Genomic DNA, 113,680 nt, shown 5'->3' on the forward strand with positions numbered 1-113,680 from the left:
CTGCCTTCGTCTTCGGTGATCTGGATGGTCTTGACGATTTCACCAGTCTCTTTCGAGATAACCTGAACAGACTGCTGAATCTCTGGCTCTGGGTGTTTGGTTTGATCCGCCCAGATGTAGTCAGAGTTCGGGTGAGTCCGAACAAACAGGCCTGCGCCGTCTGTTTCGGTTTCGTAGCAGACTTTCCATGCGTTGTCTGGGTGGCCAGCTGGGTCATTGCCCCAAACGGTCACAGTCCCAACGCCCAAATGTGTGGTGCCAGCAACGGGGCCACAGTTCGGGTCAACCCAGTTCGCGCCAGGACCGGGGTGCGGCAGAGCAGCAACGTCGATCATCGCTTCGAGCTTGTGGGTTTCAGTGTCGACAACAACCATTTTGTTCGACGCGTTCGCGGCGATCTGGAAGTAGCGGCCTGTTGGGTCAAAGAACCCATCGTGCAGGAACTTGGCGCTATCAATTTTGTCGATGCTCAGGTTGTCGAGGTCGGAGTAATCGACCTGCCACAGCTGACCAAGTTCTTTCACGGCAACGATCCATGTCGGTTCGTTCGGAGTGGTGTAGATCGCCGCAACACGGGCTTCTTCGACGTACTCACCGTCAACGTTCACGCCCCGTGTGGACACAACTTTGACCGGCTCCATGGTCACCGCGTCAACGATCGCGAAATGCGGCGGCCAGTAGCCACCACCGATGACGTATTTGCCATCGCCGGATACGGCAACATCACGGGCGTCATAGGCGATTTTAACCTCGGAAACCAACATCTTGTCAGGAGTCTGCCAAAGGTCGATTTTGGTCATTTTGCCGTCGCGGCCCATTGTATACCAGAAGCGACCGGGATTTTCGGGCTCTTCGATTTTATGGTGCTCAGACGCTTTGAGAACGTGTACCGCATACCCGGTTGGGATGTGGACCAGAACTTCTTTGGTGTCGCCGTCGACAACAGCAACTTTACCGGCATCCCGTTCGATGACGACAAAGAAGTTTTCCCAGTTGCGGCCGTGGAGCGGCTCGGTTGGATAGTCAGCTTCTTCGACGTAAACCTTGCGGGTTTCCAACATTTGCGCCAGCGACATTTCTGGTGGTTTGGGTGCATCCATTTGGATGTACGTCGCCATGTCCTTGATCTCCTGCTCGGTCATAATGTCCGAGAAATTGTTCATGCCACCTTCGGTTCCCCAGGCGATAATCTTTTCAAGACGCTCCTGGCCGAGTTTCAGCGTACCACCGATGATTTCGGTGCCGTCTGCGGCTTTTTTCTTGGTAACAGGCTCGAGGCTCTTGCCTGTCGCGCCTTTACGCAGAACGCCGTGGCAGCCCGCGCATTGTTCGAAATAAAGTTGTTTCGAAGCCTCAAAGGCTTCTTCGCTTAGGGTCGGACCTTCGGCGAATGCGGGCATAGCAACGCTGCCGAGGATCATGGCAAAACCTGCCCCTAGCGCGCCGCGTACTTTCTTTTGGGTGATTCCAAGTGACATAATCACTCTCCGTTTGCTTGGTGAGGCAAGCGGAAGATGCGCCCATGGGGTGAGTCTCGTCTTGACAATTGTCAATGGCAGTCACGAAAAACCGCGCCGCCCTGCTATTCACCCTTCGCGCGCGGGGCCTTATTTATATGGGTATTTTCGAAGCACCTTTAGGATTGGGACAGCAACCAACGTCGCATCGTTTCAACAACTTTGGGGCGACGCGGCTGGCGCGGTGCCACAATGTGAAACCCATCTTCCATCAAGAGTTCCTGAGGAAAGGGTTGGCTTAGCCTGTTCTGTTGCAGATCGGTTTCAACAAAATCGCGATAGGTCAACGCAACCCCCTGCCCGGCAATGGCGGCATCAATCGCCAGTGCGGTCTGACTAAAGTTCATCACCTTCATGCCCGGCAGACGAACGGCTGGGAAAAAGGTTTGAAGAAAGACCGGCCAAAGCCCGTGCGCATCTTGCAGCAAAACAAATCTCTCCAGGTCCTGAGCGCTCTCTAGCGGGGCATCCCCGGTCAAAAATCTTGGATGACAAACCGCGATCAGATTAGAGGAAAACAACAAGCTTGAATCTAATCCGGGAAAGGGGCTCGCGCCCTGTCGGATTGCAATATCGACGCCATCGGTTTGAAAATTTGCGCGCTGACTTGAGGCATCAATGTGCACGCGCAAATCTGGATGCGCCCCAGCCAACGCCCCCAATCGCGGCACTAACCAACGGGTGGCAAAAGATGGCGTTGTGCTTATGGTCACCACTTCTTCTTGAGGTCTCAAATCCTTGGTTGCCTCAGACATCATATCAAATGCGCGCTGTATCGACGGCAGATATCGGCGGCCTTCCTCGGTCAAATAAAGCCCGCGCGCATGTCTGTCGAACAGCTTGGTCTGCAAACGCTCCTCCAATGCGCGCACATGCTGCGCCACCGCACCGTGGGTCACACCAAGCTCTTCTGCGGCATGGCCAAAGGTAAGGTGGCGACCGGCTGCTTCAAACGCTTTAAGCGCATTCAAGGGAGGAAGGTCGCGCATATTTGCCGCTTTAGCCTATAGTTTTTCTGCGATCTTAAAGCAGAAGAACTGATTGGTCAAATCCGCGCCCAGAGTCCAGTCTAATCGCGACGCGACTAAGAAAGAGACCATCATGTCAGAGAGAAGAGTTGCCATCGTCACCGCAGGTGGCAGCGGCATGGGTGCCGATTCCGCCAGACGATTGGCCAAGGACGGGTTCAATGTGGCGATCCTGTCTTCCTCGGGCAAAGGGCAGACACTCGCCGAGCAATTGGGCGGCATTGGGGTGACCGGATCCAACCAATCCAATGAAGATTTGCAGAAACTGACCGACGCCGTCATGGAAAAATGGGGCCGCATCGACGTGTTGGTGAATTCCGCAGGGCATGGCCCCCGCGCGCCAATTCTTGAGATCACGGACGAGCAATGGCACATCGGAATGGACGTCTATTTCCTAAATGCGGTCCGCGCCACACGCATCATAGCGCCCCAAATGATCGCCCAGAAATCCGGGGCGATCATCAACATCTCAACCTTTGCGGCCTTTGAACCGAGCCCCGTTTTCCCAACTTCTGCGGTGATGCGCGCCGGGCTCGCGTCTTATACGAAGCTGTTTGCCGATGAATACGCGGCGGATAATGTTCGAATGAACAACGTTCTGCCGGGATTTATCGACAGCCTGCCAGAGAATGAAACGTTCCGCGCCCAGATTCCAATGGGCCGCTATGGACGCTCTTATGGTGAGATCGCAGCAACAGTGGCATTTCTGGCGTCAAAGGGCGGGGCCTATATCACCGGGCAAAACATCCGCGTCGATGGCGGAATAACCCGCTCAGTTTAAACCCGATCTTTGACCAAATGCGTTAAGGTTGCGCCGGTTTCATAATAGGCTTGGCGCAATCCAACATGGGCAATGTGGTGATGACGCGTCGGCGCACGCGGCAGTTGCGACATGTCTCCTGACATCAATGCGTCGGCCATCGCCTTGCCAAACACGCTACCCGGCCCAATGCCACGCCCAGAATAGCCAAAACTGATGAGCGCAGTGTCATCAAGTTGCAGGATTTTGGGTAGATATTCCTCGGTCATGGCGATGCGGCCAAACCAGGTATGGCCAAAGTCCGTACCGGCCAAGGCGGGAAACATCTTGGCCAATTTGCGTTTGAGCCAGCCCAAATGCGCCCCCTGCCCCAAATGCCCCAGCTGTCCCATACCGCCAATAATCAACCGCCCGGCGCCATCCAAACGCCAAGACGACATAACCATTGCGGTATCCCAGCACCCTTCCTTGTTGTCCAAAATCGAGGCTTGCTGTTTGGGTGTCAGAGGTTCGGTCGCAGCCTGAAAGTAGTGGACAGGGATGACTTTGGGATCGGGTAAACCCCTGACAGGGATGGCATAACCATTCGTCGCGACGATCAACTGTTTTGCGCTGATCCGTCCCTTCTTGGTCTGAACCCGCCAGGCATCACCCACCTTCTCGATGTCGAGAGCTGAGGTCTGCTCATGCACAATCGCGCCAGCCTGTTGAGCCGCACGCGCCAGGCCAATAGCATAGGCAAGCGGTTGAATCGTGCCGGCCCGCGGATCGAACAGAGCTCCGTGTACATGTTTCGATCCGACCCGGCTTATGACCTCATCACGATTTAACAACGTCACCGGGGCACCGCGCGCAGAGAGTTGCGAAAATCGGTTTTCCAGATCGCGCAAACCTGAGGGCGCGTGGGCACAATGCAAGGTGCCATTTCGAACCGGTTCGCACGAGATATCGTGGCGACGGATTGTATCGAACACCAGATTTGGCGCGGCCCCGAGAATACGTGTCAAACGTTCGCCCGCATCGGTGCCCAGCGTGGCATTGATATCCTTGGGAGGTAGCCACAGCCCTGCGTTTACCAAGCCAACATTGCGGCCCGAGCCACCATGCCCGATGGTAAAGGCCTCAATAACCCGCACAGAAACCCCGGATTCAGCAGCCCGCAACGCTGCAGATAGGCCCGTGTAACCGCCACCGATGATCAGCAAGTCGGTCGTCACTTCTGAGTTGAGCGCGGGGGCTACGATGTGTTCGGCACAGGTTTCGTGCCAAAGACTATCCGTGATTTTGTTTGTGCTGCGCGACGTCAAGAAGCCCCTCCCTAGGCTCAGAATGTTCAGGCGCGATTTTTGCCCAAACCTCGCTCAATTTCCTATTGAAACCGCTTCACTTTAGTATGAGCATTCCTTCTATGATTACACAGCGCAGGTTTCTCCCCTCTATTTCTTCGCTCCTGGCGCTTGAGGCTGTCTCGCGTCTTGGGAGCGCCTCGGCGGCGGCCAAAGATTTATCGCTGACCCAAAGCGCGGTCAGTCATCAGCTCAAACAACTTGAGGCGCAAATGGGTGTCGATCTGATTGCCCGCGATCAGTTGAAACTGTCGCTAACACCAGCCGGTTTGGAATTTGTCAAAGAGGCTCGATTTTTGTTGGAACGCCTGTCGCAGGCCTCCATCAAACTGCGTGCAAACCCATCGGGGGGTAGCCTAAACCTATCAATTCTTCCGGCATTTGGGTTAAACTGGCTGGCACCGCGGCTCAAGGATTTCGCACGTTTGAACCCCGAGGTAACTGTTAATCTTCAAACTCATAGCCTTCCTTTCGGCTTTGAAGACAACCCCGCGCAGGCGGCTATTCACTATGGCAAAAAGGATTGGCCAGATGTAAATTATATGCCGTTGTTTCCCAAGCAAGTTTTACCGGTTTGTGCGCCGAGTGTGTTGGAACATTCCGTCAAGGATGCGCGGCAATTGTTAACCCTTCCGCTGCTGCATCTTGAAACCCACCCCGATTCCTGGGAGCGTTGGTTTCATCATCTGGGTCACAGTGTTTCGGGCCTTGAAGGGATGTTGTTTGATCAATCATCCACCATGACACAGGCGGCCGTTCATGGATTGGGGGTTGCTCTGGTTCCCGATTTTTTGGCCGAAGACGAGATAGAACGCGGGCGGTTGGTTTTGGCGTTTGACGGACCTTTGGTGTCTCTGGGCGGGTATTTTTTAGTCTGGCCCACATCGCAAGACCGACATGTGCCCCTGATCCGGTTTCGGAATTGGTTGAACACACAAACCCCTGAGCATTCCTCATGATGGAACGCGTTCCGAGCCTGACCCAACTGCGCTGCTTTGATGCCGCTGCCCGACACCAAAGTTTTACGGCCTGCGCCCAAGAGCTTGGGATGACGCAAAGTGCGGTTAGCAAAAAGATCAAAGAGTTGGAGACCGATCTTGGTTTTGACCTGTTTCAACGGGTGGGACGTGGTGTTGTCTTGACCACAGCAGGGCGAAACTTGTCCGAAAAATTGGGCCAGGATTTGGCGCGATTGCAGGACACTCTGCGACAAGCCACATCAGCCGGGGCTGGCAAGGATCACGTCTCGATTGCGATCCTCCCGACCTTTGCCAATCTTTGGTTGATCCCAAAACTACCTGATTTTATGCGCAAACATCCCAATACTGAAATCAGCCTTGCGACCCAGTTGGACCCGTTTGAATTCAACCGGGCCAGTTTTGATCTGGCCATTCATTATGGAAGCGACAATTGGCCTGGCACCAAAATGACCTATCTGTTCGAGGATAAGATGGTGCCGGTTTGCGCGCCAAGTTTTAGGGATGCCTATGATTTGCAGGGGCCTGAAAATCTCACTCGGGTTCCGCTATTGCACCTGAGCAGCCGCTCTGACGCTTGGGCCGATTGGGCGGAGAAATCTGGCTTGGATATTCCGGCGCGCCGGAATGGGGCCTATTTTGATCAACATTCTATGGTTATTGCCGGCGCGAAGGCCGGTTTGGGGGCCGCAATTGTCCCTAAGGACATCGTTGCGTCTGAGCTGGCATCCGGTGATTTGGTTCGCATTCTTGGCCCGGAATTGCAGACCGGAAAGGGCTATTATCTCGTCCGACCGGCAGGTCAGGCCCGGCAAGAAGTGTTAAACTTTGAGGGATGGGTCCTGTCGCAGGTGCCCATTTAGGTATTCCATCTAGGAATGATTTTAGTCTGGTATCAGTACTAAACCCGCAGGATATAACTGGATAGAGTGCCGGGTGTGGTTCCGCTAATAAAGGGCTTCGGGTATGGACCGTGCAGACATTGTTGATAAGGCGTTTCGGGATCGGATCGCTACAGGGGATTTTCCAACGGGACATCCCGCAGGCGGGCCATTAGGTGATGCGGATGCCATCGACATTTTTCGCGCCCAATGCCTAAGCCGGAATCTCGACCGTCGGTCGCGCAAAATGCAAGCGGACGGGCAAGGCTATTACACCATTGGTTCGTCCGGGCACGAGGGAATGGCGGCCGTGGCCGCCGCGCTGCGCGTGACGGATATGGCGTTTTTGCACTATCGCGACGGGGCGTTTCAAACCATGCGGTCGACGCAAGTGCCCGGCGTGGATCCGACCCGTGATATGCTGCTGAGTTTTGCAGCATCATCCGAAGACCCGATAAGTGGCGGCCGACACAAGGTTCTTGGCTCCAAGGCGCTGGCAATTCCACCGCAGACCTCAACGATTGCCAGCCATCTGCCCAAAGCGGTGGGCGCGGCCTATTCCATCGGGCTTGCACAGCGTCATCCGCCTGAACTGCAAAACCTGGCCAAAGATGGCATTGTGATGTGCTCCTTTGGCGATGCGTCTTCAAACCATTCAACGGCGCAAGGCGCGATCAATTCGGCCTGCTGGACGTCTTATCAATCTGCGCCTTTGCCGCTGCTTTTTGTGTGTGAAGACAATGGGATCGGGATTTCGACCCGGACGCCGCGCGGTTGGGTAGCCGCCAACTATAGTGCCAAGCCGGGTCTGAAGTACTTTTGTGCCGATGGGCTTGATCTCTACGACACCTACCGGGTTGCAAAAGAGGCCGCCGATTATGTGCGGCGACACCGCAAACCCGCGTTTTTGCACATAACGTTGGTTCGCCTTTATGGCCATGCAGGATCGGACCTCCAGCAAACCTATCTCAAGAAAGACGTTTTCGAAGGGTGGGAGGCGGATGATCCGTTGCTGCATTCGGTGCGGCTTTTGGCGGACAAAGGGGCTTTAAACCCGTCCCACGCCCTAGAGATTTATCAAAAGAGCGAAGATGATTGCGCCCGCGTTGCAGCCGAGGTTATCAAACGTCCGCGCTTGAAAACCGCCAGTGATGTGATGGCGTCGATTGTGCCGCCAAGCCGGGTGTGCACCCAAACAAACGGGCCGTCACAAGAGGCGCGGCAAGCGGCCTTTGGCCCTGATTTCAGACAGTTAGACACACCGCAATCTATGTCGCGCCTGCTGAACTGGGCGCTGACCGATCTGATGCTTGAGCATAACGAGATCGTCATGATGGGCGAAGATATTGGCCGCAAAGGCGGTGTTTATGGCGTCACCCAAAAGCTTGTTGATCGGTTTGGTGCTGATCGAATGATCGACACATTGCTGGATGAACAAAGCATTTTGGGATTGGCAATTGGCATGGCCCATAACGGGTTTGTCCCGATGCCGGAAATTCAATTCTTGGCCTATCTGCACAATGCCGAAGACCAATTGCGCGGTGAAGCTGCGACGCTCCCCTTCTTTTCCAACGGTCAGTTTAGCAATCCTATGGTGGTGCGCGTTGCTGGCCTTGGCTACCAAAAGGGCTTTGGTGGGCATTTCCATAACGATAATTCGCTGGCGGTTTTGCGCGACATTCCCGGCGTGATTATTGCCTGCCCATCGCGTGGGGACGATGCCGCGAAAATGATGCGCGAATGCGTACGGTTGGCGCGTGAAGAGAACCGCGTTGTGGTGATGATTGAGCCTATTGCGCTGTATCCCATGCGCGATCTTGCGACGGACAAAGATTCGGGCTGGCTGTGCCATTATCCGAGCCCGGATCAGCGCATTTCGCTGGGTGACGTTGGTGTTGAAGGTGACGGGCCATTGGCCATCCTGACCTATGGCAATGGACGTTACCTCAGTACGCAAGCGTCGATTGATCTACATACTAAGGGTATCGAAACGCGGGTTATTGATATGCGATGGCTCGCCCCTTTGCCGATCGAGGGGATACTCGCCTCGTTGGAAGGGGCGGAAAAGGTGTTGATTGTCGACGAATGTCGCCGCACCGGAAGCCAATCCGAAGCTTTGATGGCCTTGCTGCACGAACAATCGGATCTGCCACATATGCGCATCGCCGCCGAAGACAGTTTTATCGCCACAGGGCCAGCCTACGCCGCGACCATGCCGTCACGTGCGAGCATTGCACAGGTCGCGGAACGGTTTTGGAAAGAGTCTTAACGGACAAGCAAGTTGACACTGCTTTGGCAATTGCCCATACCAACTTTCAAATTGCGGGCCCTTAGCTCAGCTGGATTAGAGCAGGGAACTTCTAATTCTCAGGTCGGGGGTTCGAGTCCTCCAGGGCTCGCCACTTTTCCAAATCATCTCATGAATGATCCGCTAAGCCCGTTGGCAGCTTTGGAGTGGCAGCTTTGGAGTCGGATGTTGGGCAACCGCGCGCTTAACAATGGGATGTTTTGATGGTCGGTGACCAAATTCAAAACACGCCGCCCCCTCGTCTCAGCGGTCGGAGGGGTCGCGCGGCTACGCAACCCCTTGAACTGTATCAGAAGTCTAGATTTTCGACGCTCAGAGCGTTTTGCTGAATGAAATCACGGCGCGGTTCAACGATATCACCCATCAACTTGGTGAACAGATCATCCGCTTCGGCCATATCATCAACCGTGACCTGCAACAAAGTGCGGGCATCTGGGTCAAGCGTGGTTTCCCACAGCTGATCCGGGTTCATTTCGCCCAAACCTTTGTAGCGCTGTAGCGACAGACCCTTTTCACCCTCTTCCAGAACCGCCTTGAGCAGCTCAATCGGACCATTGATGACCTGAAGACGATCTTTGCGTTCAAGCGTTGCTGACGTGCCATAAATGGACTGAAGGCTTTCGGTGAAGCTACCAGTTTTACGCGCTTCACCGGACCGCAACATCGGGCCGTCCATGGTGCGAACTTCTTCAACGCCGCGCAGAATTCGGGCCAATCGGATGCCTTTATCCTGCGTAATACGGCCATTCCAACCGCGCTCATATTCAAGCGCAACCATGTCCAAACGCTTCGCAACTTTGTCCGCAACGCCTTGCAAATCGCTATCGACAGCCCCCGGAACAAAGGCACCGGCAACGGCGGCCTGTTCAAGGATGTGGCGCGGGTAATGGGTTGGGAAAGCTTCAATCACACGGCGCAACTGACGTGCTTCTTCGACCACTCGGATCAAATCCTGGCCGACAATAACTTCGCCTGTACCAAGTTTTAATTGAGCGCCCTCAATGCCTTGGTGGATCAGGTGATCATCCAAAGCTGACTGATCCTTGAGGTAAACTTCTGACTTACCGCGCGCCACTTTGAACAATGGCGGTTGGGCAATATAGAGGTATCCACCCTCAATCAGTTCCGGCATTTGACGATAAAAGAACGTTAACAACAGCGTTCGAATATGCGCGCCGTCAACGTCCGCATCGGTCATGATGACAATCTTATGGTAGCGTAATTTTTCGATGTTGAACTCATCACGGCCAATACCCGTGCCCAGCGCCATCACCAGGTTGCCGATCTCTTGGCTGCCAAGCATTCGGTCAAAACGGGCGCGCTCAACGTTCAAAATCTTACCACGCAACGGCAAAATCGCCTGATTTTTCCGGTCACGCCCGGTTTGCGCAGAACCACCGGCGGAGTCCCCCTCCACCAGAAAGAGTTCGGTCAGGGACGGATCTTTTTCAGAACAATCCTTGAGCTTGGCGGCGTTAAAGCTCACATCCATTGCGGTTTTACGACGGGTCAATTCACGGGCTTTGCGCGCCGCTTCACGCGCAAAGGCCGCTTCGATGATTTTCCCAACGATTTGCTTGGCTTGGGCTGGATTTTCTTCGAACCATTCCGCCAACTTTTCGCCCATCATGCTCTCAACCGCCGGGCGGACTTCTGATGAAACCAGCTTGTCTTTGGTCTGCGAGCTGAATTTGGGATCAGGGACTTTGACCGACAAAACCGCCGTAAGCCCCTCGCGCGCGTCATCGCCGGTAAAGGAGATTTTCTCCTTCTTAGCGATCCCACTTTCCTGCGCATATTTCTGAATTTGACGGGTCAGGGCACCGCGGAACCCCGCAAGGTGCGTACCACCATCCCGCTGAGGGATGTTGTTTGTAAATGGTAGAACATTTTCATGGTAACTGTCGTTCCACCACATGGCGATTTCCACGCCGATGTCGTCTTTTTCACCGTTGATATAGATCGGATCAGGCATCACCGCCTGCTTTGAACGGTCCAGATATTTGACGAACTCGTTTACGCCGCCCTCAAAATACAGCTCGGTTTTCAGAGGTTCAGCCGGGCGTTCATCTTCCAGAATGATGCGCACACCCGAGTTCAAAAACGCCAGTTCACGCAGACGTTTTTCCAGCGTTTCAAACGAAAACTCTAAATTTGAGAATGTCCCGTCTGGTGTGTTGTCTTTGGTGGATGCCAAAAACCGGACCTCAGTCCCACTTTCGCCGTCGGCATCCCCCACGACGACCAAATGCTCGGTGCAATCGCCATGTTCAAACTTGGCGTAATGCTCTTTCCCGTTGCGCCAAATGCGCAGTTCGAGCCAGACAGACAGAGCATTTACAACGGAAACGCCCACACCGTGCAGACCGCCGGACACCTTGTAGGAATTGCTGTCAAACTTACCGCCGGCGTGAAGCTGGGTCATGATGACCTCGGCCGCTGAAACGCCTTCTTCGGGGTGGATATCAACGGGGATACCACGGCCATTGTCCCGAACGGAAACACTGGAATCCGCGTGGATTTTGACATTTACATAATCGGCATGTTTGGCCAAAGCTTCGTCGATACCATTGTCGACGACCTCATAGACCATGTGATGCAAGCCAGAGCCGTCATCCGTGTCGCCAATATACATCCCGGGGCGTTTGCGAACCGCCTCCAAGCCTTTGAGAACCTTAATGGAATCCGCGCCATATTCTTCAGGCTTGCCTGCGGTGTCGGACATGTCCGTTTCCTTTGTTATTTGAAGGCAATTTATAGCGGGATCATGTGGGTTTGTCACGCAGATGACACAAGATTTGGTGTTTCTATTTCCCGCATTTGGCAACCCTTTCGGCTTAGGGTCTGGTCCTAGTGATTGTTCAGCCTCAGTGGCGTGGAATTTGTGACTCACTGGGAATGTCGCGCCAAGAATAGCGGTTCTTTTTCAAGGTGATATGACACAGAGATGCGCAACGTCCTCGGCACCCAACGAGCAGAGGGACCCGCCCGTGCTCAGCAGCGCGCGGCTCTCGCTATGACAGAAATCGTGACGTCGCAAAGCAAGCGACTTTTCCCGCATAGTTTCCCTTGCTGATGCCCAAGAAATAGCGGGTCTAGCCCCTAGAAGAGAGGGCCGAGAAAATCAACTTTGGAACCGTCCGGCCATTGTCGGTCTTTCAAGGCTCGAACCATCAAAAAATTGGCATCTCTGGATGCAATTTCCGAGGTTTTTGCGCCCACCATATCGACGCAGACATAGCTGTTTTTCTTTGATTGAAAACCCGCTCGATCATAAAGCCCCCGTGCACCAAACAGGAGGAGGAAATCGGCTTGGCTCGCCTCTGCTTGCGCAATCACATGGGTAAAGAGCCGAGTTGCTATGCCTTGGTGCCGATAGTCAGGCAAACAAGCCACGTCGCCAATCCCTGCGACCGTCACCAAGTCATGATCGAGACGAATATCACGGAAAAACAGTGCGACATGGGCAACAATGGCCCCAGATCGCCAAATCACTCGCATGTGCGGCCGCTGTTGGTAGTAGCTGCGGTTGTCGAAGTCGGTGGGAAAGCTCGCCCTCAGAAGATCCGAAATCTGCGCCTCGTCCGAACTGGTCAGCTGGGTTTCATGTAGGACTTCAATCACGCAAAAAGACCTCTGAGGCTCCCGATGTGTCGCCAACTTCCAGGTATTGAGCTCGGCTTCCCAGGCCCGAAAACAACTCCGCATCAGTTCCTGTCATCCAGGCTTGCGCCCCCAATGCGCAAATTTCATGATAAAGTGCTTCGCGGCGGCCCGCATCCAAATGCGCTGCCACCTCGTCAAGCAAGAGGAGCGGAGGAGCGCCAATTTCGGCGGACAGCGCCCGCGCATTGGCAAGGATCAGCGATATCAGCAACGCTTTTTGCTCCCCCGTTGAACAATCCGAGGCCGGAACGGATTTGGCGGCATAAACGCCATATAAATCGGTCCTGTGAGGGCCAACCAGCGTGCGCCCGGCGGCCATATCGCGAAACCTGCTCTCTTGAAGCGCCTCAAGCAAATCCGCTTCGGTTCCAGGCATGGTCCCTTCACTTTGGGTAAGTTCAAGTTCCGCAGTTGGGAAATGCGTCTGGGAGCTGCTTTGAGCAGCATGCAGACGCGACAAGGCCGCGACGCGGTTTGCGTGAATTACGGCCCCGGTTTTGGCCATTTGCGTTTCAAGAACCGCATACCAATGGGCGTCACGCACCTGCTCCTTGAGCAGCTTGTTACGCTCGCGCATTGTCTTTTCGTAGGTCAGGGATGCCTCCGCGTGGCCCGGAAAAAAGCTCAGAACCATCCGGTCGAGAAACCGCCTCCGCCCCTCGGCACCTTCGATCCACAAGCGATCCATCGCAGGGATCAGCCACAAGACCCGTGTCAAACTGGCCAGGGCGGTTTGTGGGGTGGATTTATTGTCGATTTGAACCTGCCGTGACGCCCCGGCTTCCGATGTGACGGAAATCTCATGTAGGCCGCTCGGCGCGTTCAGAATGCCACTTAACTTCCATCCAAGTGACTCGGGCCTGCGCGCCATGTCTTGCGCCGACGCGCGCCGCAAACCGCGGCCTGGCGAAAACAAGGAAACCGCTTCGATCAGATTGGTTTTTCCAGCGCCGTTATTGCCGAAAATGGCCACAGGCCGAGCGTCCAAATCGAGCCGCACCAAATGATGCGACCTGAAGTGCGACAAGGTCAGGTGCGACAGAAACATTTTCCCCATCACGCAACCTTTCTTATGTGATCAAAAGGTCGTGCGGCAGGCGATTTTTCGGCGAAAAATCGATCCGCGTCACACACGCATTGGCATAACAACATAGACCGCGCTGGTGTCGTTGCCTTCGCGCATCAATGCCGGATCACCCGACGAGTTGAACAAGAAAACCGCATTTTCCCGATCAACCTGGCTGGCAATTTCAAGCAGATACTTGGCGTTAAATCCAATTTCCAACCGCTCATCACCATAGGCAACCGCAAGTTCTTCTTCAGCGGCACCGCTATCAGGCGCGTTCACCGACAAAATCAAGCGATCTTCGTCCAGTTGAAGCTTCACAGCACGTGAGCGTTCAGAAGACACTGTCGCAACCCGATCAACCGCTTTGGCAAAATCACTGGCATCGACTTCGAGCTTGCGCGTGTTGCCCTGCGGGATCACCCGTGTGTAATCTGGGAAGGTTCCGTCGATCACTTTGGACGTCAGCGTGATATCCGGCGTCGCGAACCTCACCTTGGTTTCCGACACTGACACAGCGATGTCCATATCGTCTTCGTCGAGCAATTTGCGGAGCTCACCCACGGTCTTACGCGGCACAATCACGCCAGCCATATCAGCTGCGCTCTCTGGCAAATCGGCATCAATGCGGGCCAAACGGTGGCCGTCGGTCGCGACACAGCGCAACACCTGTCCACCATCGCTATCGGCAATATGCATATAGACGCCGTTCAGGTAATATCTTGTCTCTTCAGTGGAAATCGCGAATTTCGACTTGTCGAACAACCGACGCAGCACATCGGCTTTGGCCGTGAAGTTGCAGCTATACTCGGACGAGGCCATAATCGGGAAATCTTCACGAGGCAGCGTCGCCAAAGAGAAATTCGACCGTCCTGCCGACACCGTCAATCGGCCCGCAGCACTGTCTTCTTCCAATTCGACCAATGCGCCGTCCGGTAACTTTCGCACAATTTCGTGCAAAGTCACGGCCGACACCGTTGTCCCGCCTGCCCGGCTGACTTTGGCTGGCGCTTTGTCGAGCACCTCAATGTCCAAATCCGTCGCCCGGAATGTTGCATCGTCGCCTTCGGCATCGATCAACACGTTGGCCAATATCGGAATCGTGTTGCGCCGTTCCACAACTGATTGTGCCTGTGCCACTGCGCGCAACAGCGTGGCGCGTTCAATGCTGATCTTCATCGCCCATCTCTCCGCATAGCCGGATGCGCACGTTACCCCGATGGGTCCGGCGCTCCAAGCCCGTTTTTACGATTTGTCCGATTGTTTTACAGGAGCGTCAAGTGCATCTGGCCGCCCGAGGGCGGCCATGTTGCAACTGTTGTGATAGAGACCCAACCAAATGGCGTTAGGCTTCCAATGCGCGGCGCAACAATTCGACATCTTCGTCGATCTGCCCATCTTGCAGGCGCAGTTCCTCGATCCGGCGCACACCGTGCATGACGGTGGTGTGGTCGCGCCCACCAAAACGACGTCCGATTTCAGGCAATGACCGCGATGTCAGCTGTTTGCACAGATACATCGCCACCTGACGTGGCCGGGCAAATGTCCGCACCCGCTTTGGTCCGATCATGTCGCTGAGGCGAATGTTGTAATGCTCGGCGACCTTGCGCTGGATTTCATCGATTGAAATCTTGCGCTCAGACGCACGAAGCACATCTGACAGGCTGTCTTGGACCAAATCCATATTGATAGGCTTGCCAACGAGCGAGGCAAAAGCGAACAAACGGGTCAACGCCCCTTCAAGGACACGGACATTGGTGCTGATCCGATGGGCGAGGAACTCCAGAACACCCTCGTCGATCGACAGGCTTGGGTACATCGCCCGATATGTTTCAACCTTGGTTTGTAAAATTCCGAGACGTAGCTCGTAATCTGTGGGGTGCAAATCCACCACCAAACCCGATTGCAGGCGACTGCGAATGCGATTTTCGAGGTCTTTGATCTCATCCGGGGCGCGGTCAGCAGAAATGATGATCTGCTTATTCTGATCCACCAAGGCGTTGAACGTATGAAAGAATTCCTCTTGCGTGGAATCTTTGCCAGCGATGAATTGCACATCATCAACCATTAGCACGTCAACGGAGCGGAACATCTCCTTGAAATCCATCATCTTGCGCTCACGCAAGGCCTGAACAAAGCGGTACATGAACTGCTCTGCAGAGAGGTACAACACCGTCAGATGAGGATTGCGGGCGCTCAGCTCATGCGCAATCGCGTGCATCAAGTGGGTTTTACCAAGACCAACGCCACCGTATAAAAACAGTGGGTTAAAGGTCACCGGGCCACCCTCAGCCACACGTTTGGCCGCGGCATGCGCCAATTCGTTCGGCTTACCGACAACAAAGGTGTCAAAGGTAAAGCGGTTGTCCAAAGGTGCGCCTGGAAGATCCTTGGGCGCAGCGGCAACGGCAGGCTCAACTGGCTTTGCCGGCTCTTTAGATTGATTGGCCGCCTCAACAGATTGCCCAACATCATATGAGATACGACGCACGGTTGGTGCGACGGTTGATAGCTGCGCGAGCAGCATATCGCCAAAATTTTGCGAAACATAGGAGCCGAAAAAGCTTGTCGGCGCCTGAAGGGTAACCACACCCTTGTCACTCATACCTGCAAAAGAAAGTGGCTGGATCCAGGTTTTGTAGTTGTTTTCCCCAATCGTATTGCAGATCTGCTCTTGCAACGCGCCCCATTGCTCTTTTGTCATTTGTCCCCGTTTCCTTCCTGACTTGTCTTCACCGGTCGTGACTCCGGCGGCGCGTCACAAATCAGAGGGCACACGACAACATCCCCATACCTTACAGTATGAGCTGCGAGGGAAATCCTCGAAGTCAATGTTCAGCCCCCGTATCCCCACGAAGGCCGAGCCAGAAAGGCCCGTTTACTGCATTGGACATGGCCAGAAGCAATCTTCTGAAGCTCAGCAAAACCTAATTTGGTTTCGGCCTGAGTGACCCGGCTCCACGCAACGATCGCGGATATGGGTCGGCAGCCTGTCCCCCCTGCGAAGTGACTCGCAGGGGGAAATTACCAACCTATGAGGACTTCGAGCAACCGATCTTACGCCTTGACTCAGGGATTCCTGAAAAAGAATCTCTACACGTTAAAGATGTTGGCATTCCAACGAAAAAAGGCACCACATATAGTGGTGCCTCCAAATTAATCACACAAAATGCGTGATATTTTTATCCCAGCGCTTTTACACGCGCAGCGAGACGAGACATCTTACGAGACGCGGTATTCTTGTGGAAAACACCCTTGGTAACGCCGCGCATGAGCTCAGGTTGAGCAGCCTGCAGAGCAGCCGCCGCAACGGCTTTGTCGCCGGATGCGATTGCTTCTTCAACTTTGCGCAGCGAGGTGCGGATGCGCGAACGACGGGCTTTGTTAACAGCCAAACGAGATTCGTTCTGACGGGCGCGTTTTTTTGCTTGGGGCGAATTTGCCATGATGATCGGTCCTAGTTCTTTGTATCTGTTTACAGCGTGAGCAGCACAAAGCCGAATTATCCCAAAGGATTTCCAACGGTCCGATTCTTGCCTTAGCGGGCATCACGCGCATGTATCGGGTGCATATAGCCAAACCAGCATGGTTTGGAAAGCCCCATATTGTCGCTATTCAATCATAGCAATATGACCGAAACGCGGGTTGTTTCGGTCATATTGGTCTTGGTTATCTGTCGCGGAATTGCGGTGTGCGCTTTTCCATAAAGGCAGCCATGCCTTCTTTTTGGTCTTCGGTGGCAAACAATGCGTGGAACAAGCGGCGTTCATACAAAAGCCCCTCGGACAATGTTGTCTCATATGACCGGTTCACAGCCTCTTTGACGGCCATCGCGGAAATCATCGACTTTTCAGCGATTTTTTCCGCCGCGCTGCGCGCCTCTTCCATCAGTGTTTTCACCGGAACAATACGGCTCACCAAGCCAGACCGCTCAGCCTCTTCGGCATCCATAAAGCGACCGGTCAAGTTCATGTCCATCGCTTTGGATTTGCCGATAAAGCGTGTCAGACGCTGCGAACCACCAATACCGGCAATCACGCCTAGGTTGATTTCTGGCTGTCCAAACTTGGCATTGTCAGCTGCGATAATGAAGTCGCACATCATGGCAAGCTCACAGCCGCCGCCCAGCGCGTATCCGGCAACCGCCGCGATCACTGGTTTACGGGTGCTGATAACAGCGTTGCCTTCTTTGCCGAAGAAGTCCGACATAAACATGTCGACAAAACTCTTGTCGGACATCTCTTTGATATCAGCACCTGCAGCAAAGGCCTTGGCCGAGCCGGTGATGATGATGCAGCGCACTTTGTCATTGCGGTCAGCATCCGCCAAGGCATCGGTCAACTCACCCAACAGCTGGGTGTTGAGCGCGTTCAATGCGTCTGGGCGATTCAATTTGATGGTAGCGACGTGGTCTTCTACTTCGACGATGATCGTCTCATAGGCCATGGGGTGCGGGCTCCGTCCGTTTCCTCAGGCCGACAGGCTTATCATTGTCTGCCCCCGTTTCAAGCTATCTTTGACAAATTGGACAAAAGAAAGAAGAACGCCCCGACTGTACGATTCGTTCGATTTGGGCTGAACATCCAGAGGTGTGACAGGGCTCACCTTCTCGACCATAGACATCAAAGCTATGCTGAAAATATCCAAGTTCTCCATCGGCTTGTCGGAAATCTTTGAGCGAAGATCCACCCGCATCAATAGCGTCCGACAGCACCTTGCGGATGATGGGAACCAGCGACCTAACCCGTTTTTCCGTCACGTCACCGGCCGGTTTTGTTGGGTGAATTCTGCCACGGTAAAGCGTTTCGCAAACATAAATATTGCCAAGTCCGGAAACAATCTTTTGATCCAGCAACGCCGACTTCATCGGGAGTTTGCGATTTTTCAGCACCCCAATCAGATGAGATTCGTTGAAATCGTTTCCAAGTGGTTCCGGGCCAAGGCCAGAAAGTAATTTGTGCTGATCCGCTGTTGCGGTTTCCAGCAGGTCCATTGCTCCAAAACGGCGTGGGTCATTAAAAGTGACGCGCGCGCCATTTTCGAAATCGAGAACAACATGATCATGTTTTTGGGTCGCCGGGTGCTCATGCACAAAATTGCCCAGCGGATCGCCCGAAACCAGCATGCGCCCAGACATGCCCAGATGGATCAAGAGCGTCTCGCCACTGGACAGGTCTGCCAGAATACACTTAGAACGCCGCCGCAAACGCTCAACCCGAACACCCGTTAAACGCTGCGCCATATTCTCAGGGAAAGGCCACCGCAAATCAGGCCTGTTCACCTGCGCACGTGTCACAATCATGCCCTCCATCGACGGGGCAAGCCCGCGACGCACGGTTTCAACTTCTGGCAGTTCGGGCATAACCGCGTATCCATCTCGTTTGAGGTTGTTGGTAACAGATACGCGCTCAAGCCTAGCCGTGCAATCTAGCGCCGTAGCCCCGAAACGCCTGCTTGCCTTTGGCAACGTGTTTCATAACCTTTTGTCCTTGGGAGAATTGCGAGTTGGGCTTGTGACCCGCTCAAAGCCCGGCCCATTCTGGGATCATCAATGCAAAGTCATCGCTCAAGGTCAGAAAATCGCCTTAGGCCCTTCGCCTTTGCGCTAATTTGACTGTTTGTTCTTTGGCCCCCATCTCTGTACGAGGGTTACGAAAAGCATTAAGGCCAAACCGGACCAGCATGATGACCGAGAATTCTGACAACACCACGCATTTTGGGTTTACCGATGTACCGGAAAGCGAAAAAGCCGGGCGTGTTCAAGGCGTATTCACGTCGGTTGCTTCCAAATACGACGTTATGAATGACGCCATGTCTTTTGGCATACACCGGATTTGGAAAGACGCCATGATGGATTGGCTGGCACCACGGCCCGGTCAAAAACTATTGGATGTCGCCGGCGGAACGGGAGATATCTCTTTCAAGTTCCTAAAACGGGCCGGGCACGGACATTCCACCGTCTTGGATATCACGGAATCCATGTTGGTTGAGGGGCGTCAACGCGCCGAAGCTGGGGCAATGGGCGATAGCCTTGATTGGGTCGTCGGCGACGCGATGGCGCTGCCTTTCGCCGACAACACCTTTGATGTTTACACCATTTCGTTTGGCATTCGAAATGTCGTTCGTCCGCAAGATGCCTTGAACGAAGCTTACCGGGTTCTCAAACCTGGCGGGCGGTTGATGGTGTTGGAATTCTCGCAAATTCCCAACGAAATGATGCAAAAGATGTATGATCTTTACTCATTCAACATCATTCCAAAAATGGGTCAGGCGATTGCAAACGACAGCGCTAGCTATCAGTACCTAGTTGAATCTATAAGAAAATTTCCAGACCAGGAAACGTTTCTGAGTATGGTGCGCGCTGCCGGTTTTGAAAACGCAAAATACCGTAATCTGACGATGGGTGTCGCCTGTCTTCACTCTGGTTGGAAGATCTGACATGCGCGGACCGCACAATATTTGGCGCTTGATCCGCACTGGCGCGACTTTCGAACGAACCGGTGCGATGGGCGTGGTTTTGGACGCGTTTGAAACCCCGGCCCCCTTGCGAGTCGCCGCAAGGGTGTTGGCTTGGCCCTTCAAATGGTTGGGCGAAAAAGGCGACCCCTCCATGCCCCCGGCTGTGCGTGCGCTCTCAGCGTTGGGCCCCGCCTACATCAAATTTGGTCAAATTTTGTCAACGCGCCCCGATGTGGTTGGTGATGAAATGGCGCAAGAACTGCGGGTCCTTCAGGACAAGTTGCCTGCGTTTTCGGTCGAAGAAGCCAAGGAGCAAGTAGAACAAGAGCTGGGCTTGCCGATTGATGAGATTTTCTCAACGTTTTCGGAACCGGTTGCGGCGGCCTCCATCGCTCAGGTTCACAAGGCGAACCTGTTGGAAACGGGCGAAACCGTCGCCGTCAAAATCCTACGTCCTGGAATTGAGCGCGCTTTTCGAAAAGACATTGACGCGTTCTACTTTGCCGCCGGATTTATCGAGTTCTTCTCCCCCGCATCGCGCCGCTTGCGACCAACGGATGTCATTAAACATTTCGAAGGCGTTGTGAACGGTGAACTTGATCTGCGCCTCGAAGCTTCCGCGGCAAGTGAATTTGCCGCGAACACCGCTGAGGATGAAGGATTCCAACTTCCGGACATAAAATGGGGCTATTCCGGCCGACGCGTGATGACAATGAGCTGGGCTGAAGGTCTTCCGTTGGGCGACAATGATGCGCTGGACAATGCCGGTCATGATCGCGTCGTCTTGTCCGAACGTGTGTTGCAGCTCTTTTTAAATCACGCACTTCGCGACGGTTTTTTTCATGCTGACATGCATCAAGGAAACCTAAAAGTCGCAGCCAACGGCAATATTATCGCCTATGATTTTGGCATCATGGGCCACATAGATGAGTACACACGCCGTGTTTACGCTGAGATTCTATTTGGCTTCATTCGTCGCGATTACGCCCGTGTCGCTCAGGTCCATTTTGAAGCAGGGTACGTTCCTGCGCATCAGGATGTTGACGAGTTTGCCCGAGCGCTGCGAGCTGTTGGTGAACCCATTTTTGGAATGGATGCGACGCGGATTTCGATGGGCAAGCTATTGTCCTACCTGTTCGAAGTGACGGAACGATTTGGGATGGAAACCCGCACGGAATTAATTCTTCTGCAAAGAACTATGGTCGTTGTTGAAGGTGTTGCACGATCTCTCGATCCGCGCATGAATATTTGGACAGTCGCTCAGCCGGTGGTCGAGGACTACATAAAAGGGTCAATCGGCCCGAAGGCCATCCTCCACGATTTTGCCCAAACAGCGCGCGTTTTGGCGAGATTTGGGCCGCGTTTGCCAGGTTTGGTGGAAGACGCCTTAATACGCCAAACTCAGGACATCGTTGAACGCAAGGACCGACCCTGGCTTGGTCGGCTAGGGTGGACAACGCTCGGAGCAGCAGCCGCGAGCGGAGTCATTTGGCTCGCGCTACTGGTCAATTAACTCAGAGCGAAGACCGCAACCCGTCAACTTGAGTGGTTTCAATTGCGGTTCCCCCCGCAAGAATCAAAGCGACCGAAGCCCCATTATTGCGAACTTCTTCCACCTGATTATAGACTGAAGAAAGCTTGGTTTCTATCAGCTCATCATCTTTGTAACTATCTATTTCGAAACTATAAATTCCGTTAGGGAAAGGTGCCAAGTTGTCGTCATAGCCAGCCCAGAGAACTTCCTTCTGACCAACTGGTACTGGTAGGCTTTGAACAATGTCGCCTTCTGAATTCCGTACCTGAAGAACCGCATTATCAGCATCCTCCGCGTAATCCGGACGGATCGCAACTGGATCGCCACTGAAATAACTCGGAGTCTTTGCTAGGGCCTCCATCCCAACCCAACTTCCATATTTCTGCAAATCATTGCCGCCCAACATGGCTCCCATTTCTTTCAGCAAATCATTGGTTAAAACTTGCTGTTCAACGGAAGAGAAGGTTGCCAGCTGGGACGCATATTCAGTCGAATCCATTGGATTAAGCGGATCTTGGTTTTGTACCTGAGCGGTCATCATTTTCAGAAAAGTTTCGAAATCTGAGCTAAGCGTCGCGGCCGCATCTGATGCACTTTTTTTGGTCGCGGCTGGACTGCTGGCAAGCGAAGGCTGTATCGCGCTGGTTTCTGTCATTTTGTATCCTTACACTCTAATATCCAGCCCGTCGTACACGACGGAAACCGGTTGTTCTTTCAGGGGTTGTTCATCGGACGGTCCGTCTTTGCGGCTTGAATTCGACGATTTTTGCTCATGTTGGCCCCCGTCATCACCAAAGGTGAACCCCGTCGCATCGAAACCGCTGTCCGCCAAGTCCTTCGCAAGTTGGTCGATATGGCGACGGATCAGATCAAGTGTTTCCGAGCGGTCGGCAACGATATGCACGTTTAACCCTTGTTCTGTCTGAACAAATTGCATGCGAACCGATCCAAGCTCTTCGGGACTTAGACGTAGCTCAATGCCGCCTTCAGACATTTTCTGAATGCCATCACTGATCTGACGAGCGATCAGATTTGGATCGGGACGCGTGATATTCTGCGGGTGCAAACCGGGCGAAGACCCGACTGCCTGTCGCGCCTCACCTACGCTGGACGTCAGGCCCAAATCCAACCCTTCGGAGTCCTCATCAAGGCCAACCAAGAAGGGATAGGTCACGCTGGACAACACGGGCGATCCGGCATGGGAAACGTCCATTTGCGGCAGAATTTGTGCTGTTTGGGTGGGCGCTTTGATGATGTCGACCTGCCGCTTGGGTTCGACACCGGCTTCGGGCGGCAAAGGTCTCATTTTTTTATCTTCGTTCGGAAGTTCAGTTTCCTGAAGTTCGACAACCCGGGGCTCTCCCAAAGGCTTATTTTGTGCCCCTTCCAATGAGATCGATTTTGGAACACCGTCAGAGCTGAGCCTAGGTTCCACAGAAATCTTGGGGTCGGGACGCTCTTCGACAACAGTCGCTCCGAAAACAGTTTGCTGGCCCGTCGCGTTTTGCGCAGGTTCTACCTTACGTACTGACAAATTCAAATCATCCGAAACGATTGCTCCCTGAGACATTCTAGGTACGTCACGATTTTGAGGTTCAATCCTGACCGATTCGACCATTCGTTTCATCTCAGCCGGCATCGAAACTGCAGGAGCAGCCGCCAAAGTGGTCGCTGAAGGATCGCGACTTTGGATCGGAACATCGTTAAGCGGCGGAAAATGCGTTTGTACTCTTTCCGTCGTCTCGTCGCTCATTGGGGTAGCCATTTGGAGCTGGGCACTCTGCTCCACACCGCCGGTAAAGGTCTGGTTTAATCTGTCAGACGGTAGGGTCAGCCGAACCTTTTCCAGTATCTTGGTCGCAGAGTCACTCGTAGTTGGCGTCTCATTAATGATTTCACGAGGGGCCGCGACATCAGTGGAAATGACACGAGCTGTTTCTGCCTGAGGCCTTGGGAACGCGCCGGACATCTGAGGAGGCAATTGATTTGCAGCCGGTTTCGACTTTCCAACTTCTTCACGTTCTGCAGTAAAGACCTCATTCCGGTCCAGGCGCGGCGGAACGCGATTTCCTATTTCACTTTGCTCTGAAACCTGCTGTTCAGCGCCTTCGTGCTTGGGTAAGACCATTTGACTCTGAGAATCAACACGGGCGCGGCTTGCGGGTCGAAGCTGAGATTCTTCAGGGTAATACTTCGGTATTTGACTGACTTCAGCCTTGGGAATATCTGCCTTGAGGACCACGCCATCGCTCTCAAATTCAGGACGCGAAGACTGTGAAAGAGCCGGTTTATTGGGATTTAGCCGGTCTATCGAGGGAACTTCCTGAGCAACAACAGGCCCAGATGTCGCACGCACACGCGCCTCATTTAGCGGACGCTCAATTTGAATGAGCGCACTTTGACCATCTGGTTCTCTCAGTGCAGTCATGGAAACTGCGGAGGCGGGCTCAAGTAAACTTGCGACCTTCGTAAGGGGCTCGTTCCCTTCTGCGACCAATAGGGTTTCGGTGCCGGTCAACTCATTTTGCTTCGAACTTTGGGCCGAATTCAGTACGGGAAGATCTTGGTCGGCTCTCTCCGCAGACCGGAAAACATGGCCTGCTACACTTTTGATCGCCGGATTGGAATACGACGTTTCAAGTCGTACTTTTTCAGAACCAACTGTCCGATCGGCGGAAAGCATGGTTTGGCCGGTCGAAGCATTCCCTGTTAGTCGTTGTAAATCAGGACTGGAGATGGGTACATCGGGGCGGGCTCTGGAGTCGATAACTGTCCTGGAGTCTATAACTTTCGCGGCCAGAACATCATTCTCATCCTTTGCAAAAGCAGTTTCTATTTCAAGCGAATCGTCGAACACGTCCGGCGCAAGCTTATCTTCAAGCTCACGAATACCCCATTCCGGTTCCGACTCTTGGATGGCTTCAAACTCTTGGATGGTTTCAAAGGCCTGGATTGTGTCTAAATCCCGGGGCTCGTGACGCACTCCGTCAACCTGCGGGTCGAGATCCGTACCCCCCTCGTCAAGCTCTATCCCATTTTCTGCTTGTTCTTCTTTATCTACAGGAACATCTGTCTCCTCCAACACCGGAAGTTCCGGTTCTGAGTTCTCAGGGTCATGTTCCAGATTTGCAAAGATTTGGCCGAAATCGATTTCAGGTTCGGAATCGCCTTTGCGGGTCAGCAGATCAGCATTTTGTGTAAGCCCAAGAAGGCTAGTCAATTGTGTAAGCATGTGAGCTCCGGGAATTCTTCCTTGCCCAACATTTAATCAAACTTCCTTACCGCTTCTTTACCGCGTTCTGATCAAAATCAACGAAGTGAGTCGAATTGGAGAAAATTGTAATGGAAATACAAACCTTCACCCCGGGTGCGCCCAGCACTCAAGATCAGGCCCTTCAAAAGGCGGCCCAAGAACTTGAGGCAAATTTTCTCGCTGAAATGTTGAAATCCGCCGGAATCGGAAAAACACCAGAAGCCTTTGGCGGTGGCGCTGGAGAAGATCAATTCGCGTCTTTCATGCGAATGGAACAGGCCCGCCAAATGGCTGCCAACGGTGGAATTGGTTTGGCCGAATCCATTTTTGACGCACTAAAGGATAGAATAAATGACTGATGTTTCGCTCGCCGACCAACTCGATTTATTGCTTCAAGCCGAACGAGAGGCGTTGCTTGCAGGGGACTTCGTACAAATTGCAGAACTTCTGGAAGTGAAAGAGGCCTTGGCAGGCAAACTAAATGATCAGGAGATTTCTTCAGAAGAGCTCGCGCCTCTTCAAGATGGAATGCGACGTAATCAGGAGCTCTTTGATCAAGCATTGGCAGGCATTCGTAATGTCGCTGCTCGCCTAGGCGATCTCCAGCGCATTCGCCGTTCGATGGATACATATGACGCATACGGTCGCCGGATGACAATTGACGCCCCCCAGGAAAAAAAGCTCGAGCGCAGAGCTTGAAGATTTACGTCAAATGCTTCCGATCTTTGGGGGCCGTCTTAGGCCTCCGTTAGTAATCCCCGGTCAAATTGGCACTGCACCGATAATAGGTGGCGCAGACGGGAAGGCCCGAGCTGCAACCGTCAGAAAGACGTCAGAGATGCCGTTCGCGGCACGTGCAACCGGCGCAAAAGCGCCTTTGATATCAAGGGACTATTTTATATGTCTAGCATCCTGACGAACAATGGCGCGATGGTCGCGCTGCAGACTCTTAAATCAATCAACTCGAACATGGCAGACACCCAGTCGAAGATCTCGACCGGTAAAGCCGTTGCAAATGCCAAGGATAACTCTGCGGTTTGGGCTATTTCCAAAGTTATGGAAGCAGATGTCAAAGGCTTTAAAGGAATTTCCGACAGCCTGAACTTGGGTCAATCAACCGTTGCTGTTGCCCGTCAAGCATCAGAAACAGTCACGGACCTTCTTACTGACATCAAAGGCAAGATCGTTGCGGCCCAAGAAGAGAACGTTGACCGCGACAAAATCCAAACAGACATCGATGCACTACGTGATCAAATCGGTGCTGTTGTCGGGGCCGCACAGTTCAATGGCCTCAACCTGCTTGCCAATACCGACACAACCGCTGGCTCCGGTTCGATCAATGTTCTAGCCTCTCTGGACCGGTCTTCTACAGGTGTTTCGGCATCTGACATCAACGTCGGAAAACAGGATCTTGGTTCGACAGCACAAACGGCAGGGACCAGAACAACAAACACTGGTGGCTCTAACAGCGCGATCGCCGATGGCGCAACCGCTCTTGCAGTAACCTTTACAGGCACTCCTGAAGCCGGGATGTCCTATGAAGTTGTCGCAGGTGGTTTGACGTTCTCGGACCCTGTTCAATATGTTGCCAGAGATGGTGACACACTCGGCGACGTCACCAACAAAATGGTTGATGCATTAAACGAGCAAGCGGCAATCGATGAAATTGATGTTTCATTTGCCACTAATGCGACCACTGGCCAAATTGAAATGACCAACAACACTGGAGCCTCGATCACTGTTGCGACCGCCGATGTTTTTCAATCGGCTGCAACTGGTGAAAGTGACGGTACCGTTGGGGGTGGCTTGGCCAATCTTGCCGACATCGATGTAACCACACAGGCCGGTGTTGATGAAGCTTTGATCCGCGTAGAAGGTTTGATCCAGACATCCGTGGACGCGGCTGCAAACTTTGGTTCGGTGCAAGGTCGTATTGAAACCCAGTCTGACTTCATCTCTGGTCTCTCAGATGCATTGAAGTCCGGCATTGGCTCTATGGTAGACGCGGATATGGAAGAAACGTCCGCCCGCCTACAAGCTCTGCAGGTTCAGCAGCAGCTGGGTGTTCAAGCATTGTCCATTGCAAACCAAGCGCCACAGCAACTTCTGTCGCTCTTCCGCTAAGGCAAATTGGTTGGGGGGGAGCTAATCCTGCGTCCCCCCAACTGAAAACTCTCTTGCACCTGAAAATGGTGGCGCAGTCCGACTTCTAACGGATCTGCAACCGTCAGAAAGACGTTGAAAATGCCCTACTGGGCAAACGCAACAGGCGCAAAAGCGCTGCCAAAACCAAGGACGAAACATATGTCTAGTATCCTGACCAATAATGGCGCAATGGTCGCGCTTCAAACTCTCAAGTCCATCAATTCAAATATGGCCGAAACACAGTCGAAAATTTCGACTGGTAAGTCCGTCGCCAATGCAAAAGACAACTCCGCCGTTTGGGCAATTTCCAAGGTAATGGAAGCAGATGTCAAAGGCTTTAAAGGTATTTCGGACAGTCTGAACCTAGGCCAGTCTACTGTGGCTGTTGCCCGGCAAGCATCTGAAACAGTCACAGACCTGTTGACAGATATTAAGGGCAAAATTGTTGCCGCTCAGGAAGAAAACGTCGACCGAGACAAAATTCAAACTGACATTGCCGCGTTGCGAGATCAGATTGGTGCCGTGGTTGGTGCCGCGCAGTTTAACGGTTTAAACCTACTGTCCAACACAGAAACGACCGCCGGATCGGACACGATCAACGTGTTGGCGTCTCTGGATCGCTCGTCAACTGGTGTTGCAGCATCAGACATTAGCGTCAGCAAGCAAGATCTTGGAACGACAGCGGCGACTATCACAGGTGCCGCACAGGCGACTGGCGGAACCCAGATGTCGGGCACTACAGCGGGTGCAACCGATGCACTCACTGGTGCAGGAACCGCCGACACGACGGATTTCACCATCGTGACAGCTGAAGTCGCAGCTGGTGTTGGGTATTCGATTTCGCTTTCTGCGGGTGCTGGTGACTTCTCCTCTGCCAATACATCTAGTGCAACGGGGCGTCCTTCCGAAATCATGTACGTTGCTCGAGAAGGTGATACCGCACAAGACGTGTTCGATAATCTGAACGACTCTTTAATGACGCATTTAGCAGGTGAAGGGCTTGATTCAGATGACATGTCGATGGCCTTCAATGCGACAACCGGCGCCGTTACGGTGACTGGTTCCACAACGGTCGGCAATGACATAACTGTCCGGGCCGATACGTACGCGACAACCGGAACCGACATCGGTGGCGGTCTAGGGGAAATTGCAAATATTGATGTAACGACCCAAGAAGGTGTCGATTCTGCTTTGACAGCAATCGAAGGGTTTATTCAGACATCTGTTGATGCGGCTGCTAACTTTGGCTCTGTTCAGGGACGCATTGAGACCCAGTCTGATTTCATCTCCGGTCTGTCCGATGCCCTAAAATCGGGAATTGGCTCCATGGTCGACGCCGACATGGAAGAAACATCCGCTCGATTGCAGGCGCTACAGGTTCAACAGCAGTTGGGCGTTCAAGCGCTTTCAATTGCGAACCAAGCACCTCAACAGCTGCTGTCGCTCTTCCGTTAATTCGGAATTTGGGAAGGCTGGCCAAAACCGGCCTTCCCATCATTTATCATGATCATTCAAACCAGAAGGTTCTGAAGTGAACACCCAGTCTTTAGCCCTCCGTGGCTACTCCCAAAATGCCCGAACGACACAAACCCCTCGTGGCACCGAATACGAATTGATTGCGAAAGTTACGCACCGTATCAAATCATCCGCAGAGGCCGGGCCTAGGTCATACCCCAAGTTGGTCGAGGCACTTTCGGATAATCAGCGTCTGTGGACGACCTTGGCCGTCGACGTGGCCGACAAAGATAATGCCTTGCCGCAGGACTTGCGTGCGCAAATCTTTTATCTTGCAGAATTTGTACAACAACACACCGGAAAGGTTCTGGCCCGCAAAGGTAGACTCGCACCACTTCTGGAAATAAATGCTGCCATCCTTCGGGGGCTTGGCGGCCGGAGGACAAAGCAATGAGTGGATTAGTTCTGAAATTAGGGCCTCGCGAACGAGTGCTTATTAACGGTGCCGTAATCGAAAATGGAGACCGGCGCAGTCGCATGTCGATCGTGACCCCCAACGCAAATGTCCTACGGCTTCGTGATGCAATACATCCCGACGAGGCTAAAACACCTGTTCGCCGCCTGTGCTACACTGCACAGTTGATTTTGACAGGCGACACTGATGCAACGCACGCTCGGCAACAGTTGTTGCCCCGAATTGAAGAATTGAGTCATATTCTGATCGATTCAGACAGCCGACGCTTGTTGACGCAAGCGACAGAAGCGCTTTTGGGCGACCAGTTTTATCAATGTCTGAAAGCTTTGCGCGCACTCATCCCACGAGAAGATCGGCTTTTGGCTGCGAGTAAGCAATGAGTTTTCAACCAGTTATAGTCGGAAGTGGCCTGGTTGGCTGGCAGTTCCTGAAAACGACTCAGGCAACTCAAAAAGAGGTGTTCAACAGCGGGGCGCAGTTGTCCCGCGACACAGAGTATTTCGAAGCAAATATCGCCAAAATTACTTCAGCGGAAGAGCTCGTTTCTGATCGCAGATTATTGCGTGTTGCGTTAGGTGCGTTTGGGCTTCAGGATGATATTAATAACAAGTTTTTTATAAAGAAAATCCTTGAGGAAGGCATATCAGAGCCGACCTCTTTGGCCAATCGGATGGCGGACGAGCGTTACAAGTCGCTGACCAAGGCGTTTGCGTTTGATTCTCCCTTGGGCTCGAGAACATCACTGAGCAAATTCTCCGGAGAAATTCTGACCAAGTTCAAGGCGCAAGAGTTTGAAATTGCAGTAGGAAACCAAGACGAGTCTCTGCGCCTTTCAATGAATTTCGAACGAAATTTACCTGATATCGCCAGTTCCGATGGATCGGATGACACCAAATGGTTCCGCATAATGGGTACGACTCCTCTTAGAACAGTTTTTGAAACCGCACTGGGGCTCCCGAGCAGTTTCGCGCAGTTGGACTTGGATAAACAACTCGAAACGCTGCGAGAAAAATCTCAATCACGTTTCGGTGTCGGTGAAATTGATGAGTTAGCAGAACCTGAAGTTATGAACAAAATTGTCCAAACTTACTTACTGCAGAGTCAAATAAAAAGCTTTTCGGCATCATCTTCTAATCAAGTCGCCGTAACGCTTCTACAACAAATCCCTCGAACCTCACTCTTGGGATAAAATAATACCTGCTGAAGCTTTTAGGATAGGGGTGACAGCCCCTATCGCTTTTGAATTGCCACCCGGTTCGCTTTTTGCGGAACAGGTGCAGCATTAGCTCGGCGCAATATCAACTGCAGCTTCTGAAACGCCGCCTGTGGGCTATTTGGAGAGGCTTCGGCCAAAAAATTATCCAGATCGGGCCAAGCGCGGATAGCTTGATCAAGTATTGGGTCTTCACCGTCACGATATAGGCCAGCGCGAATCATTGTTTCGGAGCGAGCATAGGCACCCATAAGTTGGCGAACCTGTTGTATTATTGCATTTTCCTGTTGATTCGCGGCTTCTGGAAGGCTTCTGGAAACAGATTTGAGTAAATCAATGGCGGGAAATCGCCCTCGCTCCGCTATTTGCCGGTCCATAACGACGTGACCATCCAATACGCCGCGCAAAATATCGGCAACAGGCTCATCCATATCTGATCCCGCGACGAGTACACTAAACACTGCTGTAATATCACCGGCGTCACCCACTCCTGGCCCTGCTCGTTCTGCCAATCGCATAATTTGGTGCGCTACTGAAGGCGGGTGCCCCCTTAGTGCCGGGAGTTCACCCGAGGCTATAGCGACCTCACGATGCGCTTCAGCAAATCTGGTGATGGAATCTGCGAGATAAAGAACGTGTGCCCCCTGGTCTCGAAAATGCTCCGCAATCGTCATCGCTGCCAACGGACAACGTCGCCGCTCCAATGGTGATCGGTCAGAAGTTGCCGCCACAACGACACTTCGTGCCATCCCCTCTGGTCCCAAAACATTGCTAACAAAATCAAGGACTTCACGCCCGCGCTCACCTACCAAGGCTAGCACAACAATATCTGCTTGAACCCCCTGAGCCAGCTGCGCGAGCAATCTTGATTTGCCAACCCCTGACCCGGCAAACAGGCCGATACGCTGACCTTTGACAATCGGTAAAAGAGTATCAAAAATCGACAAACCAGTGGACAGGCGATCACCCAATTGACGCCGCGCTGCCGCTGGCGGTGGACTGGCCCGAAATGGCCTTCGACGCGGGCCGGGCCCCAAGGGAGCACCATCCAAAGGCCGACCATACGCATCAATAACACGACCGATCCAACTATCGCACGGAGCCAATGTCGGAGGACCCAAAACAGCAACCCGGTCTCCTTTCGAAACACCGTCCGCAGCTTCATCTGGCAGCATGGCAACCAAATCATCGCGAATACGGAGGACTTCTCCACCCAGTTCACCATTCGGCTGAATTAACCTGAGACGATCCCCGATACAGGCATCCTCAGCCAACCCTCGAACCCAAATGGATGTTCCATCCACAGCTTGTACGCGACCAACGGCCTTGACCGGTTGCATCTGCGAAATTCTGGCCTTGAGGCCTGCGATGTCTTCTTCCATCGGTCGCTCCGTTCATTTGTATGCAAACTGTTTCTAAAGGAATCAGGGTTAAGCCTTAGTTGAAGCAAATCGAGGGAGAAGCCCCGATGTTCCAAAACTTGGACATCTTTAGAACTGCAATGGCTATGGCCAGGCATGCTGGAAACCAGCAAGCTTTGAGTTCACAGAATATCGCAAATGCCGATACCCCCGGGTATCGAGCACGCGAAATGCCGAAATTTCAGGATACATTGCGCGATTCGATGATCGGTCAAAGGGCAACCCGCTCTTCCCACTTACATGGGAATTCGGATTGGGGTGTCGAAGGATCCATCAATGACATCGCATTGGATCCGAATGGCAACACGGTTTCTCTCGAAGAAGAAATGGTCAAAGCCGTGGATGCCAAACGCCATCATGACAAAGCAATGGCGATTTATCGAAGCAACCTATCTGTGTTGCGTTCCAGCCTCGGCAAGTAAATAGGGAGCAAATTATGAGTGCATTTTCAGACGCATTGTCAGTCACCTCCAGTGGCCTACGCGCCCAAGCGACCCGCCTACGCGTCGTTTCAGAAAACATCGCCAACGCTGATACCCCAGGGTATCGACGCAAAACGATTCCGTTTGAAATTGAAAAGGCCGGCAACACTCTTTCCAAAGTTGAGGCCGGAGCGGTCAACCTAGACCGATCCGAGTTGACTAAAATTCACGATCCATCGCACCCATTGGCTGACGCTACGGGACATTACGATGGGTCGAATGTTGATTTGATCATCGAAATTGCCGACGCCCGAGAGGCGCAGCGCAGCTACGAAGCAAATCTAAAAATGTTCGACCAAACGCGCCAAATGTCCACAAGCTTGATGGATCTCTTGCGTCGCTAAATTTCAATAAATAGGAGGCCAGAATGGACGTCCGATCACTTTTTGCTGCTCAAAAATATGCAGCATCCATGCCCGCAATGGAGCCAAAACCGGAAGAAACGGTACAGGCCGAGGCACAGTTTTCAAAATTTGCTGATGAATTTGCCGGGACACTACGTCAGGCGGAAACAGCAGCGCAGAGTACCATGGTCGGCGATGCTGATCCGCACGCTCTGGTAGAAGCCTTGGCGCAATCCGAGCTGGCAGTCGAAACCGTTGTGGCCGTACGCAACAAGGTTGTCGAAGCATACCAAGAAATTCTGCGTATGCCGGTCTAAAGTCATGCTTACGGAAGCCGTTTTCTTTGACACCTTACGCCAGGGTCTCTGGGTGGCCACAATCACATCTGTGCCGATCTTGTCCGCAGCTTTGATTGCCGGTGTTGGTGTCGGCTTGTTTCAGGCTTTGACCTCGATTCAAGAAATGACTCTGACTTTTGTGCCAAAACTGCTGGCCATCGTCGCGGTGTTTTGGATCTCAATGAGCTTTATGACCCGCACTCTGGTGGATTTTTTTCAAAACCAGATCATCCCAATCATAACCGGAGGCTAAAATGGAAACTGCCGGCTATACTACACTCTCCCGCCAAACCGGGTTGATGCGCGAAATGCAGGTGATCGCTAACAATATCGCCAACGCAAACACCACGGGATTCCGCCAAGAAGGCGTCATTTTTTCCGAATTTGTTTCGGACGGCGATGGCGTTTCCGGCGTTGCGATGGCCGCAGCGCGTGTGCGCAACACATCCTATGTCCAAGGGACTTTGGAACAGACCGGCGGGACTTTTGACATGGCTATCGAAGGAGATGGGTTCTTTTTGATCCAATCTCCAAATGGCGAAAGACTAACACGTGCCGGCGCGTTTTCGCCCAGCGCAGAAGGCACTTTGGTCACCTCGGACGGCTATCCGGTTTTGGATGCGGGCGGCACACCAATTTTTGTTCCGCCTCAGTCGGATGATTTGGCGATCGGCAGCGACGGAACAATCAGCAGCGCTGGCCGCCCAATAGGTCAAATCGGTGTCGTCCGACCCTTGGATGAAACGCAGATGGTCCGAGAGGGCGGAGTAATGTTCCGTTCAGAAAGTGGTTTCGAACCCTTGGAAAACCCACGCGTCGTGCATGGATTTGTGGAGGCATCCAATGTCGATCCAATTTTGCAGGTCGCACGTATGGTCGAAGTGCAACGAGCTTATGAGCTCGGTCAGAGCTTTATGGAACGAGAAGATGAGCGCGTCAGAACCGCTCTCAAAGCATTCATCAAATAGGAGCCAATAATGCGAGCGTTGAATATTGCAGCGACGGGCATGAGTGCCCAACAAATGCGGGTTGAGGTTATTTCTAACAACCTCGCCAATATGAGCACCACAGGTTACAACCCGCGCCGGGCGGAGTTTGCGGATTTACACTATCAACAAATGGCGAGGGCCGGCACTGTCAACGCGTCTGATGGAACGGTTTTACCAACTGGCATTCAGCTTGGCCTTGGCGTTCGTCCCGCAGCCGTATCAGTCCAGTTATCCCAAGGCTCTTTGTCGGCCACGGGCGGTGATCTGGATGTCGCGATTGAAGGTGCAGGTTATCTAGAGCTCACCCTCCCCTCCGGTCAAACCGCCTACACACGAGACGGCGGGCTTAAACGGACCGGTGAAGGACTCATCGTGACGTCTGATGGCTTTGCAGTGTCGCCAGAGATTGTCATTCCGTCTGACGCCTTGAGCATCTCTATTAACGCTGAAGGCGAAGTTTTTGCCTATTTTGCAGAAGCGACGGAGGCCCAACTCTTGGGTCAATTCACAATGTCTGGATTTACGAATCCCAAGGGCCTTGAGGCAATTGGATCGAATATGTTCACAGAAACAGAAGCTTCTGGACCAGCCATTCAAACCACTCCTGGGCAAGACGGGCTTGGCACTCTGCGTCAGGGCTATTTGGAAGATAGTTCCGTTGACGCAGTGCGCGAAATCACCGACCTGATCGAAGCCCAGCGTGGTTACGAATTGAATTCAAAGGTTATTTCTGCGGCGGACCAAATGCTTAGCGCGACAAGCCAGGTGCGCTAATGAAACTCCTGCTCGCCTTTTTGCCTCTCTTGGCAACTCAGGTTGCAGCCGACACAATCGTCGCCACTCGATCGATCCGGCCGCAACAATTGATCACCGCCGAAGACGTAAGATCAGACCCTTCGGATGTCGAAGGAGCTTATACTTTTTTAGGCGAGGTAATCGGAAACGAGGCCCGTGTCGCTATCTATCCAGGCAGAGCTGTCATGTTCGGCCAAGTCGGTCGCCCGGCCTTGGTCGAACGAAATCAAATGGTTGAACTGATTTTTTCCCGTGGAGGGTTGCGTATCGCAGCCGAAGGCCGCGCGTTGGCGCGTGGCGGCTCTGGAGAGCGCATTCGCGTAATGAATACCGATTCCCGAACTGTTCTTTTCGGTACTATCACTGAAAACGGAACAGTTCTGGTTTCCAACTGAGGACAAAACTTTGAGAATACTAAGCTTTCTCGCCCTATCACTCCTTGTAGCCGCATGTGGACGTGTTGATCATATTGGTAAACCTCCGGATTTTACCCCCCCAGCACAAAGCGCTGAAAGGGTTGCCATGATAGCGTCGGGCGTGCCCGATGCAGCGCCGCTTGGACGAAAATCCGAAGCAGCTTCCTTGTGGAGCGGAGGACAAACGTCATTGTTGGGAGATCGCCGCGCAATAAAACGCGGAGACATTATGACAGTCGTCATCGAAATTGACGAAAGCGCAGAGATTTCGAATGAGTCTGATAGGTCGAGATCGGGTTCTGAAAGTCTCGAGATACCACAACTATTTGGCATTCCACAGCGCATTAACCAAGGTATCACCGACGGAGCAAGTCTAGACAATGCCGTTGACTTGGGCAGCACTAGCAAATCCGCGGGCAGTGGCTCGGTCAAACGCAGTGAAACGTTGACGTTGAGGATTGCCGCAACTGTCACTGACGTTCTACCCAATGGGATTTTGGCGATCGAAGGTGTTCAGGAAGTGCGCGTCAACTTTGAAATGCGCGAGCTGTTGGTGTCTGGTTATGTCCGACCGGAAGATATCTCTCGTCAAAATGAAATTACTTACGACAAGATCGCCTCAGCCCGGATTTCCTACGGTGGGCGCGGTCAAATCAGTGACATGCAACAGCCTCGTATAGGCCAGCAGATTCTTGATGTCGTGCTACCATTTTAGGGGGAACCTATGCGAAAGCTTCTACCAATAATTCTAGCCTTGATCGGCACTGGTGCCGGTGTTGCAGCTGGAATATTTTTGATGCCGGCCAAAGAAGACAATCATGCAGCCGTCGATTGCGTTGTGCCATCCGAGGAGGTGATGCACGCTAGTCCAGAACCCGAACCGGATGGACCTGCAGTCGGTAGGGAATATGTTAAGCTAAACAACCAGTTCGTAATACCAGTGGTTGGCCCAGACAGGGTTGATGCCCTCGTTGTTGCCTCGTTGAGTGTAGAAGTGGTTTCGGGGACAACTGAAGTTGTCTATGCCAGAGAGCCAAAACTTCGAGATGTGTTTTTGCAAGTTCTCTTTGATCACGCAAATATCGGGGGATTCGAAGGCACGTTTACCAAGGGGGACAGAATGGAAATTCTAAGAGCCGCTCTGTTGGAAGCCGCAAAACCTGTTCTTGGTAGCGATGTCAGCGATGTTCTGATCACTGAAATCGCACGCCAGGACGCCTAGCCGGGTGAACAATCGCCCATCCAGGTCGACTTTTCAAAGTTGAAAGTCAGCGCATGATTGACCATTGGCTCATACCTGCGATGGCGTCCGGTTTGGATGGGCAGACGGTCTGAAGTTTTTCCCGCCCAACTTTCGAGGGGAATACCTGTTCAGCAAGTTATCAGGAATGGCACTTCGAAGGTGTGTGATCGCCATCTAAAATGTATCTGTCACCCAAGGAATTGGATACCCATTCCAGCGCAGCTTTAATCAAACGACGTCTGGTCAGCTCAGTCGCCGCAATCTGACGTACAGTAACCAGACACGACGGGCTTGGTTAGGGCGGTCGCTCGTTTTCGGTAAGAACCCTCGAGTGTAAGGGCATATTTACCATTTATGCTCCTACAAGTCCCAAGCATGGGTAAGGGCCACTGCAATCCACGTGTGCCAATAGACCCCAACAAAACCCTTCAGATGCCGCCCTTTTTTCGCCCTGGAAAGCTCCGTATCACCCGGATGACCACACAAATGAAAGCTCAGCTCGAATGCATTTCGCAGAGGGCACTTCAACCCTCTTTGAACTGGGCGCTTCGGCCTTTACGAATCGACATCTCTCAATAATTTCAACGCATGTTAAGCATTGTAACTCGACCCGCGCGCATCAATCTTCCGGGTGTCTGAGTGTCCCGAGCTCATCAAGTTGATCAGCGTAACGCTGTAACGTCTTGTATTTTCGCTTTGCTTTTTCTTCCTGCACCAAGGACTGCGTCGCTTCTGCACGCGAAAACGCGATCCTCGCTCTTGCCAAGCTTTCCCCTTCATATGCACGAGCCATTGCCGCATCCCGCAACAAGTCTGCTCGCCGCCGCATTAGCCAACTTTGCCAAAGCGTGTCAGCACCGACCGCCCTTCGGGCCAACAATCCATCATCATCATTTTGAGCTTCAGACCGCAAAGTATCGATCTGTTCAATTTCACTCGCAATCCTCTGACTTTCTGCCAAATTTTGCCGGTGTTTTTCCAAGGCTTGTTCCTTCAGCGAAACAGTAACTTGTTCCAAATCATCTAAATCACTCCTCATGACCAACCTTTCTTGCGAGCTTTTGCGCGCATATCTTGTGCAAACCGAATTGCCGCGGCAACAGGTTGATAATGTTCAGCGGAAATTTCGTGACCAATTTCGGTGGTCGCGAACAGAGCTCTTGCTGTTGGCGGATCGGAATGAATTGGAACTCCGGCGTCGGCAGCCACTTCACGAATCCGTAGAGCGACTTCATCCACTCCCTTAGCGACACATTCGGGCGCGGATCCCGGAGTCCTACTCCACTTCAATGCAACGGCATAATGAGTTGGATTCACGATAACCACGTCAGCATCAGGTACTGCGCCCATCATTTGATTTAAAGCCAACTCTTGGGCTCTGGCCCGACGATGTTGTTTAAGATATGGATCACCTTCCGCCTCTTTCATCTCATCCTTAAGTTCTTTGAAGGACATCCGGTTCTTTCGCATATGTTCCGTGCGTTGCCAAAATGCGTCTAACCCACCGATGACCATTGCTATGAGAACAACGATAAACAAGAACCTAGTTACCAAAGATAGGATCATCAAAAAAACTTCGGCAGGTGTTGTTCGAACCGTTCCGATAATCGTATCCAGTTGGTTGCGAATAAATAGCGCCAGAAGAATCGAATAGATCGAAAGCTTAACAAAGCTTTTAAAAAATTCAAAAAGCCCCCGTCTCCCATATTTGTTTTTTGCGTTTTCAATTGGGGACAGGCGCGACGCTTTTGGCTTCAGTTTTTCTCCGGCGAAAACAAATCCCCTGGTCGCAAAGAGCGTTAACAATACAAAAGCTGTCGGTGCAAGTAGCAGAGGAAATGCGTGACCCAAACCCGTCGATAGAACCTGAGCAGAGATGGGTTTGGCATTTCCACCAAAAAACAACTGGATCATTCGATCATGTTGCTCCAGAAAAGGAAGTAGCAAGTTCGCAAAGTTTTTTAAACTATACCCACCTACCGACACCGCACCCGCCAACAAACCCAAATAGGCCATTGCGGTTAAAAGGTCCGTCGCCCTCGGAATTTCACCCTTTTTTCGCGCTTCGTCCAGTTTCCGTTGGGATGGTTCGTGACTTTTTTCGCCGCTATCGTCTTGCTCTGACATTCTATCTACCTAAAGGGTGTTGCCAAAAAACCGTCTAAGGCTTGAAGCCAAACGGTTAACATCAACGGAGCAGACACAAGTAAAAAAGCAATTGCGCCGAAAGTGATCACTGGAGCACCTACAAATGCGACCATCAATTGTGGCATGGCCTTGTTAATAACTCCCAACGTAAGATTGTAGAGAACTGACAGGACGACAAACGGCGCTGCAAGGGTAAAGGCCAGCGCAAAGCATTTGGCAATTCTTGCGCTACCCGCTTCCGCAACATCGGCCGGATTTGGGAACGCTAAGGCAGGAAGAATCTCATATGACAGTATTAAAAATGCGGCAGCCTTGACATGAAACCCTGTGACCATCAGCAAAGCCAAAGCAGCCAAAGCAAGTATATTGCCGACGGCTGGTAACGGGTCGAGTCCGGACTGCCCCAACAATTGGGATAGGGACGTTGATTGGGCAGCGATTGCCCCAGCGGTTTGAATGGCAAGCATAAATGTCCGTAGAATCATGCCCAAAAATAAGCCGGATAGAGTTTCCGTCGCCAAGGCCCGAAAAAACACTCGCAAACTTGGCTCCGGTACCACAAAAGTTGACGTAACCACTGGCGTCAGTGCAACGGTCAAGAGCAGCGCAACAACCAACCGAATTCTCGTTGAGATCATCTGTTCACCCAGTGCCGGCATGACAGATACCGCAGCCGCGACCCGTAGAAAGACAATTAGCGAGACCCAGCCAGTGAGCGAAACCTGTTCAACCAAAGGCAACAGACCGTTCACGCCGCCACCACTCCGACCAAGGTGGGATTGGCCTCCACACCTATTTCTTCAAAAGACATTACCGGGTTTGTGATTCCCTTAGCGGCCATTACCGTACGCAAAAACCGTCTTCGCCGCGCAGATGTAACAACCGCAGGCATCATACCTCGGCTCCCTGCCTCTCCGATCTGGTTGGCAAGACCATTGGTAAGCGCTTCAAAACGATCGGGTGGTAGGGCAACATCCAACGCACCCTGGCCGCCATCGATCTGGTAGGTCATGAAGGTTTCTTCCCACTCAGGCGCAAGTTGAATCAAGGGAATGGTGCCGTCTTCCCGGCGCATTCCTGCGACCAACTGAAACCCGATCCTCTGCCGAACATGTTCACAAATCAACTCTGGTCTGGTTTGCTGACCGCGCATTTCTGAAATAGCTTCCAAAATTAGCGGCAAGTTTCGGATGGATACTTGCTCATCTAGTAATAACCTTAATACTTGATGGAGCGTGTCAGTTTGAACCTTCTCGGGAATGAGCTCATCAATCAGTTTTTGGTTGGCTTCTGCACGAACTGGATTCGTCAGATTTACCATTTCGTCCAGCAACCTACGCAACGCTTTTAGGGTTAAAAGCCGCCCAAAATTACGGCGGATAACCTCAAGCAAATGAGTTGCCAACACTTCGGCTGGAGAAACAATTGTTACGCCTGTAATCGCCGCGCGTTCTTGATCTTCCGGCCGAATCCAGCGTGCCGGAGCGCCGTAAACAGGTTCGGTAACATCTTCTCCGCTCGGAAGGGCATTGTCCTCTTCGGGAACCAAAGCCAGAACCAGATCTGAACTCAACACTCCCTTTGCCATCTCAACCCCATGTATACGAATAACATAGGTTCCGGTCGGAAGTGCCGATGCATCTGTTAGTCGGATTTCGGGTAATATTAGCCCAAAGTTTGAAGCGATGTGGTTCCGCATGTTCGCAATACGCACATCCAAACCGGTACCAGGGTCCAATGCCATGTTTACCAAATCAGGAGCAAATTCGACGTGAATATCATCCAAATCCAGAACATCGCCCATGGGACGCACAGCCGGCTCTATTGGCGCGTCAACTTGATCCTCCGACTCGTTTTCTTGAGGTTTATTTTTACTTAACCACCAAGCCGAGGCACCCAAAAGACCTGCACCCGCTATAAACGGAATAAAGGGCAGGCCAGGAACCAATGCGAATAGAGCCATTAGAACCGCAACGGTCGATAAAGCGGCTGGATGTCGTCCAAGTTGTCCAACAACCGCAACATCTGCGGCGACATTTGAACCGCCTCTCGCGAGCAACAAACCAGCGGCTATCGAAATAATAACTGCGGGAATTTGGGACACCAAACCGTCGCCCACGGTCAGAATAGCGTATGTTTCCATAGCGCTAGACAAAGGCATTCCATGCACGACCACACCCATAATCATGCCCATAACCAAGTTTAGAGCCGTGATTAGGAGTCCAGCAACAGCGTCCCCCTTGACAAACTTTGATGCACCGTCGAGCGAACCAAAGAACGTTGTTTCTTGCTGTTCTGTTTCCCGTCTGAGTTTTGCTTCAGCGTGGTCAATGGCACCCGCAGACATATCTGCGTCGATAGCCAATTGCTTCCCTGGCATCGCATCTAGAGCAAATCTAGCGGAAACTTCCGCCATTCTAGCAGAACCCTTGGTAATAACTGCGAAATTTACAATCATCAAAACCCCGAAAACTACGAGGCCTAAGAATACGCTACCGCCCATAACAAAGCTGGCAAAACCCTGTATCACTTCGCCTGCCGCATGAGTTCCAGTATGCCCTTGACCGATGATAAGCTTAGTCGAACTTACGTTAAGTGACAGTCGAAGCATCAAAGACGTCAAAAGGATGGTTGGAAAGGCAGAAAAATCCAATGGACGTTCAATAAACAACGTTACTGTAAATATTAAAATTGCTAGTCCAAACGATGCTGCTAATCCAACGTCCAATACCCATGATGGTACCGGCAAAATCATCATGACAATAACGGCCATAAGAGCCAGCGACATGAGGATAGTAGGATTGAACAAAGACGAGGCTCTACTTCCCATTGTAGACCTCCTGATGTCCAGTACTTATCCCGATGAAAAATTTCACTGAGCCGGTAAGGCTTTTTTCGAAGAAAGTAATTCTCAATAGAGGATACTTGTATCGCCGACACTTCGACTTCATAGTGTTAACTCCCGATTCTCAGCTTCACTAAACTTGACGGAAGTACGTTTATTTTTAGTAAGTTTTTCCTAGTTAACCGATGCGAGCTCTGTTGCGTCAAGCATGTTCAATATGGTCGCTCGAACATCAGAGCTCTGAGCTTGCAGTCTTTCTATTTCTTCAAGATCAATGTCATCGAAGCTTGGTGTAACCCGTTCTTGCGAGAGAAACTGTGCCGCCGACGAAAGAGGATCATCTTTCTGTTCCGAAACACGCCCCCAGTTTCCAGACAACCATGCCTGAGTTAGACCGCTCGTTTCTTCTCCTAGTTCGTCATATATTGCACGCGCGTATTCGTGATCTCCCATTTTGCTTCTAGCCAAAGCTCGTAACAACGCTACATTTTCCCCCTTCAATCCAATCAGAAGAATTTCAGCTTCCTCTGGCCTAGAGAGGCTGATAAGAGCTTTGGCCTTGGCAACTTGGATTTCACGAAACAGTTCCGGGTCTTGGATTTCTTCCAGTGTAGTTAGAGACGCGTCGGGTAGGCCCATTTTTAGCACACGCTCCGCCGCAAGAAGTAGCGTTGAACTTCGTAGTTTCTCTTGCATTTTGGGAACTTCGTAGAAAAAATATTTCAAGAATGGTAAATCTTCTGAATTTTGAAAAATTGCTTCAAATGTGTCATTCGTTGAATCAATCAAAAGCTCCTCTGATATCCCGTCAACACTGTTTAAAACACTTAAGGCATCATCAAACTCGTTATTTAGCACCAAAGAGCGCAAATGTGCCTGCCACAATTCTGGGCCACTATCCGAATTTCGCAGTTCTGTTGAATAGGCGCCCGACAATTCTACGATTCTCTCAGGAACACGCTCCCCGCTTTCGCGAGCTAGTTCCACCTTCGCCGCAATTGCCGATGCTGTCTCCGGACCATCAGAAATACTCAATTGAGACAACGCTGCATTCGCTTGTTCTTGGTTTCCCTCTAGGAGATCTAGCTGTGCCTTGCCCAACAGTATGCTTTCAGTCTCGTGACCAGTTGAGCGTTCTAACCGACGTAATAATGATTTTGCCACCCCAGTAAACCCGGAGTTCGTGAGTTTCTGTGCTAATAGAGGCCCCACATGCAACTTTAGGTGTTTTGGTAAAATCTCAAATGCTTGAAGAAGAAATGAATCATTTATCACCGAACTGGGCAAAAGGTTTTGCCCGTCCAAAACGGCCCACATGACCGAATAGCTCTCGCAATTGAGTTGTGATGCAAAATATTGAGATGGATCACTTTCGCCATCTATCAAATAACTCAATGCCAGTAAAGCCGGGTCAAGGTTGCCCCCTTCAGTGATCAGTACTGACCTCGCCTCAGCCCCGAAACCAAAAAATAGCAAGCTTTGAACGTAGCTGATAAGAGCATTTTTGTTTATTCGATCAAACTCACCAAACATTGCCCCGCGCCTTGTTGCTAGTAGTAAGCTGATCTCAGACTGATCCTCGCCCCACTTTGATAAATCAACCGTGTGGCTTTGCGTGCATTGGCGACCTCCAATTGATACCCTGCCTTTTTCTGAGAAATCTCTTTCAACTTCATCGTCAAGCCTAATAGTTCCTACAGTATTCTGAGCGTCGATATCATTTAGATCAAATTCAGCCCTTCTTGTCGGGCGTCCGAGCGATTGCGATGGATCAAGCAGTCCTTGTGTTGCGGCACTAGCGACATCAACAAAAACTTGACCTCTAACCTGTGCAGATACTTCTGCCGAACGTGCCTCTTCGTTTACGGCTGGGAAACCTTCCAGTTGCTCCGAAAACACCGGGAGGTTTAACGTCGATAAGGAGGTATCTCTTTTCAATGGCCCAATACGAGCGCCATCCCCGAGCCAAAGTTTTGACAAATCTGTTTGCGGCTGCGCAGCGGTATCTTTTGCACTTACGTTGGAATTAACCACGTTGTTCTTAATGTCGATGACCAACATACTATTGCGCAATAAAAACCCACTTGCAAAACAATCGCAGGCGAGGTGAATATCTATACTGGATGAATTTTCTAAGGGCACCATCCCTAGAACTCTGTCCTTATTGATTTTGTCGAAGACCAGACTTGTATTGTATCCAGATATGGATCTATCCAATGTCAATCGAACAAAATTCGTTTCTGTGTTTGGAGCTAACGTCCAGGTGGTTTCCGCAGGCACATCAAAGACAAGACGTGTAAAATCGCCGTGCTCTCCACTCCTTACCGCAATAATTTGCGCGCTGGCACTTTGAAAGGCTAGAGTTAAAAGAAGTGTCAGTAAAAGCCGCATTAAGCCGCCTCCTGCTTAACTGACTTCAATGCTTCTTCGAGATCTTCAAAGCTTGGTCGGTAGTGCGATGGAGTGTTTTGCCTACCGACCTCAATGCAAATGTTTGTTGCGTGGTTGTGCAGGTTTGCAACTAATACTTCGCGAATCAAATGATAGAAATGCAAATCATCATCCACAACCGCTTTGACTTTGGAAGCGAATGGCGCGACCAAGCCATACGCTAGGAAAACACCCAGGAAGGTCCCAACCAACGCGCCGCCAATCATCTTTCCGAGCACTTCAGGTGGCTGGTCAATGGAAGCCATTGTTTTGATGACACCTAAAACCGCAGCAACAATTCCCAATGCGGGAAGCGCATCAGCCATTGACTGCAACGCGTGACTTGAGTGCTGCGCGTGGGCGGCCATTCCGTCAAGCCTTTTATCAAGAACCTCTTCGACCTGATGGGGATCATCATAGTTCATAGACACCGATCGCATAGTATCGCAAATCAGCTCCAAAGCGTGTTTGTCGGCCAATATTTTGGGATACTTCTCAAATATATTGGATTCACTCGGAGTTTCGATGTGCTCTTCAATCGCGACCGGGTTTTGGCGTGCCAAGCGAATTAATTCAAAGAGCAGACACAATAGGTCCCGGTAATCTTCGTTTTTCCACTTGGCGCCCTTAAAAACCTTCGAAATGTCCTTGAGAGAGTGTTTTACAGTTGCGCCATCGTTACTGATCATGAAGGCACCAGCTGCGGCTCCTCCAATCATCATCATTTCGAATGGCAACGCTTTTATGATGATTCCAAGTTTACCACCGGCGGCTACGTAACCGCCAAAAACCATTGCGAAAATCACGACAATTCCGATGATTCCCAGCATGACAGATCTCCCCAAAACACGTTGAACTTAAACTTGACAGGCGACGGTTAAGAAAACCTCTGCACAAGTCCGGGTTTTGATTACATTACGACAAAATCGGCGTGCAGCGCGCCAGCGGCTTTGATGCTCTTTAGGATGTCAATCATATCTCGAGGGCTGACACCTAGGGCGTTCAAACCGGCAATCACCTCAGAAAGCGAGGTACCTTCGGGAACAACTGCTAACCCAATCCCTGGCTCTTCCTCAATCGCCGCACCCGTACGTGGGACAACAACCGTTTCGCCTTCACTGAACGGATTGGGTTGAATTGCCAGCGGCGCTTCTTCAATCCGCAAGGTTAGGTTCCCTTGGGAAACTGCAACACTTGAGATTCTGACGTCAGACCCCATCACTATAGTCCCAGATCTCTGGTCCACGACGACACGGGCTTTTCGTTGTGGTTCGACGGTTAGATTTTCGATCGCAACAACGGCCCGCGCAGGCGATCTGGCCCCAGTTTTCTCAAGATTTACCGTGATGGTTCCAGCGTCGTTCATTGTTGCAGCCCGACGTCCAATGCGGCGGTTGATGGCATCTTCGATCCTCGCTGCTGTCGTGAAATCCGGTTCTCTCAGAGCAAGTCTGAGAGACGATAATTGTGAAAAATCGAACTCGATTTCACGCTCCACACGAGCACCGGATGGAATAACGCCAGCTGTTGGCACGCCTTGCACAACCTTCGCAGCGTCACCTTCTGCCTCAACTCCTCCGGCAATAACTGTACCCTGCGCAACCGCGTAGATCTGGCCGTCAGCTGCATTGAGCGGCGTCATAATAAGAGTTCCACCCAGCAAGCTTTTTGCATCGCCAATAGCGGAGACTGTGACATCGATTTGTCCCCCTGAACGTGCAAAGGCAGGCAGGCGGGCAGTGACAATCACAGCAGCAACGTTACGTGGGCGAAATTGTTCGCCTGTCACATTGACCCCAAGTCGCTCTAGAATATTGGACAATATTTCTTCGGTGAACGGAGAATTTCTCAGCCCGTCACCGGTACCGTTTAACCCCACGACAAGACCATATCCGACCAAATCATTTGATCTTACGCCATCGAACTCAACAAGGTCTTTGATACGAACCGATTGCGCATTTGCAGAGCCGACAAAACTAAATGCCATCAAGAGTGCTAACATTAATCGTTTCATTATAGATAATCCGCCAATGACAAACGTTGAGATCTTGCAGTAATCGCATAGAGGCTTTCGAGTTGCCCTCGTATGTTTTCGTACCGCGCGGCGGATTCATATGAATCCGCTCCGACCAGATCGAGACGTGCAAGGCTCGCAGATGCGGTTTCCGCCGAATTTCTGGTTTTGGTTTCCTCAATCCGACCTTCCAAGGCACCCAATCCAGCACGCAGTTCGACTATAGATTGTTGTGCGGCCAACAAGTCACGACCAGATTTCGCCAAAAGTTCAACCTTGACCTCTGTGTCCAAACCAAGTGTCGTATCTGATGCCAAGGCCGCCATGGCTAGCGGTTTGAGAAGTTCCCTAAAAACCGGATCGGTCGCGCGGATATCAACGTTCGCAGTATCAGTTTCACTCAATTGAAAGGGCGCAATCCCATTATTGGATCCTTCGTAGGTCGTTGTTTCATAACTACCGCCTGCGCCAAAAAAGATATCCAATTGCGCTTCGATCCCCGCAAGGGTTGTTTGTCCGGCAAGAGCAACTTGCAAATCCGCAATCATATCTTCGCTACTCGCAACCGCAGGCCTATCAGTGGCGGTCCCACCAAACAGCGTTCGGCCGGCAACAGATCGGTTTAAGCCGTTCATAATTTGGTCCAACGCGTTCGACGCATCATCAGACATTGTCTGAAGTAATGGATCGGTCGGCGTCAAATCTGCGGCGATTAATGTCTGCGACAACGTCTGGCTTCGTGTTTGCATTTCGTCCAAACTGGTCTGCATTGTACTGGTAATATAGGTCGCTTCGGTAGTGTTGACCCTGTACGCATTGAGTTTCGAAAGTGTACGATCAATTTCTTGCAAACTGGACAGATCGCCATTCAAGTGTTTGGCTGAATCCTTAACAAAGCCAGTCGACACTTCGACCGCCAATTTGTCCATTTCTTCCCGCAGACGCACTTGATTGGTTCTTAAGACCAGTGATCGTGCCATATCCCCTACAGATTGCATGTTTATCCTCCTCAGATGGACATCAAACGTTCCATCAAGTCGTCAACGACAGACATGACTTTTGCGTTTGCGGAATATTGTTGTTCGATTTGCATGAGTCGTTGCAGCTCTTGATCTGTGTCGACCCCCTTTGACAGCTCTAGTTCGCTCAACGCGGTGTTCTGTGACATCAGAAAGCTTTGTTCATTTTCTGCCCGAACCCGGGTACCAGCGATGTTCGATGAAAACTCCGAAATGTGGTTTACAAAACTTCGCGAAACTGAAGGAAGCGATGAAGAGCTAGGGATCGTTGAGGCTGTAAGTGCCGCAGTTATGTCTTGTAAAAGACGACCCTCACCAACTTCACCTTGTGTTGCGGCTCCAAGCCCGTCACGCAATCGCCATACAGATCCTGAACCCGGCGCAACGAGCGAATTGAGCTGAATTCGCCCTGCCAACCCTTCTTCATTCAACGGGTCAAATGCGGCCCCACTGTCTGTGAAAAGCCCTGGATCTGTCGCACCAAGAGTCGTATCTGGGCCCGCGGGGCCAAGCCGTTCAATCAGGTCACGAGAAATCGCGTCAAGTGACGCTTGGCTTTCAACGGCGACATCGTCACGAATGGCAAACTGTGCGGCCAAACTTCCGCCCGCGAACATGCCGTTCGCAGTTGAATTCACGGCTAAACCATTGACTGTCAGGCCATTTAGATCACCCGCTGACAACGACATGCTTGCGCCAATCGCATTTACCGGCTCAAATCCGATTTCTTGCGGCGAACCATCAAGCAGCGTCGCTCCGCTGGTTGTAAAAACAGCGATGTCACCAAGTTCGCGTTCGACCACTCGCAAGGGAACAATTTCGGATATGCTGTCGAGAACCCTTGCACGTTCATCAAGCAGGGTCGCGGAATCGGAACCGGTTGAGTTGGCTTTGATTATGTTTTCGTTCAAGTCGTCCAAACGAGTCATTGCTTCGTTCAAAGACTGAACTTGATGAGAAATTGCGGTATCCGCCGCTTGCCTTGATTGTTGAATTTCATATGAAAGGTCATTCAAGCTTTGCGTGAGCGAAGTCGCCGCCGTTGCGACATTTTCCAAACGCTGTGTTGAGGCAGGATTGGTGGCCGCAGAAATAAGCGCGTTTTCAAAAGCTGTTACGCGTTCAACCAGTGCACCAGGTGTTCCTGTTTCGCCCACCAAGCTCTCAAGGCGTTTTGAATGCGCATACATACCGTTTGAATTCGCAAGTTGCGCATCCGAAACCCTTCGATCGGCGACCAGAACCGGATCGGAATGTCGAATAACTCCAGAGATGCGCACACCCCCGGTCGTTCCAACCGCGCCGGGCGTTAGGGCCAACTCTCGTCGGCCATAACTCTCGGTTGTCGCATTGGAAATATTGGTGGAAACCATTGAGGCCGCCCGGGCATTGGCTTGTAGCCCGCTGAACGCATTATATAGAGCACCCGTAAGAGACATGTAACGACCTCCTTCAAAGGTCTAACGGTGAACCGTTAGCGTTTGATGTTTGTGGTTTCTTGCAGCATTTCATCGACTGTCTGGATGACCTTCGCGTTCGACGAGTATGCACGTTGAGTTTGAATCATTGCCGTGAGTTCGTTGGCAACATCGGTGGCACTTTCTTCACGTGCGAAGGGCACAACATCACCGACAGGCCCATCCCCTGCGTCCCACAGGAAGAAGTTGCCACTATCCGGCGATGCCATATAGATTTGTTTGTCCATTGCGATCATTCCATTCGGATTTGGAACATCGACCAAAGGCACTTGGTAAATCGTTCGCGAAATACCCGTGTCAAAGAAGGCGTGAACAAAGCCGTTTTCGTCCACTTCAACAGTGGTCATTTTACCAACCGGGGAACCGTCCTTGGAGATGTTAAGGGGTTGGAATTTCTCGCCAACTTGCGTTAGACCCGCGCTGCTTCCTGGCTCACCGATATTGATCTCCATTGGGCCGCCGTTGACGTTGACAATCAGAGCACCGGTTAAAGGATCATATGCCCCACCAGAGGTTGTCGCGACGGACAAAATCGAGCCGCCGCTGGTGGATGTATCGTCAAATGTGACGACATACTCGCCAATTGGGTTACTTGCCGCATCCGTCGCAGAGTCGTTGATAACGATTGTCCATTCGTTAGACGACCCGGTTGCCGGAATTGTCGGCGTGTAGGTAATTGTCAGGTTTTCAGGGCGACCAAGGTTGTCAAAATACTCAACAGATTGGTCAATTGGGTCACCGCTGGCTGTCGAATCTGTTTGTGTCGCCGCTAGGTTGACGCCCAAAGTAATCTGAGTTGTCGGCTCACTGGTGAACTGGTTCAAATTGATTTGGATTGGCTCCAGACTGCTAGACGAATCCCGTGGGAAGGTCGGCATTGTTCCATCTGCATTGGCTGGCCAGCCCAATAGCATCAAACCCGATTCAGTCTTCAGATAGCCATTTGAGTCAACACGAAACGACCCGGTGGTTGTCAAAAACATCTGAGGATTTTCGGAACCCGCCTTTACTTCGGTCGCTTCTGCAACTGGAAGGAAGCCGTTCCCTCGCACCGCGAGGTCGGTCGGGTTGGTGGTGCCAACAAGGGCACCGCCTTGATCAACCAGCCGTTGGGTGGTTGTACGCACACCGCCCGCAGTATAGCCACCGCCGCTGTTGGACATGACCATGGAAGAAAAGTCAGTTTCGACCCGTTTGTATCCGCTGGTCGATGAATTCGCGATATTATCTGAAATCGTGCCTAACCGTGTTGCGTTGGCCGCCAGGCCCGCCACACCTGCATTAAGCGATGAGGAAATCGTCATGGAAACGCCTTTCTGCTGTCTCGTCTTTTACTCGAGACAACAGATAAGGCGCTGAGCTTAACGCAGAGCTAACAGCTAAAATCCAATCAAAACTCAATTCACTTTTGATGAGAGCTTGTCATTCTCTCAGGAACACAATTTCGATCCGATTGTTGCGAATATCCATACGGTTAGAGCGAATTGGCTCCTTGTCTGCGTAGGACGTAACCCTGCGCACCCGCTCTGATTCCAACCCAGAAGAAATCACTTGCTCCCTGAACATTGCTGCCCGTTGCGCCGACACATCCCAAGCAGGGTTTTCAGCGATTACAATAGGATAGGCCGATGTATGCGCTTCAACCGCGATGGGATTCGTCACCATGTATGACGCTTCGACAATGATCCGGGACAAGTCTTTTAGAAGTGCCGTCGGCTTCGAATCCCCCTCAAAGAGACGGGCATTTTCCGTTTCAAACAGTTCAATCACCAAGCCTTCATCGGTCACACGCGTAACGATGTGTTCCAATAATTCGTCAGCAACCATGCTTTCGCCGCTGCGACCCATCAACATATCTTCGACCACCTCAAAGGATTCGTCCTCGGCGGCCTTGTCGGCATCTTCTCCCGATGTCGAGCTAGCTTTGTCTGATGCATCGGCTTGCGGTTTCAGGCTGGTCGAGCCCGTTCCCATCCGAGGCAACGTGTTTTCCGCAAAGACGGAGTTTCCGCCTAGCGCTCCAGATCCGCCACCCGAAACACGGGCCATCGCAATGGTCGGACTAAAGTAATCCGCGATACCTTTGCGTTGTTTCTCAGTTGTTGCATTCAACAGCCACATCAACATAAAGAAAGCCATCATAGCTGTCACAAAGTCAGCATATGCCACTTTCCAGGCACCGCCATGATGCCCGTCGCCAGCGACGACTTTCTTACGTTTGATGATGACTGGACGCACATTGCTGTCGCCACTCATCTCACCACCTTTTCTCTCACCGAGGGAAGGTGTAACCTGTAAGGGTTTACCAGCGGCTTAATGTTTCAAAATGTTCCGTTAAAACGCCGTGCTGTATTTCACACAGGCAAGGACGTTGCATCTATGCACAATAGACAGATTCGTTTAATACTTTTAGCAAATGCATCGAATAACAAGAATTTGGAGAGGAACAGGTATGCCGGTTTTTCGGTCTAAGCGCGCAAAATTCTGCGTCTTTGTTTCCTCGTGTGCGGTTCTGGTCGCTGCACCGACCCTGGCTAACGAGCCACGCAACGGACCGACATACAACGTATATGGCTCGCCCGGCTTGGTCGATATGCCAACCGCAGACACCTTTCAGGACGGGAATCTCGCGGCCACTTTTGGCGTTTTGGGTAAAACCAGCAGAACCACAGTCGGTTTTCAACTGACCCCTCGCATCTCTGCAAGCTTCCGCTACTCGGCGTTGGGCGAAGCAACAGACGGCTGGAACGGGACCTATTTTGACCGAAGCTTTGACGTGCGTTTCTTGCTTCTAACGGAAACGGATAAGCGCCCTGCGCTAAGCTTGGGCTTTCAAGACGTGATGGGCACCGGCCTCTACAGCGGCGAATATTTGGTTGCGACCAAATCGCTTGCCCCAGGTTTGAAAGTAACGGGCGGCATCGGCTGGGGCCGCTTTGGGAGCTATAACGCCTTTGCATCCTCTGGAACGCGGTCGGAAACTGTTTTGGGGCAAGGTGGCATCCCAACTTATGATCGCTGGTTCCGAGGCGATGTCGCGGCGTTTGGCGGCATTTCTTACGCGCCAAATGACCGCTGGAACTTCAAACTAGAATATTCGTCAGACAACTACGATTACGAACAAGACGCAGGCCAGTTTGAAAAAACCAGCCCGTACAATTTTGGGGTTGATTACCGTTTTCGCAATGGCAACCAGCTCTCTTTGTACCACGCCTATGGAACACAAATTGGTGGTCAGTTGACCCTTGCTGTAAATCCAAAAACTCAAGGGATTCCTGGCGGGCTTGAAACCGCTGGCTTGCCGATCAAGCCACGAAGCCCGCAAGACATCAGGGATTTGGGATGGGCGTCAGACTCAGGCAGAGTGTCAAGCGCAGAGACATCCTTGGTGCGTTTGGCTGCGAAAGAAGGGCTTGTCATTGAAGGCGTAAAGCTTGACGCCAACAGGGCAACCATTCGGTTGTCTAACCCGCGATTTGGGGCACCCTCGCAAGCGATTGGCCGCCTCGCCAGAACAATGTCGCGCACGCTGCCTGCCTCCATTGAGGAATTTGTTGTCGTACCAGTTGTTGCTGGCATCCCAATGTCTGCCGTCGTCATGCGTCGGTCTGATTTGGAGCGGTTGGAACATGAATCCGCAGCCGCGATGCTGGCGGAAACCAGCATTGTTGACGGCTACAAGCTTGCCCCCGACGCCAACCCCGGCATTTACCCGAGGTTTAACTGGGCAATCACACCTTATGTCGACATGTCGGTATTCGATCCAGACGAACCGGTTCGTTTGGATGCTGGTATTCGCGCCAAGGCGGACTACGAAATTCGACCAAATATGGTTCTGTCAGGCTCGATTACCAAGAAGTTCTTGGGAAATCTGGACGACGATCCGCGTCAGGATGAATCCAAACTACCCCGCGTGAGAACGGACAACGCCCTGTATTCGGCCCAAGGTGATCCTGCGATTGAATATTTGCAGTTGGCAATGTTTGGCAGGCCCGCCAAAGATTTCTACTCACGTGTCTCAATCGGTTACCTAGAGCGTATGTATGGCGGTGTTTCTGCGGAACTGTTGTGGAAACCAGTCAATAGCCGTTTGGCTTTGGGGGCAGAGATCAACTACATCCAACGTCGCGACTATGATCAGCTCCTTGGGTTCCAGGATATGACAACGGTGGATCCCGTCTCAGGCAACGAATATGAAATTCCGCACCTGAATGGTCATGTCTCAGCTTATTATGACTTCGGAAATGGCTTCCATGGTCAGTTAGATGTTGGCCGCTATCTCGCCGGCGACTATGGCGGCACCGTGACTGTCGACCGTGAGTTTGCAAACGGTTGGAAAGTTGGTGCCTATGCGACGTTCACAGATGTCACCTCAGACGAATTTGGGGAAGGTTCCTTTGACAAGGGCTTGCGGTTCTTTATCCCACTTGCACCGTTCATCGGGCAGCCGTCACGCAAAGTGAATCCAACTGTTATTCAGTCGTTGTCTCGTGATGGTGGCGCTCGTTTGAAAGTGCGGGATCGTCTCTATGAAAATGTCCGCGAATACCATGAACCCGTTGTCGCGGATTCATGGGGAAGGTTCTGGAGATAACCCATGCTCAAGCATATGAAACTCACACTGGCCTTCGCGGCAGCACTTGGATTGGTCGCCTGTAGCAGTACCGGTGAAAACAAAAATCCACTTCTATCCATCAAAGCGTTGCCAGCCATGCTGTCCAACAAACGGCCCGCGCCCCCGGTGGTCACAGCAGAACAGATCACCAGCGTTTTGGCCGCTACAGACAGGCCAAATTCAATTTTCGTAATTGAAAACACGGCTGCGCAGCTGATTTTGGTCGAACTGCAAAGAAACGGCCCGTATCAGACTTACGGCTCATCAGCGCGCCAAGCAATTGTGTTGCGCAACGGCAAAATCGTCTCAACACGAGGATTTGGCGGAGATCTGATGTCGTCTGACGAAGGTGGTTTGTTGTCTTTGGTCCGGTCAAGATCGGTGGGGACAACAAGCTATACGTTGCGCCACCTGACGTCTGACAACCAAACCACCGTTTCGACATTCACCTGCAAACTGGACGCTGGGCAAACCTTGCCTGTTGTTTCAGGTGAGGTGAATAGAAAAGGCCGTGTTATGACCGCGACCTGTAAAGATGCAAACAGGTCCTTTACGAATACCTATGTGGTCGACGGCGGCGGCAACATCATCAGCGGCCGCCAATGGCTTGGTGACGTTTTGGGCTATTTCAACGTTCAACCCTTGCGCATCTAAGCTAGTGCAAGGAAATCTTGCGTAGTACCGTCGCTGTCATCAGCTTGATATCATAGCATAAATTGCGATTTTTCGCATAAATCAGATCGATCTGAGCTTTACGCGGAACGCACCTACGGCAGTAGGTGTCTTCTGTTTCGTCGGATGTTTGACAAGCCAAAAGCAGGGTTTCTTCTGTTTTGTGATAGGCCAAGGTTGCCAACCCGGTTACGCCGGGGCGCGACTCCAGCACTTTGGCATACAGGTCTGGGTATAATTCAACATAGCGACGCAAGGGCGGCCTTGGGCCAACAAAGCTGATATCGCCCTTCAAGATGTTCCAAAGCTGGGGAAGTTCGTCCAAGCGGTACTTTCGTAAAAAGGCCCCTGTTTTGGTAATGCGCCGCGCCTTGTCACCGCCAGATACACCGCTGTCTTTTGCATCCGGCTGCATTGTGCGGAACTTCCACAGGTAAAAAGGTTCGTCCTGTGTTTTCATCCGTTCCGAGACATAGAAAACCGGCCCGCCATCGCGCAACAAAATCAAAATTGCCACTGCGATAATTACCGGGGCCAGCGGGATCAAAAACAGCAAAACGAAAAAGATATCTGCTATGCGCTTGCTTGCCGTCATGGCCAAACCCCACCTTGCCGCGCGCAGGAAATCAAGTGTTCCGGCTCAGCCGCCTTTGCCCCCAGATCAATCAGATTTTGCAGCCTAGATGTCTCAAGCATAACCGAGGCAATGGCGCTCGGAGGAGCCGGTTTCCAGCTGACATCACACCCAGCCGCCTTTGCCAAATCCTCCATAGGAGTCGTTCTTGGCGCTGCTATGTTGATAATCCCGCAAATGTCCGGCGCATTTGCCAAGGTTTCAATCACCTTTGCCAAATCCAAGGATCCGATATAGCTCCTACGGGGGCCTTGCCCGTCTTCAAAACGGTCCAATGTCACCGAACCCTTAGGTTTCATGTTGTTGAAAAGCCCATCGGCCCCGGCGACATTCGTCAGGCGCAGGATGACCGATGATAAATTGCTGTCGTTCTGTTCATGCCAGCGCGCAATCGTCTGTTCCATCGCCAGCTTTGCCTGTCCATAGGGGCTCGGAGGACGCCCGGTGCTGGTTTCTAGCAATGGCTCCGAAGACGGTTGATAGACAGCAGAGCTGGAACAATGCAGAACCCGGCGTGCGCCCAGCGCCTGGGCCAGGTCCAAGGCCTTAACAGCAAGATTAGAATTGTCCGAAAAATCCCGGTCAGATCCCGGTGTGACACCCCAAAGGGCGACAATTGTATCAGCTTTGGGAAGGGCCTGAATGGGCAGGTCAGGTTGCCAGATATATCCATCGCTCGGTGCCGGTGCGTGTCTAGAAACGTAAGAAAAATCAATGCCTTTGGCCGGATACTCCCGCCAGACCGAGGTCAACATACGGCCAAGTTTGCCGTTTGCCCCCAGAACTAGTACTTGTCGCTTTTGCGGTTCTGGCGCCACGGTTCGTCCTCATTCCGCTTCCCAATGATCAACGTTCTGTCTATCAACTACTTAAGCGGCTACAAAGCTTTAAAGTAGCCAGCCAAAGGCTAGGGAGGCGTATAGTGCATTCATCTTTAAAACTGATTGCAGTCTTGGTTTCTGTTTTGTTGCTGTCTGCTTGCAGCCTTCCTCGGGGAGCCGCAGTTCAATCTGAGATCCTTGACGAAAAAGCCAGCGAAAACCCCACGTTTCAGGTCGTCGACGTCACGCGTGCCAACATTCCTGGCATTTTGACTTGGCCAAAATCTGGGTGGCATGGTCACTACCATTGGCCAAATACCTCAAGCGGCAGCCAATCTTCTATCATTCGCACCGGCGATCGGCTGAACGTGCGCGTTTGGGACAGTCAGGACAACTCTCTCATCACCAACCCGGGTGAGCGATTTACAGAAATCAAAGGTGTTGAGGTCGACGCCAACGGTTCGATTTTCCTGCCTTACGTGAACAAGGTCGGCGTGCGCGGTCTCACCTCCGCAGGTGCCAGGTCTAAAATCCAACAGCGTCTGGAACCCATTGTCCCATCTGCTCAGGTTCAGGTCAGTCTGCAACAGGGGCGTGATCACTCCATTGATGTGGTCGGTGGGGTCACTAAACCGGGCAGCTACCCGATGCCATCACGGAACTACAAAGTTTTGAACGTTTTGGCCGACGCAGGTGGCATTCCGTCAGAGCTTCGTAATCCCCGTGTCCGCTTGCTTCGCGGGTCGCAAACCTATGAAATATCTTCGGATCTCTTGTTTGAAGATGGGTCCAAAAACGCGCTTTTACAGCCGCGTGATACATTGATTGTCGAAGAAGATGACAAAAGCTTCATCGCGTTCGGCGCTTCTGGAAAAGAAGACCTCATTTACTTCCCCAAGGACGATCTGACAACGCTAGAAGCCGTATCTCTGATGGGTGGCCTGCGTGATGCACGCGCCGACCCCCAAGGTGTCTTGGTCCTGCGCGAATACGACTCCGACGCCATCAGTAGCTCTCATCCCGGACCTGATCTTCAGCAGGTCGTGTTTACCTTCAACCTGACAACAGCCGACGGATTGTTTGCAGCACGGAAATTCCCGATCAATCCAAACGACACTGTTTTGGTCACCGAGTCCCCCGTCGTAAAACTTCGTACCGTGCTTGATCTGTTTGGCGCGGTGGTTGGTGTCTCATCTCAGACGGCAAACCTCGCTAATTAGATACTGAAGACGATCCAATAGATAAAAGGGTGCGCTCCGATATGAAGCGCACCCTTTTTTGATTTCGAAGTCCAGAAATTCGTTACTCGGAAGCAGCTTCTTCTGCAGCGGGTGCAGGTGCAACCGACGCCAAGAACGCATATACGTCCTCGCCACCTTTTTTCAGGCGGAATGTCATTTTGGATTTCGCCTTGTCGTTCTCAAGATGAGCGCGCAGGAATTTCTTGGGGTCGGTGACATAAGCGACAAAGCTTTCTTCATCCCAAACCAAACCGGCCTCGCCCGCTGTCACGAGGTCGCTGCCGTATTTAAATCCCTCAACGCTGGCAGCCGCGCGGCCAACAACGCCAAAGAGGTTCGGGCCAGTTTTGCCACCTTTCACCACGTTATTGCCATCTGCATCCTGAATGGTGTGGCAAGATTTGCACTTTTTAAAGAGCTTTTCACCAGCAGCTGCATCACCGCTTGGCGCATGCGAGTCAGCAAAAGCTCCGGTAGCGATAGTTGCGACGGCCAGAGCCGATGCGATCGTCATTTTCATGTTGGGTCTCCATCATAATCGCGCAGTCCTGCGCGGAACCTAGCAAACCGCTGGGGGTTGCAACAATAGCGCGAAGGTCCAAATACCTGCGACCTTCCGCGCATAGACGGCAACGTCACATACGTTCTGGCCCTTGACCCGGGGAATTTTGCCAGCCAATTAGCCAAAATGGCGAACTTGCAAGATTCCGACTTAGAAACACTGATTCCCGCTTGGGTCGACGGGGTGCTGACCCCTTATGGGAAATTGGCCGCGCATCAAAAGGGTCTCAGACACAAGGCTGTCTCGGTTTTTGTGATGTCGGGCACACAAACAGTGATCCAACAACGGGCTCTGGGCAAGTATCACACCCCCGGTTTGTGGGCGAACACCTGTTGTACCCACCCCCATTGGAACGAGCCGGCACTTGATTGCGCCAACCGCCGTTTGGAGCAAGAGCTTGGTATTTCGGGCGTGACTCCGGTTCATCGCGATCAAATAGAATACCGCGCCGATGTGGGTGCCGGCCTTATCGAACACGAGTTGGTTGATATTTACACTGCCGAGGCTGATCTGACGCTTGCCATCACACCAAACCCGGATGAAGTGATGAATTTTGAATGGGTTGAACTCGATGACCTTCGTGAACGTGTGCAAAAACGCCCTGAGATGTTTACCCCTTGGCTGAAAATCTATCTGTCTGAGCATTCAGACCGGATTTTCACCGCATCCGCTTGAGATAAACATAGTAGGCCCCTGCCCCGCCATGGCGTTGATGCGCTTCGGCGACCTGCAAGATGGCCTGTGACACCGGCGCCATTTTCATCCACTGGGGCACTTGCGATTTCAAAACACCACGTCGCCTCGGCATGGGGTCATACGGGTCTTCGCGGCTGCCTTTGCCGGTGATAACCAGGACCAGCCTGAGCCCACGCGCCTGCGACGTAAGTAGGAAGCGGATCAGCTCAGGATGAGCTTGGTCAATGGTCATTCCATGAAGATCAATCCGCGCCTCGGGCACCAATTTACCACGCTTCATCCGGGTAAACGCCTTGCTGTCCATTTGCACAGGATCAGCCTTTAACCGTTGCGATGTTGTTTTCGGGAACACATGCGTTTCGGTCTGGCGAACCGCCTTGTCACCAAGCGCGAAGGGCGACAGCGGTGCCTTGGGCTTGGGTTGCGGTCGTGCAAGCTTTTTGGGTAACTCCGGTTCGATCGGTTTGGGGCGATTGTGAAGTGGGTCTGCGCTCGTCGCCACTTGCTGCCATAATTCGAGTTCGTCCGGGCGCAGGCGCCGTTTTGTCATTGAACCGCTTCCGGTAGCAATGCATAGGCGCGCTGTATGGGCATCAACACAACCAAACGACCAGGGTCTTTGATCCGCCCAGCGATTTGCCCGGCTTCGTCCCCTGTCCCTATAAAGATGTCCGCGCGCTGCGCACCCTTGATGGCAGAACCGGTATCCTGAGCAATCATCAAACGGTTCATCGGATTCCGACCGCCTTTTTCGATCCACACCGGGGCACCCAAAGGGGTGTAAGCCGGATCAACCGCAATGGAACGCATCGTGGTGATCGATCGATTCATTGCGCCAAGAGGCCCCTTATCAGCCGGAACTTCGCTCACCTCACGAAAGAAGACGTAAGACCGATTGTGAAACAGAAGCTCCTGACCCTCAGCCGGGTTACGACGCACCCAATTCTTGATCACCTGCGCCGAGACCTGATGCGCGGAATAGATTCCGCGACGCACTAGCTCTTGGCCGATTGAGCGATAGGAATGGCCGTTAAACCCACCGTAACCCACGCGAATAAAGCTACCATCCGGATATTTTACCCGCCCAGACCCCTGAACTTGCAGGAAAAACAGCTCAACTGAATCGTCGACCCAGGTGATTTCCAAGCCGCGGTTATCCATCACACCGGACGTCAGAATATCGCGCCGAGTCAACCAAGGTCGCTGCTTTTGTGCCTCGGGTGGCATTTTATAGATCGGGTAACGAAACCTCTCAGTCCGATACGGCGCGCCGTCTAGCTCAGGTTCAAAATACCCTGTGAACAACCCGTCGGTTTCGTTGGTGATCAAAACCGGCCGAAAGAACAGTTCGAAAAACTGACGTGCATCACCAGCTTCGGCCGCAACATTGCACAGCGCCGACCAATCGGGATCATTCAGGTCACGGCACGTATTACGAAAGACGTTTAGGGCGGCGGAATGGTCATCCTCCGCCCAGCCGTTCAGGTCTTCAAACCCCAGAATCGCATAAGACGTCTCGGTGTCAGCATCAGATGGATGTGTCATGGCCAAAACCGCCGCGCAAACCGCAAAGAATAGCTGCTTCATTCGTCCGTGGCGACAAGCACCCAATTCGGGTCAGAGCTACCCATGTTATGCGAATAGGTCCAAACGTCCTTTTGCTTTTTCACCGCAGTCGCAGATCCTTCAAGCACTTGACCGTCAGCATCTTTAACAACCGATGTCAGATCGCCGACATAGCGAACGGTCACCTCCGCGATTTTTGTCGCCTCATCGAACGTCGCATCCGAGATCGAGATTTCGCGAACACCGATAAACTCAGCCTCAATGGTCAGACCTTGTTCTTTGCGGCTTGCGACAACTTCAGCGAATGTTTCATAGACGTCATCCGCCAGGAATGGCTTCAAGTCTTCGACTTCGCCGCGCTCAAACCCCATCAGGATCATCTCATAGGCACCGCGCCCGCCGGACAAAAAGTCCGAAACAGAAAAAGACGGGTCAACGCGTTTCATCGCGGCCAGTGCCTTGGCGGCATCGCTACCCTCAGCGACGTGATCGATGATGTCGCGATCGGGGCCGCCGTCGATGACTTCAAAGTCACGCCGGGTGTCACGATTATCAGACTGAGGTACCGGAGGTTTTTCAAAACCCTCACGTGTCCCCAAAACACTGCGCAGGCGCAGGAACAAAAAAATGGCGATTCCGGCAAGAACCAGAAGTTCGATGATAGGAGAGTTCATTAGCACCTCGTTTAGGGGCGGCATGGAATTTTAGTTGTTGACTACCTATGTAGGTTAGGCAAGCGGGTGAGTCCACCTGAGCCGACAAAAGGAATCCAAGACAATGTGGCTGTTTATCGCCTTTTTAGCTGTCCCTCTGATTGAAATCGCCCTGTTTATTCAGGTCGGTGGCGCAATTGGCTTGTGGCCGACCCTTGCGGTTGTGGTCCTGACGGCTGTTTTGGGAACTTGGCTCGTCCGGGCGCAAGGGATCATGGCGCTCAACAACTTGCAAAGCAGCTTCTCCCGCCTTGATGATCCAAGCGAACCTTTAGCGCATGGCGCTATGATATTGATTTCAGGCGCATTATTGCTAACCCCGGGGTTTTTCACAGATGCTGTTGGCTTTGCTTTGCTTGCCCCACCCGTAAGGTCTGCGGTCTTTGCCTGGGCCCGTAAGAAAGTCACATCGGCCAAATTTGAAATGGGCGGCGACTTCCATGTCCATCAAGCTGGTCGCCCCAATCCCGATCGAGCCAATCCAGGCGTAAAGCCCAGTGAAGACGTTGTTGAAGGTGAGTTTTCCGAAATTCCGTCGGGGAAAGAGCCAAACCATCCCGGCTCAGGTTGGACGAGGCATTGAGGCTTTGAGCGATGGCTGATATGCCTTGGACCGATTTTATATTGGAGACCGGTCCATGGCAGAAACTAACGGCGCAGCTGAAGCACCCCAAGCGCCCAAAATGAATGTGCTGGCACAGTTCATTCGCGATCTTTCATTCGAAAACATTCTCGCCCAAAAAGGCGTTTCCGGCGAAGTTCAGCCGGAAATTCAGGTTCAGGTGAACCTTGACGCCAAAAAACGTACGGCTGAAAACCAGTACGAAGTGGTCATGAAGCTGAAGGTAGACAGCAAGTCTGCAGCAGCCAAAGAGCAGCTTTTCTTGCTCGAACTTGATTACGCAGGCGTTTTCAACATCGAAGGCATTCCAGAAGACCAAATGCATCCGTTCTTGTTGATCGAATGCCCACGGATGCTTTTCCCATTTGTGCGTCGCATCGTGTCTGATGTTACTCGCGATGGTGGCTTCCCACCGCTGAACCTTGAAACCATCGACTTTGTTGCTCTGTACCGCACTGAGTTGCAGCGCCGTCAGGCCGAAGCCGAAGGCCAAAAAGCCGACGCATAAGCGCAGTATGCGATTAGGATTTATTCCAAATCGCATCATCCCCAAGCTTCTCGACAAAGGCGGCATGTGCCGCCTTTTCTTTGTCTGAAAGCCTTGATGGTAAAACCTTCGACCGCTGAGACGGGCGCCAATTTGTGTCTGTCACGTTAGCAGTTTTGCTTTTGGTTTCAGTTGTCAGGCCAAAATCAGGCTGCTTGCCACCAATGAGCTCGAGATAGACCTCGGCAAGAATTTCACTGTCCAACAGAGCGCCGTGAAGGGTTCTGTTCGAATTATCGATATTAAAACGCCGACACAAAGCATCCAAAGACGCCGGCGAGCCGGGAAACCGCTTGCGCGCGATCATCAGCGTATCGACCGCTCGATCAAATGGAACTTCTGGCAAGTTCATCCATTTCAGCTCGGCATTCAAAAACTTCATATCGAAGGCGGCGTTGTGGATGATCAGTTTCGAATCTTCGATGAAATTCAAGAAACTCTGACCAACCTTATTGAACACTGGCTTGTCCTTGAGCGTCACCTCTCCGGGATTAGCGGGGCGGGGAACATCAAGCAGATCAGGACCAATCCCATGTACACCAAACGCTTCATCCGGCATTCCGCGCTCAGGGTTGATATAGACATGATACGTCTCACCGGTCGCAACATGGTTAAACAGTTCAACCGCCCCAATTTCGACAATCCGATCACCGGAAAACGGATCAAAACCGGTGGTTTCCGTATCGAGAACGATTTCACGCATCGGCCAATTGCCTTTCAATGTCTTGAACAACAGCCGCCACCTGAGCGTGCGCGTGTTCCAAATTATCTGTCACAATCACATAGGTAGATCGTGCACATTTCGTATCATTTGGCATCTGTCTGGACAGGATTTGATCCAAAGTTTGCGGGTTCATCGTCCCGCGCTCCAGCACTCTTTTTCTCTGAATTTCCGGGGTCACCGAAACACAAGCCGTTGCATTCATTGATTTATCCCCACGTGTCTCAAACAGCAAAGGAATGTCGAAAACACCGATTTTGTCAGGGTTGGAATTTACAAAACCTTCGCGATCAGTTTGGACCAAAGGATGCACAATCGCTTCAATCTTTGCTAACGCCTGTGGGTCTTTGGCAATGATCTTCTTCAACTGCTCTCGCGATACTTTGTTGTCGATTATGGCCGAAGGGTACAACGCGCCGATTGGGTCAATCGCTGAACCCTTCTCATCGTAAAGTCGATGAACAGCGGCATCAGCATCCCAAACGACACAGCCGAGATCTGCGAACATTTTGGCGGTGGTGCTTTTCCCCATGCCAATAGATCCTGTCAGACCAAGCTTGAATCTCATCCTAAAACAGCTGCTCGAGTAGTTTCATCAACCTCAGGGCGCACTCCAAACCAACGTTCAAACCCAGGCACCGCTTGATGCAACAACATCCCAAGCCCGTCCACAACTTGGCAGCCTCGGTCTTCTGCTTCCTTTAACAACCGAGTTTGCAGCGGCGTATAAACAAGGTCTGTCACCAACATGCTCGGCGCCAAACCGTCCAACGGAACCCTGAGCTCTTTCTTGCCTGCCATACCCAGCGATGTGGTGTTGACGACCGTCGCCGCGCCTTCGATCAGGTTTCCGGCTTTGACCCAGTCATGAACCTGAACCCGATTGCCAAACGCTTCCTTCAATGAATCCGCCCGAGCCCTTGTGCGATTGGTCAAACGTATTTCCGGCACGCCCACATCCAGAAGGGAAGCTATGATCGCCCTTGCTGCACCACCTGCACCTAATACAACGGCCGGCCCGGAGTCGGGTTGCCAATTCGGTGCATTTTGCCGAAGGTTTTCAATAAACCCGTAACCGTCTGTATTATCAGCATGAATTCGGCCATCTTTGCGGAATATCAAAGTGTTCGCGGCACCGATAAGCGTCGCTCGGTCCGATACAAGATCGGCGATTTCCATAACCCTTTCCTTGTGGGGAATGGTCACGTTCGCGCCAACAAACCCCAGATCTGGCAGCATTCTAATCGACGCTTCGAGCTTGTCTGGTGCGATATCCATCGGAATATAATGGCCGGGAACACCATATTTACGCATCCAATGAGCAAATAGTCGCGGAGATCGGGAATGTGCTACGGGAGAACCAATGACACCAGCCAAAGGAATGCGATCTAGAGTCATGCGGGGATGGCTCCTTGGTTTGAGAGTTGATTGAGTAATTCTAGAAGGGGTAACCCAAGAACCGTAAAATGGTTCCCATCAACCCGAGAAAAGAGCCGGACGCCTTCTTCCTCAAGTTTATAACCACCAACAGAATGGCCGATGTCAGGCCAATTTCGTTCCAGATAGTCTTCAAGGTAACTATCTGAAAAGTCGCGCATTAATAGCCGAGCTGTCGCAACATGGCGCCAAACGGGTTCAGACTGATCATACAAAACAGCGGCCGATAAAAGCTGATGAGGTTTCCCTCGCAAGGCTCGCAACTGGTCGCGCGCTTCATCCTTGTCTTTTGGTTTTGACAAGATTGAACCTTCGAAGGACAAAACCTGATCACATCCCAAAACCCGAGACGTGGGATTTTTGAGGGCGATTTTCCGCGCCTTTGCCTCTGCCAGGGTATCAGAAATATCCCGCGGGCTGGCCTGTTCGGCAAGAAGGGCCTGCTTGATCATGTCTTCGTCAACGCGAGGCGATTCGATTTCAATCGTTAAACCCGCTGAACGGAGTAAGTCAGCTCGTATTTGAGAGCCAGAAGCGAGGATCAGATGCGGATTCATGTGGATAATTCTGCGGGCAACTCTGTGTGGTTTTGCACGTATGTTTCTGGGGAAAAAACCTCCGAGTTGCAAGCTTGGGGGTAAGTGACATGTTTATCCGCAGAACCTCAGCCGTTGTCTGCCTTGGGGATGGGAAAAGATTCCATGGTCCAACAAGTTCGACCACCGTCCCTTGTCCAATAGTTTTCCCACCAGAGGCGGGAACCCTAATTTCGTCATAACTTTTTGTAAATAAAAGATTAAACTGACCGGTCTCAGGAACTATATGAGTTTTTCCCCATATTTATCCAAAGAGTATGTTCTGTGGACAGGTCCAAGGATGAACCAATAATCCCCAGAAAACTAGCGACACTATAAAACCTATAACCTTTCTACTTTCTTAATTTATTCTATGAATAGTCAGGCTTTCCGCATGCATTGACTTGGAGTTCTGACACAGGTACATCCATCCGTACTCCTAGTCTGGAGTGTATTTCCCTTGAAAAGAAGACGTAAGGACCGTTCTGGTCCCGTGGATATTTGGCATGACCGTAGAAAAACTGAACCTTGCTGATCTAAAGGCAAAGAGCCCAAAAGATCTTTTGGCCATGGCAGAAGATCTCGAAATCGAGAATGCTTCGACCATGCGCAAGGGCGAAATGATGTTCCAGATCCTGCGCGAACGTGCAGATGATGGGTGGGACATTTTCGGTGACGGTGTTTTGGAAGTCTTGCAAGACGGGTTCGGCTTTTTGCGGTCTCCCGAAGCCAACTATCTTCCCGGTCCGGATGACATTTACGTCTCTCCTGAAATGATCCGCAAATATTCTTTGCGTACAGGCGATACCATTGATGGCGAGATCAAAGCTCCCGACGGTGAGGAGCGTTATTTTGCGTTGGTGAACGTCACCAAGATTAACTTTGAAGAGCCAGAAAAAGCTCGACACAAAATCGCGTTCGACAACCTAACACCGCTTTACCCGGACGAGCGTCTGCGTATGGAAATTGAAGATCCGACGATCAAGGATCGTTCCGCACGCATCATCGATTTGGTTGCACCAATCGGCAAGGGGCAGCGTAGTCTTATCGTTGCTCCGCCGAGAACGGGTAAGACTGTTCTTTTGCAAAATATCGCTCATTCCATCGAGCAGAACCATCCAGAGTGCTACCTGATCGTTTTGCTGATTGATGAACGCCCCGAAGAAGTTACGGACATGCAGCGTTCAGTTAAAGGCGAAGTCGTGTCTTCGACATTTGATGAACCTGCTGGACGGCACGTCGCCGTGAGCGAAATGGTCATTGAAAAAGCCAAACGCCTTGTTGAACACAAACGAGATGTTGTGATTCTTCTTGATTCTATCACTAGACTTGGTAGAGCCTTCAACACTGTCGTGCCGTCGTCTGGCAAGGTTTTGACGGGTGGTGTGGATGCAAACGCACTGCAACGTCCTAAGCGTTTCTTTGGTGCTGCGCGTAATATCGAAGAAGGTGGGTCTCTGACTATCATTGCGACGGCATTGATTGATACCGGATCCCGCATGGATGAAGTCATCTTTGAAGAGTTCAAAGGTACGGGTAACTCTGAGATTGTTCTCGACCGTAAGGTTGCCGACAAGCGTGTGTTCCCAGCTCTGGATATTCTTAAGTCTGGCACACGTAAGGAAGATCTTCTTGTCGACAAGGTCGATCTTCAGAAGACCTTTGTTTTGCGTCGAATCCTCAACCCGATGGGCACAACAGATGCTGTTGAATTCCTGATCTCTAAGTTGAAGCAAACCAAAACAAACTCCGAGTTCTTTGACTCGATGAACACTTAATGGCCCCATGGATACGATTTTTGCTCTGGCCAGCGCTCCCGGAAAGGCGGGTGTCTCGGTAATTCGTGTTTCGGGGCCGGACGCGAAAGTCTCTGCTGGTCGTCTGGCCGGTGGAAAACTGCCAAATGCAAGATGTTCAGCACTTAGGGTTCTAAGAGATAGCTCTGGCGAACACCTAGATGAAGCTTTGGTTCTGGCCTTTGATGCTGGGGCAAGTTTCACAGGCGAGGATGTCGTTGAATTTCAAGTACATGGCAGTATAGCCGTTGTCTCTGCTGTCTTGAATGAACTTGGTCGGATGCCTGGTTTACGTATGGCGGAACCAGGTGAGTTCACCAGACGTGCTCTTGAAAATGGCTGTCTGGATTTGACGCAAGTGGAAGCGCTTTCGGACCTTATTGAGTCTGAGACGGAATCTCAGAGGAAACAGGCGTTAAGAGTTTTGTCCGGTGCATTGGGCAAAAAAGTTGACGAATGGCGCGTGAAAATTGTACGGGCGGCTTCCTTGTTAGAAGCGACAATCGATTTTGCTGACGAAGACGTGCCAATCGATGTAACGGATGAGGTAAGAGAGCTCCTCACTTTTGTTATTGAATCTGTGGAGCGAGAGCTAAGCGGCCTTAAAGCGGCTGAACGTGTTAGAACCGGTTTTGACATTGCAATTGTTGGTGAACCCAATGCTGGTAAGTCGACTTTGTTAAACTATCTTGCTGGGCGAGATGCGGCGATTACGTCTGAAATTGCGGGAACGACCAGGGACGTCATAGAAGTTCACATGGATATCGGTGGGTATTCTGTAACTTTACTTGATACGGCTGGTGTACGCGAGACCACTGATGTTGTTGAAAAAATTGGCGTTCAAAGAACTTTGGAACGTGCGAATCTCGCCGATATACGCGTGCATCTTGTTCAGGGGAATAGACCCTCTGAAGTCGATGTTCTTGGAGGTGATATTATACTAAGTGCTAAAGATGATTTGGGATCATCGGATAACGGCATTTCAGGTCAAACTGGCTACGGTGTCGCTGGGTTATTAACAGACATAGAAACCGAGCTCTCTGGCAGAGTTAGTAACTCTGGTCTTGTTAATCGAGAAAGGCATCGGCTTGTTTTAGAGCAGGGTTTGTCGTTTTTGATGGCTGCAAAAGAAAGTCTTGAAGATGGCCCTGACAGTTATGATATTGTTAGCGAGGATTTGCGAAGCGTGTCACGCCGACTTGAGTCGTTGCTGGGGCGTATTGATGTTGAAAACCTGTTGGATGAAATCTTTCTGAACTTCTGTGTCGGCAAGTAAGGAGTGTTTCACGTGAAACATCAAGAATTCGACGTTTTGGTGATTGGCGGAGGTCATGCCGGAGCGGAAGCAGCCAGTGCAGCAGCGCGCTATGGTGCAAAAACTGCATTGATAACACTGAAGAAAAATGATCTCGGAACAATGTCATGTAATCCGGCAATTGGCGGGTTAGGGAAGGGGCATTTGGTCCGCGAAATTGATGCCTTGGGAGGCATCATGGGGCTGGCGGCCGACCATTCCGGCATCCAATTTCGACTATTAAACCGACGTAAAGGTCCCGCTGTTCAAGGTCCAAGAGCGCAGGCGGATCGAGAATTATATCGGGAAAGTGTACAGTCCCAAGTCTCCAAAATCGAAAACCTTGAAGTTATCTATGCTGAGGTGGTCGACTTTATCAAATCCGGGGATGTTTTTTCTGGAGTTGAGCTTAGCGACGGTACTCTAGTTCGCTCACGTTCCATTGTTTTAACGAGCGGGACGTTCTTGAACGGTGTTGTTCATGTCGGAGACGTATCCCATTCAGGTGGGCGAATGGGTGATAATGCATCAAAGCGGCTGGCTGCACGGATAGCTGATCTAGGTTTGTCTCAAGGCCGACTAAAAACCGGCACACCGCCGCGTTTGGACGGGACGACAATTGATTGGGATATACTTGACTCTCAGCCGGGTGACGACACTCCCACGATGTTTTCGTTTCTGTCGGACAAGCCCGTTGCAAGACAGATTTCATGTGGGATTACTCATACCAACGCCAAAACTCATCAAATCATCACCGAAAATCTGGAACTGTCAGCAATGTACGGCGGGCACATAGATGGCGTTGGGCCCAGGTACTGTCCATCCATTGAGGATAAGGTCGTAAGATTTGCTGATAAGGACTCTCACCAAGTATTTCTGGAGCCTGAAGGATTAAACACATCGACGGTCTATCCGAACGGCATTTCAACATCATTGCCTATTTCTGTTCAACATGAATATGTCCAAACCCTGAAGGGTTTAGAGAATGCGAAGATCGTTCAGCCCGGATATGCAATTGAATATGACTACATGGATCCGCGGAGCCTAACTCAACATTTGAGTGTTAAAGGTGTTGAAGGATTGTATTTTGCAGGGCAAATCAACGGTACGACCGGATATGAAGAGGCGGGGGCCCAGGGGCTTGTGGCTGGTTTGAATGCTGCTGCGCACGCACTTGGCAAGGAAACTGTTACATTTTCCCGAACTGATAGCTATATCGGAGTGATGATTGACGATTTGACGACGCGGGGAGTAACTGAGCCATATCGCATGTTCACTTCAAGGGCGGAATTCCGGCTGGCGATCAGAGTGGACAACGCGGATCAAAGATTGACACCGCTTGGAAAGTCTCTTGGAATTTTGTCTGAACGCCGAACTACAGCGTTTGACTCGAAAATGTCCCAGTTGTCGAAGGCTGAAAAGCAACTTGAATCTGCAGTGTTTACTCCAAATCAGGTTTGTGAACTGGGTGTGAAAGTTAACCTTGATGGCGTGAAGCGTTCTGCGATGCAGCTACTTTCCTACAAGGATGTTACATTCGATCTCTTGAAAAATTCAATTCCTGATTCCGAGAACATTGCCAAAGACATTTCAGAACAATTGAAAAAACAGGCTACCTACTCGTCTTATATAGAACGCCAAAGGAAAGATGTTGCCGCGATTGAGAAGGATTCGAAAATTTCGATTCCGAATGATTTTGACTATACAAATTTTTCCGGCCTATCGAACGAACTGCGAAAAAAGCTATCTGATGCCAGACCTGAAAACCTCGCTCAAATGAGTCGTATGGAAGGGGTGACACCTGCGGCGACAGCATTGGTACTTGCGAAAATTCGCCAGTCTCAAAAGAGGGGCGTTTCGTGATCCCGACTAGTGAATCCATTGGAATCGATGTTTCACGTGAAACACTCGATCGATTGAAGCTATATCAAGAACTGCTGCACAAATGGACACGGAAAATAAATTTGGTGTCACCGACAACTGTTCAGACTTCCTGGGAGCGCCACTTTGTTGATTCTGCGCAAGTTTTTGAATTGGCAGAACTAGAAACTGGAAAGTGGTTGGACCTAGGTAGCGGCGGGGGGTTCCCCGGAATGGTTTGCGCTGCAATTGCGGCTGAAAAAGCCCCTACGCTTGGGTTCTATCTGGTTGAAAGCGATGTCCGTAAGGTGGCTTTCCTCAGGACCGTTTCCAGAGAGCTTGGGCTAGACGTAAAAGTTTCCAATAAAAGAATTGAAGATCTCGACCCCGCCAGTTCCGACATAGTTACAGCACGCGCTCTGGCTTCCCTTAAAGACCTTTTGCAGCTTTCAAAACCACATGGAAAACCAAAGTGCAGGTATTTGTTTATGAAAGGTGCAAACTGGAAAGAAGAAGTCGAAAACGCCCAAAAAAGTTGGCGGTTTTCATTGGCTTGCCATAAAAGTAAGACACATAGCGAAGCTGTTATCCTAGAAATCGGAGACATAACAAATGTCTGACTTAGTTCGCCCTGACCGACCCCGTGTCATAGCTGTGGCAAATCAGAAAGGCGGAGTAGGCAAGACGACAACAACGATCAATTTGTCTGCTGCGCTGGCTGAAAAAGGGCTCAAAGTTCTAGTCATTGACTTGGATCCACAGGGAAACGCTTCAACGGGACTGGGAATTGAGCTCGAAGATCGAGAATTCACAACATATGAATTCTTGCTGGATGATGTTGAGCTGTCGTCCTTGATTCTTGGAACGACGACGGAAAACGTGTCGCTCATTCCGGCAACTGTTGACCTGAGCTCAGCGGACATTGAACTCTATAATAACGAAAAACGCAGCTTTCTCCTGCATGACGCCATTCAACAGCCGATGATGGATAGCTACAAATTTGACTATGTTCTCATCGATTGTCCTCCGTCACTTAACCTTTTGACCGTGAATGCCATGGTCGCTTCGGATTCTGTAATTGTTCCACTTCAAAGTGAGTTTTTCGCTTTGGAAGGGCTCTCACAGTTGATGTTGACCATTCGAGAAGTTCGGCAAACTGCAAATCCGAAACTGAGGATCGAAGGTATTGTCCTGACGATGTATGACGCAAGAAATAACCTGTCTCAGCAGGTTGAGGCAGATGCGCGAGAAAATCTTGGCGATTTGGTATTTCAGTCGGTCATTCCAAGAAACGTTCGGGTGAGTGAAGCTCCATCTTACGCTTTGTCGGTTTTGAACTATGATACCGGATCAAAAGGCGCGTTGGCATACCGATCACTGGCTAATGAACTCTTGGCCAAAAACGACCAAGCAGCTGCCTGAAGGGCGAATGGGAAAAAATATGGTGCAGAAAAAAGAACAGCGGCGCGGGCTTGGTCGTGGATTGTCGGCATTGATGGCAGACGTGACACCTGATGATGGTGGTGCCAAAGATAACACTCGATCTGAGATGTTTGTTCCAATCGAAAAGCTTGTTCCGAACCCGGATCAGCCACGGCGCGTTTTTACTGATGCTCAATTGGAAGAACTGGCGAATTCGATCCGAACCAAGGGGGTCTTGCAGCCACTGATCGTCCGTCCGAATCCACGAGACACACAACAGTATGAGATTGTAGCAGGGGAACGCCGCTGGAGAGCATCGCAGTTGGCGCAACTTCACGAAATTCCCGTTCTGGTGCGGGACTTTGACGATGTTGAAGTCCTGGAAGTTGCGATCATAGAAAACATTCAGCGCGCAGATCTGAATGCGATCGAAGAGGCCGCTGGCTATAAACAGCTCATGTTCAAGTTTGGCCACACGCAGGAGAAACTTGCCGAAGCCTTGGGAAAAAGCCGTAGCCACATCGCCAACCTAATGCGTCTTTTGAATTTACCTGACTCGATACAGGATATGGTGTCCAACAATGCCCTAAGTGCGGGGCATGCTCGGGCTTTGATCACGGCACCAAATCCGGAAGAGCTTGCGAAGACTGTTGTGGCAAAAGGATTGTCTGTCCGTGAAACGGAAAAGCTGGCCAAGGGTGCGGTAACGGTTCCAAAGCCCAAGGGGGGCAGCCAAGTACAAACCGGGAGCACCAAAGACGCGGATACCAAAGCGCTTGAAGGTGATTTGTCAGCGGTGTTGAAAATGAAAGTTTCGATTGATCACAAGGCCGGGGGAGAATCCGGCAAGGTGACAATTGCTTACGACACATTGGAAGAGCTCGACGCGCTATGTGCGGTTCTGAGTAAAGCCTAACCGGATAGAACGGCTGGCTAGTCCGGGAGCAATTCTGCAATAACAGAATTCAGGACCAGCCGGCCTTGTTGGCTAACTCCGATCCGACCGTTGGATTGCCACACAAGACCAAGTTCATCTAGTCTTTCAATAGTGGAAGATAACCCTCTGAATTCATACATATTGTGTAGTCTATCGATATCTATGCCATCAGTTACACGAAAACCCATCATAAGGTATTCAGAGGCCGTATCCTTGCCGGTTAACGCGCCTGATATTTCATCACCAGATCCGTTATCAACAGCTTTTAACCAAGCACCAGGTTGAAGCCAGGCTGAGTTCGCGAACTTACGACCGCCCAGCGTCAATCTTCCATGCGCTCCAGGTCCAACTCCGGCGTAGTCTCCATAGTTCCAATAAATCAGATTGTGGCGAGACTCAGAGCCGGGCGCGGCGTGGTTCGATACTTCATAGGCGGGCATGCCTGCAGCAGAACAGAGTTCCTGGGTCAGGTCGTACATATCGGCGCCGAGGTCTTCGCTGGGCAACCCCCGCAATTTCCCGGCGTTTTGCCGATCCCAAAATGCCGTGCCGTGTTCAACCGTCAACTGATAGAGAGACATGTGATCACCAGCCATGTCCAGGGCCTCGGACAGCTCTATTTTCCAGTCAGACAAGCTTTGGTTTTGCCGGGCGTAAATCAGATCGAAACTAACCCGTGAGAACGTGTTGCGCGCAATGTCAAAGGCCCGACGGGCTTCGGCGGCGCTGTGAAGGCGGCCTAGGCGACGCAAGTCGTCATCTCTTAGGGATTGGATTCCTAGCGATACGCGGTTCACTCCGGCGTCGGCAAACCCTCGAAACCGGTCGGCTTCTACAGAATTCGGATTGGCTTCTAGGGTGATTTCAATGTCGTTGGCCCAGGTCCAATGGGTCTGGGCGGCTTCCAAAATTGTGGCCACGGTTTCAGGGAGCATAAGCGACGGGGTGCCGCCGCCAAAAAAGATCGACCGGAGCAGGCGGCCCTTTGTCAGCGCGCCAACACGGTCAACCTCAGATGCCAAAGCCTTGGCCCAGCGGGTCTGATCAATGTGTTGAACAACGTGGCTGTTAAAGTCGCAATAGGGGCATTTGGCCTCGCAAAATGGCCAATGCACATAGAGCCCAAACCCCCCAGCTTGCCAGTCTTCAGTCAAAGCATCCCGCCACAAATTTGCGGAACGCATCAGCGCGATGGCTGATTTCGTTCTTTTTCTCGGAGGCCATTTCAGCGAAAGTCACATCATAGCCTTCGGGTTGGAAGATCGGATCGTACCCGTGTCCGTTCGTGCCGCGCATTGGCCAAACAACTTGACCCTCCATGGTTCCGGCGAAAACCTCATCGGTTCCGTCGGGCCAAGCCAGAACGAGCGTACTACAGAACCGGGCGGTCCATGGCTGCGGAGCATCAGCAGCAACGAGCATGTCGTAGCTCTTGGTCATTGCCATGATAAAATCACGACCGTTTTCCGTTTCGGCCCAGTCGGCTGTATAGACGCCGGGTTGTTTTCCGAGAGCGTCGATTTCAATGCCTGAGTCATCGGACAGGGCTGGAAGTCCGGTTGCCTTGGCGGCGGCATGTGCCTTGATCCGGGCGTTTTGTACAAAGGTTGTACCGTCTTCGATCGGCTCGGGCAGGTTCATTTCGGCGGCACCGACAACTGAAACCCCAAAGGGTTTCAGAAGCTCAGTGATTTCTGTGAGTTTGCCCTGATTGTGGGTGGCGACCAACAGACGGTCGCCCTCAAACTTGCGTGTCATGCCACGGCTGCCTGTTGCAGTTCGATCAACTCAGCAACGCCTTTGTCGGCGAGATCCATCAACTGACCCATTTGATCGCGTGAAAAGGTGGAGCCTTCGGCCGACATTTGGATTTCAATCAACTGGCCATCACCACGCAGAATAAAGTTGCCGTCGACGCCTGCTTCGCTGTCTTCAGGATAATCGAGGTCCAGCACCGGTTGACCCGCATAGATACCACAGCTGATCGCAGCAACAGGCGAGATCAGTGGATCGGTCACAATATCACCGGCTTTCATCAGCTTGTTCACAGCCAACCGCAACGCGACCCAACCGCCTGTGATCGAAGCGCAGCGCGTGCCGCCATCTGCTTGGATAACGTCGCAGTCGACGGTGATCTGACGTTCGCCCATGGCGACACGATCAACACCGGCGCGCAGCGAGCGGCCAATCAGGCGCTGGATTTCAACCGTGCGGCCACCTTGCTTTCCCGCTTGCGCTTCGCGGCGCATGCGAGATGAAGTGGAGCGTGGCAACATGCCGTATTCCGCCGTGACCCAGCCAAGGCCTGAGCCCTTAATAAATGGCGGTACACGCGCTTCGAGCGACGCGGTGCAAAGCACATGCGTGTCGCCCATACGGATCATGCAAGACCCTTCGGCGTGTTTTGTCACGTCCGTTTCGATTGAAACGGCGCGCATTTCGTTTAATTCTCTTCCAGACGGTCTCATGGTGATCCTCTAAGCTTGATTGTGGCAGGGATAGACGCGCAGCCACCCTGCGCGCAACCCTGATCAGGGCACAGGCGCCATGCAGACAAAGGAAGAGGCCTGAATGAGCGAAGCAAAAGAAGTTTTGACCGAATTGAATGATCGCTCGCGCGAGGTATTTCGCCTTGTCGTCGAATCCTATCTGGAAACGGGTGGGCCGATTGGTTCTCGAACACTGACGCGGGCCTTGTCCGAGAAAGTGTCCGCTGCGACGATCCGCAATGTGATGCAGGATCTTGAGTTTCTGGGCCTGCTCGACAGCCCCCATGTGTCTGCGGGACGTATTCCAACGCAACAGGGCCTTCGCATGTTTGTCGACGGCTTGTTGGAAGTGCGTGATTTAGACAGTCAGGATCGGCAAAAGCTAGATGCAACAGTTGGAAATAATGCCTCTGATGTTGGGGGGCTCTTGGATCAGGTCGGCGCGGCACTGTCTGGCGTAACCCACGGAGCATCTCTGGTGCTGACCCCAAAACAGGAGGCGCCGCTCAAACATATCGAATTTGTAAGCCTGGCGCAGGATCGGGCCTTGGTTGTGATCGTTTTTGCGGATGGTCAGGTTGAAAACCGGCTGTTCACGCCACCGCCCGGCCAAACCCCAAGTTCGATGCGCGAAGCTGCGAATTTTGTGAATTCATGGATCGAAGGGCGCACGCTTAGCGAACTTGGAACAATCATGGCCTCTGAGATCAAAGCCCGTCGCCAAGAACTCGATACGCTAGCGGCCCAGCTGGTCGAATCAGGAATCGCAGTTTGGGAAAGCCCGGACGACAAATCCGGTAGGTTGATTGTGCGTGGCCGGTCGAATCTTTTGGGCGAAGATACTGCGGATGAGGAGCTAGACCTGATCCGAACCCTCTTTGATGACCTCGAACGTAAACAAGATATTGCTGAATTTCTGGAACTTACCGAAGCGGGCGAGGGGGTGCGCATTTTTATTGGCTCTGAGAACAAACTTTTCTCACTTTCGGGTTCCTCTTTGGTGGTGTCTCCCTATATGAACGCTGATCGAAAGATCATCGGCGCTGTGGGCGTGATCGGCCCAACGCGCCTAAACTATGGCCGCATTGTTCCGATTGTGGATTACACGGCGCAACTGGTTGGGAAGCTGATAACCGACCGGAGTTAGAGGTAGAGAATGGCTGATCAGAATAACGAAGATTTCCTCGACAATATTGACGAGGCCGAAGCACAAGAAACCGCGTTCGAGACAGAAGAGATCGACGAGGTTGCCATGGCCGTTGAGCAAGTGGTTGCTGAGCGGGATGAATACAAAGATCGCTATATGCGCGCGCTGGCCGATGCGGATAATGCGCGCAAACGGGCTGACAAAGATCGCCGCGAAGCGAACATGTTTGGCGGCACCCGTATCGCCCGTGATCTGATTCCGGTTTACGATAACCTGAATCGCGCTTTGACAGCAGCCAAAGAAGCCGAGGGCGAAGCATCGGCGGCATTGGTTGAAGGTGTGGAATTGACGCTCAAGGAACTCCTAAGCGTCTTTGAACGTCATGGCGTTAAACGCGTCACCCCCGAAGTTGGTGATCGTTTTGATCCTCAGATGCATGAAGCCATGTTCGAAGCGCCTTTGCCGGGCACGTCGGCTGGTGACATCATTCAGGTTTCTGCCGAAGGTTTCGTGTTGCATGACCGTTTGCTGCGTCCGGCGCAGGTCGGCGTAAGCTCAATGGCTGGCTAATACACGCACATAACAAATGGGGAAGGGCGGGGATTTACCCCGCCTTTTCTTTATGTAGCGCTTTGAGATCGTAAATCGCCTGTAGCGCTTCGCGTGGGGTCATCTCATCCGGGAGCAAATTTGCGACTCGGTCTTCAATTTCCGAAGGGCCGGATTGTGCGGGAACAGGCTCTGGTGCCGCCGCAAGGGCGAATAATGGCAGATCGTCGATCAGAGCCTTGGGCGATGTACGATCTCGCTCTCCGGCCTCCAATGCGTCCAAAACCGCGCGGGCCCTTGTGATGACTGGTTTAGGCAAGCCGGCCAATTGCGCCACTTGCACACCATAAGACCGATCTGCGGCACCTTCGCGGACTTCATGCAAGAAGACAACTTCGCCCTCCCATTCTTTGACGGCGACGGTTGCGTTTTTTACGCCCGAGAGTTTTCCCGCAAGGGCAGTCATCTCGTGATAATGCGTGGCAAACAAACCCCTTACGCGGTTTACCTCATGCAGATGTTCAAGAGTGGCCCATGCGATGGACAACCCGTCATAGGTTGCGGTTCCGCGCCCGATTTCGTCCAGAATAACCAGGGCGCGCTCATCGGCTTGGTTCAAAATCACCGCTGTTTCGACCATTTCAACCATGAAGGTCGATCGACCGCGAGCCAGATCATCGCTCGCCCCAACCCGTGAAAACACTTGGCTGACCACGCCGATATGGGCCGTGCGCGCCGGGACATAGCTACCCATTTGCGCGAGCAGCGCAATCAAGGCGTTTTGCCGAAGGTACGTTGATTTACCAGCCATGTTAGGACCCGTCAGAAGCGTCACGGAGGCACTGTCTCCCTGCGCCGACAATCCACAATCGTTGGCGATAAAGACGTCGCCAGATGATTTCAAAGCCGCCTCGACAACTGGGTGGCGCCCGCCTTCGATTTGGAACGCCCGGCTGTTATCGACCTTGGGCATGCACCAATCACGTTGCCGTGCCAATTCGGCCAATCCCAGCGAACAATCATACTCGGCCAATGCCAGGGACAGTTCTGAAAGTTCGGCAGCGTGATCCAAAACAGCGGCTCTTAGCCCTTCATAGAGCCTTTTTTCAATCGCAAGAGCTTCGGCACCGGCGTTCAGAATACGGGTTTCCAATTCAGAGAGCTCAAGGGTGGTGAAGCGTACTTGATTTGCGGTGGTTTGGCGGTGAATGAACATGTCCGACAATGGCGGGTTCAGCATCTTTTCCGCATGAAGTGCCGTCGTTTCGACAAAATAGCCAAGCACATTGTTATGTTTGATTTTGAGAGAGGTGATGGCGCTTTCTTCGGCGTATTTTGCCTGAAGCCCTGCGATCACACCACGCCCTTTATCACGCAACTCGCGCTCTTTATCGAGCTGCTCATCAAACCCGGCGGCGATAAACCCACCATCGCGTGCCAACAATGGCGGCTCAGCGATCAGCGCCTCATCCAGCTGGGTTAGAATTGCCTCTTGTCCACGCAAGGATTTGAGCGATGACGCCAAAAGCGGGGGAAGATCAAGGTCGCCAAGATCCTGTGCAATTGCCTCGGCCTGCGTAATCCCGTTTCGGATATTGGCAAGGTCACGCGGCCCGCCGCGATCCAAAGCCAGACGTGACAAGGCGCGGTCCAAATCCGGGACTTGCCGCAATGCGCTTCGGACCACTTCCGCCGACGTGGATTCGATTCCCCACCGCACGGAATCAAGCCGATTCTGGATCACCTCAAGCTCACGGCTCGGCGATGACAGGCGCCGTTCCAGCAAACGCGCGCCCGCAGCGGTAACCGTCATATCCACCACAGACAAAAGCGACCCGGCGCGCCCGCCGTTCATACTGCGTGTCAGTTCCAGATTGCGGCGCGTGGCGGCGTCGATCGACATCAGACGGGTCACCATTTCCTGCCGCGGCGGACGCAGCATTGGCATTTTGCCTTTTTGAGTGATGTCGAGGTAGTCGGCCAAGGCACCCATGGCGCTTAGCTCTGCACGCGTAAACGTGCCGAATCCCGCCAATGTCTTTACATTGAACACATCGCACAATCGGGTCTGCGCAGCGGAACTATCAAACGATGCGTTGCCCAATACTGTGACTTCGACACCAAGATCATTCAGAACGTCGCGCAAGTCTTCGTCAACAGTTTCCGAGGTGAGCAGTTCTGACGGGGCAAGGCGGGCCAGCTCGGCACCAATGCGCGATTGTCCAACAGGCATCACGTGAAACGCTCCTGTCGAAATATCAGACCAAGACAGCGCCCATTCGTCTCTAACTCTGCCCAAAGCGGCCAAAAAGTTGTGGCGGCGGGCGTCTAGAAGGTTGTCTTCTGTCAACGTGCCGGGCGTGACAAGGCGCACAACTTCACGCCGAACGACCGATTTGGCCCCGCGCTTTTTGGCCTCTTCGGGCTTTTCCATCTGTTCGCCAACAGCGACGCGAAAACCTTTGCGGATCAGCGTCAGGAAATACCCTTCTGCCGCATGGTGCGGGACGCCACACATTGGTATCTCTTCGCCGTTGTGTTTCCCCCGTTTGGTCAGCGCGATATCTAGCGCTTCTGCGGCGGCAACTGCGTCGTCAAAGAACAGTTCGTAAAAATCACCCATGCGATAGAACAACAAAGCGTCAGGATATCCGGCCTTGATTTCCAAATATTGCGCCATCATGGGCGTTACGGTACTTTTATTTCCTTTGTTAGCGCTCACTGCACTTTCCCTCGTCGTTCTGGCGTGACATTAAGCTGGCTGAGTCCCGGGTAAAACCCGCAAATTGATACCGGTAGGAAGACATGTCCAAACCTAAGTTTACCCGTGAAGAAGCGCTTGCGTTTCATATCGATCCAGCCCCCGGCAAATGGGAGGTGCAAGCCACCGTTCCCATGACAACACAGCGTGATCTGTCGCTGGCCTATAGTCCTGGTGTTGCCGTACCGTGCGAAGAAATCGCCGCCAACCCAGAAACGGCCTATGATTACACAAACAAGGGCAACCTTGTGGCTGTTATCTCGAATGGGACGGCCGTTTTGGGCCTCGGCAACCTTGGGGCGCTTGGCTCTAAGCCGGTGATGGAGGGCAAATCTGTGCTCTTCAAACGTTTTGCCGACGTCAATTCGATTGATATTGAACTCGACACCGAAGACCCGGATGAATTCTGCAAAGCGGTCCGCCTGATGGGACCGACATTTGGCGGTATCAACCTCGAAGATATCAAAGCGCCCGAATGCTTTATCATCGAGCAGCGTCTGAAAGAGGAAATGGACATTCCCGTCTTTCATGACGACCAGCACGGCACGGCTGTTATTTGTGCTGCTGGCCTGATCAACGCGCTCAAAATCTCGGGCAAAAAGATCGAGGATGTTAAAATCGTGCTCAATGGGGCAGGGGCCGCAGGTATTGCCTGTATTGAGCTGTTGAAATCCATGGGCGCGCGGCATGAAAACTGCATCGTGTGTGACACCAAAGGTGTGATTTTTCAGGGCCGTAGCGATGGTATGAACCAATGGAAATCGGCCCATGCGGTTAAAACCGAGCACCGCACGCTCGAAGATGCGATGGTTGGTGCCGACGTTTTCCTTGGCGTATCGGCCAAAGGGGCGGTGACGCAGGATATGGTCAAGGCGATGGGTGACAACCCGGTGATTTTCGCGATGGCCAACCCGGATCCGGAAATCACGCCAGAAGAGGCGCACGAGGTCCGCATGGATGCGATCGTTGCCACTGGTCGGAGCGATTATCCTAACCAAGTCAATAACGTACTGGGCTTTCCTTACCTATTCCGTGGCGCTCTCGACATTCACGCGCGTGCCATCAATGACGAGATGAAGATCGCCTGCGCCCAAGCATTGGCGGATTTGGCCCGCGAGGACGTCCCCGATGAGGTCGCTTTAGCCTATGGCACAAATCTGACTTTCGGCCGTGATTATATTATCCCGACCCCATTCGATCCGAGACTAATTCACCGCATTCCACCCGCCGTTGCCAAGGCTGGGATGGAAACCGGTGTCGCGAGACGCCCAATCATCGATATCGAAGCCTATGAAGAAGGGCTGAAATCGCGGATGGATCCGACTGCGTCGATCCTTCGCTCGATCAACACCCGTGCCAAGACGGCCCAGGCGCGGATGATCTTTGCCGAAGGCGATGACCCGCGTGTCTTGCGGGCCGCTGTGATGTATCAGCGTTCCGGCTTTGGCAAAGCCTTGGTTGTTGGCCGTGAAACTGATGTCAAAGAAAAGCTTGAGGCGGCTGGCCTTGGTGATGCCGTGCGTGAGCTGGAAGTCGTGAACGCGAGAAACACCGCGCATCTGCCTGCCTACAAAGACTTTTTGTATGAACGCCTACAGCGAAAAGGTTTTGACCGGCAGGATGTGCACCGTATGGCCGCCCGCGACCGGCATGTGTTTGCATCGCTCATGCTTGAACATGGACACGGCGATGGTTTGATCACCGGCGCAACCCGCAAATCGGCCCATGTGATGGAGTTAATCAACCACGTTTTCGATGCTGATGCCCAGCACGGTGCGGCTGGTGTGACGGCGCTGTTGAACAAAGGTCGGATCGTGATGATCGCCGATACGCTAGTCCATGAATGGCCGGATGAAAACGACCTGGCCAACATTGCCGAGCGCGCCGCCGGCGTTGCGCGTCACTTGGGGCTGGAACCGCGTGTGGCTTTTGTAAGTTTTTCGACCTTTGGATACCCGGTTTCAGAACGCGCCGAGAAAATGCATCTGGCACCAAGAGTGCTTGATTCTCGTGGGGTCGACTTTGAATACGAAGGTGAGATGACCGTCGATGTGGCACTAAATACCACAGCGCAAGAAGCTTACCCGTTTCAACGTCTGACGGGGCCTGCAAATATCTTGGTTGTTCCCGCCCGGCATTCCGCCTCGATTTCTGTCAAACTCATGCAAGAGATGGCAGGGGCAACCGTGATCGGGCCAATCTTGGCAGGTGTGGATAAGTCGATCCAGATTTGCTCGACCAGCATGACCGCCAATGACATCTTGAACATGGCAGTGTTGGCGTCGTGTAAAGTCGGCTGACAATCGGTCAAGGCCATTGCGCATGGTGGCGGTTTCTTCCACCATGTGCCCTCGTTTCTAGGGGCTTTGGCATGACGATATTTAACCTTGGGTCGATCAACGTTGATCTCGTTTACCGGGTTCCGCATCTGCCGGGACCGGGTGAAACCTTGGCCTCAACCGGGTTTTCAAAGGGCTTGGGCGGCAAAGGGGCAAATATGTCAGTCGCCGTGACCCGTGCGGGTGGCGTTTGTACGCATATCGGGGCCGTGGGCGATGATGGGCGCTGGGCTTTGCAGCGATTGGTGGACTACGGCGTTGTTGCAGATCACATCGCGACGTCACGCGACGCCACCGGCCACGCCATTATCGCGGTTGATGATTCCGGTGAAAACTCCATTATCCTGCATCCGGGGGCCAACCACACCCTGTCTGAATCCCATATTCGAGACGCTCTCCAAACAGCTACTTCCGACGACACTTTTCTTTTCCAGAATGAAACCAATGCTTTGTCATTGGGTGTTGATCTAGCACGTGAACGTGGCCTGCGCATTGCCCATGCCGCTGCCCCGTTTGAGGCTGCCGCGGTTGTACCGTTGCTTGGCGCTTTGGATTTATTGGTTCTCAATGAGGTCGAAGCCGAGCAGCTTCAGGCTGCGACTGGCAATTCGATTTCAGACATTCCAGTTGGGGATATCGTCGTTACTCTGGGCGCGCGCGGATGTCGCTGGCATTCCAGTGGCGGGGTCAAAGAATTCGCTGCCGTTCCTGTCAAACCCGTTGATACAACCGGTGCAGGTGACACATTTACCGGCTTTCTTGTCGCGGCGATTGATCAAGGAATGCAAATGGATGCGGCGATTGACCTGGCAGGTCGGGCAGGTGCTTTGATGGTGACAAGGCTTGGAACGGCGGACGTCATTCCGACGCTCCAAGAAGTTCAAGAGGCGTTTTAGGCTGGATTAGAGCCTACTAATGCGCAAAAGGTGCCGCTGATCCCCAAAGCTCTTTGACACGTTGGTCACGCCCACAAGCATCGCGGTACTTTTTGTAGGCATCCTTTTGTTTGATAGGGCCAAACCGGGTCAGAACGCGTTTGGACCCCTTATAATAATCCTGATGATATCCTTCGGCCTCGTAAAACTTACCAGCCGGAAGGATTGGCGTCACAATCGTGCGGCCAAGCGCCTTGGACGCGTCAGCCTTGGCAGCCTCAGCATCGGCTTTTTGGGCGGGATTAGAGACGAAAATCGCAGATCTATAGCTTTCTCCGCGATCGCAGAATTGGCCGCCAACATCCGTCGGATCAATTGAACGAAAGAACAAGTCATACAATTTGCGCTGGGATACCTGCGAGGCGTTGAATTTGATCCGAACCGCTTCGTAGTGACCTGTGCCGCCGCGTGTAACCTTTTTGTAGGTCGGGTTCGCGAGATGACCCCCAGTATAGCCAGACACAGCACTTCTGACGCCTTTCACTGACTCAAAGTCAGATTCAACGCACCAGAAACAGCCCCCCGCCACAACGATTTCATCAGCAAGCGCGCGGTCAGCTTGGACTGCAAACCCCAAGCTCATCAATGTCATCAGGGCAAGAGGGCGGGCAGAGGTCAAAAAACGCATCGGTATCTCCTTTTGTCGACACCCTGCCCAAATGTGCGTTACCAAACAATGGACTGTCATGTGATCTCACCAAGTGGTGAGCCTTTGTGAGGCTTGCATAGGGCAAGGCAACGGATAGGGTGGCGCAATGACAGACGTATCAACACATCAGGCGCAGGAAGATGCGCGCAACGACACCATCCAAATCTGGGTGAATGGCGAACTGAAACCGCGGGCCGAGGCAACCGTAAACGTATTTGATTCCGGCTTTATGCTGGGCGATGGTGTCTGGGAGGGGTTGCGGCTCTATGATGGGCGCTGGGCTTTTCTTGACGAACACATGGATCGTCTGTTCGAAGCCGCCAAGGCGATTGATATCGACATTGAGCTTGATCGTACTGGCGTGGTCGCGGCGCTCGAGCAAACCCGCACTGCGAACGGTATGACAACCGATGCACATGCCCGTTTGATGGTGACGCGTGGCGTCAAAACCCGGCCGTTTCAACATCCATCGCTTAGTCAGCAGGGGCCAACCGTGGTGATCATCATGGAGCATTCGCGCCCGTCGATCCCACGCCCATTGCGTTTGGCAACCGTTCCGCACATTCGCGGTTTACCAATGACCCAAGACCCAAAACTCAATTCACATTCCAAATTGAACTGCATTTTGGCCTGTATCGCCGCCGAAAAGGCCGGCGCGGACGAAGCCCTGATGCTCGACATACATGGGTTTGTGAACACGACCAACGCCTGCAATTTCTTTATCGTCCGCAAAGGTGCGGTTTGGACATCGACCGGCGATTACTGCATGAATGGGATCACACGGCAAAAGGTCATTGATCTGTGCCGCGCCAATGACATCCCGGTTTATGAGCGCAACTTTAGTTTGGTCGACACATACGGCGCCGACGAAGCGTTTTTGACCGGCACTTTTGGCGCGCAAACCCCTGTCAGCGAGATTGATGGCCGCCAAATTGGGTCGGGCACCGCAGGCCCCATCACTTTGCGCCTGAGACAACTGTACAAAGACCTCGTTCTGTCATGAAAATTGCGATGTGGAGCGGGCCGCGCAACCTGTCGACGGCGATGATGTATGCTTTTGGCAATCGGCTCGATTTCGCAGCCTGGGATGAGCCGTTTTATGCGGCTTATTTGAAACGCAGCGGACGTGATCATCCGATGCGTGATCATATTATTGCATCGCATGATGCTGACCCGGCCTCTGTTGGCGAAAAATGTGCCGGTCCAATCCCCGACGGTAAAACCCATTGGTACATGAAGCACATGGGTATTCACATGGACGGTATGCCGTTGGATTGGGCCGAGGGATGCGTCAACATCCACCTGATCCGCCATCCAGCGCGGGTGATTGCGTCTTATGCGGCCAAACGCGAAAATCCGACCTTGCACGATATTGGGTTTTCTCAACAGGTTGAGATTTTTGATCGTTTCCCCGGCCCTGTGATCGACAGTGCAGATATTCGACGTGATCCCAAGGGAATGTTGATGAAGCTTTGCGATGAAATCGGATTGGGTTTCGACCCGGCTATGTTGTCGTGGCAAGCCGGGCCAAGATCGTTTGACGGCGTTTGGGCCACACATTGGTATGGCGCGGTTCATCAAAGTAGCGCTTTCGCCAAGGCCGAAGGGCTGTTGCCTGACCTCAATGGCAAGGCAGTGGAGTTATGCGCACAGGCGATGCCTTTTTATGAGCGTTTATCAGCAGTTAAGCTCTGATACGGGAAAATCCACGGGCTTTTCCCCATGTTGAGACGGGGCGCCATTCCCATATCGACTGCATGAAACGTCGTGAATTTCTCAGCCTCACCCTTGGCGGCGCTGCCGCTGCTTTGACACCGTTGCCACGATTGGCCGCCGCCGCTCCGGCCGTCATCCCTGTGTCATCCCCTAAATACGTTTGGGCGGTGGCCATGGCCCGCGCTCAAAACAATGTCTCGGCCGAAATGCTGCAAAGCTCGCTCAAAATTGGTGCGACTGAAGCCTCCGGTCTCATGACGCGATTGGCTGCGCGGGGTGTCATCAACGTGCCGAACGCCGCAGGCGTGGCGCGGGCCGCTGCACCTGTGTTTCGCGGGTCGGGATATGTGCCGGTGGCACCGCCTACCGCGGCGTTGAAAACGCCAAGTGATCACCCTGGTATCAAAAAGCTGGCCGAACACGTGCTGGATGATGACCGCAGGGGGCCCAACCAAGAGGCGGCGGTTACGACTTCAGAAGATCAGCCAGCTTCATCGCCACTGCCGGATTCCCAGAAACCTTGATCTTGCCCATCATAACAGCAGTCATCGGATTTAACGTGCCAGACAGCAGCTTGATCAAGTTCTCGGAGGATAGTTTCAACGTACAATCAGTATCACGTTCCTGATCAGACGCGGTTCCGTCCGCCAAAACAATAACCCCGTCATCGCCACAATCAAACTTGAGCGATCCTTCAAAGCTCTTGGTTTCCAGACCTTGTTGCAGGCGCGGTAATAAATCGGTCAGCATGTTATTCCCCATTTTTCTATGTCGCTAAGGGGACAGTTTCACCTCGGCAAGCTTAACGTCGGGTATGACGCTGCGGCCAAAAGCAAAACGCCCCGGATGCGAAACCCGAGGCGTCTTTTGTTTCACGTTTGTCAGGGATTAGCCTTTGACGCGACGATCCCGTGCGGCCAACAGCTTCAGACGCAGCGCGTTCAGCTGGATAAAGCCGGCGGCGTCTTTTTGGTCATAGGCACCTGCATCGTCTTCGAATGTCACATGCTCTTCGGAATAGAGCGAATGCTCAGACGCGCGGGCAATGGTGAAGGCTGAGCCTTTGTAAAGCTTCAGGGTCACCGTGCCAGTCACGTGTTCTTGTGATTTATCAATGGCGGCCTGCAGCATTTCACGCTCGGGTGAATACCAGAATCCGTTGTAGATCAGCTCAGCATAGCGTGGCATCAAGCTGTCCTTGAGGTGACCGGCGCCGCTATCCAGAGTGATCTGTTCGATACCACGATGCGCTTCCAGAAGGATTGTACCGCCCGGCGTTTCGTAGATGCCGCGCGATTTCATGCCAACAAAACGGTTTTCAACGAAATCGAGACGACCGATACCATGTTTGCGGCCATAGTCGTTCAGCTGTGTCAGGATTGTTGCAGGCGACATCGCAACGCCATTGATGCTAACTGCGTCACCTTTTTCAAAACCGATCTCAATGATTTCGGGTGTGTCGGGTGCGTCCTCAGGCGACACTGTGCGCTGGTACACATATTCAGGGGCCTGATCCGCAGGATCTTCCAGCACTTTGCCTTCGGAAGACGTGTGCAACAGGTTGGCGTCCACGCTAAACGGCGCTTCGCCACGTTTGTCTTTCGCGATTGGGATCTGGTTTTTCTCAGCGAAATCCAAAAGCGAGGTCCGCGAGTTCAAGTCCCATTCACGCCATGGCGCGATGCATTTGATGTCGGGGTTCAACGCATAGGCGGCCAGTTCAAACCGAACCTGATCATTGCCCTTGCCGGTTGCACCGTGGGCAACTGCGTCAGCACCAGTTTCTTCGGCGATCTCAACCAGACGCTTGGAAATCAGCGGGCGAGCGATGGATGTCCCGAGAAGGTAAAGGCCTTCGTAAACCGCATTGGCGCGGAACATCGGGAAAACAAAATCTCGTACAAACTCTTCGCGCACATCTTCGATATAGATGTTCTCGGGCTTGATGCCGAGCATTTCGGCCTTGGCGCGGGCGGGTTCAAGCTCTTCGCCCTGACCGAGGTCAGCGGTAAAGGTCACAACTTCGCAGCCATATTCGGTCTGCAGCCATTTGAGGATGATCGAGGTGTCAAGGCCGCCGGAATAGGCCAGCACAACTTTCTTGGGCGCGGTCATGGAACTGTCCTTACATGGGATTTAGCGCGGGTTATCCGGTTTTGCCCCAAGGGGCAAGGCTGCCAGCTTGACACAATGGCGCGGCATGGTAGCCAAAGGTTAGTTAATTAATGGAGTGAGGGTGCTATGAAGGGTTGGTTAATTTTTAAACATGCATTTGGTATGGTTCTTAGAAACTGGCAAGAGGCGATCAAAATCGGCTTGCTGCCGGTTCTGCTTGTCATCGCAACCGGTTTTATTGTTTTGCGCTCCACGGCGTGGGAATTGCTTAGCGGCGTAAACCCACAGGACATGGAAAATGTTTTTGCCCAACCACAGTTTTTTACCGGAATTGTCGTGGTCTGGCTGATGGCCATGCTCTGTATGCTTTGGATTGTAGTAAACTGGCATCGCTTTGTTTTACTTGAAGAGTTTCCTGTTGGTTGGGTGCCGCCGCTGCGGTTCGGCCATGTTTTGGGCTATTTGGGTCGGATCATCCTTTTGGTGCTGTTGGCCATGTGTATGATGATCCCTGTTGGTTTAGTCGCTAGCTTTTTGATGCAAGCACTGCCTGCCTTGGGCATTATTGCATTTGTAGTGGCCTACCTGTTTCTGGCGATCTTGATGTACCGCGTGATAGCCATTCTGCCTGCTGGCGCAGTGGGCAAGCCGATCAAAATTGGCCAAGCTTTCGAAGCAACCAAAGGCGCGAATGGTGATATTTTTGTGCTGTTGCTGGTGTCGTTTGGGGCCAACATTTTGTTGCAGTTGGTGATTGTTGCACTCTCTGCGGTTAGCCCGATTTTGGGTGGCCTTGTTTCGATTCCAATCAGTCTGGCGCTTGCTTTGGTGAATGTGTCCGTTTTGACCACGTTTTACGGGCATTATATCGAAGGTCGTCCGTTGGACTGACTTGCAAGCGGGCTGCGTCTGGGTCACTCATCAAGAATGAGTGATTTCCAAGACAAAGCCCGCCAAGCTACCGTCGCAATGCGTGATGTGTTTCCCGAAACGCCGTTGTTGCGAAACGATCATCTGTCTCAGCGTTTTGAGGCAGATGTCTGGCTCAAGCGCGAAGATCTGAGCCCGGTGCGCAGTTACAAATTGCGTGGGGCTCTGAATGCGATGCGCAAGCAGCAGGACAAGGGTCTCTTTGTTTGTGCGAGCGCGGGCAATCATGCGCAGGGTGTCGCTTATATGTGTCGCCATTTTGGGGTGCGAGGCGTGATCTTCATGCCAGTAACAACCCCCCAGCAGAAAATTCAAAAAACCGGGATGTTTGGCGGAAATAGTGTCGAAATTCGCTTGGTTGGCGACTATTTCGATGATTGTCTTGCGGCAGCGCAGGCCTTTTGCGACACCGAAGGGGGCCATTTCTTATCACCCTTTGATGATCTTGATGTCATTGAAGGTCAGGCCAGTGTTGCGGTCGAAATCGAACAACAACTCGGCTCCATTCCGGATCATATGGTTATCCCGGTTGGCGGCGGTGGGTTAAGCTCCGGCGTATTGTCCTATTTTGGCAATGATACGCATTACACCTTTGTAGAGCCGGTGGGCGGGGCGTGTTTGCGGGCGGCGTTGCAGGCCGGGAAGCCGGTTTCTCTGCCGCGTGTCGATACATTCGCTGACGGCGCGGCGGTTGCCAAAATCGGTGAAAAGACATTTACGACCCTAAAAGGAGTCGGTTTGGCTAATAGTTTGACCATTCCAGAGGACCGGCTTTGTACGACGATGATTGAAATGCTCAATGTCGAAGGCATCGTCCTTGAGCCAGCCGGTGCCTTGTCGATTGATGCCTTAAAAGATCTCGGTCAGGCGATCCGCGGACGCACAATTGTTTGCGTGGCCTCAGGCGGCAATTTTGATTTTGAACGGCTGCCTGAAGTCAAAGAACGAGCGCAGCGGTACTCAGGAATCAAAAAGTACTTCATTCTACGTTTGCCCCAGCGTCCAGGTGCCCTCAAAGACTTTCTCAACTTACTCGGGCCAGATGACGATATTGCCCGTTTCGAATATTTGAAGAAATCGGCGAGGAATTTTGGATCGGTATTGATCGGAATTGAAACAAGCGAGCCCGAGCAATTTACCCGGTTGTTTGAAAAGCTAGATGCAAATGGCTTCACCTACCAAGACATCACGGAGGATGAAATCTTGGCTCAGTTCGTCATTTGAGGCACTAAAACAGGGTGTTGCGTGCCAAGACTGACGTCGCCGACCCTAGGCAGCAAGGCGGTTTGGCAGGTCTTCTTGAAATTGAACGCGAGACGTTTCAAACGTTTCGCGTACCTCGGCAGGGCTGACAACTTCGGGGCGGCCAGTCGACGCGGCTTTTTCGCCTTTCAAACATAGCTGCGCCAAGCTTTCGAACCCAAGGTTCAATGCCGCACCTTTCAAGAAGTGCATTTGTTCTTCAGCGACAACCGGGTCGGATGCGCTTTGTTCAAAGATGCAAATGGCGCCCTCAACCTCATCAAGAAACAACTCGACCACTTCGCCAAAATCCTCGGCTCCTATTTCTTCAACCAGCTCATTAATGCGTGACCAATCGATCATATGGACACCTCCTAACGGGAAAATACCGGTCAGAAAGTGAACAAGACGTTTCTGATACAAATGCATTGAGTTGCATTTTAAGTTTCAGTTGCCGTTAAGGGTCTGCCGATAGGACGATGTTGATGCCAAACCCTGCGCAAAGGAATCGCTGTGCAACCTGACCCAGTCAACTCTCAAGCCACGCAAACGGGTGCCGTTCGCGTTGTGCTGATCGTTGATGACAGCCGACTGCAATTGCGGATCATGACGGCAATGCTTGGCCGCATGGGGTTTGAAGTGTTGTCCGCAGACTCCGGTGCCGAAGCATTAGAGATTTGCGCCAAGGAAAAGCCAGATTTGGTATTGTCAGATTGGATGATGCCGGAAATGGACGGTCTGGAATTATGCCGTAGATTCCGAGAGTTACAAAGCGAGAGCTATGGTTACTTTATCCTGTTAACCTCGAAAAGTGAGAAGGGCGATGTTGCCGAAGGTTTGGATGCTGGCGCTGATGATTTTCTAACGAAACCGGTTAACGCACATGAACTGCGCGCGCGGATCAATGCCGGTGCTCGGGTTTTGTCGATGGAACGCCAGCTTTCCGATAAAAACCGTCAGGTCTCCGAAACGTTGGACGAATTGCGTGAAATTCATGAGGCGATCGATAAAGACCTGCGCCAAGCCCGTACAATTCAGCAATCATTGGTACCTGAGCGCGTATGCGAAATCGCCACCTCGCGGGTGAGTTTGCTTTTGCGGCCCTGCGGCCATGTTGGCGGTGATCTTGTGGGCATGTTTCGACCCGGCTACGATCGTTTGGGTTTGTACAACATTGATGTTTCCGGGCATGGGATTACCTCGGCCATGGTGACTGCACGGGTCGCTGGATATTTGAGTAGTAATTTTCCTGACCAAAACGTTGCCTTGGAAAAGCGATTTGATCGGTTTTACGCGATGCGTGAACCTGCTGAAACAGCGTGCCTTCTCAATCAACGTCTTGTCGCTGATCCGGGTGTCGAAGAATATTTGACCATGGCGTATATCGCCACCGATCTTCAGACTGGCCGGGTCCGAATGGTTCAAGCTGGACATTCTCCTCCGATGGTATTGCGTGCCAACGGTGATGTCGAATTTTTCGGTGATGGTGGCTTGCCAATCGGTCTCGTTGATCATGTCGAATATGATCAGCATGAGTTTCAATTATACACAGGCGATATGCTGTTGCTGTATTCGGATGGATTCACCGAAGCAGTCATGAAAAACGGCGAAATGCTTGGCGAAGAAGGCTTGGCGCGTATTTTCAAAGAAGCCGCGAAATGCGGCCAAGGTCCAGATCTCATTGAAGACATGTTTTGGAGGCTGACCGCCGAAATGGAAGATTCGTCTAAGTTGGGTGATGATGTGTCCGCAGCCTTGTTGGAATTTGACATTCTGAAGCAACGATCTGAGGATAAAACTTAACTGCAGTACTTTTGCACAAAAGCCGCATCGCCAGTGTTTTCCAACTTTTCGACGGCCTGTTCAATGGGGAGCCAAAGGGCTCTGTGATCGGGTTCTGGCGGGCTGGCCAACTGAAAAACCGGGGCTGCGCAATAAATGTGACACAGCTTTTCCGCCCACAGATCATACTCTGGCATATATGTGAAACGGCGGTATGCCCCCAAACGGGTTATGCGACCAATACGCCACCCCGTTTCTTCAAAGACTTCGCGGTGTAGGGCTGCAATCGGGTGCTCACCTGGATCTATACCGCCGCCAGGTAATTGAATTTCAGGCCCAGGGGCTTGTTCGGTCAGCAAAAGCTGCCCGGATCGTGGTAAAATCGCATAGGCTCCGGGGCGCATTTTGTACTGTCTACCCGCCTCAGGAGGTGTTCCAAAGCGCATCATCATGACTTGCCCCTTTGCGTTTGGCTTGATCGACCCTATATGGCTGCGATATGCCAGTCTTCGGCAGCTAAGGAAACCCCATGAGCATCGGCACCAAAATCGCTTGGGACGACACCGTCCTGCCCTTTCAACTTGACCGCACCGACATGCGTGGCCGCGTGGCGCGCCTTGACGGTGTGTTGTCGGGCGTCTTGAAACAGCATGAATATCCCGAACCAGTGGAAGCGCTCGTCGCTGAAATGGCACTACTGACCGCGTTGATAGGCCAAACGATCAAACTTCGTTGGAAGCTGTCACTTCAGGTACAGACCAAGGGCGCTGTGCGTATGATTGCCACTGATTACTATGGTCCGGAAAAGGAAGGTGAACCAGCCCGCATTCGCGCTTATGCCAGCTTTGACAAGGATCGGATCACTGACGATGACCCGTTCAAACAACTGGGCGGCGAAGGGTATTTTGCCGTTTTGGTTGATCAAGGTGATGGCAAGAAACCCTATCAAGGGATCACTGGCCTGAATGGTGACAGCCTGTCTGACTGCGCGGCGGCGTATTTTGCCCAGTCCGAACAGTTGCCAACGCGGTTTTCCCTGTCTTTTGGCAAGTCGACAGAACCGGGTGTGCCAGAACACTGGCGCGCGGGCGGGATCATGTTGCAGCATATGCCCAAAGCCTCGCCATTGATGGAGGGCGCGGAAAACGTGCAGGCTGTTCCTGAGGCAACCAGTGAAGAGGTTGCGGAAAACTGGAACCGGGTGAATTTTCATCTCGATACTGTGGATGAGCTGGAAATGATCGGGCCGGTGGTCACGCCGACACAGCTTTTGTTGAGACTGTTCCACGAGGAACAACCGCGTGTCTTTGATGCCCAGCCGGTAAAATTCGGCTGTACCTGTTCCGAAGATCGTGTTCGCCAAAGCCTGTCTATTTATTCTGCTAAGGATATCAAGACGATGACCCGGGAAGACGGTAAAGTCACAGCGGATTGCCAGTTTTGCTCGGCCCATTATGTTCTCGACCCGGCAACCGTTGGGTTTGAAGCAAAAAATGACGATTCCTGATCAGATATCTCAGTTGAAGATGGCGTTGGCCCAAGGGTCGACGCCGTCTTCTGACTTTGACTTAAACCCCGACGTGGTTTTACCTGAAGGGCGCAAATTGCGTCCTGCCGGGGTTTTGGCTGCGTTTCAAACCGGCCCACAAGGCCTAGAGCTCATCCTCACCAAGCGCGCATCACATCTTAAGCATCATCCGGGTCAGATTGCGTTTCCCGGTGGAAAAGTTGACGGGGCAGATGCCGACGTGACATCTGCGGCGTTGCGTGAAGCGGACGAGGAAATCGGACTGCGACCGGGGAATGTTGAAGTGCTGGGCGCATTGCCCTGTCATGAAACCGTGACTGGTTTTCGCGTGACCCCCGTTATTGGGCTGGTTAAGGCCGGTTTTGATCCGATCCCAGAGCCGGGTGAAGTTGACGAGGTGTTCACAGTGCCATTTGAACATGTCACTGATCCCGCTCGGTTTTCGGTGCAATCACGCCGTTGGCAAGGCCGCCGCCGCCATTATTACACCGCGCCTTTTGGTCCATATTATGTGTGGGGCGCAACGGCACGTATGTTGCGAGGTTTGGCGGATAGGATCGCACAATGACGCGGGTTTTCGGCGATTGGCTGACAGCGACCGGGGCGCAAACGGTTATGTCGCTTCTCGAAACGGCTGGTTTTCAAGCATATGCCGTGGGCGGCTGTGTTCGCAACGGCTTGCTGGGTGAAGAGGTTGCGGATGTCGATATTTCGACCGACGCGCGGCCCCCAAAAGTCGTGTCGCTTGCTGAGAAGGCGGGTTTAAAAGTGGTCCCAACTGGGATTGAACATGGCACTGTGACGGTGGTTGCCGATGGTGTGGGGTATGAAATCACCACGTTTCGCGCGGATGTCGAGACGGATGGACGCCGCGCCGTGGTGCGGTTTTCCGATGATATTGCCGAAGACGCAATCCGCCGTGATTTCACCATGAACGCCTTATATGCGGACAGACATGGCGAAGTTCTGGATCCTTTGGGAGGTCTGCCCGATCTTTTGGCGCGGCGGCTTCGGTTTATCCAAGATGCAGATCGCCGAATCCAAGAAGACTACCTGCGGATATTACGGTTTTTTAGGTTTTCAGCATGGTATGGCGATCCGTCCGAAGGGATGGACCAAGATGCGCTTGCTGCGATTGCCGGAAACCTGGATGGGTTAAATCAACTGTCCCGCGAAAGGGTGGGAAGCGAGATACTCAAACTGCTGAGCGCCAAAAACCCTGTCATGGCAGTGTCTGTTATGGAGCAGACGGGGGTGTTGGCCACCGTTCTCACCGGCGCTGTTTCTCGCGCCTTGGGCCCTCTTGTCTTGAATGAACAGGCGCTGGGCTTGCCCCCGAATGGCCTTCGGCGGTTGGCGGTTTTGGGGTTCTTTGATGGTCCTTCGTTGCGGCTTTCCAAGGCGCAACAAAGGCAACTTGCGCTGTATCAGTCTCTGATTTCTGGATCGCAGCGGCTTAATGAGATCGCCTATCGGCACGGGTGCGACAAGGCTTTGGATGTGTCGGCCTTAAGAGCGGCAAGTCTTGAACAGCTTGGTGTTGCGCCTGACTTGGCGGCGTTGACTGCGGCGGCACATGCCCGTTTTCCGATCACGGCTCAGGATTTGATGCCTGATTTTTCCGGGGCGTCTCTTGGGCAGATGATCAAGCAATTGGAAGAGGCCTGGGTCACGTCAAATTTCACCTTGAGCAAAGATGATTTGCTAGACCTGCGCAACGAGGGGTGACACAGGCGCGATAATGCGCTATCTGAGGGCGAGCCTTAGGAGGATTTATGATGGATCGAGACAGGATTATTACCAGCTTCTGCTGAGCCTGTCTGCGTTTGCGGTCCGGCTTTGCCAGACCCACACTTCCATCATGATTATCTCTCCGTTCTGAGGGCTCCCCTATGTTCCGTTTCTTTGAAAATCTCGTTGATCCCTATTGCGAATACCCGCAAGACGATACGCCGCCCAAGCGTGTTTTGCCTTTTTTGCTGGGCTATAGCCGTCCATTTTACCGTGTTTTTGCGCTAGCCGCTGTGTTGTCTGTGGTTGTTGCCGCAGTCGAAATCGGGCTGATTTGGGCAATGGGTTGGGTTGTCGATATCCTGTCCGGCGATCCCGCCCAGGTCTGGGAAACCCATGGCATTCACTTGCTATTACTCGCGGCGTTTATTCTGACGATTCGTCCGGCTGTTCAGGCTTTGGATGTATTGTTGCTCAACAACGCGGTCCTGCCGAATTTCGGCACGCTTATCCGTTGGCGCGCTCACAAGCATGTGCTGCGTCAGTCCGTTGGATGGTTTGAGAATGACTTTGCCGGACGTATTTCTAATCGAATCATGCAAACACCTCCGGCAGCCGGTGAGGCGGTGTTTCAGGTCTTTGACGCCATCACGTTTTCCATCGCCTATGTCGTTGGTGCGCTGATCCTGCTCGGGGATGCAGACCCCCGTTTGATGATCCCGATGGTTGCTTGGTTGGTGCTGTATGGCATTCTGCTGCGCTGGACCATCGTTCGGGTTGGTACGGCATCCAAGGCGTCATCGGATGCGCGCAGCAAAGTGACCGGGCGGGTCGTTGATAGCTATACCAACATTCATTCGGTCAAGATGTTCTCTCACCATGACAATGAACTGGATTACGCCAAAGAGGCGATCGAAACCTCGCGCCGGACGTTCATGGTGGAAATGCGGCTCTATACCTTTATGGACATTGCCCTCGTTACCCTGAATGGGTTTTTGATCATCGGCGTTGTCGGCTGGTCCTTGGCGCTGTGGATGCAGGGCGAGGCAAGCGCAGGTGTTGTGGCTGCAACCACTGCTCTTGCGCTGCGACTGAACGCCATGACCGGTTGGATCATGTGGGCGTTGACCACGTTTTTCCGTGAATTGGGTGTTGTGTCCGAAGGCATGGAAACCATCGCTCAGCCGATTGACTTGGTTGACGTCAAAAATGCCAAGGACATGGTTTTGACGGATGGTCAGATCGAAATTCAGGCTCTAACACACCATTACGGGCGTGAGTCCGGCGGGTTGGAAGATGTCTCGCTTACCATTCATCCCGGCGAAAAAGTTGGGCTTGTCGGGCGATCAGGGGCCGGAAAATCGACATTGGTTAAGCTGTTGCTGCGGTTTTACGATGCCGAGAAAGGCCAAATTCTTATCGACGGTCAGAACATTGCTGACATGACCCAAGACAGCCTGCGCTCGCAGATTGGGATGGTTCAACAGGACAGCTCACTTTTGCACAGGTCTGTGCGCGACAATATCCTTTATGGCCGTCCCGATGCCACTGAAGCTCAGATGCTTGAGGCCACCAAGCAGGCGCAAGCACATGACTTTATTCTTGAGCTTGAAGATCAAGAAGGGCGCAAAGGCTATGACGCGCAGGTTGGTGAGCGTGGTGTCAAACTGTCGGGGGGCCAACGCCAAAGGGTGACTTTGGCGCGTGTGATCCTCAAGAATGCGCCAATTTTGATGTTGGATGAGGCCACCAGCGCCCTAGATAGCGAAGTCGAGGCCGCCATCCAGCAGACATTGTACGGCATGATGCAGGGCAAAACGGTGATCGCGATCGCCCATCGCCTGAGCACAATTGCCCAGATGGACCGAATTTTGGTCATGGATCAGGGGCGGATTGTCGAACAGGGAAGTCATGACGCGCTTTTGGCGCAGAACGGTCTATATGCAAGTTTCTGGGCGCGGCAGTCGGGTGGATTTATGGACCCGGATGACGGCGGTTCTGATACAGGCAAGAATACAAAGGCAGCGGAATGAAGATTGCAGATTTAATCAAGCCGTTTGAACGTGAAGACTCGCCGCCGCCAACGACGTTGATGGCTTTCATTGGTTGGGCGCTAAAGGGCTCTTGGCCGATGATCGCCCTTGCGGCCTTGTTGTCGGGGGCCGCGGGCGGGATGGAGGCCATGACGGCCTATTTTATGGGGGCCGTTGTTGACCAGGCGGTGACCTTGGGACCAGAGGTTTTCTTTAGCGCAGAAAATCTGGCCTTTGTTCTAGCGGTCGTCGTCTTTTTCGTCATCTTGCGGCCAATTGTGTTTGGCGCGTCTTCGGTGGCGAACAACTATATCGTTATGCCAAACCTTCCGCCCTTGGTTTTGTCCAAGCTGAACCGCTGGACATTGGGCCAATCGGTGAGCTTCTTTGACAACGATTTCGCCGGTCGCATTGCGCAAAAGCAGATGCAAGCCGCCACGTCTTTGACGATGGTCGTGTCGGAATCCATCAGCGCAATTGTGTTTGCCTTTGCCTCACTGGTTGGGTCGCTGTTGTTGCTGGCGACCATCGATGCGCGGGTGTTGTTGGTTTTTGCCGTTTGGTTGATTGGGTATTTCGCCTTGATCCGTTGGTACTTGCCTCGGATTCGCAAGCTGTCGGCTGCGCGGGCCGGGGCGCGGGCCAATGTCAGCGGCCAAGTTGTGGATACCATCACCAATATCAAGACCGTCAAACTGTTCGCCTCTGATCATCACGAAGAGCTCGCGGCCCAAGGTGCGATGGTTGGGTTGCGTGAAAAGTCCCTTGCGTTTGGGGCTTTGTCGGCAAGTTTCCGGTTTTTCTTGATGCTCTTGGCGGGGACCTTGCCTGTGGTCTTGGCAGGTGCCTCGCTTTTACTTTGGCGCAATGGGGTTGCCACAACGGGGGATGTTGTCGCAACGGCGGCGGTGGCAGTGCGGGTGTCACAAATGACCGGCTGGGTCAGTTTCACGTTGATGGGGCTATATGCCAATGTCGGCGAAGTCGAAAACGGTATGAAAACGCTCGCGCCTGCTATTCGGGTTGAGGATGCAGCAGATGCCAAGCCGCTTGAAGTCTCACAAGGTGAAATCGCATTTGACACCGTCGGATTTGCCTATGGCGGCGAAACCGGGGGCGTGCGCGGCATTGATTTGACGGTGAAGCCGGGTGAAAAACTTGCCGTTGTTGGGGCGTCTGGTGCGGGTAAATCGACGCTGGTTTCCTTGCTGCTTCGGCTGTTTGACCGTGAAACAGGGTCGATTTCTATTGATGGACAGGACGTAACAAACATCACCCAAGACAGTCTGCGTGATGCGATTGGGATGGTTACCCAGGAAACCGCGATGTTCAACAGATCGGCGATGGAGAACATTCGCTATGGTCGCCCGGATGCGACGGATGAACAGGTGTATGAGGCCGCGCGTCGGGCGTCGGCCCATGACTTCATTCTCGAGCTGAGGGATCACGAGGGTCGTGACGGGTATGAGGCTCGCTTGGGTGAACGCGGTGTTAAATTGTCGGGCGGTCAACGCCAGCGTATCGCGCTTGCGCGGGCGATCCTGAAAGACGCTCCTATCTTGGTTTTGGACGAAGCAACCAGCGCGCTCGACTCTGAGGTTGAGGCGGAAATTCAAGACGCTCTGACCGGCGTCATGCAGGGCAAAACCGTTTTGGCGATTGCACACCGCCTGTCGACGATTGCCCAAATGGACCGCATTGTGGTTCTCGATCAAGGTGAGATTGTTGAGCAGGGGCCGCATGATACGCTCTTGGCGCAAAACGGGCTTTATGCCCGTTTCTGGGCGCGTCAATCGGGCGGGTTCTTGGATCCTCAACAAGCCGCAGAATGAAACGGGTTATGATTGTCGGCCAACCGGGGGCCGGAAAATCCTATCTTGGGCGGGAGATTGGCCGGCTGACGGGGCTGCCTGTTGTGCATATGGATATGATCCATTGGATGCCCGGCTGGGTCGAGCGCGACAAGACCGACAAACTGGCCATGGTTCATGAGGTTGAAATCTCTGACGCGTGGGTGCTCGAAGGCGGCCTGTCAGCGAGTTATGCCCATCGCTTACATCGGGCTGACACGTTAATCGTGCTGGATTTTCCGCTGTGGCTGCGCAGTTGGCGGGTGTTTGCCCGGACGTTGCGCGACTATGGGCGGTCCCGTGAGGACTTGCCTAGGGAGTGTCCAGAACGGTTCAGCTGGGAGTTTTGGAAATGGATTTGGGACACCCGGCACACATCCCGCGCGCAAAATCTAAGGCTGATATCCCAAGCGGGCCAAGTTACGGCAGTTTTCCACTTACAAAACCGCTCAGACGTGACCACATTCCTGAAAACCCTCGACGCGCAGGGTTTTTCCGGGCAAGAGGCGGCGCATGCAGCGTTTGATTATCGAAAGACTAGGGCACAAGGGCGACGGGATCGCCTCTGATCCTGTGATTGGCCAGATCTTTGTTCCGGGTGTGTTGCCCGGCGAAGAAGTTGAAGGTGTGGTTGAAGGTGGCGTGATGGCCGCGCCCAAGATCGTGACCCCGTCGGATCAACGCGTCAAAGCGCCGTGCCGACATGCAAAAGCCTGTGGTGGTTGTCAGCTGCAACATGCGCATGACGATTTTGCCAGCACTTGGAAAACCGATGTCGTGCGCCGCGCACTTGAAGCGCAGGGCTTGGAAGCGGATATTCGCGCGTGCATCACGTCCTCGCCACAAACGCGCCGCCGTGCATCGTTTTCGGCCAAACGGACAAAAAAGGGCGCTTTGGCAGGATTCCACAAAAAGGGTTCTGACGTTGTTGTTGAGGTCCCCGATTGCCAATTGGTTGCGCCGGTGATTGGCGCGGCGCTGCCGTTGGTTCAAGATCTGGCGGTGTTGGGGGCTAGCCGCAAAGGTGAGCTATCTGTTTTGGTAACTCAGAGCCTTACGGGCCTTGATGTGTCGGTGACGGGCGGCAAGCCCGTTGATACCGCGTTGCGCGAAGAGCTTGGCGCGATGGCGCGTAAATATGGTTTGGCGCGGGTGACATGGGATGACGAAGCCCTCACGCGGCTGCCTCCGATCCAACGTTTTGGAGCGGCGGACGTGACCCCCCCTCCGGGTGCCTTCTTGCAGGCAACTCCCGAAGGCGAGGCCGCGTTGTTGGCGGCTGTTCGTGATGCTTTGGGTCCGGTCAAATATGTGGCTGATCTGTTTGCGGGATGCGGAACTTTTGCTTTGCCACTGGCCCAGGACGCCCGCGTGCATGCGGTAGAAGGTGACAAGGCGATGACCAAGGCGCTTGATCATGGCTGGCGCAACGCGCAAGGACTAAAGCATGTGACGCACGAAGCGCGTGACTTGTTTCGCAACCCGCTGTTGCCAGATGAATTGGACAAGTTTGACGGGGTCGTCATTGATCCGCCACGTGCCGGAGCAGAGGCGCAGGTGGAACAAATGGCACGTTGTAAAATCCCACGCATCGCCTTTGTGTCCTGTAACCCGGTGACCTTTGCACGCGACGCTGCGCGGCTGGTCGCAAACGGGTATGCCCTGAATTGGGTGCAAGTCGTGGATCAATTCCGTTGGTCCACCCATGTCGAATTGGCGGCAGAGCTGGAATACAAAGGGTAAATCATGGGGTTGCGCGCGCGTTTAGGTGATTTTCTGGATCACCCAAGGGTTCAGTTCAGCATTATCGCGGTCATTTTGCTCAACGCAGTTGTCTTGGGCATGGAGACGTCTGATTTTCTGATGGCACGTTGGGGGTGGTTGATTATCCTGATCGACAAATTGTGCCTGACGATCTTTGTCGTTGAGATAGTGATCAAGCTTTTCGCCCGCGGCTGGCGGTTTTTCCTGAATGGCTGGAACCTCTTCGACTTTGTCATCATCGGCATCGCCATGGTTCCGGCTGGTCAAGGTGTGTCCGTCTTGCGGGCCTTGCGGATTTTGCGTGTGATGCGTGTAATCTCTGCCGCACCACGCCTGCGCCGCGTCGTCGAAGGCTTCATCACCGCCTTGCCGGGCATGGGCAGTGTGTTTTTGCTGATGGCGATCATTTTCTATATCGGAGCGGTTATTGCGACCCGGCTCTTTGGGGATGCCTTTCCGGAATGGTTCGGTAGCCTGGGCAGTTCTGCCTATTCGTTGTTCCAGATCATGACGTTAGAGAGTTGGTCGATGGGAATCGTGCGCCCGGTCATGGAGATTTACCCCTATGCTTGGGTGTTCTTTGTACCGTTTATCATTGTTACAACATTTGCCGTGGTAAACCTTCTTGTTGGTTTGATCGTGAATTCGATGCAAGACGCCCATGCCGAAGAAGACATAATCAAAACGGATGCATACCGGGATCAAGTGCTCGACAGGCTCACGGCCATTGAACGGCAATTGGACAAACGCGACCAAAACCAACCGAAACGCTAATGTAATCCTGTGCTGTTCGGGGCGGTGATTTTGATGTAAGCTGCCAAGAAAAAAGAGGCAGTGTGATGCGGTTCTTAAAGGTAATGATTGTGCTTGTTCTGGCGTTTGGTATCGCCGGGTGTAGCTCAAAATTCAAAACGTATAATGGTCCGACAGTGACGCAAGTTGTCGTCAACAAGGGCCAGCGTCAGATGCTCTTGATGCACCGTAACAAGGTGCTCAAGGAATATCGGTTTGGGTTGGGGTTTGCTCCGACCGGCGATAAGAAGGTTCGTGGCGACGGGCGAACACCCGAAGGCGACTATTTCATTGATCGCCGCAATCCCAACAGCCAGTTCTACCTAAGCATCGGGATCTCATATCCAAATGCACAGGACATCGCCGAGGCAAAAGCACTTGGCCGCTCACCGGGTGGCGATATCTTTATTCACGGTCGACCAAATAACCGTAAAAGACGTCGGGGACAGGATTGGACAGCGGGTTGTATTGCCGTCACCAATGCCGAAATGCGCGATATTTATGCGATGGTCCGAAATGGCACGCCGATCAGGATCAATCCTTGATCGGCACGTCACTTAGCCGGCCAAATTTGCGTGCGGGGGGGGCGCTCCGGCAACACCCGGTGTTGGAGCCAGTTCGGGCGACCCCAAAACCATTGTCCACCAGATTTTGCCACTTTTCTCCTGATGCCAAGCGAAGCCCAAGTCGCGTGCGGCCGGGTCAAGAATCACGTTTCGTGTTGTCGGCTCTTCCATCCATGCGGACAGGGTTTGCAGCTCGGTCTCATAGGTTTCAGAGATTGTTTCTCCGACCAGACGACCCTGATACCCGACGCGCAACACCCGATCGATGGGTGATGATCCGTCTGATCCAAAATGCCATGGGCGGTTTTGAACCGACATATCGCGGGCATGCGTCGCCGCAGCAGCGTTCAGCTTGGCGTTCATGTTGAGCTGTGTCGCACCTGCTGCTTGGCGCAAGGCATTGACCGAATCCAAGACACGAAATTGAATTCGGTTCGCGGCACCCGGGCTGATCCGGTAAATCTTGGTCTTTGGCTTCCCGTCAGCCGCCAAAGGGACTTGTTGAGGGGTTCCGGCACAGGCCGCGAGGGCAAGGGCCGAAGACATGGCAAGAAAGGCGCGACGGTTCATATGGTTGCTCTTAAAACGTTATGTTCGTGCAATCCTTAACGAATGCATCGTTGCCAATCAAACCCACATCGGCGTGAGCTTGCCTGTTAACAAGTGTTTGAATTGCGACTGAGGCTTTCGCGCCATAATGTATGTGTAAAATTGAGTAAGTCTGAGAGGAGCTTGGACAATGAAAAAGCTGGCAGAAAAAGATTTCAGCCGACGTGCGTTTTTGGCGGGCACTGCCGCTGCAATCGGAACGCCGGTTTTGGCTCAGAATGTCGATGGCCACGATACCGTTGAGATCGAGCGCGATATTTCGACCGTCGTTCGGCGCAATATTTCAAGTTTTAGAACGTTGGATTGGCAGCCCTATTTCAGCAATCTGAAAAACGGGGCAATCCTCGTCGATCTGTCATCGCGGGCGCTACATTATTGGGAAGAATCAGGTGTTTACCACCTTTACCCCTCGTCAGTTCCACTGACCGAAGACCTGACGCGCCGTGGCCGTACGACCATTATTCGCAAGGTCGAAGGGCCGTCTTGGCGCCCGACACCCTCCATGCGCAAGCGCAATCCAGAATGGCCTGAATTCGTTGGCCCCGGTCCTGATAATCCGCTCGGGACGCATGCGCTTTACCTCAGCTGGCAATACTACCGAATCCACGGAACCCACGACACGCGCAAGATTGGCCGCCGGTCATCGAACGGCTGTATTGGCCTTTACAATGAACACATTGCACAACTTTTCGGAATGGCAAAAGTTGGCACGCAAGTGTTGCTAATTTGACGACACCAAGGCGACCGTAGGGCGTTGTGTCTTTGCTGCAATTGCATTTTTGAACAATTGCTGTTTAGACAGACTCACGAGGAAAGTCTTGGGAGCTTGTTGGGCGATATCTGACCCTGCAGGCGAATATCTGGAGAAGAACATGAAAAAAATCGTACTCGCCGCCGCATTTGCTGCCGCCGCTTCGACCGCAATGGCCGGTTCCTACGCCAAGGACGAAGTTGTAATGGAGCCTGTAGTTGTTGTTGAAGAAGCAGCTCAGTCCTCTTCCGCAGCTGGCATCGTTATCCCACTGCTGATTGTTGCTATCTTGGCAGCAGCCGCTCAATAAGCCGAAGCGCTTATCGACAAAAGAATTACAAAGGCGGCGCGACGGTGCCGCCTTTTTCTATGGCGCTTAGGGTTTTTCGACCCAGCCATGCAGATTTTCAGAAATAAACTGACACAGCGCGTCGATGTGTTCGGGATTGTCATTGAGACACGGGATGTAGCTAAACACGTCACCGCCCGCATGCTCAAAGCTTTCGCGAATTTCTTCGTTGATCTCTTCCAGGGTTTCGATGCAATCCGCAGAAAACGCTGGTGCGATAACCGCGATGCGCTTTTTGCCCTGCTTTGCCAATTCCGCCACATGTTCAACGGTGTAGGGACGTAGCCATTCCTCGTTGCCAAAGACGGATTGGAAGGTTGTGACGATTCTGTCTTGCTCCCATCCCAACCGTTCACGCAACAGGCGCGATGTCTTCTGGCACTGGCAATGATAGGGATCACCTTCGCGTAAATACCGCTGTGGCATTCCATGATAGGAAACGACCAACAAATCTGGCTCGTGGTCAAGTTTCGCATAGCCGTTTTCAACCGATGTCGCCAAGGCATCAATATAGGCCGGATGGTCAAAATACGGGTCGATGGTGCGGGCCGCTGGCTGCCACTTTTGTTCCATCAAAGCCCGGAAAAACGCGTCGTTGGCCGTTGCTGACGTTGCGCCGGCGTATTGAGGATAAAGAGGGACAAACAAAATCCGCGTGCAACCGGCTTTGACCATCGCATCAACCTTGGACTTGGTTGATGGATTGCCATAGCGCATGCAAAAATCAACCATAACCTGATCACCATATTGATCGGCAAGCTGGGCTGAAATGGCTTCTGTTTGGTCCCGCGTGATGGTCATCAGCGGGCTTTCGTCTTTTTCAGTGTTCCAGATCGAGCGATAGGCTTCGCCAGAGGTGAAAGGCCGCTTCGACAAGATAATAAGCTGCAGCAGCGGTTGCCATTTCCATTTGGGAAAGTCGATAACACGTTGATCAGAAAGGAATTCGTTCAGATACCTGCGCATCGACCAATAATCGGTGGCGTCAGGTGTGCCAAGATTTGCCAGTAGAATACCAACCTTCTTTGGTTTGATCACAGGGTGGTTGGCGGGTTTGGTCATATCGGGCATTTTTGGTCCTCGGCCTAAACGTCTTAGTGTTAAGTATCGTTTGTTGCGGCTGCGTCAATCTTTGAGAGGTTTTTCAACGGTTCCAAGCGCATCTGCGAGGCGTTGCGCCGCAGAACCGGGCCGTAATGGCTTAGGTTGGCTTTCATCAGGCGACCAACCAGTGAGCGTGATCATTTCAAAGGTTGCCGGAATGCGCCCATCATCTGTTCCGAACTCTTCGACATAGATCTGCATGGCACGCAACAAAACGGCTCGTTGCGTGGGATGGCGCAGTCGGGCGTCCAGCGCGTTAACTTCGCCCATTGCGCGCAGCTCATGCATCAAGTGCAGCGGGCTTTGGTAACTGGCCTTCAAAGGAACCCCATCTGCGACCGGCAGGTTAAGCCCGGCACGCTGAAGCAAGGCCCCGAGATCGCGAATTTCGCCCATAGGAGCGACCCGTGGTGCCATTCCACCAGAAACCTCTGCTTCGGCTTGACCAAGCGCGGCACGCAATTCATGCAGGGTTTGCCCGCCAAAGGTCAGCCCTAGAAACAGCCCATCAGGGCGCAGCGCACGGCGGCTTTGGATCAGCTGACCAACCGGATCATCAGCCCAATGCAAACCAAGTGCGTGGATCACCAAATCATGCGCAGCTTCGCCCAGGTCGAGCATGTCATCATCCGCGACGATACGTGCTTGCGGGAACACAGATCGCCAAACTTGGGCAAAAGGCGTCACGATCGCCACATCCGTAAACGTTCTGTTAACCATCAGCAGACGATCCTGCACCTCGTCCAGCGCGGTTTCATGCAAAAACAGCGCCGGATCCCGCCCGGGCGTATTCAAAGCGCGGTGGCGATTGCGGATCAAGGCTTGGCGGTCGGTCAGGCGAGGTGTTTGTGACATGAGAGGCAAATAGAATGTGGGCGGCTGGGATGCAAACCTTAGTGCAATTGGTGTACCCGCCGCGGTGCCTGTCATGTGGTGGCTTGGTTGAAACGGACTTTGGTCTTTGCGGCACATGTTGGCGCGATACACCGTTTATTTCGGGGCTAAGCTGTGACCAGTGCGGCCTACCCCTGCCGGGGCAGTCTGACCGGGCGGAGAATTGTGACGAATGTCTCAAGGTTGAGCGGCCTTGGATCCGGGGGCGTGCCGCGATTGAATACAAAGACAAGGGGCGGCGTTTGATTTTGGCGCTGAAACATGGTGATCGACAGGACATTGCCAAACCCGCGGCCAAGTGGATGGCGCGGGTAACACGTGAATTGGTTCAAGAAAACATGATCATTGTCCCGATTCCACTGCATCTTCATCGCCATCTGGCGCGGCGCTACAACCAGTCGGCCTTGCTTGCAGAAGCGCTCGGGGCGGAACTTGGGCTTGATTGGTGTCCCGATGCTCTGCAACGGCTCAAGGCGACGCCGAGTTTGGATGGCAAAGGCCGGGATGAGCGGTATGAAACCTTGGCCGGGCGTCTATCTGTGTCGCCAGACCGGGAAAAATTGATCCAAAATCGCCCTGTGTTGATTGTCGATGATGTGCTGACAACCGGGGCCACACTTTCGGCCGCAGCCGAGGCTTGTTTGGCGGCTGGCGCCTCTCAGGTTTTCGTGAGCGTTCTAGCACGCGTTGCCAAAGACACCTAACTGCCCTTAGAACATGCACACAGTTCTAAGGATTACCCATGCAACCCGTCGAAATCTACACGTCACCGCTTTGCGGTTTTTGCCACGCTGCTAAACGTCTTTTGAACAAGAAGGGCGTGAGCTTTTCCGAAGTTGATGTTTTGGTTGAGCCTCATCGCCGGTCTGAGATGATGGACCGCGCCGGTGGCCGTCACACCGTGCCACAAATTTTTATCGGCACCACCCATGTTGGCGGCTGTGATGAGCTTTATGAGCTGGAGCAAGCGGGCAAACTTGACCCGCTATTGGAGGGCTGATGAAAGTCGCAATCTTGCAGATGAGCTCTTCGGATGATCCCGAAGCGAATCTCGCCAATGTGCGTGCCATGCTGCGCGCCGCCAAAGATCAGGGGGCCGCGTTTGCGTTGACCCCCGAGGTCACCAATGTTCTGAGCTTTTCGCGCAAACGGCAAGAGGCGGTTGTGACACCCGAGACAGATGACATTGTTCTGCAAGGCATGCGCCAAGAAGCTCAGGATTTGGGGCTTTGGGTCCTGGCTGGGTCTCTGGCTTTGCGCTCGGAACCGCCGGAAACCCGGTTTGCCAATCGGTCCGTCTTGATCAACCCTCAAGGGGAGATCGAGGCGCGTTACGACAAAATCCACATGTTTGATGTGCAGGTCAGCGCCGAGGAAACCTATCGTGAATCAGCAGGGTTTGCGCCCGGTGATCAGGCGGTTATTGCCCGAACCGACATCGGCGATATTGGCCTAACCATCTGTTATGATGTGCGTTTTGGATATCTCCACCGAGAGTTGGCCAAAGCCGGGGCACAGATCATCACTGCACCAGCGGCGTTTTCACCTGGAACCGGCCCAGCGCATTGGCAGCCGCTGTTACAGGCTCGGGCGATTGAAACCGGATGTTATGTTCTGGCCCCGGCGCAAACCGGTCAGCACAAGGCATCGATTGGCAAATCCCGTTCCACCTATGGCCATTCTTTGGTCATTTCGCCCTGGGGTGAGGTTTTGTTGGACGCGGGCACCGAACCTGGGGTCTATTGTGTCGATATTGATCTGGCGCAGGTTGACGAGGCGCGGCGCAAAGTGCCGTCCTTGACTCATGACCGCACATTTGAGGCCCCAAAATGAGCAGCTCCGAAGGCGCATTGGCAATTTCCCTGATCAGTGAGCTTTTGACTGCTGATCAGTTGCTGCGTGCGCGCTTGGGAAAAGTGCTGCCCAACAAGATGGAGTTGTCGCATTTTTCGGTGCTGAATCTGCTGGCGCGGGGTGGTGAAAAAACCCCGGCGCAATTGGCCCGTGCTTTTCATCTCACGCGCGGCGCAATGACAAACACATTGGGCAAACTAGAGATCGCCGGACACGTGCATATCCGCCCGGATTGGGACGATGCGCGGCGCAAACTGGTGTCCATTAGTCCGGCAGGCCGCTCGGCTCGGGATGCGGCATTGTCGGCGATCGTTCCAATGCTCGATACGATGATGAACGACCTTGGTGAAGACAAGGTCCGGGCCGCGCTCCCGGTATTACGTGAATTGCGGCTGAGGCTGGATGAAGACGAGAAAGCCGGATAGGTCTTTTGTTTCTTTGTACACTGCTGACACTTACTGACAGGGCACCCCGTTAAGAGCGTCGCAGACACACATTGAAATCAGAAAGCCCATATTCATGAAACTCTCTTACTTTGTTGCCGGTACAAATGATCTTCAAGCCGCGGCAAAATTCTACAATGCCCTGTTTGAACAGGATGGGCCCGAACAGGTCGGGGCGACGGATCGCATGGTGTTTTGGATGAACGAGCATTTCGCCTTCGCCGTCGCAACTCCCTTTGATGAACAGCCCGCCACCAACGGCAATGGCACTATGTTCGGGTTTGATGTTGGCTCAGAGGCCGAAATCAAACGCCTGCATCAGTTGACGATTGACCTTGGTGGCTCTTGTGATGGAAAGCCAGGCGAACGCGGCCCACGTTTTTCCGCCTATGTCCGAGATTTGGACAACAACAAAATCTGTTTCTACAAATAAGCATCTTCGGGTCAGGGCGACACCTTGACCCGATGTTTCACGTCAACGCATCAGCGAGATTGGCCGGTTTGAATTCGGTGATTTGCAGCGCCACGACCCCTGCGATGGTAAACGGATCCTGCGCCATTAGCGCTTCAATCTCTTCGCGACCCGCGCCAACGGCAATGATCATACCGCCCGTACGCGGAACCTTGGCACCTGACGCCAGAAAACGACCGTCGGCATAGCCTTTGGCGATAAACTCCATATGAGCGTCGAGATGCGGCTCCACCTCAGTCAGGGGCACGTTATAGGTGATGTCGACGGCAAACAGGTTGTGACCTTGGGGGATGACGGACATTGGTTAAGCTCCAGGTTTGGTGGCAGCGGTGACGTAATTCACCGACAAATCGCGATCAGAAATGCGCCAATTCCAGGTGATCGGATTAAACACATAACCTTTGCGATCGACCGGCGTCAAACCGGCGTTGGACAAGAGATCATAAAGCTCATCCGGGGTGATGAATTTGGACCATTCATGTGTCCCCTTGGGCAGCCACCGCATAATGACTTCGGCACCAACAATGGCGACCGCAAAGCTCTTGGGGTTGCGGTTGATGGTCGAACACAGGTGCAATCCACCCGGCTTCAAGAGCATCTGGCAGGCGGTCAGATACGCCTGCGGATCAGCAACATGTTCGACAACTTCCATGTTGATCACCACATCAAACTGTTCACCGGCTGCGGCCATATCTTCGGCGGTTGTGTGGCGGTAATCAATGTCGAGATCAGATTGCTGGGCATGTGCCATGGCAACGGGAATATTTCCCCCAGCGGCATCAACGCCAACGATGTCAGCCCCGAGCCGCGCCATAGGTTCGCACAAAAGCCCGCCCCCACAGCCAATGTCGAGAATGCGTAACCCTTTGAAAGGCTGAGTTGCTGTCAAATCACGGTCGAACTCACCGGCGATTTGCGTGGTGATATAATCCAAACGCACCGGATTCATCATGTGCAACGGCTTGAACTTGCCATGCGGGTCCCACCACTCTGCGGCCATCGCCTCAAATTTGGCTACTTCGGATGCATCAACGGTGGTCACCATAACTTTCCCCATGGTCTTTTCCCTGCGCTGCACAATATAGTTAGGTTATGGACAAGTTCACGGGCCAAAAGCGCGCAGTGCAATATCTTTACCCACCCATAGATCCCTTTGATCAACGCATGATAGAGGTCGGAGATGGGCACACTATCTATGTCGAGCAGAGCGGCAACCCTGTTGGGGTGCCGGTTATTGTGCTGCACGGCGGGCCCGGCGGTGGCTGTAGCCCAGCGATGCGACGCTATTTTGACCCCAATGTCTATCGTGTGATTCTGTTTGATCAGCGCGGCTGTGGTAAATCGCGGCCCCATGCCAGTGTCGAAAACAACACCACTTGGCATCTGGTGGCAGATATAGAACAGATCCGCGAGACGTTTGAAATTGATGAGCTCATTGTGTTTGGTGGCAGCTGGGGCGCGACCTTGGCCTTGATCTATGCCATCAGCCACCCCGAGCGTGTCAGCCAACTGGTGCTGCGTGGTGTGTTTTTGTCGACACAAGCAGAGCTGGATTGGTTCTACGGCGGCGGTGCCGGTCAGTTCTGGCCCGAACCTTGGGCCCGTTTTCGCGATATGATCCCCACCCAAGAGCGCGGCGATATGATCGCAGCTTATCACAAGCGGCTTTTTAGCGGAGATTTTCGCCAGGAAATTATATACGCAAAGGCATGGTCGGTTTGGGAAAACGCGCTGGCGTCGGTCTATTCGAACGGTCAAGGAGGAGAGCCACCCGGTGATTATGCGCGGGCCTTTGCACGCCTCGAGAACCATTACTTTGTCAACAAAGGGTTCTTGGCGGAAGACGGGTGGATTCTCAAAAATGCTCATAAGATCAAGCATATACCGGGTGTGATTGTTCAGGGTCGCTATGACATGATCTGCCCACCACAGCGCGCATGGGAGCTGGCCGAAGCTTGGCCCGAAGCGGATTTGCGTATGATTCGAAACGCCGGACATGCGCTATCGGAGCCCGGAATAAGCAGCGAACTTGTATCCGCGATGGACCGCATTGCCGCGCAGTTCAACTAGCTGTCTGACGGTTTTGCGACATTTAGGTTCGCTTTTGAGCCCTTTACATGAGACACCTAGTCGCTAACCTGAATTTATAGCAATAAAAGCCGACAGGGATCTTGAACTCAGTTCTAAAAATTATAGCGCAGCGCCTAGCATTAGGTTTGTTGACGCTCTTCATCGTTTCGATAGTTATCTTCGCAGCGGTGAACTTGCTACCGGGGGATTTTGCAGAGGCCATACTTGGCCAAAGCGCGACGCCTGAGGCGGTTGAGGCGATCCGAACGGATCTTGGTCTCGATCAACACCCGGTGAAACGATACTTGCAGTGGTTAGGGGGCGTACTTCAGGGCGACCTTGGTTACTCATTTGCACAAGCAAATTTCGCCAGTTTTGTCGGGGAAGACAGTGGCGTTCGAACTTCAGTAGCCCAGCAAATCGCGCCAAGGTTTGCAAACACGATGTTCCTTGCCGGGGTCACAGCCGCCATTGCGGTGCCGTTTGCCGTGACTTTGGGTGTTTTGGCGGCGCTTTATCGCAATTCGGTTTTTGACCGTGCGACAAACATTGCAACACTCACCTCGATTTCTTCACCGGAATTCTTTTTGGCCTATGTGCTGATCCTGTTACTCGCTGTGTTGAACCCGTGGCTACCATCCTTGTCCAACATCTATGACGGTATGGCGATGAGCGAGCGGCTTGAAAAAACCATACTTCCGGCTCTGACACTGACGCTTGTTGTGACCGCGCATATGATGCGGATGACCCGTGCGGCGATCATCAACTTACTGGCCTCTCCCTATATCGAGATGGCGCGCCTCAAGGGCATCAACCCAATGCGGGTGATTGTGAGACATGCGCTGCCCAATGCGCTTGCGCCAATCATCAATGTTGTGGCGCTCAACCTTGCTTATCTGATCACCGGTGTTGTGGTTGTCGAAGTGGTGTTTGTCTATCCGGGCATTGGCCAGCTCTTCGTTGATAGTGTGAAAAACCGCGATATTCCGGTTGTTCAGGCCTGCTGTCTGATCTTTGCAGCGGCCTATATCCTGCTGAACCTGACAGCTGACATCTTGTCGATCGTGTCCAACCCACGTCTGAGGCATCCGAAATGAGCGGTTTGATGACAATATTGATTGCGCTGATCGTAATCGCTGCCGTCGGCTGGGCGTTTCGCTTTGCCGGGCAGAAACTCACCAATAACGCCCCGAGATTTCGTGACATGCCTTATGCAGTGTCCTTTGGGTATGCGCTGGGCGCGGCGGTTCTGGTTTGGGCGGTTTGGACTTATGTCAAAGCACAGTTCCTGCTGCCTGAGGCCGAAGCGAACAAATACTTCTACTTTGTTATTGCAATCCACGGTTTCATCCTCTTTGCGGTGTTAGCGTGGTTGTTTCGCGTGCTTGGCCGAGCGGTCGGAACCGACGGGACGCGGAAACTGTTTCGCCAAATGCCGTTGACTGCATCCTTTGGGGTTCTGGTCATTTTGGTTTATGCGTTCATGGCCGTTTTCGCGGGGTTCTTGGCGCCTCATGGCCAAGAGGAAATCTTTGAACTGGCCAATGTGGTGCCGGGTGGTAATCCGGCGCTGGGTGGCAACCCCGATTTTCCATTGGGCACCGACCAGATCGGGCGTGATATCCTATCCCGTCTGATCTATGGCGCGCAAAACACGGTTGGCATTGCCTTTGTCACCACGCTGATCGCATTTTTCGTTGGGGGGAGCCTCGGTTTCCTTGCGGCAACACTGCGCGGCTGGGTTGATCAGTTCCTGAGTCGGCTGGTTGATGTTCTGATGGCGATCCCGGCGTTGATCTTTGCCTTGCTATTGATCACCGTTGCCTCTGCTTGGGTCACGGGAACAGGCCTGACGATTGCGATGGTTTTGATCATGGCCCTGATCGATAGCACCCGCGTGTTCCGATTGGCCCGTGCGGTCGGGATGAACATCGTGGTGATGGACTATATCGAAGCGGCCAAATTACGCGGTGAAAAGCTCTCCTACATCGTATTCCGGGAAATTCTGCCAAATGCGACGGCACCTTTGCTGGCCGAATTTGGCCTGCGCTTTTGCTTTGTTTTCCTGACGATTTCCTCGCTGAGCTTCTTGGGTGTGGGTATTCAACCGCCGCTGGCGGATTGGGGGACCATGGTCAAGGATATGTCGTCCTTCATCAACTACGCCGCCTTTGCGCCGCAGGTTTCCGCCGCGCCGCTCTTGGCTGCGGGGGCGATTGCACTGCTGACTGTCGCGGTCAACTTTGTGGTGGATTGGATGCTGCATCGCAGCTCAGGGCTAAAGGAATAATCTCATGAGCAATGACGCATTCAAAGACGCAGACACTCTGGTTGAGATGAAGGGAATCTGGATGGAGGGCCGATCCGACGAGGATTGGCACCCTATTATCAACGGCATTGATCTGACCTTGCGCAAGGGGGAAGTGCTTGGCTTGATTGGTGAATCCGGTGCGGGGAAATCCACCCTTGGCCTTGCCTCCATGGGTTTTTGCCGTGACGGTGTGCGCATCTCCAAGGGCTCGGTTATGTTTGACGGCATTGATTTGCTGTCTGCCAGCGCCGAAGACAAACGCCAATTGTTGGGCAAACGTATCGCCTATGTGGCGCAATCCGCTGCAGCGAGCTTTAACCCAGCGCATCGTCTGATTGATCAGCACAGCGAAGCACCGATCCAGCACGGCGTTATGTCCAAATCAGAGAGCGAAGCGGATGGGATGGAGCTTTATCGCAAATTGCGGTTGCCCAACCCGGATGAAATCGGCTTTCGCTATCCGCATCAGGTGTCCGGTGGCCAACTTCAGCGCGCGATGACCGCGATGGCGATGGCCTGTCGTCCTGATCTGATCATTTTTGACGAGCCGACCACGGCGCTTGATGTGACCACCCAGATTGAGGTTCTGGCCTCCATCCGGCAGATCGTCGAAGAGTTCAACACCGCGGCGATCTACATCACCCATGACCTTGCGGTTGTGGCGCAGATGGCCGACACGATCAAAGTGTTGCTCAAAGGCGATGAGGTCGAAGAGGCCGAAACCCGTGAGATGCTGTCAAACCCGACGCAGGACTACACCAAGAGCCTCTGGGCGGTGCGTGAATTCCAACGGCCGACCAAACCTGCGGTTATTACAGGATCCACCCCGGTCATTTCAGTGAAAAACGTGACAGCGGCCTATGGCAAAGTCGACGTTTTGCATGATGTCAGCTTTGACATTCACGAAGGCCGCACAGTGGCTGTTGTTGGGGAATCTGGCTCAGGTAAATCGACGGCGGCGCGCTGTATCACCGGGCTTTTGCCGCCTCGGATCGGGTCGATTGAATTGGGCGGCACGACCTTGCCGCTGGATTATCGCAAGCGCAACAGGGGGCAGTTGCAAAAAGTCCAGATGATTTACCAGATGGCGGACACGGCTCTTAACCCGCGCCAAACGGTTGGCGATATCATCGGTCGCCCGGTTGAGTTTTATACTGGTCTGACGGGAAAAGCCCGGCGCAAGCGGGTCGAAGAATTGATGGATCAGATTGAACTGCCAGCCTCGCAATTCATCGACCGTTTGCCCTCGGAAATGTCCGGTGGCCAAAAACAGCGCGTCGGCATTGCCCGTTCGCTGGCGGCGGAACCTGAGTTCATTATTTGCGATGAAGTTACCTCAGCGCTGGATCAATTGGTTGCCGAAGGGATTTTGCGCCTTTTGGCCGACCTACAGGACAAATTGAACCTCAGCTACATGTTCATTACGCATGATCTTGCAACGGTAAAATCCATTGCAGATGAAGTGGTTGTGATGAAAGATGGACATGTAGTGGAGCAGGGGCCCAAGATGGAAATGTTCACGCCTCCGCATCACGCCTATACGGATCTTTTGCTAAGCTCGGTGCCTGAAATGGACCCGGATTGGCTCACAAATCTGCTGCAGGAACGCGGAGTTGATAACATCGGCGACGCCGCAGTTGGTAAGATGATATAAGAATCACCCATAAACGGGTGCAGGAATCGGCGGGGGACAATCCGCCAAACGACAAACAAGGGAGTTTTAACATGACAAATATCAGCAGACGTGGCCTTCTGGCCTCGGGTGCCGCGGCAGGTGTATTGGCTGCGACAGGCATGCCGGTTCGAGCTCAGCAAAAGGGTGGCACGCTGCGCCTTGGTCTTGCCGGTGCGAACACTTCCGACAGCTGGGATTCCAGGACCCATTCCGACAGTTACATGATCATGGCGGCCCACGGTGCCGTGTTTGATACCCTGACAGAAGTCGCCGCCAACGGTGAGCTGGTCGGCGAATTGGCGGACAGCTGGGAAGCAACGCCCGACGCCAAAACTTGGACGTTCAAACTCAAGACCGGTGTGACCTTCCACAACGGCAAAGCATTCGGTGCTGACGACGTCATTGAATCGCTGAACATGCACGTTGCAGAAGGTGCGAAATCGGCGGCCAAGCCGATCGTTTCTGCGATCACCGAGATGAAAAAGCTGGGTGAGCACGAAGTGCAGATGACGCTGAAAGCCGGCAACGCCGACTTCCCGTTCCTGCTCTCTGACTATCACATCTGTATCTATCCTGCCGGCCAGATCGAAGAAGCGGTGGCCAAGGGCATCGGTACAGGCATGTACAAGGTCGAAGCGTTCGACCCAGGTGTGCGCACCCTGCTGAGCCGTGTCGACAGCCACTACAAAGATGGCAAAGCAGGCTGGTTCGACAGTGTTGAACTGATTGCGATCAATGATGCCTCGGCCCGTATGAATGCGCTGATGACTGGTCAGGTTGATGCGGTGAACCGGGTTGATTTCAAAACCGAATCGCTGCTCAAAGCCAACCCAATGGTCTCGATCTCAGAGGTCACTGGCAACCAGCATTATACCTTCCCAATGCTGACTGGCCTGTCACCGTTCGACAACGTCAAAGTGCGTCAAGCGCTCAAGCATTCGATCAACCGTCAGGAAATGGTCAACAAGGTTCTGCAAGGCCACGGTGCCGTTGCGAACGACATTCCAATCGGCCCAGCCAACCAGTATTTTGCCAGCGACTTGCCGCAGAATGAATACGACCCGGATATGGCCAAGCACCTGATCAAAGAAGCCGGTCTTGACGGTTTGCAGGTTGATCTGTCTGCTTCGAACGCGGCCTTTGGTGGCGCGGTTGATGCGGCCCTGTTGTATCAAGCGTCGGCCAAAGGCGCGGGCATTGATATCAACGTTGTACAAGAACCTGAGGATGGTTACTGGTCCAACGTTTGGCTGAAAAAAGCGTGGTGTGCGTGCTACTGGTCTGGTCGTGCGACCGAAGATTGGATGTTCTCGACAGCCTACGAATCTGGTGTGCCTTGGAACGATACCGGTTGGGAAAATGCCCGCTTCCAAGAGCTGCTGCTAACAGCCCGTGCCGAGCTAGACAGCGCCAAGCGTAAAGATCAGTACCATGAGATGCAGATGATCATGTCC

114 protein-coding genes and 1 tRNA gene (2 of these 115 cut by a window edge) are annotated in these 113,680 nt (G+C 52.7%); 66 read left to right on the forward strand and 49 right to left on the reverse strand.

Annotated elements, in window-relative coordinates; genetic code table 11:
- Positions 1-1,478 carry the 5' portion of a cytochrome D1 domain-containing protein gene (locus ACRBB0_RS02785; RefSeq protein ID WP_431372872.1) on the reverse strand. The gene continues 199 nt to the left of window position 1, outside the view, so only the first 1,478 of its 1,677 coding nucleotides appear in the window; its start codon is at positions 1,476-1,478; its stop codon lies off the left edge, out of view.
- Between the two features lie 158 nt (positions 1,479-1,636).
- Positions 1,637-2,506 carry a LysR substrate-binding domain-containing protein gene (locus ACRBB0_RS02790; RefSeq protein WP_431372873.1) on the reverse strand — a complete coding sequence of 290 codons (870 nt, stop codon included), beginning with the start codon at positions 2,504-2,506 and terminating at the stop codon, positions 1,637-1,639.
- Between the two features lie 112 nt (positions 2,507-2,618).
- Between ACRBB0_RS02790 and ACRBB0_RS02795 the strand changes: the two genes are divergently transcribed.
- Positions 2,619-3,326 carry an SDR family oxidoreductase gene (locus tag ACRBB0_RS02795; protein WP_431372874.1) on the forward strand — a complete coding sequence of 236 codons (708 nt, stop codon included), beginning with the start codon at positions 2,619-2,621 and terminating at the stop codon, positions 3,324-3,326.
- On the opposite strand, the gene ACRBB0_RS02800 is transcribed toward ACRBB0_RS02795, so the two are convergent.
- Positions 3,323-4,612, reverse strand: coding sequence for an NAD(P)/FAD-dependent oxidoreductase (locus ACRBB0_RS02800; protein ID WP_431372875.1), 1,290 nt, complete (start codon positions 4,610-4,612; stop codon positions 3,323-3,325). The two genes, ACRBB0_RS02795 and ACRBB0_RS02800, sit on opposite strands and share 4 nt — an antisense overlap.
- A gap of 101 nt (positions 4,613-4,713) precedes the next feature.
- On the opposite strand from ACRBB0_RS02800, the gene ACRBB0_RS02805 reads away from it, so the two are divergent.
- The 4 genes from ACRBB0_RS02805 to ACRBB0_RS02820 all read left to right on the forward strand — a co-directional run bounded on the left by ACRBB0_RS02805 (position 4,714) and on the right by ACRBB0_RS02820 (position 8,911).
- Positions 4,714-5,610, forward strand: a complete 897-nt coding sequence (locus ACRBB0_RS02805) for a LysR substrate-binding domain-containing protein (protein ID WP_431372876.1) — start codon at positions 4,714-4,716, stop codon at positions 5,608-5,610.
- Entirely contained in the window at positions 5,607-6,491 is an 885-nt protein-coding gene (locus tag ACRBB0_RS02810; protein ID WP_431372877.1) for a LysR substrate-binding domain-containing protein, read from the forward strand. The genes ACRBB0_RS02805 and ACRBB0_RS02810 overlap by 4 nt, the downstream gene beginning before the upstream one ends.
- A gap of 103 nt (positions 6,492-6,594) precedes the next feature.
- A complete protein-coding gene (locus tag ACRBB0_RS02815; RefSeq protein ID WP_431372878.1) occupies positions 6,595-8,778 on the forward strand; it encodes a thiamine pyrophosphate-dependent enzyme in 2,184 nt (727 codons plus the stop codon).
- Positions 8,779-8,833: 55 nt separating this feature from the next.
- Positions 8,834-8,911: transfer RNA gene (locus tag ACRBB0_RS02820), tRNA-Arg, on the forward strand.
- A 195-nt stretch (positions 8,912-9,106) separates the two neighbouring features.
- On the opposite strand, the gene gyrB is transcribed toward ACRBB0_RS02820, so the two are convergent.
- From gyrB to mutM, 8 genes are all read right to left on the reverse strand, one after another.
- Positions 9,107-11,542, reverse strand: a complete 2,436-nt coding sequence (gene gyrB, locus ACRBB0_RS02825) for a DNA topoisomerase (ATP-hydrolyzing) subunit B (protein WP_431372879.1) — start codon at positions 11,540-11,542, stop codon at positions 9,107-9,109.
- Between the two features lie 377 nt (positions 11,543-11,919).
- Entirely contained in the window at positions 11,920-12,441 is a 522-nt protein-coding gene (locus tag ACRBB0_RS02830) for a GNAT family N-acetyltransferase (RefSeq protein WP_431372880.1), read from the reverse strand.
- Positions 12,434-13,540, reverse strand: coding sequence for a DNA replication/repair protein RecF (gene recF / locus ACRBB0_RS02835; RefSeq protein WP_431372881.1), 1,107 nt, complete (start codon positions 13,538-13,540; stop codon positions 12,434-12,436). The genes ACRBB0_RS02830 and recF overlap by 8 nt, the downstream gene beginning before the upstream one ends.
- A gap of 69 nt (positions 13,541-13,609) precedes the next feature.
- Complete coding sequence (gene dnaN / locus ACRBB0_RS02840) at positions 13,610-14,728, reverse strand: DNA polymerase III subunit beta (protein WP_431372882.1); 1,119 nt, start codon at positions 14,726-14,728, stop codon at positions 13,610-13,612.
- Positions 14,729-14,894: 166 nt separating this feature from the next.
- On the reverse strand, positions 14,895-16,253 hold the full coding sequence (gene dnaA / locus ACRBB0_RS02845; RefSeq protein WP_431372883.1) for a chromosomal replication initiator protein DnaA: 1,359 nt from the start codon (positions 16,251-16,253) through the stop codon (positions 14,895-14,897).
- Positions 16,254-16,731: 478 nt separating this feature from the next.
- Positions 16,732-16,995: a 30S ribosomal protein S20 gene (gene rpsT, locus ACRBB0_RS02850; protein ID WP_431372884.1), complete on the reverse strand. Its 264-nt coding sequence runs from the start codon at positions 16,993-16,995 to the stop codon at positions 16,732-16,734.
- A gap of 223 nt (positions 16,996-17,218) precedes the next feature.
- The gene (locus ACRBB0_RS02855) at positions 17,219-17,995 is read right to left on the reverse strand and encodes an enoyl-CoA hydratase (RefSeq protein ID WP_431372885.1); all 777 of its coding nucleotides are present in this window, start codon (positions 17,993-17,995) and stop codon (positions 17,219-17,221) included.
- A gap of 64 nt (positions 17,996-18,059) precedes the next feature.
- A complete protein-coding gene (mutM, locus tag ACRBB0_RS02860; RefSeq protein ID WP_431372886.1) occupies positions 18,060-18,911 on the reverse strand; it encodes a bifunctional DNA-formamidopyrimidine glycosylase/DNA-(apurinic or apyrimidinic site) lyase in 852 nt (283 codons plus the stop codon).
- Positions 18,912-19,234: 323 nt separating this feature from the next.
- Here mutM and ubiE point away from each other — a divergent pair, with 323 nt between their 5' ends.
- A complete protein-coding gene (ubiE, locus tag ACRBB0_RS02865) occupies positions 19,235-19,987 on the forward strand; it encodes a bifunctional demethylmenaquinone methyltransferase/2-methoxy-6-polyprenyl-1,4-benzoquinol methylase UbiE (protein ID WP_431372887.1) in 753 nt (250 codons plus the stop codon).
- A gap of 1 nt (position 19,988) precedes the next feature.
- On the forward strand, positions 19,989-21,521 hold the full coding sequence (gene ubiB / locus ACRBB0_RS02870; protein WP_431372888.1) for a 2-polyprenylphenol 6-hydroxylase: 1,533 nt from the start codon (positions 19,989-19,991) through the stop codon (positions 21,519-21,521).
- A 1-nt stretch (position 21,522) separates the two neighbouring features.
- Here the strand turns inward: ubiB and ACRBB0_RS02875 are convergent, their stop codons facing one another.
- Complete coding sequence (locus tag ACRBB0_RS02875; protein WP_431372889.1) at positions 21,523-22,197, reverse strand: flagellar hook capping FlgD N-terminal domain-containing protein; 675 nt, start codon at positions 22,195-22,197, stop codon at positions 21,523-21,525.
- A gap of 9 nt (positions 22,198-22,206) precedes the next feature.
- On the reverse strand, positions 22,207-24,774 hold the full coding sequence (locus ACRBB0_RS02880; protein WP_431372890.1) for a flagellar hook-length control protein FliK: 2,568 nt from the start codon (positions 24,772-24,774) through the stop codon (positions 22,207-22,209).
- 110 nt (positions 24,775-24,884) lie between these two features.
- Here ACRBB0_RS02880 and ACRBB0_RS02885 point away from each other — a divergent pair, with 110 nt between their 5' ends.
- The 7 genes from ACRBB0_RS02885 (at position 24,885) to ACRBB0_RS02915 (ending at position 30,059) form a co-directional block, all read left to right on the forward strand.
- A complete protein-coding gene (locus ACRBB0_RS02885) occupies positions 24,885-25,154 on the forward strand; it encodes a rod-binding protein (RefSeq protein ID WP_431372891.1) in 270 nt (89 codons plus the stop codon).
- Positions 25,147-25,494 (forward strand): flagellar protein FlgN, encoded by a 348-nt coding sequence (locus tag ACRBB0_RS02890; protein ID WP_431372892.1) that lies wholly within the window; start codon positions 25,147-25,149, stop codon positions 25,492-25,494. The genes ACRBB0_RS02885 and ACRBB0_RS02890 overlap by 8 nt, the downstream gene beginning before the upstream one ends.
- Before the next feature lie 201 nt (positions 25,495-25,695).
- Positions 25,696-26,919 carry a flagellin gene (locus tag ACRBB0_RS02895; protein WP_431372893.1) on the forward strand — a complete coding sequence of 408 codons (1,224 nt, stop codon included), beginning with the start codon at positions 25,696-25,698 and terminating at the stop codon, positions 26,917-26,919.
- 180 nt (positions 26,920-27,099) lie between these two features.
- On the forward strand, positions 27,100-28,395 hold the full coding sequence (locus ACRBB0_RS02900) for a flagellin (protein WP_431372894.1): 1,296 nt from the start codon (positions 27,100-27,102) through the stop codon (positions 28,393-28,395).
- Positions 28,396-28,471: 76 nt separating this feature from the next.
- Entirely contained in the window at positions 28,472-28,849 is a 378-nt protein-coding gene (gene flaF / locus ACRBB0_RS02905; protein ID WP_431372895.1) for a flagellar biosynthesis regulator FlaF, read from the forward strand.
- Complete coding sequence (flbT, locus tag ACRBB0_RS02910) at positions 28,846-29,250, forward strand: flagellar biosynthesis repressor FlbT (RefSeq protein WP_431372896.1); 405 nt, start codon at positions 28,846-28,848, stop codon at positions 29,248-29,250. The genes flaF and flbT overlap by 4 nt, the downstream gene beginning before the upstream one ends.
- Entirely contained in the window at positions 29,247-30,059 is an 813-nt protein-coding gene (locus ACRBB0_RS02915) for a DUF1217 domain-containing protein (protein ID WP_431372897.1), read from the forward strand. Before flbT ends, ACRBB0_RS02915 begins: the two co-directional genes overlap by 4 nt.
- 41 nt (positions 30,060-30,100) lie before the next feature.
- On the opposite strand, the gene ACRBB0_RS02920 is transcribed toward ACRBB0_RS02915, so the two are convergent.
- Positions 30,101-31,465 carry a FliI/YscN family ATPase gene (locus ACRBB0_RS02920; RefSeq protein ID WP_431372898.1) on the reverse strand — a complete coding sequence of 455 codons (1,365 nt, stop codon included), beginning with the start codon at positions 31,463-31,465 and terminating at the stop codon, positions 30,101-30,103.
- Positions 31,466-31,551: 86 nt separating this feature from the next.
- Here ACRBB0_RS02920 and ACRBB0_RS02925 point away from each other — a divergent pair, with 86 nt between their 5' ends.
- The 9 genes from ACRBB0_RS02925 to ACRBB0_RS02965 are packed head-to-tail and all read left to right on the forward strand — an operon-like array spanning position 31,552 to position 36,090.
- On the forward strand, positions 31,552-31,926 hold the full coding sequence (locus tag ACRBB0_RS02925) for a FlgB family protein (RefSeq protein ID WP_431372899.1): 375 nt from the start codon (positions 31,552-31,554) through the stop codon (positions 31,924-31,926).
- 14 nt (positions 31,927-31,940) lie between these two features.
- Complete coding sequence (flgC, locus tag ACRBB0_RS02930; RefSeq protein WP_431372900.1) at positions 31,941-32,330, forward strand: flagellar basal body rod protein FlgC; 390 nt, start codon at positions 31,941-31,943, stop codon at positions 32,328-32,330.
- A gap of 23 nt (positions 32,331-32,353) precedes the next feature.
- Positions 32,354-32,647, forward strand: coding sequence for a flagellar hook-basal body complex protein FliE (gene fliE, locus ACRBB0_RS02935; protein ID WP_431372901.1), 294 nt, complete (start codon positions 32,354-32,356; stop codon positions 32,645-32,647).
- Positions 32,648-32,651: 4 nt separating this feature from the next.
- Positions 32,652-32,921: a flagellar biosynthetic protein FliQ gene (locus ACRBB0_RS02940; protein WP_431372902.1), complete on the forward strand. Its 270-nt coding sequence runs from the start codon at positions 32,652-32,654 to the stop codon at positions 32,919-32,921.
- A 1-nt stretch (position 32,922) separates the two neighbouring features.
- A complete protein-coding gene (locus tag ACRBB0_RS02945) occupies positions 32,923-33,636 on the forward strand; it encodes a flagellar hook-basal body complex protein (RefSeq protein WP_431372903.1) in 714 nt (237 codons plus the stop codon).
- A 9-nt stretch (positions 33,637-33,645) separates the two neighbouring features.
- Entirely contained in the window at positions 33,646-34,431 is a 786-nt protein-coding gene (flgG, locus tag ACRBB0_RS02950) for a flagellar basal-body rod protein FlgG (protein ID WP_431372904.1), read from the forward strand.
- Positions 34,431-34,847: a flagellar basal body P-ring formation chaperone FlgA gene (flgA, locus tag ACRBB0_RS02955; protein ID WP_431372905.1), complete on the forward strand. Its 417-nt coding sequence runs from the start codon at positions 34,431-34,433 to the stop codon at positions 34,845-34,847. The genes flgG and flgA overlap by 1 nt, the downstream gene beginning before the upstream one ends.
- A 10-nt stretch (positions 34,848-34,857) precedes the next feature.
- Positions 34,858-35,583 carry a flagellar basal body L-ring protein FlgH gene (flgH, locus tag ACRBB0_RS02960; RefSeq protein ID WP_431372906.1) on the forward strand — a complete coding sequence of 242 codons (726 nt, stop codon included), beginning with the start codon at positions 34,858-34,860 and terminating at the stop codon, positions 35,581-35,583.
- Between the two features lie 9 nt (positions 35,584-35,592).
- The gene (locus ACRBB0_RS02965; protein ID WP_431372907.1) at positions 35,593-36,090 is read left to right on the forward strand and encodes a flagellar basal body-associated FliL family protein; all 498 of its coding nucleotides are present in this window, start codon (positions 35,593-35,595) and stop codon (positions 36,088-36,090) included.
- A gap of 640 nt (positions 36,091-36,730) precedes the next feature.
- Here the strand turns inward: ACRBB0_RS02965 and ACRBB0_RS02970 are convergent.
- The 11 genes from ACRBB0_RS02970 to ACRBB0_RS03020 all read right to left on the reverse strand — a co-directional run bounded on the left by ACRBB0_RS02970 (position 36,731) and on the right by ACRBB0_RS03020 (position 50,301).
- A complete protein-coding gene (locus ACRBB0_RS02970) occupies positions 36,731-37,150 on the reverse strand; it encodes a hypothetical protein (protein WP_431372908.1) in 420 nt (139 codons plus the stop codon).
- The gene (locus tag ACRBB0_RS02975) at positions 37,147-38,238 is read right to left on the reverse strand and encodes an EscU/YscU/HrcU family type III secretion system export apparatus switch protein (protein ID WP_431372909.1); all 1,092 of its coding nucleotides are present in this window, start codon (positions 38,236-38,238) and stop codon (positions 37,147-37,149) included. The genes ACRBB0_RS02970 and ACRBB0_RS02975 overlap by 4 nt, the downstream gene beginning before the upstream one ends.
- A gap of 5 nt (positions 38,239-38,243) precedes the next feature.
- The gene (locus ACRBB0_RS02980) at positions 38,244-39,011 is read right to left on the reverse strand and encodes a flagellar biosynthetic protein FliR (RefSeq protein ID WP_431372910.1); all 768 of its coding nucleotides are present in this window, start codon (positions 39,009-39,011) and stop codon (positions 38,244-38,246) included.
- Positions 39,008-41,089 carry a flagellar biosynthesis protein FlhA gene (gene flhA / locus ACRBB0_RS02985; RefSeq protein WP_431372911.1) on the reverse strand — a complete coding sequence of 694 codons (2,082 nt, stop codon included), beginning with the start codon at positions 41,087-41,089 and terminating at the stop codon, positions 39,008-39,010. The genes ACRBB0_RS02980 and flhA overlap by 4 nt, the downstream gene beginning before the upstream one ends.
- A gap of 189 nt (positions 41,090-41,278) precedes the next feature.
- Positions 41,279-43,495 (reverse strand): hypothetical protein, encoded by a 2,217-nt coding sequence (locus ACRBB0_RS02990; protein WP_431372912.1) that lies wholly within the window; start codon positions 43,493-43,495, stop codon positions 41,279-41,281.
- Positions 43,495-44,364, reverse strand: a complete 870-nt coding sequence (gene motA / locus ACRBB0_RS02995; protein WP_431372913.1) for a flagellar motor stator protein MotA — start codon at positions 44,362-44,364, stop codon at positions 43,495-43,497. The genes ACRBB0_RS02990 and motA overlap by 1 nt, the downstream gene beginning before the upstream one ends.
- An 80-nt stretch (positions 44,365-44,444) precedes the next feature.
- Positions 44,445-45,536: a flagellar basal body P-ring protein FlgI gene (locus ACRBB0_RS03000; RefSeq protein ID WP_431373225.1), complete on the reverse strand. Its 1,092-nt coding sequence runs from the start codon at positions 45,534-45,536 to the stop codon at positions 44,445-44,447.
- Positions 45,537-45,547: 11 nt separating this feature from the next.
- Positions 45,548-46,546 carry a flagellin gene (locus ACRBB0_RS03005; RefSeq protein ID WP_431372914.1) on the reverse strand — a complete coding sequence of 333 codons (999 nt, stop codon included), beginning with the start codon at positions 46,544-46,546 and terminating at the stop codon, positions 45,548-45,550.
- A gap of 11 nt (positions 46,547-46,557) precedes the next feature.
- On the reverse strand, positions 46,558-48,006 hold the full coding sequence (gene flgK, locus ACRBB0_RS03010; RefSeq protein WP_431372915.1) for a flagellar hook-associated protein FlgK: 1,449 nt from the start codon (positions 48,004-48,006) through the stop codon (positions 46,558-46,560).
- A 35-nt stretch (positions 48,007-48,041) separates the two neighbouring features.
- On the reverse strand, positions 48,042-49,349 hold the full coding sequence (locus tag ACRBB0_RS03015; protein WP_431372916.1) for a flagellar hook protein FlgE: 1,308 nt from the start codon (positions 49,347-49,349) through the stop codon (positions 48,042-48,044).
- A gap of 118 nt (positions 49,350-49,467) precedes the next feature.
- Entirely contained in the window at positions 49,468-50,301 is an 834-nt protein-coding gene (locus tag ACRBB0_RS03020) for a flagellar motor protein MotB (RefSeq protein WP_431372917.1), read from the reverse strand.
- Positions 50,302-50,497: 196 nt separating this feature from the next.
- Here ACRBB0_RS03020 and ACRBB0_RS03025 point away from each other — a divergent pair, with 196 nt between their 5' ends.
- Together ACRBB0_RS03025 and ACRBB0_RS03030 are read left to right on the forward strand one after the other, a co-directional pair.
- Complete coding sequence (locus tag ACRBB0_RS03025; protein WP_431372918.1) at positions 50,498-52,639, forward strand: YjbH domain-containing protein; 2,142 nt, start codon at positions 50,498-50,500, stop codon at positions 52,637-52,639.
- 3 nt (positions 52,640-52,642) lie between these two features.
- Positions 52,643-53,314, forward strand: a complete 672-nt coding sequence (locus ACRBB0_RS03030) for a YjbF family lipoprotein (RefSeq protein WP_431372919.1) — start codon at positions 52,643-52,645, stop codon at positions 53,312-53,314.
- 1 nt (position 53,315) lies between these two features.
- Here ACRBB0_RS03030 and ACRBB0_RS03035 read toward each other — a convergent pair whose 3' ends face one another.
- A complete protein-coding gene (locus tag ACRBB0_RS03035) occupies positions 53,316-53,927 on the reverse strand; it encodes a sugar transferase (protein ID WP_431372920.1) in 612 nt (203 codons plus the stop codon).
- Entirely contained in the window at positions 53,924-54,784 is an 861-nt protein-coding gene (locus ACRBB0_RS03040) for an NAD-dependent epimerase/dehydratase family protein (RefSeq protein ID WP_431372921.1), read from the reverse strand. The genes ACRBB0_RS03035 and ACRBB0_RS03040 overlap by 4 nt, the downstream gene beginning before the upstream one ends.
- A gap of 104 nt (positions 54,785-54,888) precedes the next feature.
- Between ACRBB0_RS03040 and ACRBB0_RS03045 the strand changes: the two genes are divergently transcribed.
- A complete protein-coding gene (locus ACRBB0_RS03045; protein ID WP_431372922.1) occupies positions 54,889-56,007 on the forward strand; it encodes a polysaccharide biosynthesis/export family protein in 1,119 nt (372 codons plus the stop codon).
- 82 nt (positions 56,008-56,089) lie between these two features.
- Here the strand turns inward: ACRBB0_RS03045 and ACRBB0_RS03050 are convergent, their stop codons facing one another.
- A complete protein-coding gene (locus ACRBB0_RS03050) occupies positions 56,090-56,548 on the reverse strand; it encodes a c-type cytochrome (RefSeq protein WP_431372923.1) in 459 nt (152 codons plus the stop codon).
- A gap of 168 nt (positions 56,549-56,716) precedes the next feature.
- Here ACRBB0_RS03050 and idi point away from each other — a divergent pair, with 168 nt between their 5' ends.
- Entirely contained in the window at positions 56,717-57,265 is a 549-nt protein-coding gene (gene idi / locus ACRBB0_RS03055) for an isopentenyl-diphosphate Delta-isomerase (RefSeq protein WP_431372924.1), read from the forward strand.
- Here the strand turns inward: idi and ACRBB0_RS03060 are convergent.
- Genes ACRBB0_RS03060 through ACRBB0_RS03070 form a run of 3 tightly spaced genes read right to left on the reverse strand, consistent with a single transcriptional unit; the run spans position 57,249 to position 59,526 of the window.
- Positions 57,249-57,836, reverse strand: a complete 588-nt coding sequence (locus ACRBB0_RS03060; RefSeq protein ID WP_431372925.1) for a Smr/MutS family protein — start codon at positions 57,834-57,836, stop codon at positions 57,249-57,251. The two genes, idi and ACRBB0_RS03060, sit on opposite strands and share 17 nt — an antisense overlap.
- Positions 57,833-58,873 (reverse strand): murein transglycosylase A, encoded by a 1,041-nt coding sequence (mltA, locus tag ACRBB0_RS03065; protein ID WP_431372926.1) that lies wholly within the window; start codon positions 58,871-58,873, stop codon positions 57,833-57,835. The genes ACRBB0_RS03060 and mltA overlap by 4 nt, the downstream gene beginning before the upstream one ends.
- Positions 58,870-59,526, reverse strand: coding sequence for a Tim44/TimA family putative adaptor protein (locus ACRBB0_RS03070; RefSeq protein WP_431372927.1), 657 nt, complete (start codon positions 59,524-59,526; stop codon positions 58,870-58,872). The genes mltA and ACRBB0_RS03070 overlap by 4 nt, the downstream gene beginning before the upstream one ends.
- Before the next feature lie 103 nt (positions 59,527-59,629).
- On the opposite strand from ACRBB0_RS03070, the gene ACRBB0_RS03075 reads away from it, so the two are divergent.
- Together ACRBB0_RS03075 and secB are read left to right on the forward strand one after the other, a co-directional pair.
- Positions 59,630-60,148, forward strand: coding sequence for an FxsA family protein (locus ACRBB0_RS03075; RefSeq protein ID WP_431372928.1), 519 nt, complete (start codon positions 59,630-59,632; stop codon positions 60,146-60,148).
- A 55-nt stretch (positions 60,149-60,203) separates the two neighbouring features.
- Positions 60,204-60,695: a protein-export chaperone SecB gene (gene secB, locus ACRBB0_RS03080; protein WP_431372929.1), complete on the forward strand. Its 492-nt coding sequence runs from the start codon at positions 60,204-60,206 to the stop codon at positions 60,693-60,695.
- Between the two features lie 13 nt (positions 60,696-60,708).
- On the opposite strand, the gene dnaQ is transcribed toward secB, so the two are convergent.
- From dnaQ to ACRBB0_RS03100, 4 genes are read right to left on the reverse strand one after another with little or no spacing between them, the layout of a single operon-like run.
- On the reverse strand, positions 60,709-61,437 hold the full coding sequence (gene dnaQ / locus ACRBB0_RS03085) for a DNA polymerase III subunit epsilon (protein ID WP_431373226.1): 729 nt from the start codon (positions 61,435-61,437) through the stop codon (positions 60,709-60,711).
- Positions 61,430-62,023 (reverse strand): dephospho-CoA kinase, encoded by a 594-nt coding sequence (gene coaE, locus ACRBB0_RS03090; RefSeq protein ID WP_431372930.1) that lies wholly within the window; start codon positions 62,021-62,023, stop codon positions 61,430-61,432. The genes dnaQ and coaE overlap by 8 nt, the downstream gene beginning before the upstream one ends.
- Complete coding sequence (locus tag ACRBB0_RS03095) at positions 62,020-62,853, reverse strand: shikimate dehydrogenase (RefSeq protein WP_431372931.1); 834 nt, start codon at positions 62,851-62,853, stop codon at positions 62,020-62,022. Before ACRBB0_RS03095 ends, coaE begins: the two co-directional genes overlap by 4 nt.
- A complete protein-coding gene (locus ACRBB0_RS03100) occupies positions 62,850-63,449 on the reverse strand; it encodes a Maf family protein (protein WP_431373227.1) in 600 nt (199 codons plus the stop codon). Before ACRBB0_RS03100 ends, ACRBB0_RS03095 begins: the two co-directional genes overlap by 4 nt.
- A 524-nt stretch (positions 63,450-63,973) precedes the next feature.
- On the opposite strand from ACRBB0_RS03100, the gene rho reads away from it, so the two are divergent.
- The 6 genes from rho to ACRBB0_RS03130 are packed head-to-tail and all read left to right on the forward strand — an operon-like array spanning position 63,974 to position 70,755.
- The gene (gene rho / locus ACRBB0_RS03105; RefSeq protein WP_431372932.1) at positions 63,974-65,245 is read left to right on the forward strand and encodes a transcription termination factor Rho; all 1,272 of its coding nucleotides are present in this window, start codon (positions 63,974-63,976) and stop codon (positions 65,243-65,245) included.
- Between the two features lie 7 nt (positions 65,246-65,252).
- Positions 65,253-66,539 (forward strand): tRNA uridine-5-carboxymethylaminomethyl(34) synthesis GTPase MnmE, encoded by a 1,287-nt coding sequence (gene mnmE, locus ACRBB0_RS03110; protein ID WP_431372933.1) that lies wholly within the window; start codon positions 65,253-65,255, stop codon positions 66,537-66,539.
- 3 nt (positions 66,540-66,542) lie between these two features.
- Positions 66,543-68,420, forward strand: coding sequence for a tRNA uridine-5-carboxymethylaminomethyl(34) synthesis enzyme MnmG (gene mnmG / locus ACRBB0_RS03115; protein ID WP_431372934.1), 1,878 nt, complete (start codon positions 66,543-66,545; stop codon positions 68,418-68,420).
- Positions 68,417-69,037 (forward strand): 16S rRNA (guanine(527)-N(7))-methyltransferase RsmG, encoded by a 621-nt coding sequence (gene rsmG, locus ACRBB0_RS03120; RefSeq protein WP_431372935.1) that lies wholly within the window; start codon positions 68,417-68,419, stop codon positions 69,035-69,037. Before mnmG ends, rsmG begins: the two co-directional genes overlap by 4 nt.
- Positions 69,030-69,839 (forward strand): ParA family protein, encoded by an 810-nt coding sequence (locus ACRBB0_RS03125; protein ID WP_431372936.1) that lies wholly within the window; start codon positions 69,030-69,032, stop codon positions 69,837-69,839. The genes rsmG and ACRBB0_RS03125 overlap by 8 nt, the downstream gene beginning before the upstream one ends.
- A gap of 19 nt (positions 69,840-69,858) precedes the next feature.
- Positions 69,859-70,755, forward strand: coding sequence for a ParB/RepB/Spo0J family partition protein (locus ACRBB0_RS03130; protein WP_431372937.1), 897 nt, complete (start codon positions 69,859-69,861; stop codon positions 70,753-70,755).
- Positions 70,756-70,772: 17 nt separating this feature from the next.
- On the opposite strand, the gene hemW is transcribed toward ACRBB0_RS03130, so the two are convergent.
- From hemW to rph, 3 genes are read right to left on the reverse strand one after another with little or no spacing between them, the layout of a single operon-like run.
- The gene (gene hemW, locus ACRBB0_RS03135) at positions 70,773-71,960 is read right to left on the reverse strand and encodes a radical SAM family heme chaperone HemW (RefSeq protein WP_431372938.1); all 1,188 of its coding nucleotides are present in this window, start codon (positions 71,958-71,960) and stop codon (positions 70,773-70,775) included.
- The gene (gene rdgB / locus ACRBB0_RS03140; RefSeq protein WP_431372939.1) at positions 71,923-72,534 is read right to left on the reverse strand and encodes an RdgB/HAM1 family non-canonical purine NTP pyrophosphatase; all 612 of its coding nucleotides are present in this window, start codon (positions 72,532-72,534) and stop codon (positions 71,923-71,925) included. The genes hemW and rdgB overlap by 38 nt, the downstream gene beginning before the upstream one ends.
- Positions 72,531-73,244: a ribonuclease PH gene (gene rph, locus ACRBB0_RS03145; RefSeq protein WP_431372940.1), complete on the reverse strand. Its 714-nt coding sequence runs from the start codon at positions 73,242-73,244 to the stop codon at positions 72,531-72,533. Before rph ends, rdgB begins: the two co-directional genes overlap by 4 nt.
- A gap of 103 nt (positions 73,245-73,347) precedes the next feature.
- On the opposite strand from rph, the gene hrcA reads away from it, so the two are divergent.
- Together hrcA and ACRBB0_RS03155 are read left to right on the forward strand one after the other, a co-directional pair.
- Complete coding sequence (hrcA, locus tag ACRBB0_RS03150; protein ID WP_431372941.1) at positions 73,348-74,412, forward strand: heat-inducible transcriptional repressor HrcA; 1,065 nt, start codon at positions 73,348-73,350, stop codon at positions 74,410-74,412.
- Positions 74,413-74,421: 9 nt separating this feature from the next.
- A complete protein-coding gene (locus ACRBB0_RS03155; protein WP_431372942.1) occupies positions 74,422-74,982 on the forward strand; it encodes a nucleotide exchange factor GrpE in 561 nt (186 codons plus the stop codon).
- A gap of 34 nt (positions 74,983-75,016) precedes the next feature.
- On the opposite strand, the gene mutS is transcribed toward ACRBB0_RS03155, so the two are convergent.
- A complete protein-coding gene (gene mutS / locus ACRBB0_RS03160; protein WP_431373228.1) occupies positions 75,017-77,644 on the reverse strand; it encodes a DNA mismatch repair protein MutS in 2,628 nt (875 codons plus the stop codon).
- Positions 77,645-77,766: 122 nt separating this feature from the next.
- Here mutS and ACRBB0_RS03165 point away from each other — a divergent pair, with 122 nt between their 5' ends.
- Together ACRBB0_RS03165 and ACRBB0_RS03170 are read left to right on the forward strand one after the other, a co-directional pair.
- Positions 77,767-80,022 (forward strand): NADP-dependent malic enzyme, encoded by a 2,256-nt coding sequence (locus ACRBB0_RS03165; protein WP_431372943.1) that lies wholly within the window; start codon positions 77,767-77,769, stop codon positions 80,020-80,022.
- Positions 80,023-80,093: 71 nt separating this feature from the next.
- Positions 80,094-80,957, forward strand: coding sequence for a ribokinase (locus ACRBB0_RS03170; protein ID WP_431372944.1), 864 nt, complete (start codon positions 80,094-80,096; stop codon positions 80,955-80,957).
- A 16-nt stretch (positions 80,958-80,973) separates the two neighbouring features.
- Here the strand turns inward: ACRBB0_RS03170 and msrA are convergent, their stop codons facing one another.
- Positions 80,974-81,624 carry a peptide-methionine (S)-S-oxide reductase MsrA gene (gene msrA, locus ACRBB0_RS03175; protein ID WP_431372945.1) on the reverse strand — a complete coding sequence of 217 codons (651 nt, stop codon included), beginning with the start codon at positions 81,622-81,624 and terminating at the stop codon, positions 80,974-80,976.
- Between the two features lie 127 nt (positions 81,625-81,751).
- Here msrA and ACRBB0_RS03180 point away from each other — a divergent pair, with 127 nt between their 5' ends.
- The 3 genes from ACRBB0_RS03180 to ACRBB0_RS03190 all read left to right on the forward strand — a co-directional run bounded on the left by ACRBB0_RS03180 (position 81,752) and on the right by ACRBB0_RS03190 (position 83,885).
- Positions 81,752-82,648 carry a D-amino acid aminotransferase gene (locus ACRBB0_RS03180; protein WP_431372946.1) on the forward strand — a complete coding sequence of 299 codons (897 nt, stop codon included), beginning with the start codon at positions 81,752-81,754 and terminating at the stop codon, positions 82,646-82,648.
- Positions 82,645-83,340 carry an HAD family hydrolase gene (locus ACRBB0_RS03185; RefSeq protein WP_431372947.1) on the forward strand — a complete coding sequence of 232 codons (696 nt, stop codon included), beginning with the start codon at positions 82,645-82,647 and terminating at the stop codon, positions 83,338-83,340. Before ACRBB0_RS03180 ends, ACRBB0_RS03185 begins: the two co-directional genes overlap by 4 nt.
- Positions 83,341-83,402: 62 nt before the next feature.
- A complete protein-coding gene (locus ACRBB0_RS03190) occupies positions 83,403-83,885 on the forward strand; it encodes a hypothetical protein (protein ID WP_431372948.1) in 483 nt (160 codons plus the stop codon).
- On the opposite strand, the gene ACRBB0_RS03195 is transcribed toward ACRBB0_RS03190, so the two are convergent.
- Positions 83,827-84,111, reverse strand: a complete 285-nt coding sequence (locus ACRBB0_RS03195; RefSeq protein WP_431372949.1) for an SCP2 sterol-binding domain-containing protein — start codon at positions 84,109-84,111, stop codon at positions 83,827-83,829. The genes ACRBB0_RS03190 and ACRBB0_RS03195 overlap by 59 nt on opposite strands.
- Before the next feature lie 138 nt (positions 84,112-84,249).
- On the reverse strand, positions 84,250-85,476 hold the full coding sequence (locus ACRBB0_RS03200; RefSeq protein WP_431372950.1) for an argininosuccinate synthase: 1,227 nt from the start codon (positions 85,474-85,476) through the stop codon (positions 84,250-84,252).
- A 126-nt stretch (positions 85,477-85,602) separates the two neighbouring features.
- Here ACRBB0_RS03200 and ACRBB0_RS03205 point away from each other — a divergent pair, with 126 nt between their 5' ends.
- Complete coding sequence (locus tag ACRBB0_RS03205) at positions 85,603-86,367, forward strand: hypothetical protein (protein WP_431372951.1); 765 nt, start codon at positions 85,603-85,605, stop codon at positions 86,365-86,367.
- Between the two features lie 36 nt (positions 86,368-86,403).
- Positions 86,404-87,630 carry a threonine ammonia-lyase IlvA gene (gene ilvA / locus ACRBB0_RS03210; protein ID WP_431372952.1) on the forward strand — a complete coding sequence of 409 codons (1,227 nt, stop codon included), beginning with the start codon at positions 86,404-86,406 and terminating at the stop codon, positions 87,628-87,630.
- Between the two features lie 45 nt (positions 87,631-87,675).
- Here ilvA and ACRBB0_RS03215 read toward each other — a convergent pair whose 3' ends face one another.
- Complete coding sequence (locus tag ACRBB0_RS03215; RefSeq protein WP_431372953.1) at positions 87,676-88,011, reverse strand: Hpt domain-containing protein; 336 nt, start codon at positions 88,009-88,011, stop codon at positions 87,676-87,678.
- A gap of 150 nt (positions 88,012-88,161) precedes the next feature.
- On the opposite strand from ACRBB0_RS03215, the gene ACRBB0_RS03220 reads away from it, so the two are divergent.
- The gene (locus ACRBB0_RS03220; RefSeq protein WP_431372954.1) at positions 88,162-89,451 is read left to right on the forward strand and encodes a PP2C family protein-serine/threonine phosphatase; all 1,290 of its coding nucleotides are present in this window, start codon (positions 88,162-88,164) and stop codon (positions 89,449-89,451) included.
- Here ACRBB0_RS03220 and ACRBB0_RS03225 read toward each other — a convergent pair.
- The gene (locus ACRBB0_RS03225) at positions 89,448-89,882 is read right to left on the reverse strand and encodes an NUDIX hydrolase (protein WP_431372955.1); all 435 of its coding nucleotides are present in this window, start codon (positions 89,880-89,882) and stop codon (positions 89,448-89,450) included. The genes ACRBB0_RS03220 and ACRBB0_RS03225 overlap by 4 nt on opposite strands.
- Before the next feature lie 77 nt (positions 89,883-89,959).
- On the opposite strand from ACRBB0_RS03225, the gene ACRBB0_RS03230 reads away from it, so the two are divergent.
- The 9 genes from ACRBB0_RS03230 (at position 89,960) to ACRBB0_RS03270 (ending at position 99,673) form a co-directional block, all read left to right on the forward strand.
- A complete protein-coding gene (locus ACRBB0_RS03230; protein ID WP_431372956.1) occupies positions 89,960-90,937 on the forward strand; it encodes an Hsp33 family molecular chaperone HslO in 978 nt (325 codons plus the stop codon).
- Positions 90,924-91,526: a CoA pyrophosphatase gene (locus ACRBB0_RS03235; RefSeq protein ID WP_431372957.1), complete on the forward strand. Its 603-nt coding sequence runs from the start codon at positions 90,924-90,926 to the stop codon at positions 91,524-91,526. Before ACRBB0_RS03230 ends, ACRBB0_RS03235 begins: the two co-directional genes overlap by 14 nt.
- Complete coding sequence (locus tag ACRBB0_RS03240) at positions 91,523-92,686, forward strand: CCA tRNA nucleotidyltransferase (RefSeq protein WP_431372958.1); 1,164 nt, start codon at positions 91,523-91,525, stop codon at positions 92,684-92,686. The genes ACRBB0_RS03235 and ACRBB0_RS03240 overlap by 4 nt, the downstream gene beginning before the upstream one ends.
- Positions 92,687-92,850: 164 nt before the next feature.
- On the forward strand, positions 92,851-94,722 hold the full coding sequence (locus tag ACRBB0_RS03245) for an ABC transporter ATP-binding protein (protein WP_431372959.1): 1,872 nt from the start codon (positions 92,851-92,853) through the stop codon (positions 94,720-94,722).
- Positions 94,719-96,554 (forward strand): ABC transporter ATP-binding protein, encoded by a 1,836-nt coding sequence (locus ACRBB0_RS03250; protein WP_431372960.1) that lies wholly within the window; start codon positions 94,719-94,721, stop codon positions 96,552-96,554. The genes ACRBB0_RS03245 and ACRBB0_RS03250 overlap by 4 nt, the downstream gene beginning before the upstream one ends.
- A complete protein-coding gene (locus ACRBB0_RS03255) occupies positions 96,551-97,141 on the forward strand; it encodes an AAA family ATPase (protein WP_431372961.1) in 591 nt (196 codons plus the stop codon). Before ACRBB0_RS03250 ends, ACRBB0_RS03255 begins: the two co-directional genes overlap by 4 nt.
- A complete protein-coding gene (locus ACRBB0_RS03260; RefSeq protein WP_431372962.1) occupies positions 97,086-98,315 on the forward strand; it encodes a class I SAM-dependent RNA methyltransferase in 1,230 nt (409 codons plus the stop codon). Before ACRBB0_RS03255 ends, ACRBB0_RS03260 begins: the two co-directional genes overlap by 56 nt.
- Before the next feature lie 3 nt (positions 98,316-98,318).
- A complete protein-coding gene (locus tag ACRBB0_RS03265) occupies positions 98,319-99,110 on the forward strand; it encodes an ion transporter (protein ID WP_431372963.1) in 792 nt (263 codons plus the stop codon).
- Positions 99,111-99,175: 65 nt separating this feature from the next.
- Positions 99,176-99,673, forward strand: coding sequence for a L,D-transpeptidase family protein (locus tag ACRBB0_RS03270; RefSeq protein WP_431372964.1), 498 nt, complete (start codon positions 99,176-99,178; stop codon positions 99,671-99,673).
- A 12-nt stretch (positions 99,674-99,685) separates the two neighbouring features.
- Here ACRBB0_RS03270 and ACRBB0_RS03275 read toward each other — a convergent pair whose 3' ends face one another.
- Positions 99,686-100,264, reverse strand: a complete 579-nt coding sequence (locus ACRBB0_RS03275; RefSeq protein WP_431372965.1) for a CAP domain-containing protein — start codon at positions 100,262-100,264, stop codon at positions 99,686-99,688.
- Positions 100,265-100,433: 169 nt separating this feature from the next.
- Here ACRBB0_RS03275 and ACRBB0_RS03280 point away from each other — a divergent pair, with 169 nt between their 5' ends.
- Both ACRBB0_RS03280 and ACRBB0_RS03285 read left to right on the forward strand, forming a co-directional pair.
- Positions 100,434-101,033, forward strand: a complete 600-nt coding sequence (locus ACRBB0_RS03280; protein WP_431372966.1) for a L,D-transpeptidase — start codon at positions 100,434-100,436, stop codon at positions 101,031-101,033.
- A 142-nt stretch (positions 101,034-101,175) separates the two neighbouring features.
- Positions 101,176-101,364, forward strand: coding sequence for a ferrochelatase (locus ACRBB0_RS03285; protein WP_431372967.1), 189 nt, complete (start codon positions 101,176-101,178; stop codon positions 101,362-101,364).
- 66 nt (positions 101,365-101,430) lie between these two features.
- Here the strand turns inward: ACRBB0_RS03285 and hemH are convergent, their stop codons facing one another.
- Both hemH and ACRBB0_RS03295 read right to left on the reverse strand, forming a co-directional pair.
- The gene (gene hemH, locus ACRBB0_RS03290) at positions 101,431-102,474 is read right to left on the reverse strand and encodes a ferrochelatase (protein WP_431372968.1); all 1,044 of its coding nucleotides are present in this window, start codon (positions 102,472-102,474) and stop codon (positions 101,431-101,433) included.
- Positions 102,475-102,528: 54 nt separating this feature from the next.
- The gene (locus ACRBB0_RS03295; protein ID WP_431372969.1) at positions 102,529-103,362 is read right to left on the reverse strand and encodes a methyltransferase domain-containing protein; all 834 of its coding nucleotides are present in this window, start codon (positions 103,360-103,362) and stop codon (positions 102,529-102,531) included.
- Positions 103,363-103,391: 29 nt separating this feature from the next.
- On the opposite strand from ACRBB0_RS03295, the gene ACRBB0_RS03300 reads away from it, so the two are divergent.
- From ACRBB0_RS03300 to ACRBB0_RS03320, 5 genes are all read left to right on the forward strand, one after another.
- Complete coding sequence (locus tag ACRBB0_RS03300; RefSeq protein WP_431372970.1) at positions 103,392-104,105, forward strand: ComF family protein; 714 nt, start codon at positions 103,392-103,394, stop codon at positions 104,103-104,105.
- Between the two features lie 38 nt (positions 104,106-104,143).
- Positions 104,144-104,401, forward strand: coding sequence for a glutaredoxin 3 (gene grxC / locus ACRBB0_RS03305; RefSeq protein WP_431372971.1), 258 nt, complete (start codon positions 104,144-104,146; stop codon positions 104,399-104,401).
- Positions 104,401-105,234 carry a carbon-nitrogen hydrolase family protein gene (locus ACRBB0_RS03310; protein ID WP_431372972.1) on the forward strand — a complete coding sequence of 278 codons (834 nt, stop codon included), beginning with the start codon at positions 104,401-104,403 and terminating at the stop codon, positions 105,232-105,234. Before grxC ends, ACRBB0_RS03310 begins: the two co-directional genes overlap by 1 nt.
- Positions 105,231-105,680, forward strand: a complete 450-nt coding sequence (locus tag ACRBB0_RS03315) for a MarR family winged helix-turn-helix transcriptional regulator (RefSeq protein WP_431372973.1) — start codon at positions 105,231-105,233, stop codon at positions 105,678-105,680. Before ACRBB0_RS03310 ends, ACRBB0_RS03315 begins: the two co-directional genes overlap by 4 nt.
- A 94-nt stretch (positions 105,681-105,774) precedes the next feature.
- A complete protein-coding gene (locus tag ACRBB0_RS03320) occupies positions 105,775-106,131 on the forward strand; it encodes a VOC family protein (RefSeq protein ID WP_431372974.1) in 357 nt (118 codons plus the stop codon).
- 37 nt (positions 106,132-106,168) lie between these two features.
- On the opposite strand, the gene ACRBB0_RS03325 is transcribed toward ACRBB0_RS03320, so the two are convergent.
- Both ACRBB0_RS03325 and ubiG read right to left on the reverse strand, forming a co-directional pair.
- Positions 106,169-106,471, reverse strand: a complete 303-nt coding sequence (locus tag ACRBB0_RS03325) for a YciI family protein (RefSeq protein WP_431372975.1) — start codon at positions 106,469-106,471, stop codon at positions 106,169-106,171.
- Positions 106,472-106,474: 3 nt separating this feature from the next.
- Positions 106,475-107,227, reverse strand: a complete 753-nt coding sequence (gene ubiG / locus ACRBB0_RS03330; RefSeq protein ID WP_431372976.1) for a bifunctional 2-polyprenyl-6-hydroxyphenol methylase/3-demethylubiquinol 3-O-methyltransferase UbiG — start codon at positions 107,225-107,227, stop codon at positions 106,475-106,477.
- 35 nt (positions 107,228-107,262) lie between these two features.
- Here ubiG and pip point away from each other — a divergent pair, with 35 nt between their 5' ends.
- The 5 genes from pip to ACRBB0_RS03355 form a co-directional block, all read left to right on the forward strand.
- Positions 107,263-108,240 carry a prolyl aminopeptidase gene (gene pip, locus ACRBB0_RS03335; RefSeq protein WP_431372977.1) on the forward strand — a complete coding sequence of 326 codons (978 nt, stop codon included), beginning with the start codon at positions 107,263-107,265 and terminating at the stop codon, positions 108,238-108,240.
- A gap of 101 nt (positions 108,241-108,341) precedes the next feature.
- Positions 108,342-109,337: an ABC transporter permease gene (locus ACRBB0_RS03340; RefSeq protein WP_431372978.1), complete on the forward strand. Its 996-nt coding sequence runs from the start codon at positions 108,342-108,344 to the stop codon at positions 109,335-109,337.
- The gene (locus ACRBB0_RS03345) at positions 109,334-110,530 is read left to right on the forward strand and encodes an ABC transporter permease (RefSeq protein ID WP_431372979.1); all 1,197 of its coding nucleotides are present in this window, start codon (positions 109,334-109,336) and stop codon (positions 110,528-110,530) included. Before ACRBB0_RS03340 ends, ACRBB0_RS03345 begins: the two co-directional genes overlap by 4 nt.
- Positions 110,531-110,534: 4 nt before the next feature.
- Positions 110,535-112,205, forward strand: a complete 1,671-nt coding sequence (locus ACRBB0_RS03350; RefSeq protein ID WP_431372980.1) for an ABC transporter ATP-binding protein — start codon at positions 110,535-110,537, stop codon at positions 112,203-112,205.
- A 71-nt stretch (positions 112,206-112,276) separates the two neighbouring features.
- Positions 112,277-113,680, forward strand: the 5' portion of a protein-coding gene (locus ACRBB0_RS03355; RefSeq protein WP_431372981.1) for an ABC transporter substrate-binding protein. It continues 138 nt past the right edge of the window; the window shows 1,404 of its 1,542 coding nt (coding positions 1-1,404); it begins with the start codon at positions 112,277-112,279; its stop codon lies beyond the right edge, outside the window.

Source organism: Pelagimonas sp. (assembly GCF_050633425.1).
Classification (GTDB): Bacteria; Pseudomonadota; Alphaproteobacteria; order Rhodobacterales; family Rhodobacteraceae; genus Pelagimonas.

Coding starts and splice junctions, on each gene's coding strand:
- ACRBB0_RS03215 (WP_431372953.1), bottom strand. CDS start 88,011: ATGATCGATTGGTCACGCATTAATGAGCTGGTTGAAGAAATAGGAGCC.
- idi (WP_431372924.1), top strand. CDS start 56,717: ATGGCGAACTTGCAAGATTCCGACTTAGAAACACTGATTCCCGCTTGG.
- ACRBB0_RS03285 (WP_431372967.1), top strand. CDS start 101,176: ATGAAAAAAATCGTACTCGCCGCCGCATTTGCTGCCGCCGCTTCGACC.
- flgG (WP_431372904.1), top strand. CDS start 33,646: ATGCGAGCGTTGAATATTGCAGCGACGGGCATGAGTGCCCAACAAATG.
- msrA (WP_431372945.1), bottom strand. CDS start 81,624: ATGCGTTTTTTGACCTCTGCCCGCCCTCTTGCCCTGATGACATTGATG.
- ACRBB0_RS03095 (WP_431372931.1), bottom strand. CDS start 62,853: ATGACTCTAGATCGCATTCCTTTGGCTGGTGTCATTGGTTCTCCCGTA.
- ACRBB0_RS02945 (WP_431372903.1), top strand. CDS start 32,923: ATGGAAACTGCCGGCTATACTACACTCTCCCGCCAAACCGGGTTGATG.
- ACRBB0_RS03320 (WP_431372974.1), top strand. CDS start 105,775: ATGAAACTCTCTTACTTTGTTGCCGGTACAAATGATCTTCAAGCCGCG.
- ACRBB0_RS02795 (WP_431372874.1), top strand. CDS start 2,619: ATGTCAGAGAGAAGAGTTGCCATCGTCACCGCAGGTGGCAGCGGCATG.
- dnaA (WP_431372883.1), bottom strand. CDS start 16,253: ATGACAAAAGAGCAATGGGGCGCGTTGCAAGAGCAGATCTGCAATACG.
- ACRBB0_RS03325 (WP_431372975.1), bottom strand. CDS start 106,471: ATGTCCGTCATCCCCCAAGGTCACAACCTGTTTGCCGTCGACATCACC.
- ACRBB0_RS02875 (WP_431372889.1), bottom strand. CDS start 22,197: ATGACAGAAACCAGCGCGATACAGCCTTCGCTTGCCAGCAGTCCAGCC.
- ACRBB0_RS03130 (WP_431372937.1), top strand. CDS start 69,859: ATGGTGCAGAAAAAAGAACAGCGGCGCGGGCTTGGTCGTGGATTGTCG.
- hrcA (WP_431372941.1), top strand. CDS start 73,348: ATGAGCGAAGCAAAAGAAGTTTTGACCGAATTGAATGATCGCTCGCGC.
- ACRBB0_RS02805 (WP_431372876.1), top strand. CDS start 4,714: ATGATTACACAGCGCAGGTTTCTCCCCTCTATTTCTTCGCTCCTGGCG.
- ACRBB0_RS02815 (WP_431372878.1), top strand. CDS start 6,595: ATGGACCGTGCAGACATTGTTGATAAGGCGTTTCGGGATCGGATCGCT.
- ACRBB0_RS03015 (WP_431372916.1), bottom strand. CDS start 49,349: ATGACGATTTCCTCATCGCTTAATGCAGGTGTGGCGGGCCTGGCGGCC.
- coaE (WP_431372930.1), bottom strand. CDS start 62,023: ATGAGATTCAAGCTTGGTCTGACAGGATCTATTGGCATGGGGAAAAGC.
- ACRBB0_RS02925 (WP_431372899.1), top strand. CDS start 31,552: ATGTTCCAAAACTTGGACATCTTTAGAACTGCAATGGCTATGGCCAGG.
- flgA (WP_431372905.1), top strand. CDS start 34,431: ATGAAACTCCTGCTCGCCTTTTTGCCTCTCTTGGCAACTCAGGTTGCA.
- ACRBB0_RS03240 (WP_431372958.1), top strand. CDS start 91,523: ATGACGCGGGTTTTCGGCGATTGGCTGACAGCGACCGGGGCGCAAACG.
- flgK (WP_431372915.1), bottom strand. CDS start 48,006: ATGTCTCTTACGGGTGCTCTATATAATGCGTTCAGCGGGCTACAAGCC.
- ACRBB0_RS03200 (WP_431372950.1), bottom strand. CDS start 85,476: ATGACCGCGCCCAAGAAAGTTGTGCTGGCCTATTCCGGCGGCCTTGAC.
- ACRBB0_RS02920 (WP_431372898.1), bottom strand. CDS start 31,465: ATGGAAGAAGACATCGCAGGCCTCAAGGCCAGAATTTCGCAGATGCAA.
- rpsT (WP_431372884.1), bottom strand. CDS start 16,995: ATGGCAAATTCGCCCCAAGCAAAAAAACGCGCCCGTCAGAACGAATCT.
- mutS (WP_431373228.1), bottom strand. CDS start 77,644: ATGATGGCGCAATATTTGGAAATCAAGGCCGGATATCCTGACGCTTTG.
- ACRBB0_RS02900 (WP_431372894.1), top strand. CDS start 27,100: ATGTCTAGTATCCTGACCAATAATGGCGCAATGGTCGCGCTTCAAACT.
- ACRBB0_RS03235 (WP_431372957.1), top strand. CDS start 90,924: ATGACGATTCCTGATCAGATATCTCAGTTGAAGATGGCGTTGGCCCAA.
- ACRBB0_RS02970 (WP_431372908.1), bottom strand. CDS start 37,150: ATGAGGAGTGATTTAGATGATTTGGAACAAGTTACTGTTTCGCTGAAG.
- ACRBB0_RS03205 (WP_431372951.1), top strand. CDS start 85,603: ATGAAGGGTTGGTTAATTTTTAAACATGCATTTGGTATGGTTCTTAGA.
- ACRBB0_RS03255 (WP_431372961.1), top strand. CDS start 96,551: ATGAAACGGGTTATGATTGTCGGCCAACCGGGGGCCGGAAAATCCTAT.
- grxC (WP_431372971.1), top strand. CDS start 104,144: ATGCAACCCGTCGAAATCTACACGTCACCGCTTTGCGGTTTTTGCCAC.
- fliE (WP_431372901.1), top strand. CDS start 32,354: ATGGACGTCCGATCACTTTTTGCTGCTCAAAAATATGCAGCATCCATG.
- ACRBB0_RS03165 (WP_431372943.1), top strand. CDS start 77,767: ATGTCCAAACCTAAGTTTACCCGTGAAGAAGCGCTTGCGTTTCATATC.
- rdgB (WP_431372939.1), bottom strand. CDS start 72,534: ATGACACGCAAGTTTGAGGGCGACCGTCTGTTGGTCGCCACCCACAAT.
- ACRBB0_RS02940 (WP_431372902.1), top strand. CDS start 32,652: ATGCTTACGGAAGCCGTTTTCTTTGACACCTTACGCCAGGGTCTCTGG.
- dnaQ (WP_431373226.1), bottom strand. CDS start 61,437: ATGCGTGAAATCGTTCTCGATACGGAAACCACCGGTTTTGATCCGTTT.
- ACRBB0_RS02895 (WP_431372893.1), top strand. CDS start 25,696: ATGTCTAGCATCCTGACGAACAATGGCGCGATGGTCGCGCTGCAGACT.
- ACRBB0_RS03075 (WP_431372928.1), top strand. CDS start 59,630: ATGTGGCTGTTTATCGCCTTTTTAGCTGTCCCTCTGATTGAAATCGCC.
- ACRBB0_RS03030 (WP_431372919.1), top strand. CDS start 52,643: ATGCTCAAGCATATGAAACTCACACTGGCCTTCGCGGCAGCACTTGGA.
- ACRBB0_RS03280 (WP_431372966.1), top strand. CDS start 100,434: ATGAAAAAGCTGGCAGAAAAAGATTTCAGCCGACGTGCGTTTTTGGCG.
- ACRBB0_RS02915 (WP_431372897.1), top strand. CDS start 29,247: ATGAGTTTTCAACCAGTTATAGTCGGAAGTGGCCTGGTTGGCTGGCAG.
- mutM (WP_431372886.1), bottom strand. CDS start 18,911: ATGCCCGAACTGCCAGAAGTTGAAACCGTGCGTCGCGGGCTTGCCCCG.
- ACRBB0_RS03265 (WP_431372963.1), top strand. CDS start 98,319: ATGGGGTTGCGCGCGCGTTTAGGTGATTTTCTGGATCACCCAAGGGTT.
- ACRBB0_RS03185 (WP_431372947.1), top strand. CDS start 82,645: ATGAAAATTGCGATGTGGAGCGGGCCGCGCAACCTGTCGACGGCGATG.
- ACRBB0_RS03345 (WP_431372979.1), top strand. CDS start 109,334: ATGAGCGGTTTGATGACAATATTGATTGCGCTGATCGTAATCGCTGCC.
- ACRBB0_RS03180 (WP_431372946.1), top strand. CDS start 81,752: ATGACAGACGTATCAACACATCAGGCGCAGGAAGATGCGCGCAACGAC.
- rho (WP_431372932.1), top strand. CDS start 63,974: ATGACCGTAGAAAAACTGAACCTTGCTGATCTAAAGGCAAAGAGCCCA.
- ACRBB0_RS03050 (WP_431372923.1), bottom strand. CDS start 56,548: ATGAAAATGACGATCGCATCGGCTCTGGCCGTCGCAACTATCGCTACC.
- ACRBB0_RS03230 (WP_431372956.1), top strand. CDS start 89,960: ATGAGCATCGGCACCAAAATCGCTTGGGACGACACCGTCCTGCCCTTT.
- ACRBB0_RS02880 (WP_431372890.1), bottom strand. CDS start 24,774: ATGCTTACACAATTGACTAGCCTTCTTGGGCTTACACAAAATGCTGAT.
- ACRBB0_RS02890 (WP_431372892.1), top strand. CDS start 25,147: ATGACTGATGTTTCGCTCGCCGACCAACTCGATTTATTGCTTCAAGCC.
- ACRBB0_RS03100 (WP_431373227.1), bottom strand. CDS start 63,449: ATGAATCCGCATCTGATCCTCGCTTCTGGCTCTCAAATACGAGCTGAC.
- ACRBB0_RS02790 (WP_431372873.1), bottom strand. CDS start 2,506: ATGCGCGACCTTCCTCCCTTGAATGCGCTTAAAGCGTTTGAAGCAGCC.
- ACRBB0_RS03000 (WP_431373225.1), bottom strand. CDS start 45,536: ATGTTAGCACTCTTGATGGCATTTAGTTTTGTCGGCTCTGCAAATGCG.
- ACRBB0_RS03350 (WP_431372980.1), top strand. CDS start 110,535: ATGAGCAATGACGCATTCAAAGACGCAGACACTCTGGTTGAGATGAAG.
- ilvA (WP_431372952.1), top strand. CDS start 86,404: ATGAGTGATTTCCAAGACAAAGCCCGCCAAGCTACCGTCGCAATGCGT.
- mltA (WP_431372926.1), bottom strand. CDS start 58,873: ATGAAGCAGCTATTCTTTGCGGTTTGCGCGGCGGTTTTGGCCATGACA.
- ACRBB0_RS03195 (WP_431372949.1), bottom strand. CDS start 84,111: ATGCTGACCGATTTATTACCGCGCCTGCAACAAGGTCTGGAAACCAAG.
- ACRBB0_RS02965 (WP_431372907.1), top strand. CDS start 35,593: ATGCGAAAGCTTCTACCAATAATTCTAGCCTTGATCGGCACTGGTGCC.
- ubiG (WP_431372976.1), bottom strand. CDS start 107,227: ATGGGGAAAGTTATGGTGACCACCGTTGATGCATCCGAAGTAGCCAAA.
- ACRBB0_RS02885 (WP_431372891.1), top strand. CDS start 24,885: ATGGAAATACAAACCTTCACCCCGGGTGCGCCCAGCACTCAAGATCAG.
- ACRBB0_RS03005 (WP_431372914.1), bottom strand. CDS start 46,546: ATGCAATCTGTAGGGGATATGGCACGATCACTGGTCTTAAGAACCAAT.
- pip (WP_431372977.1), top strand. CDS start 107,263: ATGGACAAGTTCACGGGCCAAAAGCGCGCAGTGCAATATCTTTACCCA.
- ACRBB0_RS02855 (WP_431372885.1), bottom strand. CDS start 17,995: ATGGCCTATGAGACGATCATCGTCGAAGTAGAAGACCACGTCGCTACC.
- rph (WP_431372940.1), bottom strand. CDS start 73,244: ATGAGACCGTCTGGAAGAGAATTAAACGAAATGCGCGCCGTTTCAATC.
- recF (WP_431372881.1), bottom strand. CDS start 13,540: ATGGGGAAAATGTTTCTGTCGCACCTGACCTTGTCGCACTTCAGGTCG.
- ACRBB0_RS02990 (WP_431372912.1), bottom strand. CDS start 43,495: ATGCGGCTTTTACTGACACTTCTTTTAACTCTAGCCTTTCAAAGTGCC.
- ACRBB0_RS03070 (WP_431372927.1), bottom strand. CDS start 59,526: ATGAACTCTCCTATCATCGAACTTCTGGTTCTTGCCGGAATCGCCATT.
- ACRBB0_RS03025 (WP_431372918.1), top strand. CDS start 50,498: ATGCCGGTTTTTCGGTCTAAGCGCGCAAAATTCTGCGTCTTTGTTTCC.
- ubiB (WP_431372888.1), top strand. CDS start 19,989: ATGCGCGGACCGCACAATATTTGGCGCTTGATCCGCACTGGCGCGACT.
- ACRBB0_RS03060 (WP_431372925.1), bottom strand. CDS start 57,836: ATGACAAAACGGCGCCTGCGCCCGGACGAACTCGAATTATGGCAGCAA.
- ACRBB0_RS03245 (WP_431372959.1), top strand. CDS start 92,851: ATGTTCCGTTTCTTTGAAAATCTCGTTGATCCCTATTGCGAATACCCG.
- motA (WP_431372913.1), bottom strand. CDS start 44,364: ATGCTGGGAATCATCGGAATTGTCGTGATTTTCGCAATGGTTTTTGGC.
- ACRBB0_RS03250 (WP_431372960.1), top strand. CDS start 94,719: ATGAAGATTGCAGATTTAATCAAGCCGTTTGAACGTGAAGACTCGCCG.
- hemH (WP_431372968.1), bottom strand. CDS start 102,474: ATGCCCGATATGACCAAACCCGCCAACCACCCTGTGATCAAACCAAAG.
- ACRBB0_RS02810 (WP_431372877.1), top strand. CDS start 5,607: ATGATGGAACGCGTTCCGAGCCTGACCCAACTGCGCTGCTTTGATGCC.
- ACRBB0_RS03315 (WP_431372973.1), top strand. CDS start 105,231: ATGAGCAGCTCCGAAGGCGCATTGGCAATTTCCCTGATCAGTGAGCTT.
- gyrB (WP_431372879.1), bottom strand. CDS start 11,542: ATGTCCGACACCGCAGGCAAGCCTGAAGAATATGGCGCGGATTCCATT.
- ACRBB0_RS03310 (WP_431372972.1), top strand. CDS start 104,401: ATGAAAGTCGCAATCTTGCAGATGAGCTCTTCGGATGATCCCGAAGCG.
- mnmE (WP_431372933.1), top strand. CDS start 65,253: ATGGATACGATTTTTGCTCTGGCCAGCGCTCCCGGAAAGGCGGGTGTC.
- ACRBB0_RS03270 (WP_431372964.1), top strand. CDS start 99,176: ATGCGGTTCTTAAAGGTAATGATTGTGCTTGTTCTGGCGTTTGGTATC.
- ACRBB0_RS03155 (WP_431372942.1), top strand. CDS start 74,422: ATGGCTGATCAGAATAACGAAGATTTCCTCGACAATATTGACGAGGCC.
- flgC (WP_431372900.1), top strand. CDS start 31,941: ATGAGTGCATTTTCAGACGCATTGTCAGTCACCTCCAGTGGCCTACGC.
- ACRBB0_RS03300 (WP_431372970.1), top strand. CDS start 103,392: ATGCAAACCTTAGTGCAATTGGTGTACCCGCCGCGGTGCCTGTCATGT.
- secB (WP_431372929.1), top strand. CDS start 60,204: ATGGCAGAAACTAACGGCGCAGCTGAAGCACCCCAAGCGCCCAAAATG.
- ACRBB0_RS02975 (WP_431372909.1), bottom strand. CDS start 38,238: ATGTCAGAGCAAGACGATAGCGGCGAAAAAAGTCACGAACCATCCCAA.
- ACRBB0_RS03170 (WP_431372944.1), top strand. CDS start 80,094: ATGACGATATTTAACCTTGGGTCGATCAACGTTGATCTCGTTTACCGG.
- ubiE (WP_431372887.1), top strand. CDS start 19,235: ATGACCGAGAATTCTGACAACACCACGCATTTTGGGTTTACCGATGTA.
- hemW (WP_431372938.1), bottom strand. CDS start 71,960: ATGCGTTCCGCAAATTTGTGGCGGGATGCTTTGACTGAAGACTGGCAA.
- ACRBB0_RS03275 (WP_431372965.1), bottom strand. CDS start 100,264: ATGAACCGTCGCGCCTTTCTTGCCATGTCTTCGGCCCTTGCCCTCGCG.
- ACRBB0_RS03125 (WP_431372936.1), top strand. CDS start 69,030: ATGTCTGACTTAGTTCGCCCTGACCGACCCCGTGTCATAGCTGTGGCA.
- flhA (WP_431372911.1), bottom strand. CDS start 41,089: ATGGGAAGTAGAGCCTCGTCTTTGTTCAATCCTACTATCCTCATGTCG.
- ACRBB0_RS03260 (WP_431372962.1), top strand. CDS start 97,086: ATGCAGCGTTTGATTATCGAAAGACTAGGGCACAAGGGCGACGGGATC.
- ACRBB0_RS03225 (WP_431372955.1), bottom strand. CDS start 89,882: ATGATGATGCGCTTTGGAACACCTCCTGAGGCGGGTAGACAGTACAAA.
- ACRBB0_RS03295 (WP_431372969.1), bottom strand. CDS start 103,362: ATGTCACAAACACCTCGCCTGACCGACCGCCAAGCCTTGATCCGCAAT.
- flbT (WP_431372896.1), top strand. CDS start 28,846: ATGAGTGGATTAGTTCTGAAATTAGGGCCTCGCGAACGAGTGCTTATT.
- ACRBB0_RS03035 (WP_431372920.1), bottom strand. CDS start 53,927: ATGACGGCAAGCAAGCGCATAGCAGATATCTTTTTCGTTTTGCTGTTT.
- ACRBB0_RS03020 (WP_431372917.1), bottom strand. CDS start 50,301: ATGAGTGGCGACAGCAATGTGCGTCCAGTCATCATCAAACGTAAGAAA.
- ACRBB0_RS03190 (WP_431372948.1), top strand. CDS start 83,403: ATGAAACGTCGTGAATTTCTCAGCCTCACCCTTGGCGGCGCTGCCGCT.
- dnaN (WP_431372882.1), bottom strand. CDS start 14,728: ATGAAGATCAGCATTGAACGCGCCACGCTGTTGCGCGCAGTGGCACAG.